98 protein-coding genes, 1 tRNA gene and 1 pseudogene (2 of these 100 cut by a window edge) are annotated in these 115343 nt (G+C 41.1%); 62 read left to right on the forward strand and 38 right to left on the reverse strand.

The features are described 5' to 3' along the window. The 4 genes from HWE15_RS11265 to HWE15_RS11280 all read left to right on the forward strand — a co-directional run. Positions 1-774, forward strand: partial view of a DUF4249 family protein gene (locus HWE15_RS11265; protein ID WP_290507636.1) — the 3' portion only. The gene continues 321 nt to the left of window position 1, outside the view; the window shows 774 of its 1095 coding nt (coding positions 322-1095); its start codon lies off the left edge, out of view; the stop codon is at positions 772-774. An 82-nt stretch (positions 775-856) separates the two neighbouring features. Next, the gene (locus tag HWE15_RS11270) at positions 857-1591 is read left to right on the forward strand and encodes a ThuA domain-containing protein (protein ID WP_290507637.1); all 735 of its coding nucleotides are present in this window, start codon (positions 857-859) and stop codon (positions 1589-1591) included. Positions 1592-1657: 66 nt separating this feature from the next. Next, positions 1658-2239: a NifU family protein gene (locus tag HWE15_RS11275; protein WP_290507638.1), complete on the forward strand. Its 582-nt coding sequence runs from the start codon at positions 1658-1660 to the stop codon at positions 2237-2239. A 9-nt stretch (positions 2240-2248) separates the two neighbouring features. After that, positions 2249-3319, forward strand: a complete 1071-nt coding sequence (locus HWE15_RS11280; protein WP_290507639.1) for a DUF3810 domain-containing protein — start codon at positions 2249-2251, stop codon at positions 3317-3319. On the opposite strand, the gene HWE15_RS11285 is transcribed toward HWE15_RS11280, so the two are convergent. Together HWE15_RS11285 and dusB are read right to left on the reverse strand one after the other, a co-directional pair. Beyond that, entirely contained in the window at positions 3316-4233 is a 918-nt protein-coding gene (locus HWE15_RS11285; protein WP_290507640.1) for a DMT family transporter, read from the reverse strand. The two genes, HWE15_RS11280 and HWE15_RS11285, sit on opposite strands and share 4 nt — an antisense overlap. Before the next feature lie 93 nt (positions 4234-4326). Further along, positions 4327-5316, reverse strand: coding sequence for a tRNA dihydrouridine synthase DusB (dusB, locus tag HWE15_RS11290; RefSeq protein WP_290507641.1), 990 nt, complete (start codon positions 5314-5316; stop codon positions 4327-4329). A gap of 37 nt (positions 5317-5353) precedes the next feature. Here dusB and HWE15_RS11295 point away from each other — a divergent pair, with 37 nt between their 5' ends. The 5 genes from HWE15_RS11295 (at position 5354) to HWE15_RS11315 (ending at position 9396) form a co-directional block, all read left to right on the forward strand. Then, complete coding sequence (locus tag HWE15_RS11295; protein ID WP_290507642.1) at positions 5354-6307, forward strand: CPBP family intramembrane glutamic endopeptidase; 954 nt, start codon at positions 5354-5356, stop codon at positions 6305-6307. Further along, positions 6282-6488 (forward strand): DUF2007 domain-containing protein, encoded by a 207-nt coding sequence (locus tag HWE15_RS11300; RefSeq protein ID WP_290507643.1) that lies wholly within the window; start codon positions 6282-6284, stop codon positions 6486-6488. Before HWE15_RS11295 ends, HWE15_RS11300 begins: the two co-directional genes overlap by 26 nt. Continuing rightward, positions 6472-7311 carry a phosphatidate cytidylyltransferase gene (locus HWE15_RS11305; protein ID WP_290507644.1) on the forward strand — a complete coding sequence of 280 codons (840 nt, stop codon included), beginning with the start codon at positions 6472-6474 and terminating at the stop codon, positions 7309-7311. The genes HWE15_RS11300 and HWE15_RS11305 overlap by 17 nt, the downstream gene beginning before the upstream one ends. Before the next feature lie 72 nt (positions 7312-7383). Continuing rightward, entirely contained in the window at positions 7384-8661 is a 1278-nt protein-coding gene (locus tag HWE15_RS11310; RefSeq protein WP_290507645.1) for a Glu/Leu/Phe/Val dehydrogenase, read from the forward strand. 72 nt (positions 8662-8733) lie between these two features. Then, entirely contained in the window at positions 8734-9396 is a 663-nt protein-coding gene (locus HWE15_RS11315; RefSeq protein WP_290507646.1) for a phosphatidylserine decarboxylase family protein, read from the forward strand. Between the two features lie 13 nt (positions 9397-9409). Here HWE15_RS11315 and mnmD read toward each other — a convergent pair whose 3' ends face one another. The 3 genes from mnmD to HWE15_RS11330 are packed head-to-tail and all read right to left on the reverse strand — an operon-like array spanning position 9410 to position 11819. Beyond that, positions 9410-10099 (reverse strand): tRNA (5-methylaminomethyl-2-thiouridine)(34)-methyltransferase MnmD, encoded by a 690-nt coding sequence (gene mnmD / locus HWE15_RS11320; protein ID WP_290507647.1) that lies wholly within the window; start codon positions 10097-10099, stop codon positions 9410-9412. Beyond that, a complete protein-coding gene (gene ispF / locus HWE15_RS11325; protein ID WP_290507648.1) occupies positions 10096-10578 on the reverse strand; it encodes a 2-C-methyl-D-erythritol 2,4-cyclodiphosphate synthase in 483 nt (160 codons plus the stop codon). The genes mnmD and ispF overlap by 4 nt, the downstream gene beginning before the upstream one ends. Further along, entirely contained in the window at positions 10575-11819 is a 1245-nt protein-coding gene (locus tag HWE15_RS11330; RefSeq protein ID WP_290507649.1) for a pitrilysin family protein, read from the reverse strand. The genes ispF and HWE15_RS11330 overlap by 4 nt, the downstream gene beginning before the upstream one ends. Positions 11820-12009: 190 nt before the next feature. Here HWE15_RS11330 and bshC point away from each other — a divergent pair, with 190 nt between their 5' ends. From bshC to HWE15_RS11385, 11 genes are all read left to right on the forward strand, one after another. Further along, complete coding sequence (gene bshC, locus HWE15_RS11335) at positions 12010-13569, forward strand: bacillithiol biosynthesis cysteine-adding enzyme BshC (RefSeq protein WP_290507650.1); 1560 nt, start codon at positions 12010-12012, stop codon at positions 13567-13569. After that, positions 13566-14138, forward strand: a complete 573-nt coding sequence (locus HWE15_RS11340) for a 5-formyltetrahydrofolate cyclo-ligase (protein ID WP_290507651.1) — start codon at positions 13566-13568, stop codon at positions 14136-14138. Before bshC ends, HWE15_RS11340 begins: the two co-directional genes overlap by 4 nt. Positions 14139-14153: 15 nt before the next feature. Then, a complete protein-coding gene (locus HWE15_RS11345) occupies positions 14154-14639 on the forward strand; it encodes a hypothetical protein (RefSeq protein ID WP_290507652.1) in 486 nt (161 codons plus the stop codon). A gap of 577 nt (positions 14640-15216) precedes the next feature. Continuing rightward, entirely contained in the window at positions 15217-18432 is a 3216-nt protein-coding gene (locus HWE15_RS11350) for a SusC/RagA family TonB-linked outer membrane protein (protein WP_290507653.1), read from the forward strand. 18 nt (positions 18433-18450) lie between these two features. Further along, a complete protein-coding gene (locus HWE15_RS11355; RefSeq protein ID WP_290507654.1) occupies positions 18451-20103 on the forward strand; it encodes a SusD/RagB family nutrient-binding outer membrane lipoprotein in 1653 nt (550 codons plus the stop codon). Between the two features lie 19 nt (positions 20104-20122). Beyond that, positions 20123-21076, forward strand: coding sequence for a hypothetical protein (locus tag HWE15_RS11360; protein WP_290507655.1), 954 nt, complete (start codon positions 20123-20125; stop codon positions 21074-21076). Between the two features lie 123 nt (positions 21077-21199). After that, entirely contained in the window at positions 21200-23995 is a 2796-nt protein-coding gene (locus HWE15_RS11365; protein ID WP_290507656.1) for a 2-oxoglutarate dehydrogenase E1 component, read from the forward strand. A gap of 66 nt (positions 23996-24061) precedes the next feature. Further along, entirely contained in the window at positions 24062-25594 is a 1533-nt protein-coding gene (gene odhB / locus HWE15_RS11370) for a 2-oxoglutarate dehydrogenase complex dihydrolipoyllysine-residue succinyltransferase (RefSeq protein WP_290507657.1), read from the forward strand. 150 nt (positions 25595-25744) lie between these two features. Continuing rightward, complete coding sequence (locus HWE15_RS11375; protein ID WP_290507658.1) at positions 25745-26098, forward strand: four helix bundle protein; 354 nt, start codon at positions 25745-25747, stop codon at positions 26096-26098. Positions 26099-26149: 51 nt separating this feature from the next. Then, a complete protein-coding gene (gene lpdA / locus HWE15_RS11380; RefSeq protein WP_290507659.1) occupies positions 26150-27547 on the forward strand; it encodes a dihydrolipoyl dehydrogenase in 1398 nt (465 codons plus the stop codon). Positions 27548-27631: 84 nt separating this feature from the next. Beyond that, a complete protein-coding gene (locus HWE15_RS11385) occupies positions 27632-28405 on the forward strand; it encodes a Rossmann-like and DUF2520 domain-containing protein (protein WP_290507660.1) in 774 nt (257 codons plus the stop codon). On the opposite strand, the gene HWE15_RS11390 is transcribed toward HWE15_RS11385, so the two are convergent. From HWE15_RS11390 to HWE15_RS11410, 5 genes are all read right to left on the reverse strand, one after another. Next, a complete protein-coding gene (locus tag HWE15_RS11390) occupies positions 28402-29259 on the reverse strand; it encodes a pirin family protein (protein ID WP_290507661.1) in 858 nt (285 codons plus the stop codon). The two genes, HWE15_RS11385 and HWE15_RS11390, sit on opposite strands and share 4 nt — an antisense overlap. 78 nt (positions 29260-29337) lie before the next feature. After that, entirely contained in the window at positions 29338-30630 is a 1293-nt protein-coding gene (locus tag HWE15_RS11395) for a Zn-dependent hydrolase (protein WP_290507662.1), read from the reverse strand. A gap of 54 nt (positions 30631-30684) precedes the next feature. Next, positions 30685-31686 (reverse strand): acyl-ACP desaturase, encoded by a 1002-nt coding sequence (locus HWE15_RS11400; protein WP_290507663.1) that lies wholly within the window; start codon positions 31684-31686, stop codon positions 30685-30687. 175 nt (positions 31687-31861) lie between these two features. Continuing rightward, positions 31862-32746 carry an ATP-binding protein gene (locus HWE15_RS11405; RefSeq protein ID WP_290507664.1) on the reverse strand — a complete coding sequence of 295 codons (885 nt, stop codon included), beginning with the start codon at positions 32744-32746 and terminating at the stop codon, positions 31862-31864. Positions 32747-32751: 5 nt separating this feature from the next. Then, entirely contained in the window at positions 32752-34479 is a 1728-nt protein-coding gene (locus HWE15_RS11410) for an alpha/beta hydrolase-fold protein (RefSeq protein ID WP_290507665.1), read from the reverse strand. A gap of 168 nt (positions 34480-34647) precedes the next feature. Between HWE15_RS11410 and HWE15_RS11415 the strand changes: the two genes are divergently transcribed. The 3 genes from HWE15_RS11415 to HWE15_RS11425 all read left to right on the forward strand — a co-directional run bounded on the left by HWE15_RS11415 (position 34648) and on the right by HWE15_RS11425 (position 40825). Next, positions 34648-35892, forward strand: coding sequence for a dipeptidase (locus tag HWE15_RS11415; RefSeq protein WP_290507666.1), 1245 nt, complete (start codon positions 34648-34650; stop codon positions 35890-35892). A 170-nt stretch (positions 35893-36062) separates the two neighbouring features. Then, positions 36063-39410: a DUF1553 domain-containing protein gene (locus HWE15_RS11420; RefSeq protein WP_290507667.1), complete on the forward strand. Its 3348-nt coding sequence runs from the start codon at positions 36063-36065 to the stop codon at positions 39408-39410. A gap of 2 nt (positions 39411-39412) precedes the next feature. Continuing rightward, on the forward strand, positions 39413-40825 hold the full coding sequence (locus tag HWE15_RS11425; RefSeq protein WP_290507668.1) for a DUF1501 domain-containing protein: 1413 nt from the start codon (positions 39413-39415) through the stop codon (positions 40823-40825). Between the two features lie 9 nt (positions 40826-40834). On the opposite strand, the gene HWE15_RS11430 is transcribed toward HWE15_RS11425, so the two are convergent. Continuing rightward, complete coding sequence (locus HWE15_RS11430; RefSeq protein ID WP_290507669.1) at positions 40835-42394, reverse strand: VCBS repeat-containing protein; 1560 nt, start codon at positions 42392-42394, stop codon at positions 40835-40837. 95 nt (positions 42395-42489) lie between these two features. On the opposite strand from HWE15_RS11430, the gene HWE15_RS11435 reads away from it, so the two are divergent. The 3 genes from HWE15_RS11435 to clpB all read left to right on the forward strand — a co-directional run bounded on the left by HWE15_RS11435 (position 42490) and on the right by clpB (position 47508). Continuing rightward, a complete protein-coding gene (locus HWE15_RS11435; RefSeq protein WP_290507670.1) occupies positions 42490-43971 on the forward strand; it encodes a c-type cytochrome domain-containing protein in 1482 nt (493 codons plus the stop codon). Between the two features lie 189 nt (positions 43972-44160). Further along, the gene (locus tag HWE15_RS11440; RefSeq protein ID WP_290507671.1) at positions 44161-44676 is read left to right on the forward strand and encodes a hypothetical protein; all 516 of its coding nucleotides are present in this window, start codon (positions 44161-44163) and stop codon (positions 44674-44676) included. A 207-nt stretch (positions 44677-44883) separates the two neighbouring features. Next, complete coding sequence (gene clpB / locus HWE15_RS11445; RefSeq protein ID WP_290507672.1) at positions 44884-47508, forward strand: ATP-dependent chaperone ClpB; 2625 nt, start codon at positions 44884-44886, stop codon at positions 47506-47508. Positions 47509-47559: 51 nt separating this feature from the next. Here clpB and HWE15_RS11450 read toward each other — a convergent pair whose 3' ends face one another. Continuing rightward, positions 47560-48312 carry a carboxypeptidase-like regulatory domain-containing protein gene (locus tag HWE15_RS11450; protein ID WP_290507673.1) on the reverse strand — a complete coding sequence of 251 codons (753 nt, stop codon included), beginning with the start codon at positions 48310-48312 and terminating at the stop codon, positions 47560-47562. Between the two features lie 209 nt (positions 48313-48521). Here HWE15_RS11450 and HWE15_RS11455 point away from each other — a divergent pair, with 209 nt between their 5' ends. The 3 genes from HWE15_RS11455 (at position 48522) to HWE15_RS11465 (ending at position 52530) form a co-directional block, all read left to right on the forward strand. Continuing rightward, positions 48522-51638, forward strand: a complete 3117-nt coding sequence (locus HWE15_RS11455; RefSeq protein WP_290507674.1) for a glycosyl hydrolase — start codon at positions 48522-48524, stop codon at positions 51636-51638. A 143-nt stretch (positions 51639-51781) separates the two neighbouring features. Further along, complete coding sequence (locus HWE15_RS11460) at positions 51782-51964, forward strand: CPXCG motif-containing cysteine-rich protein (RefSeq protein ID WP_290507675.1); 183 nt, start codon at positions 51782-51784, stop codon at positions 51962-51964. Further along, a complete protein-coding gene (locus tag HWE15_RS11465; protein ID WP_290507676.1) occupies positions 51964-52530 on the forward strand; it encodes a pyridoxamine 5'-phosphate oxidase family protein in 567 nt (188 codons plus the stop codon). The genes HWE15_RS11460 and HWE15_RS11465 overlap by 1 nt, the downstream gene beginning before the upstream one ends. Here HWE15_RS11465 and HWE15_RS11470 read toward each other — a convergent pair. Together HWE15_RS11470 and HWE15_RS11475 are read right to left on the reverse strand one after the other, a co-directional pair. After that, positions 52527-54710: a DUF5916 domain-containing protein gene (locus HWE15_RS11470; RefSeq protein ID WP_290507677.1), complete on the reverse strand. Its 2184-nt coding sequence runs from the start codon at positions 54708-54710 to the stop codon at positions 52527-52529. The genes HWE15_RS11465 and HWE15_RS11470 overlap by 4 nt on opposite strands. A gap of 76 nt (positions 54711-54786) precedes the next feature. Next, positions 54787-57171 carry a TonB-dependent receptor gene (locus HWE15_RS11475; RefSeq protein WP_367203948.1) on the reverse strand — a complete coding sequence of 795 codons (2385 nt, stop codon included), beginning with the start codon at positions 57169-57171 and terminating at the stop codon, positions 54787-54789. A 225-nt stretch (positions 57172-57396) separates the two neighbouring features. Between HWE15_RS11475 and HWE15_RS11480 the strand changes: the two genes are divergently transcribed. Further along, complete coding sequence (locus HWE15_RS11480) at positions 57397-57975, forward strand: DsrE family protein (RefSeq protein WP_290507678.1); 579 nt, start codon at positions 57397-57399, stop codon at positions 57973-57975. Between the two features lie 83 nt (positions 57976-58058). On the opposite strand, the gene HWE15_RS11485 is transcribed toward HWE15_RS11480, so the two are convergent. The 3 genes from HWE15_RS11485 to HWE15_RS11495 all read right to left on the reverse strand — a co-directional run bounded on the left by HWE15_RS11485 (position 58059) and on the right by HWE15_RS11495 (position 65078). Continuing rightward, entirely contained in the window at positions 58059-60998 is a 2940-nt protein-coding gene (locus HWE15_RS11485) for a prolyl oligopeptidase family serine peptidase (protein ID WP_290507679.1), read from the reverse strand. A 242-nt stretch (positions 60999-61240) separates the two neighbouring features. Beyond that, on the reverse strand, positions 61241-62947 hold the full coding sequence (locus HWE15_RS11490) for an amidohydrolase (RefSeq protein WP_290507680.1): 1707 nt from the start codon (positions 62945-62947) through the stop codon (positions 61241-61243). A gap of 64 nt (positions 62948-63011) precedes the next feature. Continuing rightward, complete coding sequence (locus HWE15_RS11495) at positions 63012-65078, reverse strand: FG-GAP-like repeat-containing protein (RefSeq protein WP_290507681.1); 2067 nt, start codon at positions 65076-65078, stop codon at positions 63012-63014. Positions 65079-65171: 93 nt separating this feature from the next. On the opposite strand from HWE15_RS11495, the gene murF reads away from it, so the two are divergent. Together murF and HWE15_RS11505 are read left to right on the forward strand one after the other, a co-directional pair. Then, a complete protein-coding gene (gene murF / locus HWE15_RS11500) occupies positions 65172-66467 on the forward strand; it encodes a UDP-N-acetylmuramoyl-tripeptide--D-alanyl-D-alanine ligase (protein WP_290507682.1) in 1296 nt (431 codons plus the stop codon). Between the two features lie 56 nt (positions 66468-66523). Continuing rightward, positions 66524-67201 carry a DUF2461 domain-containing protein gene (locus HWE15_RS11505; RefSeq protein ID WP_290507683.1) on the forward strand — a complete coding sequence of 226 codons (678 nt, stop codon included), beginning with the start codon at positions 66524-66526 and terminating at the stop codon, positions 67199-67201. 13 nt (positions 67202-67214) lie between these two features. Here HWE15_RS11505 and HWE15_RS11510 read toward each other — a convergent pair whose 3' ends face one another. From HWE15_RS11510 to HWE15_RS11530, 5 genes are all read right to left on the reverse strand, one after another. After that, positions 67215-67475: a hypothetical protein gene (locus HWE15_RS11510; protein WP_290507684.1), complete on the reverse strand. Its 261-nt coding sequence runs from the start codon at positions 67473-67475 to the stop codon at positions 67215-67217. Between the two features lie 16 nt (positions 67476-67491). Beyond that, complete coding sequence (locus tag HWE15_RS11515; protein WP_290507685.1) at positions 67492-67917, reverse strand: hypothetical protein; 426 nt, start codon at positions 67915-67917, stop codon at positions 67492-67494. A 423-nt stretch (positions 67918-68340) separates the two neighbouring features. Further along, a tRNA-Ala gene (locus HWE15_RS11520) sits at positions 68341-68417 on the reverse strand. 49 nt (positions 68418-68466) lie between these two features. After that, positions 68467-69087: a recombination mediator RecR gene (recR, locus tag HWE15_RS11525; protein ID WP_290507686.1), complete on the reverse strand. Its 621-nt coding sequence runs from the start codon at positions 69085-69087 to the stop codon at positions 68467-68469. An 11-nt stretch (positions 69088-69098) separates the two neighbouring features. Beyond that, a complete protein-coding gene (locus HWE15_RS11530; protein WP_290507687.1) occupies positions 69099-69392 on the reverse strand; it encodes an ATP-dependent Clp protease adaptor ClpS in 294 nt (97 codons plus the stop codon). Between the two features lie 53 nt (positions 69393-69445). On the opposite strand from HWE15_RS11530, the gene HWE15_RS11535 reads away from it, so the two are divergent. After that, the gene (locus tag HWE15_RS11535) at positions 69446-70891 is read left to right on the forward strand and encodes a sodium:solute symporter (RefSeq protein ID WP_290507688.1); all 1446 of its coding nucleotides are present in this window, start codon (positions 69446-69448) and stop codon (positions 70889-70891) included. Here the strand turns inward: HWE15_RS11535 and HWE15_RS11540 are convergent. Next, positions 70888-71226: an MGMT family protein gene (locus tag HWE15_RS11540; protein ID WP_290507689.1), complete on the reverse strand. Its 339-nt coding sequence runs from the start codon at positions 71224-71226 to the stop codon at positions 70888-70890. The genes HWE15_RS11535 and HWE15_RS11540 overlap by 4 nt on opposite strands. A 138-nt stretch (positions 71227-71364) precedes the next feature. On the opposite strand from HWE15_RS11540, the gene HWE15_RS11545 reads away from it, so the two are divergent. The 7 genes from HWE15_RS11545 (at position 71365) to HWE15_RS11575 (ending at position 79205) form a co-directional block, all read left to right on the forward strand. Continuing rightward, positions 71365-72042, forward strand: a complete 678-nt coding sequence (locus tag HWE15_RS11545) for an SDR family NAD(P)-dependent oxidoreductase (protein WP_290507690.1) — start codon at positions 71365-71367, stop codon at positions 72040-72042. A 1-nt stretch (position 72043) separates the two neighbouring features. Continuing rightward, a complete protein-coding gene (locus HWE15_RS11550; RefSeq protein ID WP_290507691.1) occupies positions 72044-72502 on the forward strand; it encodes a nuclear transport factor 2 family protein in 459 nt (152 codons plus the stop codon). 1 nt (position 72503) lies between these two features. Next, positions 72504-72959, forward strand: a complete 456-nt coding sequence (locus HWE15_RS11555) for a hypothetical protein (RefSeq protein ID WP_290507692.1) — start codon at positions 72504-72506, stop codon at positions 72957-72959. A 362-nt stretch (positions 72960-73321) separates the two neighbouring features. Beyond that, on the forward strand, positions 73322-75769 hold the full coding sequence (gene thrA, locus HWE15_RS11560) for a bifunctional aspartate kinase/homoserine dehydrogenase I (RefSeq protein ID WP_290507693.1): 2448 nt from the start codon (positions 73322-73324) through the stop codon (positions 75767-75769). Beyond that, positions 75769-76701 carry a homoserine kinase gene (locus HWE15_RS11565; protein WP_290507694.1) on the forward strand — a complete coding sequence of 311 codons (933 nt, stop codon included), beginning with the start codon at positions 75769-75771 and terminating at the stop codon, positions 76699-76701. Before thrA ends, HWE15_RS11565 begins: the two co-directional genes overlap by 1 nt. Before the next feature lie 4 nt (positions 76702-76705). Continuing rightward, complete coding sequence (gene thrC, locus HWE15_RS11570; RefSeq protein WP_290507695.1) at positions 76706-78004, forward strand: threonine synthase; 1299 nt, start codon at positions 76706-76708, stop codon at positions 78002-78004. Positions 78005-78128: 124 nt separating this feature from the next. Further along, positions 78129-79205, forward strand: a complete 1077-nt coding sequence (locus HWE15_RS11575) for a glycoside hydrolase family 43 protein (protein WP_290507696.1) — start codon at positions 78129-78131, stop codon at positions 79203-79205. A gap of 22 nt (positions 79206-79227) precedes the next feature. Here the strand turns inward: HWE15_RS11575 and HWE15_RS11580 are convergent, their stop codons facing one another. Then, complete coding sequence (locus HWE15_RS11580) at positions 79228-80202, reverse strand: polyprenyl synthetase family protein (RefSeq protein WP_290507697.1); 975 nt, start codon at positions 80200-80202, stop codon at positions 79228-79230. 145 nt (positions 80203-80347) lie between these two features. Here HWE15_RS11580 and HWE15_RS11585 point away from each other — a divergent pair, with 145 nt between their 5' ends. From HWE15_RS11585 to HWE15_RS11595, 3 genes are all read left to right on the forward strand, one after another. Next, a complete protein-coding gene (locus tag HWE15_RS11585) occupies positions 80348-80827 on the forward strand; it encodes a DUF4199 domain-containing protein (RefSeq protein ID WP_290507698.1) in 480 nt (159 codons plus the stop codon). Between the two features lie 75 nt (positions 80828-80902). Further along, the gene (locus HWE15_RS11590; protein ID WP_290507699.1) at positions 80903-82600 is read left to right on the forward strand and encodes a 1-acyl-sn-glycerol-3-phosphate acyltransferase; all 1698 of its coding nucleotides are present in this window, start codon (positions 80903-80905) and stop codon (positions 82598-82600) included. Further along, positions 82578-83636, forward strand: a complete 1059-nt coding sequence (locus HWE15_RS11595; RefSeq protein ID WP_290507700.1) for an NAD(P)H-dependent glycerol-3-phosphate dehydrogenase — start codon at positions 82578-82580, stop codon at positions 83634-83636. The genes HWE15_RS11590 and HWE15_RS11595 overlap by 23 nt, the downstream gene beginning before the upstream one ends. 37 nt (positions 83637-83673) lie before the next feature. Here HWE15_RS11595 and HWE15_RS11600 read toward each other — a convergent pair whose 3' ends face one another. After that, the gene (locus HWE15_RS11600) at positions 83674-84768 is read right to left on the reverse strand and encodes a PQQ-dependent sugar dehydrogenase (RefSeq protein ID WP_290507786.1); all 1095 of its coding nucleotides are present in this window, start codon (positions 84766-84768) and stop codon (positions 83674-83676) included. Positions 84769-84902: 134 nt separating this feature from the next. Continuing rightward, positions 84903-85940 carry a class 1 fructose-bisphosphatase gene (gene fbp, locus HWE15_RS11605; RefSeq protein ID WP_290507701.1) on the reverse strand — a complete coding sequence of 346 codons (1038 nt, stop codon included), beginning with the start codon at positions 85938-85940 and terminating at the stop codon, positions 84903-84905. 57 nt (positions 85941-85997) lie between these two features. Between fbp and HWE15_RS11610 the strand changes: the two genes are divergently transcribed. Then, on the forward strand, positions 85998-87293 hold the full coding sequence (locus HWE15_RS11610) for an aspartate kinase (RefSeq protein WP_290507702.1): 1296 nt from the start codon (positions 85998-86000) through the stop codon (positions 87291-87293). Positions 87294-87318: 25 nt separating this feature from the next. Next, on the forward strand, positions 87319-88425 hold the full coding sequence (locus tag HWE15_RS11615) for a Gfo/Idh/MocA family oxidoreductase (protein ID WP_290507703.1): 1107 nt from the start codon (positions 87319-87321) through the stop codon (positions 88423-88425). A gap of 18 nt (positions 88426-88443) precedes the next feature. Here HWE15_RS11615 and HWE15_RS11620 read toward each other — a convergent pair whose 3' ends face one another. The 3 genes from HWE15_RS11620 to HWE15_RS11630 are packed head-to-tail and all read right to left on the reverse strand — an operon-like array spanning position 88444 to position 90304. Further along, positions 88444-88950 (reverse strand): GNAT family N-acetyltransferase, encoded by a 507-nt coding sequence (locus HWE15_RS11620; protein WP_290507704.1) that lies wholly within the window; start codon positions 88948-88950, stop codon positions 88444-88446. Between the two features lie 3 nt (positions 88951-88953). Then, entirely contained in the window at positions 88954-89826 is an 873-nt protein-coding gene (locus HWE15_RS11625; protein ID WP_290507705.1) for a fructosamine kinase family protein, read from the reverse strand. Continuing rightward, a complete protein-coding gene (locus HWE15_RS11630) occupies positions 89819-90304 on the reverse strand; it encodes a low molecular weight protein-tyrosine-phosphatase (protein WP_290507706.1) in 486 nt (161 codons plus the stop codon). Before HWE15_RS11630 ends, HWE15_RS11625 begins: the two co-directional genes overlap by 8 nt. Positions 90305-90471: 167 nt before the next feature. Between HWE15_RS11630 and HWE15_RS11635 the strand changes: the two genes are divergently transcribed. The 4 genes from HWE15_RS11635 to panB are packed head-to-tail and all read left to right on the forward strand — an operon-like array spanning position 90472 to position 94011. Then, positions 90472-91707: a glycosyltransferase N-terminal domain-containing protein gene (locus HWE15_RS11635; protein ID WP_290507707.1), complete on the forward strand. Its 1236-nt coding sequence runs from the start codon at positions 90472-90474 to the stop codon at positions 91705-91707. A gap of 1 nt (position 91708) precedes the next feature. After that, positions 91709-92635, forward strand: coding sequence for a ribosome small subunit-dependent GTPase A (gene rsgA, locus HWE15_RS11640; protein ID WP_290507708.1), 927 nt, complete (start codon positions 91709-91711; stop codon positions 92633-92635). Between the two features lie 56 nt (positions 92636-92691). Beyond that, on the forward strand, positions 92692-93183 hold the full coding sequence (locus HWE15_RS11645) for a phosphoribosyltransferase family protein (protein ID WP_290507709.1): 492 nt from the start codon (positions 92692-92694) through the stop codon (positions 93181-93183). 6 nt (positions 93184-93189) lie between these two features. Further along, positions 93190-94011, forward strand: a complete 822-nt coding sequence (gene panB, locus HWE15_RS11650) for a 3-methyl-2-oxobutanoate hydroxymethyltransferase (RefSeq protein ID WP_290507710.1) — start codon at positions 93190-93192, stop codon at positions 94009-94011. 73 nt (positions 94012-94084) lie between these two features. Here panB and lipA read toward each other — a convergent pair whose 3' ends face one another. Both lipA and HWE15_RS11660 read right to left on the reverse strand, forming a co-directional pair. Then, positions 94085-94963: a lipoyl synthase gene (lipA, locus tag HWE15_RS11655; RefSeq protein WP_290507711.1), complete on the reverse strand. Its 879-nt coding sequence runs from the start codon at positions 94961-94963 to the stop codon at positions 94085-94087. A gap of 54 nt (positions 94964-95017) precedes the next feature. After that, a complete protein-coding gene (locus tag HWE15_RS11660; RefSeq protein WP_290507712.1) occupies positions 95018-95752 on the reverse strand; it encodes a hypothetical protein in 735 nt (244 codons plus the stop codon). 134 nt (positions 95753-95886) lie between these two features. On the opposite strand from HWE15_RS11660, the gene sdaAA reads away from it, so the two are divergent. Next, positions 95887-96795 (forward strand): L-serine ammonia-lyase, iron-sulfur-dependent, subunit alpha, encoded by a 909-nt coding sequence (gene sdaAA / locus HWE15_RS11665; protein WP_290507713.1) that lies wholly within the window; start codon positions 95887-95889, stop codon positions 96793-96795. Here sdaAA and HWE15_RS11670 read toward each other — a convergent pair. The 5 genes from HWE15_RS11670 to HWE15_RS11690 all read right to left on the reverse strand — a co-directional run bounded on the left by HWE15_RS11670 (position 96784) and on the right by HWE15_RS11690 (position 101597). Next, the gene (locus tag HWE15_RS11670) at positions 96784-97242 is read right to left on the reverse strand and encodes a hypothetical protein (protein WP_290507714.1); all 459 of its coding nucleotides are present in this window, start codon (positions 97240-97242) and stop codon (positions 96784-96786) included. The two genes, sdaAA and HWE15_RS11670, sit on opposite strands and share 12 nt — an antisense overlap. Then, positions 97239-98180: a calcium/sodium antiporter gene (locus HWE15_RS11675; protein ID WP_290507715.1), complete on the reverse strand. Its 942-nt coding sequence runs from the start codon at positions 98178-98180 to the stop codon at positions 97239-97241. Before HWE15_RS11675 ends, HWE15_RS11670 begins: the two co-directional genes overlap by 4 nt. Positions 98181-98185: 5 nt before the next feature. Continuing rightward, positions 98186-98830: a uracil phosphoribosyltransferase gene (upp, locus tag HWE15_RS11680; RefSeq protein WP_290507716.1), complete on the reverse strand. Its 645-nt coding sequence runs from the start codon at positions 98828-98830 to the stop codon at positions 98186-98188. Positions 98831-98898: 68 nt separating this feature from the next. After that, the gene (locus HWE15_RS11685) at positions 98899-100191 is read right to left on the reverse strand and encodes an OmpA family protein (protein WP_290507717.1); all 1293 of its coding nucleotides are present in this window, start codon (positions 100189-100191) and stop codon (positions 98899-98901) included. A 119-nt stretch (positions 100192-100310) separates the two neighbouring features. After that, positions 100311-101597, reverse strand: coding sequence for an OmpA family protein (locus HWE15_RS11690; protein WP_290507718.1), 1287 nt, complete (start codon positions 101595-101597; stop codon positions 100311-100313). 171 nt (positions 101598-101768) lie between these two features. Between HWE15_RS11690 and HWE15_RS11695 the strand changes: the two genes are divergently transcribed. The 9 genes and pseudogenes from HWE15_RS11695 to HWE15_RS11735 all read left to right on the forward strand — a co-directional run bounded on the left by HWE15_RS11695 (position 101769) and on the right by HWE15_RS11735 (position 109807). Beyond that, the gene (locus HWE15_RS11695; protein WP_290507719.1) at positions 101769-102677 is read left to right on the forward strand and encodes an aminopeptidase; all 909 of its coding nucleotides are present in this window, start codon (positions 101769-101771) and stop codon (positions 102675-102677) included. A gap of 2 nt (positions 102678-102679) precedes the next feature. After that, positions 102680-103189 (forward strand): annotated as a pseudogene (hpt, locus tag HWE15_RS11700) (hypoxanthine phosphoribosyltransferase); the annotation flags it as partial. Between the two features lie 42 nt (positions 103190-103231). Beyond that, a complete protein-coding gene (locus tag HWE15_RS11705) occupies positions 103232-103804 on the forward strand; it encodes an adenylate kinase (RefSeq protein ID WP_290507787.1) in 573 nt (190 codons plus the stop codon). A 65-nt stretch (positions 103805-103869) separates the two neighbouring features. Continuing rightward, positions 103870-104865, forward strand: coding sequence for a GTPase ObgE (gene obgE, locus HWE15_RS11710; RefSeq protein ID WP_290507720.1), 996 nt, complete (start codon positions 103870-103872; stop codon positions 104863-104865). Positions 104866-104942: 77 nt separating this feature from the next. Beyond that, complete coding sequence (locus HWE15_RS11715) at positions 104943-105527, forward strand: nucleotide exchange factor GrpE (protein WP_290507721.1); 585 nt, start codon at positions 104943-104945, stop codon at positions 105525-105527. Positions 105528-105534: 7 nt separating this feature from the next. Then, positions 105535-106641: a molecular chaperone DnaJ gene (gene dnaJ / locus HWE15_RS11720; RefSeq protein ID WP_290507722.1), complete on the forward strand. Its 1107-nt coding sequence runs from the start codon at positions 105535-105537 to the stop codon at positions 106639-106641. Between the two features lie 79 nt (positions 106642-106720). After that, positions 106721-107608: a hypothetical protein gene (locus HWE15_RS11725; protein WP_290507723.1), complete on the forward strand. Its 888-nt coding sequence runs from the start codon at positions 106721-106723 to the stop codon at positions 107606-107608. A 5-nt stretch (positions 107609-107613) separates the two neighbouring features. Then, the gene (locus tag HWE15_RS11730) at positions 107614-108507 is read left to right on the forward strand and encodes an ABC transporter ATP-binding protein (protein ID WP_290507724.1); all 894 of its coding nucleotides are present in this window, start codon (positions 107614-107616) and stop codon (positions 108505-108507) included. Further along, positions 108500-109807 (forward strand): ABC transporter permease, encoded by a 1308-nt coding sequence (locus HWE15_RS11735; protein WP_290507725.1) that lies wholly within the window; start codon positions 108500-108502, stop codon positions 109805-109807. The genes HWE15_RS11730 and HWE15_RS11735 overlap by 8 nt, the downstream gene beginning before the upstream one ends. Positions 109808-109845: 38 nt before the next feature. Here the strand turns inward: HWE15_RS11735 and HWE15_RS11740 are convergent, their stop codons facing one another. Further along, entirely contained in the window at positions 109846-110316 is a 471-nt protein-coding gene (locus HWE15_RS11740; protein ID WP_290507726.1) for a DNA starvation/stationary phase protection protein, read from the reverse strand. 146 nt (positions 110317-110462) lie between these two features. Here HWE15_RS11740 and HWE15_RS11745 point away from each other — a divergent pair, with 146 nt between their 5' ends. Both HWE15_RS11745 and HWE15_RS11750 read left to right on the forward strand, forming a co-directional pair. After that, on the forward strand, positions 110463-111698 hold the full coding sequence (locus HWE15_RS11745; protein ID WP_290507727.1) for an ATP-binding protein: 1236 nt from the start codon (positions 110463-110465) through the stop codon (positions 111696-111698). A gap of 179 nt (positions 111699-111877) precedes the next feature. Continuing rightward, positions 111878-113458, forward strand: a complete 1581-nt coding sequence (locus HWE15_RS11750; RefSeq protein WP_290507728.1) for a peptide chain release factor 3 — start codon at positions 111878-111880, stop codon at positions 113456-113458. A 45-nt stretch (positions 113459-113503) separates the two neighbouring features. Here HWE15_RS11750 and ade read toward each other — a convergent pair whose 3' ends face one another. Beyond that, the gene (gene ade / locus HWE15_RS11755) at positions 113504-115126 is read right to left on the reverse strand and encodes an adenine deaminase (RefSeq protein WP_290507729.1); all 1623 of its coding nucleotides are present in this window, start codon (positions 115124-115126) and stop codon (positions 113504-113506) included. Positions 115127-115245: 119 nt separating this feature from the next. On the opposite strand from ade, the gene cmk reads away from it, so the two are divergent. Continuing rightward, positions 115246-115343 carry the 5' end (the start) of a (d)CMP kinase gene (gene cmk / locus HWE15_RS11760; RefSeq protein ID WP_290507730.1) on the forward strand. It continues 610 nt past the right edge of the window, so the window shows 98 of its 708 coding nt (coding positions 1-98); the start codon lies at positions 115246-115248; its stop codon lies beyond the right edge, outside the window.

Raw genomic sequence — 115343 nt, forward strand, 5'->3', positions numbered from 1 at the left:
AATATGAAGATCAGAGAAGATGTTTCCTATTTTGTTGAAATTATTATTGAAGGAAGGGTATATCGCTCAGAACCTGAGCAGATGCCTCAAGTTGTAGGAGAGGATGAGCTGGGGTATACCTTCTCAAGAGGAAATTATAAAGGAGCTCCCGAGACAGCCTTTATTTCCATTGTTTCGGATGTGAAATTGCCTGCTGCAGATCTTCCGTATTTTCTTCGTTGGGATGTGGATGAAGCATACTATTGGAATTTGACTTTTTTCCCAAATCCTTTCAATAAACCACCGCCTGACTGCTATGTGTTTGATTTTCCGGACCCGGAGCGAATTACACTTTTCAATGGAGAGAATGCCCCTGCGTCAGGCCAAGGAGGATATCAAGTGGTAGCGGAACGAATCGTGGATGAATCCTTTTTGAGCAGGCATTATTTCAATGTCCGACAGGTAAGTACAACCCGTGGGTCACATGACTATTGGAGGCGAATTCGTGAACTGGTCAATAATTCAGGTTCTGTATTTGATACACCACCTGCTCCTGTTCGAGGGAATGTTTATAATAGTTCAAATCCCGATGAGGTGGTTCTAGGCTACTTTGAAGTGGTTCGTGTTTCTCAAAAACGGATTTATACCACTCGGGCTGATGTTCCGTTTTTTATTCCTGAAGTCTGTACCTATGATCCTGCAAGGCCATTGGATAAATATCCGCGAACCTGCCTTCGATGCAGTGAATTTCCAAATAGCACCAATGAAACCCCTCATTGGTGGTTTGATCAATAATTTTCTCTCAGCCGATTGTCAAAATTTTGTCAGTTTGAATTTCTGATTTTGTATTTTGGAGAAAATCAAACCCAAAGAACCGATGAAAAATAAATTTTCAATCCTAGCTCTTCTCACCTTTATAGCTTGTTTTTCCTATGCTGAAGCCCAACAGTTTCGGGCCTTGGTTTTTAGTAAAACGACAGGGTTCAGACACCAATCTGTTCCGAATGGAGTAGTCGCTATCCAAAACCTTGGAAAATCACATGTATTTGCGGTGCATGCCACTGAAGATGCCTCTTATTTCACGGATGAAAATCTGGAAAAATTTGATGTGGTTATCTTGTTGAGCACTACAGGAACAATTTTCAATGAAGAGCAAAAAGCTGCTTTTCAGCGATTTGTTCAAAGTGGAAAAGGAGTGGTAGGAATTCACGCTGCCACAGACACAGAATACGAATGGCCTTGGTATAATCGAATGATTGGAGCGTATTTCTTGGCGCATCCAAGGCAACAAACCTTACGCCTAGAAGTGGTAGACTCCAATCACCCTGCAACATGGCACCTTCCAAAAAATTGGCTTTGGACTGATGAATTGTATGAATTCAGAAATATTAATCCGGATATTAAAGTGCTTCTTAATGCAGATGAGTCTACCTATTCTCCTGCTAAACCGATGGGTGAAAAGCACCCTATGGCTTGGTATCATGAATTTGATGGAGGGAGGGTTTTTTATACCGCACTTGGGCATGTGGAATCCACGTATCAGGACCCTGATTTTTTGAAGCACCTCTATGGGGGGATTTGGTATGCGGCTACAGGTGAGCCTTTCAAATAATTTCAAGGCATAGTTTTGGAACTTATCCGTATTAAATGGGTTTTACCATAAAAAAAATTAAATCCCATGCTAAAAGCGCAATCTAGGCCTGTCCATTTATACATGGAGGCAAATCCAAATCCGAATTCTTTAAAGTTTGTGGCCAATTTTATGTTGGTGGATGACGGTTTGAGCTTTGACTATCCCTCAGCTGAAGAAGCGACGAACAGTCCTCTAGCGAAGGAATTGTTCAATTTTGCCGCTGTGGAGCGTGTATTTATTGCCTCAAATTTTGTGACTGTTACAAAAACTGAAGCAGTCGAATGGCCAGAGATTCAAACGATCATTCGAGATCATATTAAATCGTACTTGGAGGCAGGTAAAAAGCCGGTTCAGGCAGAATTTGATAAAGATCCTTTGTTTGATGAAAATGACTCTGAGATCGTCAAAAAAATCAAGGGAATTCTTGATGAATACATTCGACCTGCTGTTGAACAGGATGGAGGAGCGATTGTATTTCACTCTTTTCAAGATGGAGTTGTAAAGGTTTTGCTTCAAGGTTCTTGTTCAGGTTGTCCTTCTAGCACGATTACGTTGAAGGCAGGGATTCAAAACCTCCTTACCCGCATGCTTCCAGAAGTGAAGGAAGTCCAAGCGGAAGGTGTTTAATTATAGTAAATGGCGATAACAAAATGGGCTTGGGCACTGCTTGGAATAGTTTCCCTTATCATTCGTTGGGTGGCTTCCAAATTTCCTGAATGGGCCGAGCAGTATTATTCCCGAGGATTTTTCCTGTTTATTCGCCAGCTCGTAGATAAGACGCTGGGAAATTTACCTTTTCCTAGCGTCTTTTTATTTATCCTTTTGCTCGGGTTTTTATTCTTATTTTTTATCAGAAAATTGACTCGAATTCCAAAGGGAAAACCGAGATGGTTTTTTGGCATTCGGTCATTACTCAACTTTTCGGGAGCTTTGGTATTCTTCTTTTTAACCCTATGGGGATTTAATTACCAGCGTATTCCCATTATTCAACAATTAGGACTTCAGGTTCAGCCTTTGAACTTGGAAGAGCTGAAAAAAGAAATCAATTACAGTCATGAGCAATTAATTAGTATTCGGCAGCAGCTGCAGACCGATACCTCAGCTATCGAAGAGATTGTGGATTACTCGGTTTTGGAAAGAAATGTGAGAGAAAACCTCTTCCATAATCTTGGGCTGCTGGACTTGAAATATTCAGGAAACCCACGAACCCGAATGTTTCCTCCTCCCGGTTTTATGCGGAAAATGGGGATTCTGGGAATCTATTTTCCATTTACGGGAGAAAGTTATATCGACCCAACTTTGCATCCTTTGGAACAACCTTTTACTGTCGCACATGAAATGGCTCATAGCTTCGGTGTGACAGATGAAGGCGAAGCAAATTTTGTGGCTTGGGTGATTGGAACTCATTCTTCGGACCCTTTGCTCGAATACACCGCTTATTTGCGATTGTTTTTGTATCAGGTCCGAGACTATTATCGAATGGATCCAGAAGGATATCAGGGTTGGATTGAAAACCTGGACCGAGGAATTTTGAATGATATCCGCTCGATTCAAGAAAGGAATGCTCAATATCCTCCATTTTCAATCGAATTAAGCAGGAAGACCAACGATTTATTTTTGAAATCTCAGGGTGTCAAAGCCGGGGTTATGAGCTATCAAGAACTACCGATGTTGGTGTATGCTTGGAAACAAAAATTCGAAGGTTAATTGCTTGGGCGGTTAATCTTTTTTCGGTTTCCAACCCAAACTCCCAGGATCACCGCGGCAATTCCGATATAGTGGCCAAAGAGCAGTACTTCCCCATCCCAGACACCCCACAAGATGGCAACAATGGGAATCAGGTAGGTCACTGAGCTGGCGAAAACTGGACTTGCGGTCTTGACCATCATATTAAAAAGAATCAGTGCCAAGGCAGTTCCTACTATCCCTAGGATTGCCACATACCCCAAAGCTTGCCAAGCGCCGTCTACAGAAGAGAGTTTGTAGGCAAACTGGGTTCCGGCCATCAAATAAATGAGAGCTACAGGAAGAACCAATAGAAGGGAAATGGCAGTAATTTCTACAGGTCGAAGTGTCACAAACCTATATTTGATCAAATTGAGGTTAAATCCATAACAGGTACAGGCTAGGATCACAAAAAATGCGTAAGCGTTGATTTCACTGAATGCCCCAAAACCACTTCCTTCTTTCACCAAAACCAGAACGGTAACACCCATAAATGCAATAGCCAAACCAAGGGCATTTTGCCTTGTGATTTTGGATTTAAAAAAGATGGCTCCCACCAAAACCACGAAAAGTGGAGTGAGTGCATTTAAAACTCCCGTTAAAGAGCTGCTCAGTTGCGTTTGGGCCTTTGCAAAAAGAAAAGCAGGAATAAAACTTCCTACTAATCCTACCAAAATCAAGTTTTGAATCTGTACACTAGTCAGGCGCCGTACTCCTGGAAGCGAAATAGGCAATAAAAAACTGGCTGCCGCTACAATCCTAAACGCACCCAATTCACCTGGTGAAAAAACGGTCAAACCACGTTTGATTAGGATAAAGGAACTTCCCCATACCAAAGCCAAAACGATGAGAAATCCCCAGTTTTTTAACGTGTTTTCAGAAGAGTGATCGGACATGCGACGGATGATCTATTCTACCGCAAAAGAAGCAATTCCATTCCAGAATTGTTTGAGAAAATTGCAAGTTTGGGGCTAATAGTTTGAAATGGCCTAGAAAACATAATCTGCATATACTTCTCCCACTTTATCCAAAATCTCACAAACCTCCTCATAGCTTTCTGCGGTCACCATTTCGGTTCTGTAGGGCTTGAAATTTGGCATTCCTCTGAAATAATTGGTGTAATGTCGTCGCATTTCAAGGATTCCTAGTTTCTCACCCTTCCATTTGACGGAGAAATCTAGGTGCTTTTTGGCAACATTTAGACGCTCCACCAAGTCGGGTTGAGGTAGCTTTTCTCCAGTTTGGAGGTAATGCTTGATTTCATTAAAAATCCAAGGATATCCTATGGATGCACGGCCGATCATCATCCCATCCACATTATACTTGGCTTTGTATTCAGCAGCTTTTTCAGGAGAATCGATATCCCCATTTCCAAATACTGGAATGCTCAACCGCGGATTGTCTTTCACCTTATTGAGATAAGTCCAATCAGCTTCCCCTTTATACATTTGTTGTCTGGTGCGCGCATGGATGGAGATGGCCTGAATACCTACATCCTGAAGTCGCTCTGCCACTTCTACAATGCGGATGGTATCGTGGCTCCAGCCAAGACGGGTTTTTACGGTCACAGGTATACTCACAGCCTTGACAATTTCTTCAGTCATGGATACCATTTTATCAATATCCAAAAGAATTCCAGCTCCTGCACCTTTGCAAGCTACCTTATGAACAGGGCAGCCGTAATTAATATCCAGAATATCCGGTCCGGCAGCTTCGGCAATCGCCGCTGCTTCCCGCATGGACTCAATATCATTGCCAAAAATCTGAATCCCTATAGGTCGCTCATATTCAAAAATATCAAGCTTTTGAACGCTTTTTGCCGCATCACGAATCAGTCCCTCTGAGCTGATAAATTCCGTATACATCAAATCAGCACCATTTTCCTTGCAAACTGCACGGAATGGGGGATCGCTGACATCTTCCATCGGTGCCAGTAACAAGGGGAATTCTCCCAGCTCCAACTTTCCTATCTTTACCACTGCTTATTCTAAATTTGGCGTAAATTTACTGCCAATTATGGAGATTTACGAAACTCAACGAGAAATCGCCCAGCGGAAAAGCTGGCTCTTATCCCTGGTAGTCATAGTTTTAGTGTCTTTTGGCGTATTAATAGTCCTTCAGGGCATTGCTTTGGGATTGGTTCCTTATCTATTTGGGATTGAGCTTCCAGATATAATTTCACTTTTATCCGGTGATTTTTCGGTCCCAAATGGTCGGATGGCTTTATTTTTTATCCAAGGTTTGGGCTCAGGTATTGGCTTTATAGTGGCAGGCTATATCATTTCTAAGTGGATTGATAAAGCAGATCTTCATTGGGATGTACAATTGAAAAGGTCTCAAGGAAAGAAAATATTGGTTACCGTCTTTCTAACATTTGGTGCCATGCTTTTCAATGCCTTATTGGTCTATTGGAATGCCCAAATGGAACTGCCGTCGGCACTTTCAGGATTGGAAAGCTGGATGAAGGAAATGGAAAAGGACCTCATGGAAATGACCATATTCCTAACAGATTTTCAAAATACAACCGAATTATTGATGGGTATTTTGGTAATCGGAGTGTTTGCGGGTTTAGGTGAGGAGTTGTTTTTTAGGGGGGTGCTTCAGCCTAAAATGCATTTATATACAGGCTCTTACCATTGGGGTATTTGGTTGACGGCTGCGATATTTTCTGCGATCCACATGCAGTTCTATGGGTTTTTACCCCGTTTATTTTTAGGGGCTTTGTTTGGCTATCTTTATGTTTTTTCGGGCAGCTTGATCTATCCTATTTTAGCTCATATTTTCAATAATTCCTTTACCGTATTGATGGTTTATGCTGCTGGTCAGGGATGGATTGAGTTTGATTTGGAATCTACCGATACCGTTTCCTACCCCATGTCAATTCTAGGACTATTGGTTCTTTCGGCAGGAATCTATTATTTTAAAAAAACGAAGCCCTCCCAGCATGAAGGATTGGATCAAAGTATTTGAAAGCCCACAGCAAATTCGAGCTGAAATTGTCAAAGGTGTTTTGGAAGAAAACGAAATCCCTGCTGTGGTTTTGAACAAAAAAGAAACGGTTTATCAGGTGTTTGGTCTATATGAAGTTCATGTAAACCGTGCTGACGCTTTGAGAGCCACTACTCTGATCAATAATGAGATCTCGTTTTAATATCAATAATTATAGCAATCTGGGTCAGCGTGCCATCACTGCTCTAGTGGGTGCCGCCATAGTAATTTCATCAATTATCTATTCAGATTGGACTTATTTTTTGGTTTTTGCTTGTATTCTTGGCTTTTCTCAAATGGAATTTTACAAGCTGTGTGGCTTGGATGGAATGCTTCCTCTCAAGAGTTTTGGGACATTTTTGGGTCTGCTCATTTTCACACTTACCTTCATGATAGAAAAGGAGCAATTGCCCAATGAATATCTCTACCTTATTTTTCCCATTATTTCCTTGACGTTTTTCATCAAGCTCTATAAGAAAACCGATAAAAAACCTTTTACAGGAGTAGCATTTACCTATTTGGGCATTTTTTACGTTGCTGTGCCTTTTTCCCTATTGAATCTCGCTGTTTTTTCAGTTGAAAAAATTTACCATTTCGAGATTATCCTAGGTTGTTTGATGATTTTATGGGCGAGTGATACAGGTGCCTATTTTGCGGGAACCAAATTTGGAAAGACCAAGCTCTTTGAACGTGTTTCTCCGAAAAAATCGTGGGAAGGTTTTCTTGGAGGAGCCTTTTCAGCCATTGCGGTAGCGTTTTTATTGGCCCGATATTTTCAGACTATTCAGGACTGGAAGTGGTTAGTCATTGCTGGGATTATCATTATTGCCGGGACCTATGGAGATTTGATCGAATCCTTGTTCAAACGATCGATTGAAATCAAGGATTCAGGTCATGGATTGCCGGGTCATGGTGGATTTATGGATCGCTTTGATGGATTGTTGCTTTCTGCTCCATTTATTACGGCCTTTTTGAAAATCTTCTGATCCTTCGGCAGGGCTAATCTGAAAAACTACGTAATATTGTATTGCATTTCACTACTCTAATTTAAACCCAATATGGCTTACATTGAACCAGCTCCAATTAAGGATAGAGAGAATCCTCTGGAGTCAATGATGGAAAGATTCAATATCGCAGCTGAAAAGCTCGGTCTTTCCGAGGAAGTTTACAATGTCTTAAAAAATCCCGCCCGCCAAGTAATTGTTTCCTTGCCCATTACGATGGACAATGGTAAAATTCAGGTTTTCGAAGGAATTCGAGTGGTTCACTCGAATATTTTGGGACCTGCAAAAGGGGGTATTCGATTCGCTCCGGATGTTCATTTGGACGAAGTGAAGGCTCTTGCTGCCTGGATGACCTGGAAGTGTGCGGTAGTAGATATTCCTTATGGAGGTGGTAAGGGAGGAGTGCGATGCAATCCTCGCGAAATGTCCAAAGGTGAAATAGAACGTCTGATGCGGGCCTACACCATGGCCATGATTGATGTATTTGGTCCGGATAAGGATATTCCTGCACCCGATATGGGCACTGGCCCTCGAGAGATGGCTTGGTTGATGGATGAATATTCCAAAGCGCATGGGATGACTGTTAACTCCGTAGTAACCGGGAAACCACTGGTTTTGGGAGGTTCTCTCGGTCGTACAGAGGCTACAGGACGAGGAGTGATGGTTTCTGCATTGGCGGCAATGCAAAAATTGAAAATCAATCCATTCCAAGCGACCTGTGCAGTTCAAGGTTTTGGAAACGTGGGTTCTTGGGCCGCTCGATTGTTAGAAGAAAGAGGATTGAAGGTTGTTGCAATTTCAGACCATACAGGAGCTTTTTATGATCCAAATGGGATTGATATTGTGAAAGCAATTGAGTTCCGCGATGCAAACGGTGGACACTTGGAAGGCTTTAAAGAAGCGGATAAAATGGACGATCCTATGGATCTTCTTACCTTGGATGTGGATGTATTGGTTCCAGCAGCCGTTGAGGATGTGATCACTGCGAAAAATGTGGATCAAATCAAGGCTAAATTGATTGTTGAAGGTGCAAACGGACCAACTTCTGCAAAAGCAGATGCCATCATCAATGAAAAAGGGATCATGGCAGTTCCTGATATTTTGGCAAATGCTGGCGGGGTTACCGTTTCTTATTTTGAATGGGTTCAAAACCGTCTAGGTTATAAATGGACTGCTGACAGGGTAAACCGTCGCTCTGACCGAATCATGAAGGACGCCTTTGAGCATGTCTACGAAGCATCCAAGAAATACGATGTTCCCATGCGAATCGCTGCCTATATCGTAGCGATTGACAAGGTGGCTAAGACTTATACCTTCCGTGGAGGATATTAAAAAATCAAAGTAAAGTTAGAATCATGTATCTTTATGGCGCAGGTTTACCTGCGCCATTTATTTTAAGGAACTATGACTATACATCGGGAAGGACGTGTACTCTTGTTTTGGCTGATGATCATTTTGGTTGCCGGCAATTACCTTCTTTATTATTTCTACCCGGACGCTCGTTTTTGGCTGAATGTAAGTATGCTGGTAAGTATCGTGTTTTACTTGCTGATCTTGCAGTTTTTCAGAAATCCCATTTTCCCCCTCCCTAATGAAGAGGGAGTGGTTTTTGCACCAGCAGATGGAAAAGTAGTGGTGATTGAAGAAGCAAATGAATCTGAATATTTGAAGGAGAAGCGAATTCAGGTTTCCATTTTTATGTCACCATTAAATGTCCATGTTAACCGATCTCCTATCAAAGGAATCGTGGAGTTTTTTAGGTACCATCCCGGAAAATATTTAGTCGCTTGGCATCCTAAATCCAGTACTGAGAATGAGCGAACGACGATGGTTCTCCGCACAGAATCAGGTACTAAAATTTTGGTGCGTCAAATCGCTGGCGCCTTAGCTCGTCGGATCAAATGGTATGTCAAAGAAGGAGATGCTCTACCTCAGGGTGGGGAATTCGGCTTTATCAAATTCGGTTCCCGAGTGGATGTTTTCTTGCCTTTAGATACTGAAATTTTGGTGTCGTTAGAGCAAAAAACAAAAGGGGGACGAACGCCGATTGCCCGCTTAAAATCATAAAAAAAGGCAGATTTTACTCTGCCTTTTTCCATGCTCTTGTCATTTCTTTTTTTCCGGGAGGTCCTGGTGGTGTTTCAACTTCCAAACCTAAATTATTCAAATCTCGCTTGAGTTGTCCTTTGGCACTGTAAGTGGTAAAAACAGCTCCAGGCCGCATACTATTCACTACTTTCTCAAGCATATCTTTCTCCCAAAGTTCAGGTTGTTTGCTTGGGGCAAACGCATCGAAAAAGACTACATCTGTGGGATAAAGTTGGGCCTCTTCAAGCGTCACCTGATCTTTTTTAAAATTAAAGTACTCCGAAATAGGGCCGCCTTCATTCCAGGGGGCTTGATGAAGCGCTTCAAAATATTTATGATAGTGCCAAATTGCATCGTTTTGGTGAATGAAATTCAGCTGGGAATAAATTTCTTTCGATAGTGGGAAAGGCTCTATGGTGTGGTAAAGGACAGGGATTTGATACTGCTCAGCCCATACTAAAGTCAACCAGGCATTTAATCCAGTCCCGAACCCTACTTCAAAAATTCGAATGGGATATTTTTTTGGATTCATGGCTACCCAAGAATCCAGACCATAAATCATAAATACATGCAGTGACTCTCGATAAGCCCCATGAAAGCTATGGTATGTTTCTTTCAGTTCTTCGTGGTACAAAGAATGGGAGCCATCCTCTGTCGTGATGATTTTTATTTTCTCACTCATACCTCATAAATCAATGCCACACAATAGGCAGAAACTCCTTCCTCCCGGCCAACAAAACCCAACCATTCGGTGGTGGTAGCTTTAATGGAAATGTCTCCCTCGTTCACAGCCATTACTTCAGAAAGGCAGGTTTTCATAGCCGGAATATGTGGGTTGATTTTAGGATTTTGAAGGCAAATCGTCATGTCCAAGTTGCCAATCTCATAACCAGCTTCCCGAAGGAGTTTCAAAACTTCTTTTAGAAGAATTTTGCTGTCAATTCCTTTGTATTTGGGGTCCTTGTCAGAAAAATGGTAACCGATGTCTCGTAGGTTAGCTGCACCAAGTAAGGCGTCGCAAATAACATGGATCAAAACATCAGCATCGGAGTGGCCTACCGCTCCTTTGGTATGCGGGATTTTAATTCCACCCAACCAAAAATCTTGGTCTTCTTTTAATTGATGGACATCATAGCCAAATCCTACTCGAAATTTGCTCATTTTTTTGTCGATTGATAATGTAAAACTGTGGACTTTTCAGGTTTAATCAAAGCATGAGCCCAGTCCATAATTTGGTTGGCTGATAGGGAAGATTTCTTTTCAAACTCTTCCCAATACAAGTCCGGATGGCCCAAATTAGCATAAAAGGCAAGGTTCATGACCCGATTAATCAATTGAATGGATTCGTAGGTTTTCATGGCCTCTCCTTGATTTTTGACTTTTTGAAGTGTCAATTCATCAACTCCTTTTTCAAGAAACTGGTTTAAGAATTCATCGAGTTTAGCCTCGGCATCTTGACTACTGATTCCTGCTTCCATTTTTCCAGAAAAAATCAGTAATCCCGGATCTAAACTCCCTAAAATATAGGCCCCACCTGAGGCAAATTCTTTTCCCCCTCGAACCAACTGTTGTTCGATCGGAGATGATTTTCCAAAACCAAGGATATCTGTAATCAGATCAGCTTCCAAGTATCCCGGTTTTCCTTTTCCAGGCATTTTAAAAGTTTTGTACAAAATATCTGTAGGAACAGCTGCCTGATGGAATTTTTCTCGTCTTTCAATCTGCTCTGGTTCTTGAGAAATAGAATCTTGTGGTTTGGAGGCCGGAGGAATAGAGCCAAACCATTTTTCGGCCAATTTCAGAACTTCTTTTGCTGACACATCTCCCCCTACCACTAGAATAGCATGATTGGGGGCATAATTTTTTTTGTAAAATCCCCATACATCTTCCTCAGAATACCCTTCGATGTCCACAGGGCTTGCTCCAATGGTAGGCCACCGATAGGGATGTTCCATAAATGCCAATGGTCGTAATAAATGCCAGGCATCACCATAGGGTTGATTGAGATACCGCTGCTTGAATTCCTCCAACACAACCTTCCGTTGTGTTTCGATGGTTTTTTCTACGAGTGTGAGGTGCAGCATTCGATCCGATTCCAACCAAAAAGCTGTTTCCAAATTGCTTACCGGAAGAGTCATGTAATAATTGGTGATGTCTGGGCTTGTGAAAGCATTACAATTACCACCAACTCGCTCCAAGGCTCGATCAAAAACGGGTACATTTTGGGAGCTTCCAAACATCAAATGTTCGAAAAAATGGGCCAAGCCTGTTTTTCCCGAATGTTCATTTCGAGACCCTACTTTATAAAGTAAATTGAAAACGGCAATTTTGGAATGAGGGTCTGGATGGATGATCACCTCAAGCCCATTGTCAAGAAAATGTCTTTCGTAGGGAAATTTCATCGGGAAGCAAAACTACACTTTTTGAATTTGACTGAACCTATCAAATAAACCAATTTTGGACAAATAGTTCTTCCCCACAGTTGGTGAAAGAAACCGTCCGTCTATGTAAGAGTGTGGGTATTTTCCCAAAAAAACCGAACTTTGGCTACATATCAGTAGTTTGTCAAGCGAAATCCATCATCATAGCCCCATGAAGCATCACTGTATTGACCTGAAAGGTACCGGACAATTCTCTGACTTTTTTTTGGATTACCTGGAGGGGAAAGCTGCTTTACGACCATTTTATGCGCATCTCCCGAAAATTGAAAGTTTTCAAAAAGCAATAGAAGAAAAAACGTTTTCAGATACTCATCGCGAAACGTTGATTGCAAGCTTACGCGCTCAATATGATGGAGTGGATCTTTTCGAGGAAGAAGAGGCTTCTCTACAAAAATTAGCTTTTTCCAAAACGTTCACAGTTACTACAGGTCATCAATTAAACCTTTATACAGGGCCACTTTATTTTATTTATAAGATCGTTTCTACGATTCGGTTAGCTGAGGAGTTGAAAAAAGCCTATCCAGCCTATGATTTTGTTCCAATTTATTGGATGGCGACAGAAGACCATGATTTTGATGAGATCAACTATTTCAAACTGGATGGGAAAAAGTATGAATGGAACTCTGATCAAAAGGGAGCTGTAGGCAATTTTGAATTGGATTATAGTTTCCGTGAGTTTGAAAAATCGATTCCTTTCGTAGCTGAAGTGTTTAAATCAGCCTATGGGAATGCAAAAACCTTAAAGGAAGCGGTTCTAAATTATGTCCATGAATTGTTTGGGAAAAAGGGGTTATTGGTTGTGGATGCACAATCGCCTTCTCTGAAAGGGCTATTTAGAGAAGTCATGTTTGAAGATGTCTTTTCCCATACACCACATAAAGAAGTTGTCTTAAAAACAGAATCCCTAGAGTCTCTAGGGTATTCAGGTCAGATTTTCCCGCGAGAGATCAATTTCTTTTACATGGATCATGGGATTCGGGAACGGATTGAGCAGCAAGGCGAGGAATATGTCGTGTTGAATTCAGACTTGCGTTTTACCCGCTCAGAATTGGAAAAAATAATTGAAGAACATCCGGAACGATTGAGTCCAAATGTGGTCTTACGTCCTTTATATCAAGAGACAATTCTGCCAAACCTTGCTTATTTGGGAGGACCCGCGGAGGTGGTGTATTGGTTGCAACTGAAAGGGGTTTTTGATCACTTCGATGTTCCTTTTCCGATTTTATTGCCACGAAATTTCGCCTTGGTATTAGAGCCTCTGATCGTTCAGAAAATGGAAGAATTAGGATGGTCTGTTTCTGATTTATTCCGGGATTTTGACGATTGGAAAAAGAAATTTGTAGCCCAGGAAGCATCAGTGGAATTTGAATGTTCGAAAGAGCGGATTGATTTGGCTGCTATTTTTGATAACAAGGGGAAGGAGGCCGAAAAGCTTGAAAAAAGTCTTGGAGAATCTTTTGAGGCTGCAAAAGTTCGTGCACTTAAAATTCTCGATCAGATGGGAGCAAAAGTTCGAAAAGCTGAAGAAAGAAGGCTTCAAGTTCAAATTGATCGCGCGAAGGCAATTTTTGATTATATCCAACCTGGGGGAAGTCCACAGGAGCGGGTAGTCAACATGATGCAATTTTATCTTGCTGATCCATCGTTTATAGAGAAACTTTACGCTGTGTTTGATCCTTTGGATTTTTGCATGAATGTCATTGAGGCATGATCTCCGAAAAATCAGAAATCAGGAAGAAATACAAGCAAAAAAGAGCAAGTCTTTCTGCTTCGGAAAAAGAAGATAGGTCCCAAGCTATTTTTAATAAATTGGTCCAATGGCTGGAAAATTGGAATAGCTCCAAGCGAGTTCACATGTATTTTCCAATCCAAAAACAGGGAGAGGTTAATACCTACCCCATTTTGCACTGGTTTTGGGAGCAGGGTTGGGAAGTATATGGTTCAGTTGTAGATCGAGAGTCGGATAAAATGTTCACGGTCCGCATTCCCAAGGGGATGGAATTCGTGGAGGATAAGTGGGGAATTCCTGTTCCTCAACCCATTGATAAGGCTATTCAAGCTTCTTTTGATTTAATTTTGGTTCCGCTACTGGCATTTGATCAGGAAGGGTGGAGGATTGGTTTCGGGAAAGGTTATTATGATCAATTCCTCGCAGCCCTAGAGTTTGAGCCCGTGAAAGTGGGTTTGAGTTTTTTCGATTCGGAAGAATTATTGCCCAGAGAACCTCATGATATTCCTTTGAATTTTTGCATTACTCCTGAAAAAGTCATTAGATTTTGATTCAAATAATTAGTTATGAAAAAAGCATTGTTTCTTTTTTTCTTTTTCGGAATCCTCTCTTTTGCTTCTAGGGCACAAGTTGGAGCTTATAATACGATGGTTGGAGTGACCGGTGGAACCAATGTGGGTGGAACGGTCAAGCAATTCATTTCTGAAACGGGAGCTGTTGATTTGCTTGTGTACAATCGCTGGAAAGGCTGGGTCGGGGCTTTGCTATATGAGTATCATTGGGATGTTCGAGAATTTGAGGGATTAGAATGGTATGTAGGGGCAGGAGCTCATTATGGGATATGGAAAGATGGCAAGGGAGAGCCACCTTGGGTGTATAAAATTGATCAGGATTATAAGGTGTTTGGAGTAGATGCGATTGTAGGAATAGAGTACAATATCAACCATAGTAATTTCTATGTTGGATTGTATTGGAAGCCAGCGTATAACTTCGAAGAGTTTACCAAACTCTGGGAAGATGAAGCAGCCGTTACCTTAAGGTATTCATTTTAAAATTTCTGATATCTCCAAAAAAAAGAACCTGATTTTATTGATTTTTCAAAAAATCGAGGGCAAGGCTGATTTTTTTGACCCTAGTCAATTAAAAAAATGAATTTTTGGAAAGAGTATTTTCATAATAAAATAAGATTCAAAATATTATTTTATTATAAAATGAATTTATAATAATTAATTTTTTAAAAGTAGCACATGACAAAAATCAGCCACTTTATTTTCTATTTTTTCGATTAAAAATTTTTTGCTTGGATTTTAAAGAAAGTGAAATAACCAAATTTTGTTTTGCTGATTTTAAAATATCTAAATCAAACAGTTAATATTTCTTAAATGGCTGTAGAAAGCCAAATAATCATTTTTTAACACCATTCACACAAAATTTTCACCGTTTATTTCCAATTTTTCCGATTAAATTGACTTATTCAAATAATTCATTTGAAAAATATATGATTTAAAATTAAAATAGTAATAAAATAAGAAAAAGTAGATTTTAAATAATAATAAAATGAAGGTTTTCTGATTTTGAATTTCCACAGAAAGGAATTTTCTTTACGCATCAACTAAACTAAAATACCTTATGAGAAAAGCTTTACTCTTTGTTGTTGCGCTTTTCACCATGATGCTCAGTTATGAAGTATCGGCGCAACAGCGGGTAATTACCGGACAGGTAATTTCCGACGAAGATGGCCTTGGCTTGCCAGGTGCTACCGTTCTCGTGAAGGGTACAACTGTAGGTACTACCACCGATTTGGATGGTAATTACTCTATTAGTGTCCCTGAAGGCGGTGAGATCCTGATTTTCTCTTTCGTTGGTCTAGAGACCAAAGAGGAAGTCATCGGCAACCGGACCGTGATCAACGTGACCCTGACGACTGACGCAGCCCAGCTATCCGAGGTGGTAGTTACTGCGATCGGTATCGAAAGGGAGAAAAAAGCCTTGGGTTATGCAGTTACCTCCGTAGGTAACGAGCAACTCGAAAACCGTCCTGAGCAAGACGTAGCCCGCGTATTGCAAGGAAAAGTACCAGGTGTGAACATTACTTCCACCAACGGTATGTCAGGTTCTGGTACCAACATGGTAATCCGTGGTTATTCTTCTGCGACTGGTTCTAACCAGCCATTGTTCGTAGTAGATGGTGTTCCTTTCAACACTAGCACAAACAACCAAAACGGATTTACTACTGGTGGTGCAACCACTTCTTCCCGATTCTTGGATATTGATCCTAACAACATCGAGTCTATCTCCGTGTTGAAAGGTCTTTCCGCAACTGTACTTTACGGTGATCAGGGACGAAATGGTGTAATTTTGATTACAACAAAATCTGGAGCTTCTAAGCGTAAAGCTGCTGAGGTAACGATCAACCAATCCATCTTTACCAATGAGGCGGCTTCCTTGCCAACTTATGGTACTACTTATGGTAACGGTTTCCAGCAAGCGCCAGGATTCTTCTTCTCCAACTTTGGACCAAGATTGGATGAAGGTAGAACTGTAAATCACCCATATGCTACTTCTTCTGTTCAAAAGGTTCGAGAAGCATTTCCGGAGTTTTGGGTAGATGGTATTGTAGGTGGTACTCCAGTTCAGTACGAGTATAAGTCTTATGCAGATCCTTCTGAAATTTTCTTCAGAACTGGCTTAATTTCTAATACTTCGGTACAAATTGCTGGTGGTTCTGATCGAACAGGATTTAATGCCAGCTTTGGCTACACTGACGAAGCGGGTTTTACGCCAGGTAACAACTTGAAGAAATACAACTTCGGCCTAGGTATTAACTCTTCTGTTAATGACAAGCTTTCTGTGAAGTCTTCCTTCACTTTCGCAATCACTGATTTGGAGTCTCCTCCAGTGAACGCAGCCTTCGGTTCAGGACCTTCCGGTGGTATTCCTTCAGTATTTGCCCACGTATTGTATACACCACGTTCTGTGGATTTGGGAGGTCTTCCATTTGAAAATCCAATTGACAGAAGTTCTGTTTACTATCGAGGTGGTAATGATATCGTGAACCCTAACTGGTTGGTGAAATACTATCAGAATACTTCTGACGTACAACGTTTCTTCAACTCTACTTCTTTGATTTACGATATCAATGACGATTTCTCTGTTACGTATCGTATCGGTTTGGATACTTACTCTGAATTGCAAGAATTGAGATACAACAGAGGTGGACCTTCTGCTTCTTTGGCAACTACTTCTGGTTACTACAGATCTGTAAACGTTCAGAATACTATTTGGAACCAAGATTTGATCATCAACTGGAAGAAGCAATTCTCTGATAAGTTTGGAATGAGTGCTTTGATCGGTGGTAACTCTCGTTATGACACTTATGCTCAAAACGGTGTAGCTTCTCAAGGTCAGTTGGCATTCGGATTGTTCCGTCACTCCAACTTCACCAACTCATCATCTAATGATGCTTACAGCGGTGGTAACTTAAACTACACTCAGGAAGAAAGAAGAATGGGGGTTTACGCTAACGTAACCTTGGATTACTCCAACTACCTATATTTCAACCTTTCTGCTCGTAATGACTGGACTTCTACAGTAGAGCCTGAGAATAGAAGAATCTTGTATCCTGGTGCTTCCGTTTCCTTCATTCCAAGTACTGCTTTCAACTGGAATAGCAGCGTAGTAAATGATTTGAAATTGCGTTTAGGATATGGTACTTCTGCAGGTTTCCCTGCTCCATATAGAACAAGAAACGTATTGGTTCAAAGTGCGCGAGCATTTGACCGTGACGGATCTGTTACACAGACTCACTCGGTATCCAATACCTTGGGTAACCCTAACTTGAAGCCTGAGCTTCATGAAGAAACTGAATTCGGTGTGGAAGGTGTGATGTTCAACAACAAATTGAGATTCGATCTCTCTTTGTATCAGAAAAACACCAGAGACTTGATTACACAGTCTCCGATTGACCCATCAACTGGATTTACTTCAACTGCTATCAACATTGGTAAAATCAGAACTCGTGGTATCGAATTCCAAGCTACAGTAACTCCGGTTTCTACAGCTTCAGGATTTGAATGGAACTCTACGATCAACTGGGGTATGTATCGCTCTGTAACAGTTGAATTGGGAGCTGGTCTTGACGAAATCGTAGTAGCAGGTTTTACAACCTTGGGTAACTTCGCTATTCCTGGTGAACCGTTCAACGTAATCAAGGGTATCGGATTCGAAAGAGATGAGCAAACTGGTCAGCCAATTGTACTTTCCAATGGTATCTACAAGCCAGCTGCTGATCTTCAAGTCTTGGGTGATCCTAACCCACGATGGAATGGATCTTGGATTAACTCCTTCTCTTACAAAGGATTCACTTTGAATGCGATGTTGGAGTATCGTCACAAAGGTGCGGTGTTCTCAAATACTGTAACTGCAACGCTAGCTCGTGGTGTGACCAAAGACCCAGTTGTTGATCGTGAATTTGCTTTCATCATGCCAGGTGTGAAAGAAGACGGAACTCCTAATGATATTATGATTACCGCTTCTGATTACTTCTTCTCTGGATATCAAGGAGCTACTGATGAACCAAACGTATTTGATGGTTCTATGGTCAGATTGAGAGAACTTTCTTTGGGATATGAGTTGCCTTCTACTTTGATGGCTAAGACTCCATTCAAGAGAGCTTCTATCGCCTTGAGTGGTACTAACCTTTGGTTCCTAGCCTTGAACTTCCCACCAAACATGAATTATGATGTGGACGTGTTGGGTACAGGTGTAGGTAACGGTTTGGGCTTTGACTTTGTAACAGGTCCTAGCTCTAGAAGATTCGGTGGAACTGTAACCCTTACATTCTAATCGCAAACAGAATCAATTATGAAAAAGAGAATATATAGTTTATTGTTGGCGGCAAGTACGTTGTTTGCGGTTTCCTGTGATCTTGATCTTTTGGAAAACCCAAATGCGGTAAACGCTGACACCGCTTCCCCTGATTTTCTGTTAAACAGAATTCAGCTGGATTATCAAGGCCTATTTAATACGATAGGTGATGACGGAATGAGATTGACCCGAATTATCAACCAGGGATCGGCTCAGTACGAAGGCGCATATACTCCTGTTACTACTAACGGGTATTGGAGTAATGCTTATGCAAACATCTTGGCAGATATTCAGTTTCTAGAGCCTTTGGCTGAAGAAGCACAATTCTTAAGACACTTGGGAATTGCCAAAACTATCAAGGCCATGGTACTATTTCACTTGGTAGATTCTTATGGAGATGTTCCTTATTCTGAGGCTTTAAATCCAGATGAATTTAACCCTGGAGTAGATTCAGGTGAGTCTGTTTATTTTGCAGCACTTGATGCTTTGAATGAAGCACAGGCTCATTTCCAAGCTTCTACAAGTTCTGGTTCTCCTAATGATTATTATTATGGAAGAAACTACACTAAATGGATCCGATTGATTAACACCTTGAAATTAAGATACCATCTTAACAGAAAGTTGGTTGATCCTTCGGGAGCTACTGCTGCTATCAATGCCTTGGTTGCTGAAGATAATTTCTTGAAAGAAGGTGATGATTTTGTATTCCAATTTGGAACTACAGCTGCTGACCCTGATTCTCGTCATCCAAGATTTGCTGGTCAGTACACCTCTGGTGGTGGTGATTACCAGTCTACCTACTACATGTGGCACTTGACTGAAGCAAAAGGATTTGATGATCCAAGAGCAAGATTCTATTTCTATCGTCAAGTATTGGTTAATTCAACCAATCCAGACGAGATCGAGTGTATCACTCAGTTGCCTCCTCCTCAGTACCTTGTAGGTGGTTTTATCTACTGTCTACCAGGAGAAAGAGGATACTGGGGTCGTGATCACCTGGATCCTGACGGTATTCCACCAGATGGTTTGAAGCGTACTGCATGGGGTGTATATCCTGCAGGAGGTCGTTTTGACGATGACTCTGCTTCTCCTGTGAACAACCCATCTTTGGGAGCGCAGGGTGCTGGTGTACATCCTATCATGTTGGCTGCTTATGTAGATTTTATGTTAGCTGAAGCTGCCTTAACCTTGGGTACTTCTGGTGATGCAAAAGATTATATGCTTAGTGGAATCGAAAAGCATATGAACTATGTGTATGATTGGAGTATGGGTACTTCTCAAGCTGGAGCAATCTCTTCATTCTTAGGTGATGAAGGAATTGATTACGATCAGCAGGTTGCTAATTACCTTACTTATGTTGGAGATGAATACGATGATGCTGCTTCAGCTGATGATCGTATGGATATTATCGGTCGTGAGTATTGGTTGTCTCTATTTGGTAGCGGTATTGAGGCGTTTAACTTGTACAGAAGAACTGGTAAGCCTGATAATATGCAGCCAGGATTGGAGCCTAACCCAGGTACTTTCCCTCGGTCATTCTTCTATCCAAACAACTACATGGTTACTAACAACAAGGCTGTTCAGAAAGCAGATCAATCCGTACAGGTGTTCTGGGATACAAATCCTCCGGGTAACGCTTGGGTTTATTAACCAAAAATTCTAGAAAAATATGAAAATGTTAAAATATAGTTTTGGTTTGCTAGCAAGTGCGCTGATGTTGTTCAGCTCTTGTAGAGACTTTGTTGAGCCGAATATCCCTTATACCGACTTCGATACAGGGGCATATTTGCGAACAATTGCTCGAACTAGCACAACCTTCAATTTCTTCGATTTGGCTAATTCCAAGTTTGCATTGACTTTGGAAGCTGTTGATGCTGAAGATGGTAATTCCGTTGAAACGGTTGAGATTTATGTTCGTCATAGACGATTGATCCCAGGTGTCGGTTTGGAATTTACGCCTGCTACTGGAGATAATTTGGTTTTGACTCTTCAGAAGTCAGATTTTGCACCTAATTCTGAGTCCAGATTCCTTCGGACTTCTTTCGAAATTTCTGCACTTGATGCGATTCAGGCGGTAGGATTGACCCCTACTGATGTTGAAGGTGCAGATGTGTTTGAATTCCGTTTGGTATTGAATGATCGTTTTGGTCGTTCGTTCACAAATACATCTGTGAATAACAACGTGGCAGGTGCGCCGTTCTATGCATCTCCTTTCCAGTACAATGTCAGCGTGATCTGTCCATCTGATTTGGCAGGTACTTATGACTTTGAACAATCCAATATGGAGTCTGTTTATGGTTCTTGTCCTGGTACCATTACTGGTACTACTACATGGACTGCAGTAGCAAGTACTCCTGGAGCCTATACCATTTCTGATGGTACCTTTGGTTTCTGGGATTGCTATGGTGACTCATGGGGAAATGGTAATGTACGTATAAATGACGCTTGTGGGGCATTAACAATGTCAGGATCTGATAAGTATAGTGCATCTTATTCTATGACAGTAGTAAGTGCCGATGCTGATAACTTAGTTATTCAGTGGTTAAATAGTGATGGTGAAACCGGTCTTGTGACTATTAAGTCCAATGCTGGCAAGCCTTGGCCTGAATCAATCTTTAAGTAAATGTATAATAGCGGTGTAATTTGCACCGCTATTATTTTTTATATGCATATTTGGATAAACGAATATTCAATTTTTTAATACAATTTATTCGGGTTAGTTTTGTTGAGTTAAGACAAAATAACCATGGATAAATTTTCCTTCATCGCAAATGCTCATGTTTCCTATATCGATGAGTTGTATGCGTCCTATAAATCTGATCCTGAATCCATTGATCCAAGTTGGAAAGATTTTTTTGATGGCTTTGACTTTGCTTTGACTCAATATGGGGAAAGTGAAGATGGCCCTGCTGCTGTAGTAAGCGCTGCTTCGACTTCGGTTTCCAAGAATGGTTCGCTTGCTACGCCGGGTACAATCATGGATATGGAGCAGTTGCCCAAGGAAATAAAAGTTAGAGCTCTGATCCACGCACATCGATCCCGTGCCCACTTACGTTCCAAGACAAACCCTGTCCGGGAAAGAAGAGACCGGAAAGCCTTGATTGACCCTCAAGACTTCGGCTTAGGGGCGGAAGATATGAATACGGAGTTCCAGGCCGGAAATGAAATTGGCATTGGAAAGGCAAAGCTTTCCGATATCATCGAAGCTTTAAAGACGATTTATGAAGGCCCTATGGGTTTTGAATATCTCTACATCCGTGATCCTGAGATGTTGGATTGGTTCAAAACCAAGGTAGAGAAAGAAGCCCTTGCGTTTAATCCATCTACTGAGGAAAAGAAAAGGATTCTTTTTAAGCTTAATCAAGCGGTTGTTTTTGAAAACTTTTTGCATACCAAATATTTAGGACAAAAGCGCTTCTCCCTTGAAGGAGGGGAGAGTACTATTCCATTCCTCGATGCGGTGATTACTACTGCAGCCAATTTAGGAGCTGAAGAAGCCATGATCGGAATGGCACACCGAGGCCGTTTGAATGTGCTGGCCAATATCATGGGGAAAACTTATGAACAGATTTTCTCTGAATTTGAGGGAACAGCTAAGCCTGACTTGACTATGGGTGATGGTGACGTGAAATATCACATGGGCTATTCATCCGATTTGGTTACTCCCGATAATAAAAATATTCATCTCAAATTAGCTCCAAATCCCTCACATCTAGAGGCAGTGAACCCTGTGGTGGAAGGGTTTATTAGAGCAAAAATTGACTCGGAGCATAAAGGTGATGCCAAAAAAGCGCTTCCGATTTTAATCCATGGTGATGCTGCAGTCGCAGGACAAGGCATTGTCTATGAAGTAACTCAGATGGCTGGTCTGAAAGGTTACAATACCGGAGGAACTATCCATTTTGTGATCAATAATCAAGTCGGTTTTACCACTGATTTTGATGATGCCCGCTCTTCTATCTATTGTACCGACGTTGCAAAAATTATTGACGCTCCTGTTATCCACGTGAATGGAGATGATGCAGAAGCGGTGGTATTTGCAGCAAAATTGGCGGTTGAATTCAGACAGAAATTCGGCAGAGATATCTTCGTAGATATGGTTTGTTATCGTCGACATGGACATAATGAATCAGATGAACCGAAGTTCACGCAGCCTGAACTTTATAATATTATTTCCAAGCATCCGAACCCTCGTGAGGTATATATTAAAAAATTGACAGAGCGAGGTGATATCGATGCGAAGATTGCAAAGCAAATGGACAAGGAGTTCCGTAAACTCCTACAGGACCGATTGAATATGGTGAAGGAAAAACCGCTTCCTTACCATATGACCAAATTCGAGCGGGAGTGGGGAAATCTACGACATTCCAAGCCGGAAGATTTTGAAAAATCTCCTGAAACCGGAATTGCTTCTGAAATGATTGATACAGTTGCTCAAGCATTAACCTTTATTCCAAAAGGCTTCAAGGCAATTAAGCAGATTGAAGTTCAGATGAAGCAGCGGAAGGAAATGTTCTTTGAATCCAAAAGTTTGAACTGGGCCGCTGCAGAATTGCTGGCTTATGGCTCACTTCTCTTGGAAGGAAAAACCGTTCGGATTACAGGTCAGGACGTTCAGCGAGGGACTTTTTCCCATCGGCATGCGGTCATTCATGATGCAACCACTAATCAACCTTATAATTCCTTGCGGGAAATGCCGGAGCGAAAAGGGCAATTTTACATTTATAATTCCCTTCTTTCCGAATATGCTGTATTAGGTTTTGAATATGGTTATGCCATGGCGAATCCTCATTCATTGACTATTTGGGAAGCTCAATTTGGTGATTTTGCAAACGGAGCGCAGACCATGATTGACCAGTTTATTTCTTCTGGTGAATCCAAATGGCAAAAACAGAATGGAATTGTGATGCTCCTCCCTCATGGATATGAAGGTCAAGGTCCGGAACATTCCAATGCGAGACCAGAGCGATTCTTGCAACTTTCTGCAGAATACAACATGATCGTAGCAAATATCACGACCCCATCTAATTTCTTCCATTTATTGAGAAGACAGGTGGCTTGGGATTTTAGAAAACCATGCGTGGTCATGTCACCTAAATCCTTGTTGCGTCATCCTAAAGTAATGTCTCCTATTGAGGAATTTACTTCCGGCAATTTCAAAGAAATTATTACAGATAGCACGGTTGATCCTAAGAAAGTAAAACGTGTTATTCTCTGTACAGGCAAAATTTATTATGACCTCGAGGAGGCTAGGGAAAAAGAGAAAATCGATAATGTAGCCATCATCCGAATCGAACAAATCTATCCGCTTCCCAAAAAGCAAATCATGGAGGCATTGAAGCAATATAAAAATGCGGAATTGGTTTGGGTACAGGAGGAACCAGAAAATATGGGCTACTGGACTTATATGCTTCGCCTACTTTACAAAGAACTCAGCTTGGAGTTGATAGCACGGAAAGTATCGGCTTCTCCAGCTACAGGTTACAATAAGGTCCATGTCGAAGAGCAAAAAAATATCATAACTAGAGCCCTGAAATTTTAAAATAATCAATCCAGAATAATCAAAGTGATGCTTTGACCGATAGGTAGAAGCCAAAACCATAATCTCATGAGCAAAGAAATCAAAGTTCCGGCCGTTGGGGAATCCATCTCCGAGGTGACGGTAGGTCAGTGGTTCAAAAAAGACGGTGACCAAGTCGAAATGGACGAAGTGCTGTGTGAATTAGAATCTGATAAAGCAACATTCGAGCTTCCGGCAGAGGCTGCGGGAACACTTCGCATTAAAGCCCAAGAAGGAGATACACTAGAAATTGGTGCAGTAATTTGTGTCATTGAAGAATCTACTTCTGGCGTTTCTTCTGAAAGACCTAGCTCTAATGCTCCAGCAGAAGCAAGTTCAAGTTCTGCTTCTCCAAAAGCTACGGGTGAAGTCAAAGAAATGGTTGTTCCTACAGTAGGTGAATCTATCACAGAGGTTACTCTAGCCAATTGGTTGAAGGCAGATGGAGATTTTGTGGAACTGGATGAAATTATTGCTGAAGTCGATTCTGATAAAGCAACCTTTGAATTACCTGCGGAGGCAACTGGTATATTGAGACATGTCGCTCAGGAAGGTGAAACCCTCGAAATCGGTGGATTGATTTGTAAGATTGAGGTGATGGAAGGAAAGCCTGCTGCTGCTAGCTCTGAAGCTCCATCTTCCACTCCGGCTTCTACTTCAGCTCCTTCCAAGGAATCCTATGCTTCAGGTCATGCTTCACCGGCAGCTTCTAAGATTTTGGCAGAAAAAGGAATTAACCCAGAGGAAGTAAAGGGAAGCGGAAAAGATGGTCGAATCACCAAAGAAGATGCTCAAGCCGCTCAAAAACAAGCGCCAGTAGCACCAAAACAAGAGAATAAAGAAGAGCCAGTGGCACAATCAGCAGTTCGAGTAGCTGGCTCAAGAGATGAAAAACGTGAGAAGATGTCCTCGCTTCGCCGAACCGTTTCCCGACGGTTGGTTGCGGTGAAAAATGAAACGGCAATGTTGACGACATTTAATGAAGTCAACATGAAACCCATTATGGATCTTCGCTCCAAGTACAAGGACCTTTTCAAGGAAAAACACGGTGTTGGACTAGGCTTTATGTCATTCTTCACCAAAGCTGTTTGTGTAGCCCTGCAGGAATGGCCAGCTGTAAATGCAAAAATCGATGGAAACGAAATTGTATATCATGATTATTGTGATATCTCCATTGCGGTATCTGCTCCAAAAGGATTAGTCGTTCCAGTAATTCGAAATGCAGAAGGGATGAGCTTCGACCAAATCGAGAAAGAGGTCGTTCGCTTAGCTACCAAGGCTCGCGATAATAAATTATCTATCGAAGAGATGACTGGAGGAACATTCACCATTACCAATGGCGGTGTATTTGGTTCTATGATGTCTACTCCGATCATCAATGCTCCTCAGTCTGCGATTTTAGGAATGCATAATATCGTTCAGCGTCCGATGGCAGTGAACGGTGAAGTGAAAATCCTTCCTATGATGTATGTGGCTCTTTCTTATGATCACCGCATCATCGATGGACGAGAGTCTGTGAGCTTCTTGGTACGAGTGAAGCAATTGCTTGAAGAACCAGAGCGATTGTTATTTGGAGTTTAATAGTGAACCAAGTACAAAGTATCAAGTACAATGATTTAATCCGAGATATTTTGAGAGCTTGGTATTTGTTTCAAATTGTCCTTGGCTTGATGGATGAAAGAGGATTTTAGGTAATTTGTAGAAAATATATTTTACTAAAATTTTTCAATCATGCATCGCTATAAAGAATTAAAAGTATGGCAAAAGGCCATAGATCTTGCTGTAGAAGTGTACCGAGTCACAGAAAAGTTGCCCTCTGAGGAGAGATTTGGCCTAATTTCTCAAATTAACAGATGTGCAATTTCTATCCCTTCAAATATTGCAGAGGGAGCTGGAAGAAATACTAATAAAGACTTTAACCATTTCTTAGGTGTTTCGCTGGGTTCTTCTTTTGAATTGGATACTCAAATGATTATTTCAAATCGTTTGGGCTATGTCAATAATGATGATTTTGAAATAATTGAAAAAGAGCTTGAACATATTCAAAATATGATAGTAAAGCTCAAACAAAACTTGAATGTATAACCTCAATATACTTAGTACTTCGTACTGAGTACATTGTACAAAGTCTAAAAAATGTACGACTTAATAGTAATTGGCTCAGGACCAGGTGGATATGTGGCGGCTATCAGAGGCGCACAATTGGGAATGAAAACAGCCATTATTGAGAAATATCCTACTCTTGGAGGAACTTGTCTCAACGTGGGATGTATTCCATCCAAGGCGCTTTTGGATTCTTCGGAGCATTACCACAATGCCCTCCATACATTTAAAACCCATGGAATCAATCTTTCCAATCTTAAGGTAGATTTAAAGCAAATGATTGCTCGGAAAGAGGATGTGGTCAAGCAAAATGTTGATGGGATTCAATACTTGATGAAAAAGAATAAAATTGAGGTTCATCAAGGAGTGGGTTCATTTGTTGATGCGAATACCATCAAAGTGACCAAGGAAGATGGTAGTGAGGAGCAGATTCAAGGAAAGAATATCATCATTGCTACGGGTTCCAAACCGGCATCTCTTCCTTTTATCAAAATCGATAAGGAACGAATCATTACCTCTACGGAAGCTTTGAAGCTGAAGGAGATCCCGAAACATTTGATCGTGATCGGCGGAGGAGTAATCGGGATGGAGCTAGGTTCTGTTTATGGTCGAATGGGAGCAAAAGTTTCCGTGGTTGAATATTTGGATTCCTTGATTCCATCCATGGATAAAACCATGGGTAAGGAATTGCAAAAGTCCCTCAAGAAGCTGGGGTTTGATTTTTATCTTAAGCACAAGGTCACTGCTGTAGAAAATAAAGGCAAGGAAGTAATTGTCACTGCAGAAAATAGTAAAGGAGAAGCAGTTGAGTTGAAAGGAGATTATGTGTTGGTTTCCATTGGCCGCCGGCCATATACGGACGGCTTGAATGCTGAAGCTGCGGGAGTAAAAATCAACGAAAGAGGCCAAGTTGAAGTTAATGATCATCTTCAAACTTCGGTGCCTCATATCTATGCTATCGGTGATGTTGTGAAGGGAGCCATGCTCGCCCACAAGGCAGAGGAAGAAGGAGTGTTTGTGGCTGAAACTATTGCAGGTCAAAAGCCACATATCAATTACCTTTTGATTCCAGGAGTTGTATACACTTGGCCGGAAGTGTCTTCTGTAGGTTACACGGAAGAGCAGTTAAAGGAAAGTGGACGAAAATATAAAGTTGGTAAATTCCCATTCATGGCATCAGGTCGTGCGAGAGCCTCTATGGATACTGATGGGCTGGTGAAGGTGTTAGCGGATGCTGAAACCGACGAAATTCTAGGTGTGCATATGATTGGTCCACGAACTGCAGACATGATTGCTGAGGCTGTTGTTGCGATGGAATATCGAGCTTCTGCGGAAGATATCGCACGGATGTCACATGCACATCCAACTTATACAGAAGCATTTAAGGAGGCTTGTTTAGCGGCAACTGAAAATCGAGCTTTGCATATTTAATTCAAAGATTTAAAAAGAAGGAAAGCCAAATTCAATCATTGAATTTGGCTTTTTTATTTCTGCTAAAAATGATTTAATTCATTCATGACTTATAAAATCGCTTTTTTGGGTGCGGGTAATGTTGCATGGCATTTGGCACCTGCGTTGGAGAATGCAGGACATCAAATTACAGAAGTCTATTCTCGCAATTTAGATCATGCTAAGCACGTCACGGAACGCCTGTATACGGCTCTTCCCAAAGATGATTTAGATTTCTCCGATAGTGAAGCTCGGATTTTTATTCTATGCGTTAAAGATGATGCTGTTCCCGAGATTGCAGATGCCGTTATTCTTCCTGAGGAAAGTATCTTGGTTCATACCTCCGGTACTTTACCCTTGGATATTCTAAACTATAGTTCAGCTTCATATACAGGAATTTTTTATCCTTTGCAGTCTTTTACCAAAGGCCAAAAAACGGATATTTCTGAGGTCTCTTTTTTGTTGGAATCGGATGACCAGGAAATTTTAAAGATTCTTCGAAAATTGGCGAAAAGCTTATCTCATCACATCTATACTGTCCGATCTAAAGACAGAAAGGCGGTGCATATCGCTGCGGTTTTTGCCAGCAATTTTACCAATCACATGATTCGAATTGCAGAGGAATTGATGCAAAGACAAGGGTTAGATTTTGAAATGTTGAAACCACTCATCGTTGAAACGATTTCAAAAAGTTTGCAGATTGGGGCCAAAAAAGCTCAAACTGGTCCCGCAATCCGGGAAGATTACGAGACCTTGGAAGAGCATCACCGTTTTCTAAATTATAATGAACAGTTGGCAGAAATTTACAGACTGATTTCTCAGGACATTATTGATTCTTAGCCATTCCAAGAACCGAATTTCCCTGTTTGGTAGTCTTGATAAGCCTCATAAATCTGCTGCTCTGTATTCATGACAAAAGGGCCCTGAGCAACCACGGGCTCATTGAAAGGCAGCGCATGACCCAGAATCACAACTGAATCCTCATCAGCATTTACTTTCAAAGTTGAACCTTCATTTGAGAATTCGACCAAATTTCTGAATGGAATACTCTGTCCATTCACGCTTACTTTTCCCCGAACGATGTAAAAGAAAATATTCTCTTCAGCTGGAATTTCTTTTTCAAATTTTCCTCCCTCATCCACATAAATAGTACTTAAACTAACTGGGAAATTGCCTTCAAAAGCACCGGAAACTCCATTCCATTCTCCGAATAGTTGCTGTACTTTTACTTTCCCTTCGTCCAATTCTAAGGTTGGAATTTCTTCTTTCTGCAATCCCACATAGTGCGGGGTTACCATTTTTTTTGCTGCAGGTAGATTCATCCATAGTTGTAAAATCTCGAGATCTCCACCCTTCTTTTTGAATTCCGAACTGGAGACTTCTGCATGAATGAGGCCTTTTCCAGCAGTCATGTATTGAACTCCTCCTGCCTCAATTACGGATTCATGACCAGAGGAATCCTTATGCATAATGTCTCCTTCTAGAATAAAAGTGACGGTTTCCATTCCTCTGTGGGGATGTGGTCCAAAAGGCAGTCCCCGGTTGTTTTCAGGGTAAGTTTGATGCCCATGGTGGTTCAGAAAAAGAAAAGGGTCAATCATATCCAAGCTCCGGGTTGGCATCGGGCTATACGTGATCAAATCTGCAATTGGGCGGTATTCTGCGCCATGTATTTTTTTAATGGATCGTAGCATTATCTTCAATTTAAATTAATTCATGTATAGACATTAAATCATTAATTCAGGAAGAAAGTTCAAGATTTTGGGCGGAACTTATTTAATCTCTCGATCTAATTGTAAAATGGTATTCAAAAGGACATTTGCTCCATTTGCAATGTCTTCTTTAGTAGAAAATTCTTGTGGAGAGTGGCTAATTCCATCTTTGCTTGGAATAAATATCATTCCCATTGGGGCAATTCGAGCCATTTCTTGGGCATCATGTCCGGCACCACTTGGAAGGCTTAGTGTGGATAAACCTAAGGATTCTGCTGTAGATTGAATGACTTTTCGAATTTCAGGATCTGCCAAAGCAGGGGTAGAGGCTACATCGATGTGGCGGATATCCAATTCAACATTGAATTCTTCAGCAAATTGGTGAGCTTGTTTTTCCAAGCTTCGGTAAATATCCCAAATCTTTTCAGATGAAAGGTCCCGCATTTCCAGATTCAATTTCACTTCGGCAGGAATAACATTCCCCGCTCCCGGGAAAGCCTGAATTTTCCCTACTGTTCCAACCTGACGACCTTCAATGGAGCGAATGGTTTCATTTACCGCAAGAATGAATTTAGCTGCTGGAAGCATTGGGTCTTGTCTAAGATTCATAGGAGTAGTTCCGGCATGATTTGCGAACCCCTTAAAAGTAAATTCCCACCATTCGATGGCAACGATTCCTTCCACTACACCAATATCCAGTTTTTCGTTGTAGAGATTCGCTCCTTGTTCGATATGGAGTTCCAGAAAAGCGGCTAGATCTCCAGATTTTCTTGCTACTTCGGGAATTCGATCAGGATCACCTCCCAATTTTTTGATTCCTTCATATTGAGTGATTCCTGCATTGCTCACGACTTGGAGGGCTTCCTCACTTAATGATCCAACCAATGCCCTGCTTCCAATCACGCCACCTTCTTCATTGGTAAATATGATTACTTCCAATGGGTGTTGTGTTGAAATGGAATTTTCTTGAAGGGTTTTGATCACTTCAATTGCACTTAATGATCCCACCGGTCCATCATAATCGCCTCCATTGGGTACTTCATCAATATGAGAACCAAAGGCAATGGGCTTAAGGTTTGGGTTTTGACCTGCTCTTTTTCCAATAATATTTCCTGCAAAATCAATGGAAACATCCAATCCAGCTTCTTTCATCAACCCCATCACATAGTTACGTCCTTGGATGTCAAAATCTGAGAAGGCTACTCGATCAGAGCCTCCTTGTGCATTTTTTCCAAAGGTTGAAAGTTTCATCAAGGTCTCATGCAGTCTATCTGGGTTGACTTTTAATTGCTGAGCGAAGGATTGAGTGGATAGGAATGAAAGAATAAATCCAAGAGTCAGAAGTTTTTTCATGGGTGCAATGTTTTGGAATAAAAAAGTCCTTCCCAAAAAGGAAGGACAATGGTGTTATTTTAACCAAGCAAGTTGGACTTCATCGGGAGCTTTCATCCGATCTGCCAAACGCATATAGCGATCTGCCAAGTTGGATAAATAATCCTGGGCTTTTGCAGCCACATCATTAAGTCCAGTTAATGCTTCGATTTTCCAATGATCTACGAGATGTTGAATAATTCTTGCATAATCCCAACCTGTGTAAATCCCTACTTTTTGGGTAATGGCAGAGAATTGCTCAAAAAGGGATGGATTGCTGCTTCCTTCTCCCATTAAAACAGCGGGCATTACAATTTGCTTTCGCATCATTTTTTCAAATGCCAGTATAGCTCCGCTTGGGTCGATTTCGAAAATCTTTGACATGAATGTCTTATAAGCTTTTTCATGTCTTGCTTCGTCACCTGCAATGGTTTTACAAATTTTTGAAAGGACATGATCTCCTGCCTTATCTGCTAATTTACCGGTATTCACATGGGAAATCTTTGTAGCTCGCTCCTGAAAACTGGTATAAATCATGGCCTGATAAGGGTCTGATTCCGATTTTGGGTCAAACCCGTTTGTGATTAAACGGTGGATTGTTCGCTCCACTGCATTCATATCGACACGGCCCGTGAGATAGAGGTATTTATTTAGCAAATCCCCGTGTCTGTTTTCTTCAGCAGTCCAAGATTTTGACCAACGGACCCAGCCTGAAGGATTGAGCAATGATCGTTCATCATTGATGCCTTCCAATAGGTTGAAGTAGGTTTGGTAGGAGGGAAGTGCTTCCTCCGTAATCATATTTCCAATAAGGGAAGTTAAAACTGTGTCGGGGATTCCTTCGGCTCTTTTTTGGAGTAATTTGACTTCTTCGAAAACCTCAGGGTTTTGAAAATCTGGAAGAAAATCGGATGGTTGCCAGCAATCATCGGGATCAACTAGAATGGTATCTACTGCTTCACCGACGATGTCATCCAACTGGGAAATTACTTCCATGTTTTTCTCCAGTTCGTGATTGATTGGCTTTGATGTACTCATAATTTAGCTTTAATGCTGGTTTGAGAAAGTAATATTCCTACAAGGTACGGACTAATAGGCAGAAATAGTATTAAAAAAGCTAAATCGCGGTTTGGCTTCCACCAAAGGGTGTTTTTTGGGATATAAAAAAAGCCTGCAAAATTTTGCAGGCTTTAAAGCTAAAACCTTTGACGAATTAATAGTCTAATTTATAGGCCGCCACCTTATTTTTAAAGAAGGTTGGAACGTAAACGATGTTTTCAGAAGCGTTGAATCCGATGTCAGCCGTATTGGATTCAGCTTCTTTGGTATCCAGCATTTTTGTTGCGCCATCAGGAGATACAAACCAAATTTCTCCAACCCATCGGGAAGCTACAAAATTGTCATTCCCCAAAATCACCAATCCATCTCCACCAGTTACTTCAGCATTTACAATTGTGGTGCTTCCATCTGCATTCCACTTTTTTAGGCCGCTTTCATCTAATCCATAAATGTTTCCGTCATTGGCAACAGCAATTCCATTGATAGAAGTATGACCTTCAGAAACAGTAGAAATGCTTCCGTTTTGATATCTGTGAACCTTTCCAGTATTCATGTCAGTGAAATAAACCACTCCATCATGTGCAGCAACATCATTCAAGAATTGAGAACCTTCCACAGCCCATTTGTTGGTAATTTCACCTGACTCAAGGTTGATTTCTACCAATTGATCGATATCAGTCACATACAAATGACCATTGGAAATAGCCATCCCTTTAGGGGCATTCAAACCAGTCACCCAGTCCTGCTCGATGATGCTTCCATCGGTTCCGATAATGGAAATGGATCCCTTGCCGTCTTTTTCCAGTGGATCCATACCGATAATGTTGGAAGTGTAAATTTTTCCAGTGGATTCATCAAATAATACAGATTCCACAGTTTCTAATGTTTCCGGAGTTTCCCAAACTAAGGTTAGGCTGGGTGTTTTTACTTCTTCTACGATGACAGTTTCTTCGGTTTCAGTAGTTTTTTGAGGAGTACATTGCGCTAAAAGCACAATAGCTCCGATTCCATAAATCGATGCTTTGAGATAGTTTTTCATGAGTTTTAATTTTTGGTTAGTGTCCAGTTTTTAAGATTAAAATTAGAAGGGGCAGAGTTTTCTAGACGTTTCTGGATTTTGTCCAAATAAAGAGTATTGTACCGAAGTCGGCTTATGTAATTTGGTAAATCCGGATCGCCATTCCAGCAATGCTCGGCCCGATCACCATATGCAACTTCTCCATCATAGTAAGGGTTTTCGGTTTTTTCCAAAAATTCCTCTGTTAAGTACACGGCATTGTTCAAATAGTAATTGTCCATGTCTCCACAGTAAATATGGATCTTCCCCTCAAGCTTTGGACCCAGTGTTTTCCAATCCCGCTCCATGATGTGGCGAAGATCATAATTTTCTCGCCAATAGTCAGCAACAACTGGATCGATTTCCCCGCTGTATCGATCCCAAATTGGGACAGGGTAACCATCGTCCCCTACTGGAGAAAATACAGCCTGCCAAATATCAAATTGGTCGCCTGATCGGGATTTAGGTCCGCCGATTGCTAATTCTCGGTGATTCATATCCCGTAGCATTGCATCTACATGCCCCAAGTAGTTGCGGTGGCCTGGACGAAGCGTATTTCGGAATGGACCAGTTTGATAATAGGCGTTTTCATCTTCATAAATATTGACAGAAGTATAGGCGCGAAAGTCAATGGGATCAGGACAAGCAGCAAAGCATCCATTGTATTCATCAGGATAAAATACTTGTACTGCTAAGGCTTCCCAACCGCCAGTAGATCCACCATACAAGAATCTGGACCATCCTTCGCCGATTCCCCTAAATTGCTCTTCGATGTAAGGAATCAGTTCATAGGTGATAGCATCTCCATAGGGACCTAAATTTTCCGAATTGACGGCATAGCTGTCATCATAATATGGGTTGGCATGCTGAATTTCAATCACGATAAAGCGCTTAAAGTCCGGGGAAATCCATTTTTGATAAAAATCATAAGCCTCCTGCTGCTGGATTTTTTCATATCCATAGATTCCAAATCGGGCATTGTAATTATCTTCAGGAAGGTTGGGGTCGGGTGGAATGGTCCGAAAACCTCCAAAATCGGAAGGGAAATGACCATGAAAGACCATCAGAGGATAGTATTGATTAGGATTTTCATTGAATCCTTCGGGTAACAATACATGTGCTCCTAAATACATATCTCTCCCCCAAAATTCGGATAGTTTTTCCGATTTGATTTTAATATGCTTGATGTATTCAGTGTCTTCAGGCTCATCCACCGGTGGTATGATCTGATCGATGGTTAGTTCAAGGGCCTTTCCTTTACTCCATTTGATTTGCTGAGGAGTACTGTAAATATTATTTGGAGCTCGGGCCCATTGTCTTCCTTCTCCTTGATCCATAGGGAGCTTGACTGTATGCCCATCTTCCCGATTGAATGTTTCATGTTTTTGGATAAAAGCCTGTATCGTGTAGTCTCCTTCAGGAAGGGATTCAATATTTTCCACAGGGTAACCAAAACTATCCTTGTCAAAATTTATAGCTTCACCTGAATGGTAATTTTCGAAATCCATTCCAAAAACCTGATTAGTCGTTGCTCTGTCATTGATGCCAAAGCGAGGTTCGACATCTGGATTTGTTGAGAAAATGAGCAATAGTCTTCCATCTTTCAAATCGGATTGGAGCTCAGGGTTAATCTGAATGGTGATCGGAGCGTGTTCTGTTGATTGGCAGGAAAAAATAAGCCAAAGACCTATTAGGGGAAGGAAAAGCCTTTTCATGATGCTGGGGTTTGATTTATAGAAATTTACGAATATTCGATTGATTATTTGGAATTGGGGGAAAGTATAAATCCGAATTGAACATTTCTTTGGGTGTAGTGGCCTTCTATGTATTTTTTTGGGATTAGCCAGCGAAAGCATTTATCTTCCAAGTCAAATTATCATGAAATGAAAAATTCCATTTTCCTAGTTGTTGCTCTTTTGATTGCTTTTGCCTGTCAGCCCAAAGAAGAGGCGGTAGATTACACTAAAATGTCCGATGCGGAACGTTTTGAAGTCGCAAAAGAAATTGCCCAATCCACCATTATGGTCGATGGCCATGTGGATCTTCCCTACCGAATGAAGGTTGGGGGCTTTACTCTTCAGCGAGAAATATTAGACGTCTCAGTACGTACTCCTGATGGAAATTTTGATTATCCCCGGTCCAAGGAGGGAGGCCTCGATGCGCCATTTATGTCGATTTACATTCCTGCAGGAAATCAACAAATACCTGGAGCGTCAAAAGCTTTGGCGGATTCCTTGATTTTGATGACTGAGCGTCTAGCTCAAACATTCCCGGATAAGTTTGCCATGGCCTACAGCCCAGCTGATATCGAAGCCAATTTCGCCAAGGGATTGATTTCTCTGCCTATGGGCATGGAGAATGGAGCTGGACTAGAGGATGATATCAAAAATGTGGAATACTTTCACCAACGAGGCATCCGGTATATTACTCTTACGCATGGAAAAGCCAATTTAATTGGAGATAGTAGTTATGATTCATTAAGACCACATGGAGGATTGAGTGAGTATGGTGAGCAAGTGGTGAAGGAAATGAATCGGGTAGGAATTATGGTGGATTTGAGCCATGTATCTGATGAGACTTTTCTGGATGCATTGGCGATCACCCAAGTTCCAGTCATTGCTTCCCATTCTTCCGCAAGAAAGTTTACACCCGGTTTTGAGCGAAATATGAGTGACGAACTGGTCAAAGCAATGGCTGAAAATGGGGGAGTAATGATGATTAATTTTGGTGGAAGCTTCATTGATTCTACCTATGCTGCTGGTCAGGCAAAAGTCCGGGAGCATATTGTGAATTGGCTCGCAGAAAACAATTTGAGCAGAAGAGATTCTGCCGCTCAAGCTTACATCGCTGAATATGCAGCTGCGAATAATCCTTTTCCTACCGTTCAAAAAGTTGCCGATCATATCGACCACGTAGTTAGTCTAGTTGGGGTTGATTATGTGGGTTTCGGATCTGATTTTGATGGAGTAGGAGATTCTTTGCCGACAGGTTTAAAGGATGTTTCGATGTTTCCAAATTTGATTGCCGAACTTCTGAAGAGAGGCTATTCTCGTGAGGATATTGAAAAAATTTGCTACAAAAATATTTTTCGAGTTTGGAAGGCTGTGGAGGAGTTTTCTTCCAAGTAAGGTTTTAATTTATTGCTTCGAAAGAGTTGAAAATCCAGACTTGAGAAAGTCTGGATTTTTATTTTTTGGAGATATGTAAGGATAGGAAATTGTATTTTTTCAAGGAAAGTATTTCTCTTAAAATCAGTGCTTTATAGATAAATCCTTATATTTAGTATAAATATTTTTTTATGAAACTTAACTATAAACAATTTTATTGGCCTGGTGCTTGGATTTCCACTATTTCACTTCTAATTCTTCAAGTTGTCTTTGCATGTCAACCTTCCTTGCCAGACGAAGTAGAATTGGCATATTCGGAATTGCCTGATCAAATCGATTACAATTTTCATGTAAAACCAATCTTGGCTGACCGATGCTATGCCTGTCATGGGCCGGATGAGGGGTCGAGAAAAGCAGGGCTTAGGTTGGATATCGAATCTGAGGCGTTTGAGAAATTAGCTTCAGGTAAAAAGGCTTTTGTTAAAGGAAATCTAAAATCCAGTGAGGTTTTTCACCGGATGATCAGTTTGAATCCAGAGACAATCATGCCTCCACCTGAATCAAATCTATCGCTAAGTCCGAAGGAAATTGCCATCATAGCCAAATGGGTGCAACAAGGAGCAGAATGGAAAGATCATTGGTCTTTTATTCCGGTTGAATCTCCTGAAATACCTAGTTTAGATACGGATTGGAAAAGAAATAATCCAATCGACCATTTTATTCAAAAGGAACTGCAGCAGCAGAATCTTACACCTAATCCCATAGCTGATAAAGAAAGGCTCTTACGAAGAGTCACGATGGATTTGACCGGACTTCCTCCAACTATCCAAGAAATGGATGCTTTTCTTTCCGATGAATCACCTGATGCTTTTGAAAAAGTGGTTGATAGACTTCTCGAATCCCAAGAACATGCGGAGCGTCTAACAATGGAATGGCTAGATGTGGCTCGATATTCTGATTCACACGGAGTGTCTTTTGATGGGTATAGAGAGATGTGGCCTTATCGGGATTGGGTGATAGAAGCGTTCAAAAGCAATATGTCTCATCGGGATTTTATCACGAAACAGGTTGCAGGAGATTTACTGCCTAATGCCTCTACAGATGATAAACTTGCAACTGCATTTTATAGGTTGAATCCCATGGAAGCATCTGCGGGGTCTGTTTCAGAGGAATATCGAGTAGAATATGTTGCTGAGCGGACATCCACCACCGGCACGGCATTTTTGGGCCTGACCATGGGCTGTGCGAGGTGTCACGACCATAAATTTGACCCAATTAGCCAAAAGAATTTTTTCCAGCTATCCGCTTTTTTCAACAGCATTGATGAATATGGATTGGGACCAACAGATTTGAACCGGCCTCCTACACTTCTTCTTTTTAAGGATTCCCAAAAAAGTGAATTAGATTCTTTGGACAAATTGATTTTGGAAAAAGAAAATGAATTAAAGAGAATAAAGGCCTCCGAGATCAAGGATTATGTGGCTGAAATTGGGGGAATAAAAAAGATAGAAAATGAAGTTGGCGCTTTTTCCTTTGAGTCTTTTGAAAAGACAAAACGTCCTAAAAAGCAGATGAATCCATTTGCTGAGGAGGAAGCTGAAGAGTATAAGAAAAAGTCACCGAAGGAAAAGGCTAAGATTGACTCTATTAAAAAGGCAAAGAAAAAGAAAGTCGAATTTGAGGAGGTATTAATTCTCGATAAGAATAAAAAATCTGAGGCAACACTTGGGGTAGAATTAGTTGAAGGTAAGTTTGGAAAAGGAGTTTCTTTCGATGATGACTATGATTATGTCAGCTTAAATGAATCTGGGTTTTATGATCTCTATGATCCCTTCAGTGTGAGCCTATGGATTAATCCCAAAAAAGAAGATACAAGGCACATTCAAAATATTATTGGAAACAGTGGGAATTTCGGCAGTTTTTATCGGGGATGGGAAATGTTTCTCGATTCCACTAATCATCTCAATCTCCGTCTAATTCACCGCCTTCCGGATGATTATATTGAGGTGACAACAAAGCAGGTGGTAGAATTTGCTCGCTGGTCTCAAGTTGGATTTACTTATGATGGGACAGGTAAGGCTTCAGGAATTTCAATCTTTATCAATGGTGAAAATCAAGAACTATCAATTCTAACCGATAAATTAAGTCGAAGTATTCTTCCAATTCATGAATACACTTCCAAATTGGATACGCTTCCAGTTCGGCTTGGAAAAAGCTACAGGCTTTTCTCATTTGATCCTGGAATTTACAGGGGAGTAATGGATGAAGTGAAGTTGTATGATCGGGAATTGTCTTCTATAGAAATGGCTTCTCTCGGCGGTTTGGAGGAGAATTCAATTTCAGAGTCTTTGGCATTAGAGCATCTTATTTCGCAAGAGAAATCTGCCATTGATCTCAGGAATGAGATTCGAGAATTGAGAAAAAGAAAAACGGCTCTATTAGGCTCTGTTCGGGAAGTGATGGTCATGGAAGATATGCCTAAACCTCGACCAACTTATTTATTGAGTCGAGGAATTTATAATCAGTATCTCGAAGAAGTTCAGCCAAGCACTCCGGAGTATATTTTACCCTTTCCGGAGGATTATCCCAGAAATCGACTAGGCCTTGCTAAATGGCTAGTAAATCCAGAAAATCCACTCACTTCTCGAGTAATTATTAATCGCTATTGGCAAATGATTTTTGGGAAGGGGATTGTAAAGACCTCGGAGGATTTTGGAATCCAAGGTGATTTGCCCACGCATCCTGAACTTTTGGATTGGCTTGCGAACGAGTTCATGGAGAGTGATTGGGATTTGAGAAAAATGTTGAAGTTGATGGTGATGTCAGCAACGTACCAGCAGTCTTCCTTTGCGGATGAAGAAAAATACGAGCAAGATCCTGATAATAAGTATTATGCTCGGGCTAGCAGTTATCGCTTACCGGCGGAATTTATCCGAGATAATGCTTTGGCTTCAAGTGGCATTTTAAATAAAGAGGTGGGAGGGCCTAGCGTGAAACCATATCAGCCAGAAGGTCTTTGGGCTGAGTTAGGAGATTTCTCTTTCAAACTTCATAAATACAAGCAGGATACTGGATTGAATTTATACAGAAGGAGTTTATACACCTTTTCAAGAAGATTTTCTCCAGCACCTTTTATGGTTACGTTTGATGCTGGAAACCGTGAAATTTGTATTACCAGAAGGGAAAATACCAATACTCCGCTTCAGGCTTTGAACCTGTTAAATGCTCCTCAATTTGTGGAGGCATCTAGATTTTTATCGGAGCTCGTGATCAAAGAAAAGGAATCATTGGAAGAGAGGCTTACGCTTAGTTTCCGGCTATCCACAGGAGTGAGTCCCAATGATCAGCTTTTGAATACCTTGAAGGAACATTACGAAAGTGCTTTCAAATATTTCCAGGAAAATCCGGCCCGTGCTGATTCATTGCTGGCAGTCGGGGAAAGGCCACGGGATCCAATGCTGGATAAAATCCAAACCGCTGCGCTCGCAGTAGTTGCTAACTCCATTTATAATTTCGATGAAACTTACATGAAAAGGTAATCATGGGACACAATCATATACATACACCTTTGACAAGGAGAGAATTTTTGACTAGAACTTCACTGGGGATTGGTGCAGTATCTTTAGCTTCTTTACTCAATCCAACCACACTTTTTGCATCTACTACCGGGCCTCACTTTGTCCCAAAAGCAAAGAGAATTATTTACCTATACATGGCAGGTGCTCCTTCCCAATTGGATCTGTTTGATTATAAACCTCAGTTGGTGAAAATGAATGGACAGGATCTTCCAGGTAGCGTTTTGGGAGACCGAGTGACAGGGACTGTATCTGCTCAGAATTCTCTTCCACTCGTAGGAACTCGCTGGAATTTCAAACAGAATGGCCAAAGCGGTATGTGGATGAGTGATTTGATGCCCTACATGTCGAAGATTACGGATGAACTCTGCAAAATCCAATCGATGTATACAGCTTCGGTTCAGCATGAGCCTGCTCAAATGTTCACCAATACGGGGTCAGAACTTCCAGGCCGGCCATCATTTGGTTCTTGGATTAGCTATGGTCTGGGATCTGATAATGAAAATCTTCCTGCCTTTATTGTTCTCAAAACAGAAGGTTTGGAAGGAGGGTTTGCAGGTTTGTATTCAAGTGCCTTTTTACCAGCTGAACATCAAGGGGTTCGTTTTAGAGGAGGCAAAGATCCAGTTTTGTTTTTGACCAATCCTCCTGGAGTATCTGAATCAGCCCGAAGAGAGCAATTGGATTACCTGAAGAAAATGCAGGAAGGTGCTTTCGAATTTTGGGAGGATCCTGCGATCAAAGCAAAAATGGCTCAATACGAAATGGCTTTTCGAATGCAAACTTCTGTTCCGGAGGTAGTTGACACGAAGGGTGAGCCAGACTATATCTATGAGCAATATGGGGAGGATAGTAAAAAGCCTGGAACCTTCGCTAGTAATTGTCTTCTTGCAAGAAGGCTCGCAGAGCGTGGCGTAAAGTTTATTCAGGTATATCATGGAGGATGGGATCATCACAGTGATTTACCCAAAGAAATTGGAAAGAGGGCCAAAGAAGTAGATCAAGCAAGCGCTGCTCTAATTATGGATTTGAAACAGCGGGGATTGTTGGAAGATACTCTGGTCGTTTGGGGAGGAGAGTTTGGTCGAACCTGCTTTTCTCAAGGTCAATTGACCAAAGATAATTTTGGTAGGGACCATCATCCGGATGCCTATACGATGTTGTTGGCTGGAGCGGGAGTGAAGGCTGGATTAACATATGGAAGAACCGATGAGTTTGGCTACCATGTTGTGGAGGACCCTGTGCATGTCCATGATTTAAATGCGACTCTGCTTCACCTGATGGGTTTGGATCATGAACGGCTTACTTACAAATTCCAGGGAAGAAGATTCAGGCTTACAGATGTTGAAGGAAGGGTGGTTAAGGATATTTTAAGTTAACCAACCTGGTTATTGGATTTTGAGGCATGCCTGATTTCCGGCTGCATCGGATGCGCATATTTCGATATTATTCTCTTCTCCTACATTTTTGAATTGAGCTCGCCATAGGTATTCTCCATACCATTGCATGGCTATTGTGTCCATGTTGACTTTTAAATAAACTGATTCCCAATCTTCAGGAATGCTGGGGCTTTTGTTGTCATGAATCCTAGCCCTAACTTCAAATATTTCTTGCTCCGATTCTAGTAACTCAAAATGAGAGATGATGGGTTTTGCCCTATCTTCTGGAATTGCTTTTCCTATAAAAATTCGCTCTTCAATATCCTTTTCCCCTTCCCCTTGACCCATGACTAGGTCCATTTTGTGGTCGTTATTGATATCGGCAAAAACCAGAGATAGTGTATGAGGGGTATCTTTTCCGGAAAGAACCTTCTGTCTCAATTGGAATTTACCTAATCCATCATTGACCAGAAGCCGATCTTCACCGGTAAGGCTGCTCAAAATAAAATCGGGATCGCCATCCGAATCAAAATCCAAGAAGGCAACATTATTATCGTCTTCACCAATATTATCCGGGTCTTGCCAAAGCTGAGCTGTTGCATCAATAAATCCCTTGGCACTGTCATTTAAAAAAATATGCTCTCTCCTTGACCAAGAAACTTGGCCAACAATTTCCCCGTCATTGACAGTCACCAGATCCAAATAACCGTCTTGGTTGATGTCTATAGCTTCAAATTCATAATTATTTGTATAGGCAGGCAGCAGGTATTTATCCTCGAATTTCCCGGTACCATCATTCACGAATAACCGACTTGTTCCACACCGTTTGCAGGAAATGGCAATATCCAGATCAAAGTCATTATCAAAATCAATAAACTCCAGATCCCAGGAAAACTGAATCAAAATATCGGGCATTTGAGAGGCGGTAGCATCTTCGAATTTCCCGTTTCCATCATTCAACCAAAGCATGGTTCTTCCTCCATTATTCTCCATATTAGAGCCAGGTCCCCAATCAGCCAAAATGATATCGAGATCCCCATCATTGTCTACATCCCCAAATTCCAAATCGCTAATACTCGCTAAAATCGCAGGAAGGTTGGTGGAAGTTTTTCGAATAAAGCCACCCTCTTCGGTACCAAAATAGAGTTCGCTTTGTGTTTGAAAGGTATTTCCAATCACCAGGTCCAAATAGCCATCCTTATTCAAATCTCGAGCTTTGATCACTCGTGCATAGAACTTCGCTTCACCAAAAACCCTGTCAGTAATTTCAAGGAATTGTCTTTCCGGACCCTGATTTAAAAATACTCGGCTTGACTCGAGTTCTCCCGCTTCTGAATAATTCCCGCCATTCGCAAAAATCAAATCTATCATTCCGTCTTTGTTCAAATCTGTTACTTCAACTCGATTGGTCCACTCGGCTGTTTCGGGAAGATAAATAGTTGTTTGATCTTCCCAGAGATAGCTGTCTGATTTTTGCGATTGAGGGGTGTCAGTAGCTTTTTTACAAGAAAAAATCAAAAATGGGATGAAAAAAAGTAGTGCATAAAACTTCAAAAATTTAGAATTCATAGAGTTGAAGGAGATTGAATTTAAATAATAAGTCTTTGTAATACAGTAAGGTAAGGTACAAAATTGTTATCTTTAAATAAGTCAATTTTACTCTTATGTATATCCTTTTACAGTCCGAGACTACACTTTTTTTGGGTCGGTTTCATTCACTTTCGGTTCATTTACCTATTGGCTTTCTTCTTTTAGCGGCAATTCTTTTTCTGCTCTCCTATTCAAAAAGGTTTCGATTTCTTCTCAATGCTTTGCCCCTAACACTTTTTCTTGGAGCACTTTCCGCAATTGTATCTGTCATTTTAGGGTTCTTTCTAGCGGAAGAAGGGGGATATCCTTCAGAAAATCTTTTTTGGCATCGAGTAATGGGAATAGCGGTAGCTGTACTTTCGATAGGTGCTGTTCTGTTAATGTTGGGATATTTTAGAAAAAGTGAGAAAGGGCTTCCCTTCAATTCAAGATTGAAAATTGATCGAATGGAACGAGCAATTCTTAATCAAAAATCCTCCTTTGGAATGCTCATTGGAGCTATAGTTATAAGTGTTTCAATTACTGGTCATTTGGGAGGAGGCTTGACCCATGGAGAAAATTACCTATATACCTATGCTCCTGAATTTGTTCAGGACCTTTTTCTAAGTACAAATTATGAGCAGGACTCATTGGCATTCCCCTCAGACTCAGATTCGACGCTGATTTTTGAACATATTATTGGGCCTACCATCCGTCAAAAATGTGCGAATTGCCATAATGCAGATTCTCCAAAGGGAGGCTTGAATGTTAATTCACTTGAAGATTTACTTGCTGGAGGGGATAGTGGTCCGGCTATCGAAAAAGGTTCTCCTGAATCCAGTGAGCTTTTTGGCAGAGTGACCCTAAATCCTACGAGTAAGAAGTATATGCCACCAAAAGGTGCGGGGCTTTCCTATGGAGAAATCACGCTTTTGGATTTTTGGATAAAAAATGGGATGTCTCCCGAATTGGCAATAACGGATGAGAGTATTCCTGAGGAGATTCAATCTTTTTTAGAGAATACTTATGGATTATCAACCAAAAGAAAAGCTCACTATGAAAAAATTCAAGTTGCTAAACTTCCTGAAGAGGATTTGAAGAAATTGCGAGAACAAGGTTTTAAGGTCTCAACCCTTTCTGATGATAACAATTTTCTTGACGTAGTCGGAGGTGGAAATCTTACCAAGGAAAATATTCAAGTCTTGGATTTAGCAAGGGAGCAAATCACTTGGTTGGATTTGGGCGGCTCTGGAGCAGAGGATTCATGGTTGGAAATTATTGGGGGGTTCCCAAACCTGACTAGACTCAGGCTCGATAATAATGAAATAACTGATGAAGGGATTTCCATGCTTGCCAAATTGGAGAACCTTGAATCCATTAATCTATACAATACTTCGGTTGGGGACTCTTCTTTAATTCGTCTTTCTGAGATGAAAAATCTAAACCGAATCTATCTTTGGAATTCAAATATTTCAAAGCAACAAATTGCTCGGATTCAGGATGAGTATCCTGGTTTGATGATTGACCAGGGAATGCTTTTTGAGAAAATTGAGAAAGAAATTTCATCTAAAAAGTGAATAAACTTTCTTCGAGTTCTTGAATTTTTTAGGAAGAAAAATCAGGCTTTATTTTTCTATTTTTAATGGAAAGGTAAAGTGGCCAATTATAAAAAGAACCAGCAAAATTGATTTGGTGTAAAAGGGTGGGTTTTTCAAAAATTTATTTCGAAATTCCGACCACATTAAAATTAAATAATTAAAAAAGTGATGCATAAAAGATTTTTACTCGTTTTTTCATTTCTTGTTAGTAGTCTAACAGGATTTTCTCAAATAGCTCCTACTACCGAAAACAGCATTTTCATGCAGGGTGTGAAAGGTTGCTATTCGGATTATTACATCGAGTTTTACAATAGAGGTGCAAATAAGGCTACGGATGGAGAGTATGAGGTAGTTATTTCAATTATCAATACCAACAATTCCCAAAGTGAATGCTATATGGGAAAGGCCACTGTCCAAAATGGAAAATTGATGACTCCGGTATATATCCAAAAAACAGATGGCTCCTACATGCCTTTAAACCGGATGATCAAGGCTCTTGATCAAAATTGGCTTGATAGCCAAGATATGAATACCATCAGTGATGTTTCTGATGGAATGACGACGCTCTTTTATACACAGGAGAAATATTGGGTCAGATTATTTTTCCCATCCTTGATTAACAGCAAGTCAGTAAGCAATCAGAAAGCTCCACCTGCAAAAGAGCTTTTGAAGTCAGGAAATTAAAAAACAGCATTAGTTCCTGTATAATTTAATTGTCAAAACTTTCGATCCCCCTTAGTTGAAATTTTGGGGGATTTTTTTCTGCCAAAATTTCCTAATCAACTCAAATAGGGGTGGTTTTTCAGTCATTCTGGCCGAAAAATCGCTTTGGAGGTGGATTTGCTAAATAGATTTATGAGAATCAAAAAGCAACTAAACCACTAGCGATACATGGATTTCAAGCAATTTACTATCAAATCTCAGGAGGCGATCCAGAAAGCCGTTGAGCTGGCAATGGGTGCAGGGCAACCTACCATTGAGCCAGCTCATTTGCTGAAAGGAGTCTTTTTTGAGGATGAAAACGTCACCGATTTTGTCTTCAAAAAACTCGGAGCGAATAAGCAGTTGATTTCCCAAAAGCTTGATGAGCAATTGGGAAAGCTCCCTAAAGTAAGCGGAGATAATCAGCAGCCATATCTATCAAGTGCTGCTAACCAGGCATTGACCAAAGCGAAGGATTATCTCAAAACCTTTGGGGATGAATTTGTCGCCATTGAGCATTTGCTCTTGGGGATTTTGGCAGGTGCAGATGCCACTGCCCAACTCTTGAAGGATCAAGGTGTGGCCGAAAAGCCCCTGATCGAAGCAATTAAAGAATTACGAAAAGGAACTAAAGTGACTGACCCTAACGCAGAAAGTAAGTATAGGGCTTTGGAAAAGTATTCCAAAAACCTAAATGAGTTGGCCAAAAAGGGCAAAATAGACCCTGTCATTGGCCGTGATGAAGAGATTAGGCGCGTATTGCAAATCTTGGCAAGACGTACAAAAAATAATCCTATCCTTTTGGGGGAACCCGGGGTAGGTAAAACAGCAATTGTAGAAGGATTGGCTCAGCGAATCGTTTCCGGGGATGTGCCCGAAAACCTAAAATCCAAAACGCTTATCTCCTTGGATATGGGTTTGTTGGTAGCTGGTGCGAAATACAAAGGTGAATTCGAGGAGAGACTGAAAGCGGTGATCAAGGAAGTGACTGACTCTGAAGGGGAGATTATTCTCTTCATTGACGAGATTCATACCTTGATCGGAGCCGGAGGTGGAGGGGAAGGCGCCATGGATGCCGCCAACTTATTGAAGCCAGCTTTGGCAAGAGGTGAATTGCATGCCATTGGTGCAACTACTCTTAAAGAATATCAGAAATATATCGAAAAGGATAAAGCGCTTGAGCGTCGATTCCAAGCGGTTATCGTCGATGAACCGGATGCTGCGGATGCAATCTCCATCCTTAGAGGAATTAAGGATAAGTATGAATTACACCACGGAGTTAGGATCAAAGATGATGCGGTAATTGCAGCCGTTGAATTATCCCAGCGCTATATCACCGATCGATTCTTGCCCGATAAGGCGATTGACTTGATGGATGAGGCAGCAGCCAAACTGAGAATGGAGATTGATTCCCTACCTCAGGAATTGGATGAGTTGAATCGTCGCATCATGCAATTGGAAATTGAGCGGGAAGCGATTCGAAGAGAAAATAACAAGGATAAGGAAGCCTCCTTGAGCAAGGAGATTGCTGAGCTTTCCGAAAAACGTCAGTCTGTAAAGGCGAAGTGGGAAAGCGAAAAGGCTGTCATCATGGGCATTCAGCGAGAAAAAGAGAACATTGATAAGTTCAAGCTGGAAGCCGAGCAAGCTGAACGAGCGGGTGACTTCGGAAAAGTAGCAGAAATCCGATACGGAAAGATTGTGGAGTCTGAAAAGAAACTTGAATCTTTCCAAAAGCAATTAATAGAGATGCAATCCGGTTCTCCTTTGTTAAAAGAAGAAGTGGATGCTGAGGATATTGCTGCTGTCGTTTCTAAATGGACGGGGATTCCAGTAAGCAAGATGATACAGTCCGAACGGGAAAAATTACTCCATTTGGAAGATGAATTGGGTCGACGAGTGGCAGGACAGAAGGAGGCAATTGCGGCCCTTTCTGACGCTGTACGTCGAAGCAGAGCAGGATTGCAGGATCCAAGACGTCCGATCGGTAGCTTCATCTTTATGGGGACTACAGGGGTCGGTAAAACCGAATTGGCGAAAGCTTTGGCAGAGTATCTTTTCAACGATGAAAATGCCATGGTACGAATCGATATGTCCGAATATCAAGAGCGACATGCCGTCAGCCGATTGGTGGGGGCACCTCCAGGATACGTGGGATACGATGAAGGCGGGCAATTGACTGAAGCAGTTCGAAGAAAGCCTTACTCTGTTATTCTCTTGGATGAGATTGAGAAAGCCCATCCAGATGTATTTAATATCCTGTTGCAAGTTCTGGATGATGGCCGATTGACGGATAACAAGGGCCGAATCGCCAACTTCAAGAATACGATCATCATCATGACCACCAATATTGGTTCGCACTTGATTCAGGAGCGATTTGCTGAGATGGAGGGTTGGAACAAGGAAGAGATCTTGGAAAAGACGAAAGCAGAAGTCTTCGACTTATTGAAGAAGTCAGTTCGTCCAGAATTCTTGAACCGAATCGATGAAACCATCATGTTCGAGCCGCTCAACAAAGAGATTATCCGCAAAATTGTGGATATCCAATGGAGAGAGATTCAGAAACGATTGTCTGAATCCAATATTGAAATAGAGGCTACGCCAGAGGTGTTGGATTACTTGGCTGAAGTTGGGTTTGACCCGCAGTTTGGTGCCAGACCATTGAAGCGAACCATGCAGCGATTGATCTTGAATGAGCTTTCCAAGGAAATCTTGGCGGGTTACATCAAAAATGATTCAGCTGTCTTGGTTGACTTGGATGCTGATAAACAGGTGTATTTCAAGAATATTGAGACACCGGTGGAGGTGGAGTAATCTTCGCCCAAACCTAAATCAACCCTCGGGAAGAATCTTCTCGAGGGTTTTTTATGTATGCTGATGATTGGGATCGGTGCAGTATTGAGGTTTTTTCGCTTTGAAAATCTGCTTTATCTTTTGCCAAAAAGTTGGTTTTATGTAGATAATTTCACCCATCAGGGCTGTGTCATCTTCGTATAATTCAATTTCACCTAATTGGACTGGCAATTGAGTGTCATAGATAGTCACTTCTCTAATTTTATATCCAACAAAAGAAAGTTGTATAGTAATTTTTTGATCAGTGATTGAATCTGGGACTTCAAGTTCAAAGTACCCATCCGTGTCAGCAGTAGTTCCGATAGAATAATCTTTAATTTTTATTGTTGCCCCAGCTAATGGTTGTTTTTCATTAAAGTAGAAACTTATCGCTTTACCTTTAATTGTTCTACTAAAGAATGAATGGGTATCGGTTTTTAAATTCAAATTATCATCAATAGGAGTTTGCTCCAATGGATGAGGGAGGGAAGATTGAGAAAATGCAGGTAAAGAAAATCCCATTAATCCTAAAAAACCAAAAGCCCAGATCCCTTGGAATTTCACTTTTCTGATTGGACTCTCTTGGATTGGTAATTGATTAGGAGAAAATATGCCACACGGTTTAGACGGATTTTTTGATAAAAAAGAGAGAATTTCTCGTTTGTTCTTTCCTCTAAAATCAACCACTTCCTTTTGGCAATGTTGGCAAAACCCACCACTTGAAGTCGGCTTGAAATTTTTCGGTTTTTCAGAACAAGGCTTTGGGATATGGATTTTAGCCTTCATTTACAATATACTCAAATGGAAAATATTAACTATAAATTTAAAATTTTTATCAAAACCTAAAAATTGTTTTCGCTTTCATTTTGGCCAAAATATTTTTACCCCATAGAAAAAACTTAGGTCTAATCTTCTCTTAAAAGGTTCTTTTCTATTTTTTCTAAAGTTTATCATATCCTTTTGTATCTTACCTTTTACCACCAAATCTATCAATCATGAAGACCAAATTTATCCCAGTTATTTTGGGACTTATTTTTCTTTTTTCGCCCGAAAGTTCCTTTTCCCAGAAATCGAAAAAGAAATCTGAGACTACTCAAGAGGCGAGTTTTGACACCGCTCTTTACAATGCGATGGAATTTCGTCTTGTCGGTCCTTTTCGAGGAGGCAGAGCCACAGCAGTTGCTGGAGTTGTCCAAGAGCCACTGACTTTTTACATGGGTTCTGTTGGTGGAGTTTGGAAAACCACCGATGCTGGCGAAAGCTGGTTTAATGTTTCCGATGGCTATTTTGGTACGGCTTCAGTTGGAGCGATTACCGTAGCCGAATCTGACCCCAATGTAGTCTATGTTGGGATGGGTGAAGCACCTGTCCGAGGTGTGATGACTTCCCATGGAGATGGAGTTTACAAATCAGTCGATGGGGGAAAGACCTGGAAGCATATGGGGCTATCTGAAATTCGACAGATTTCCAAAATAGTTGTTCACCCAAGCAATCCTGACTTAGTCATCGTGGGTGGACAAGGAAGTCCCTACGGCGCTACCGATGCACGAGGGATTTATCGCTCTGAAGATGGAGGGGAGACTTGGGAAAAAGTACATTATGTAGATGAAAATTCCGGAGTTTCGGATTTGAGCATGGATATGAAAAATCCACGAATGATCTATGCAGCTTATTGGGATCATCGCCGTTTCCCTTGGAAAGTACAGAGCGGAGGTCCCAGTTCAGGGATTTACAAGTCTTCGGATATGGGCAAAACTTGGGAAAAGCTTTCGGAAGGCCTTCCGAAAGGTGTAATGGGTAAAATTGGGATCTCTGTTTCCCGCGCCAATAACAATATCGTTTGGGCAATTATTGAAGCCGAAGATGGGGGGCTTTATCGCTCGAATGATGCTGGTAAGTCTTGGCGCTTGGTTAATGGGGATCGGTTGCTTCGTGCTAGATCTTGGTATTACATGCACATCTTGGCTCACCCAACTGAGCCCGAAACAGTGTATATCATGAATGCTCCTTTAGTGGAATCAAAAGATGGAGGAAAAACATTCGTCAATCTTCGAACGAGACATGGAGACAACCATCAGCTTTGGATCAATCCAGCACATCCCCAATACATGGTGAATGCCAATGATGGGGGAGGGAATGTTTCCATTGATGGTGGAAAAACCTGGTCTCGGCAGGATAATCAGCCAACTGCTCAATTCTACCGGGTGAATGTGGACAAACAGTTTCCATATCGAATTTATGGAGGACAACAGGATAATTCTTCTGTTTCCATTGCATCAAGAGCAAATGGTGGAGGGATTGGCTGGGATGAGTTTTATCCGGTTGGGGGCTGTGAATCGGCTTACTCTGCTTTTGACCCTGAAAATCCTATCTATGTGTATTCAGGTTGTTACCAAGGAATCATCACGGAGTGGAATTCCCAAACCAAATTGGAAAAGGATGTGATGGCTTATCCTTACCAGGGATTGGCTTCCAAGCCTGCCGAAGTTAAGTACCGCTTCAACTGGAATGCACCAATTATTGCATCGAAGCATGATCCTTCGGTGATTTACCATGCAGGAAATGTGGTTTTAAAGACAACAAATCGAGGATTAAGCTGGGAGGAAGTTTCTCCGGATTTGACTAAAAATGATCCAGCACATTTGGATTATGGTGGAGGTCCAATTACAAATGAAGGAGCAGGTGGGGAAGTTTTTCACACCATCATGTACTTGGCAGAATCTCCTCACACTCCGGATGTTTTGTATACAGGAGCGGATGATGGTCTTTTGCATGTGACCAAGGATGGAGGTCAAAGTTGGACCAACATCACCATCCCTAATACACCGGAAGGCATGGTTAATCAGATTGAAGTTTCACCCCATGATCCGGCGACAGTTTATGTTGCTTTCACTAGTTACAAATACAATGATTTCACACCTCACGTATTCAAATCTATCGACTATGGAGCGACTTGGACTCGCTTGGTGAATGGCATTGAGGAGGAAGCTTTTGTTCGGGTGGTTCGAGAAGATCCCAATCAGAAAGACTTGCTGTATGCTGGAACTGAAACTGGTCTCTATGTTTCTTTCAATGGAGGCCAAAAATGGGAGAAATTCCAACAGAACTTACCGGTGGTACCGATCAATGATTTGATGATTCAGGATAATGACTTGATCATTGCCACTTCAGGAAGAGCATTTTGGGTGATGGATGATTTGAATCCTTTGTATGAATTGCAGGAAGCTGCTTCATCAGATTTCTTTGTCTATGAACCAGAAGCTGCAATACGGGATTATGCCATGCGGGGGAATAACCCTCAATTAGGACAAAATCCTTATCCAGGTTTCACCGTGATGTATTACCTCAAAGAAAATGCTGATTCAGTCATTTTGGAAGCGGAATTGCAAGATATGAATGGAAAAGTGCTTCGAAAATTCACGACGGATTCCAAAGCAAAGACCGGAAAAATTAAGAAAGAGGCAGGAATGAATAGGCTCAATTGGGATTTGAGTTTGGATGCTTTTGAGGGAGTGGAAGGAGTATTTTCAGGAATTGGTTCTTCGGCCCAACGAGTGATTCCCGGTAATTACAAACTCGTGATGCGCTATGGGGATCAACAAATCACCAAAGACCTTACTGTCAAAGCAGATCCTAGATGGACAGCAACTGCTGCACAGTATCAGGAACAAGAAAGCCAACTATTGACTTTGCGAGAAGCGATTATCGATACTAGAAAGATGGCTGAAGATCTGCGGAGCATCCGTGGTCAAATCAAAGATTTGACAGCTCGAGTGGATGCTGAGAAATACAAAGATTGGCATGATCAGGCAAAAGTAGTTCTCACTACAATAGATGAAGCGGAATCAGAATTGATTCAGACCAAACAGAAGACCTTCCAGGATGTTATTAACTTCCCGAATAAACTGGATGCAGATCTTCTACATATTTACGGTGCGATCAATGAGGGTGAGCCACCAATTACAGAAGGACAAAAGCAACGGGTAAAAGATCTTTTGAGTGTTTTCGAAAGAGTCAAAGGCCAAGTCGATGCAGTGATGGCTTCAACTCAGGCTTTGGAAAAATCCATGATTGATCAAAAGATCCCGATTTTGGCTCCGAAGAAGGATTAAGGAGGAAAATGAATTAATAGAGTTTCGTCATCGCGAACTTAGTGAAGCAATCTCTTTCGAAAAAGATCGCGTCGCTTCGCTCGCGATGACGTTTTTTGTAGGGGATCTAATCAACTTTTTCCTCCTTCACCTGTTTAATTTCTATGCACGAACACTTCTTCCAGTGCCCCCATTGCTTTCAGGAGATTTCTATGCTTCTCGACCTCTCGGTTTCCCGACAGGAGTACATTGAGGACTGCGAAGTTTGCTGCAATCCAATCGAGATTCAGATAGAATTTGAGGAGGGAGTATTGGTCTATTTTGAAGCTAACTCAATTGAACAGTAATGCTTTTTTCAAAAGAAGACTCTTTGGTAGAAATTTGGCAAGTGGTCAAGCATGAACTTCATCGTGGTGCATTGGACGTAAAACACCCTTTTCATTGGGTGAATTTGGGTACCATCTCAGGGGATTTTCCCTCGGTACGAACCGTGGTGATGAGGAGGGTAAGTGAGGAGCTTCATTTTTTTGTCTATACCGATTACCGATCAAAAAAGTGCTCGGATTTAAAGGTCAACCCGAATGCTACGCTTCATTTTTATCATCCCAAAAAGCAGGTTCAAATCCGGGTGAAGACTAAGGCTAAGCTCCATTTTCAGGATGAATTGGCTGAAAACCTTTGTAAAACAATTCCAGCCCACCGAGGATCAGAATATACTGGTGCCAAAGCTCCAGGAACTCCTATTTCAAACTCCCTAGAAGGATGGAACCAAGGAGATTTAGAAAACCACTTTTTCACCGTTTTGGAGTTGGAGCCTTTTGAAATCGATGTGCTGCAGCTTCGAAAGGAGGGGCATCTTCGAGTACTGTTTGCTAAAGATAAAGATTGGGAGGGGACTTGGCTGGTGCCTTAAATATTCCACCAATAGGTGAATTTGAGAACAATTGAGCGGTTTTTGGTGTAAAATGGGGCCGGTAAATAATTGTCCGTGTAGACGATAAAAAGATCTGAAGCTGGCTTAAATCGCCATTGGAATCGTGTATTTAAATTGATGTTTTCGATTTGTTCATTGTATTGAACAAAAGCCGTAAAGAACAAGGTGTTGGTCATAGTCACATCAATCCGAGGACCTACCAACCAGAAATCCGTGTTTCCCCAAGGTTCTGGTAGATTGATTCGATTGAAATTGGTACTCAAGGCAAGACTGACATAAGGCTGGAATCGGTAGCCGAGATCTGTGGTAAAATTATATCGTTTGCCACCGGCATAATAGCCTCCCAAGCGGGTGGTAAAACTATAGGTAAATAAACTTTGGGGTTTGGAGTTGTATTCCGCACCTATGGCACTCCATGAATGTTCAGTTCCTGCCGGAAGAGTTTCTCCAGAAAAGTTGGTAGGATCAAATGGCCGTTGCAAGAGAATGTAATCGGAAGCTGTCCAAAGCATAAAAGTGCTTTGGCTTCGCCATTTGATATTGTAGGCTAAATAGGTAGTGTTATCGGTTTTTTCACCCTCTTTATTGAAGAAAAAAGTAGTGCCAAAATCCGGACCATGACTGAGGATTTTTTCACTGACCGGAAACCATCGATAACCAATCGTCGGATTGATTTTGGTATAGCCTCTTCGTGGAACATAGCCAACTTCTGCTGTGTAGTTTTCAGAAACCAGTTCATGCTGCCAGTTCCAGGTCAGGTTTCCGGAAGCATATTTTAAGTTGGCTGCATGGACAAAACCATTTGCCTGATTATCCGGACCGAAGCTTTGAAGTAGCATGGCCTTCCCGGTCCATAAATTATTGGAAGAGGCCAGGTTGTATTCCAATCCCACATTTCGGTTGAATTGGGAATAAATGGGGTCTTCTGAATTGGGATCAGGATTGTAGTTTAAGGATTGTTTATTAATGAAAATTCCCGTGACATTACTCCTTGCCCCGACTTGCCGTTGCAAGGCCATCACTGTGAAATTCTGCGAAGGGAGCCCTTCTTCACTTACCTCACCTGTTTGCATATTCATGGCTCCAATACGCCAATCTTTGTTGATTTTTCCACTTAGGCGAGCCCCAAATTGAATGGGAGCATTCAGCCCTATTCTTCTGGAAAAGAAAGGACGAATGGTGCTGTAGCCAAAGTTGGCGAAGAGGTCTCCGTTTTCCAGAAAGAATTGGCGTCTTTCCGGAAAGAATAATTCAAATCGATCCAGATTGGTCACCTGCCGGTCTACTTCCACTTGGGAAAAATCAGGATTGACAGTAAGGTCCAAGTTCAGAGAAGAAGTCAGAGAAATTTTGGCATCCATACCGATTTCTCTTCGATAGGAAGTTTCACCATTATTCTCAAAATCCTTGGAAACTCCCCCCAATAGATAGGGGATGACTGAAATATTTGCACCGGGATCCGGTGGAGGATTATCCCAAACCAGAATACCTGTGTAAGCTAAAGATGCTGAGGGGAACTGCCGCGGTACAGGGGCCCAACCAGACTTTTCGGTAGTTTTCAAATCGAGTCGGGAAAAATTAACTCCCCACTCTTTGATACCTTTTTTGTATCGGATGGATTTGAAAGGGATGGCAGCTTCAAAAATCCATTTGTCTTCATAGTTTCTGACCTTGGAAGTCCATTTATTGTCCCAACTGAGATCTACAGAACCCCCATTGTACATGATGCCGTCCCACTGCGCGCCTGCCGCATTTGCCCCGAAAGAAAAGCCATTTGTCTGATCATCAAAGGGGTCCATGAAAAGCAGGAAGTTGTCATTTTTTCCAAAACTGAAATCTCTACGGAGCGATTCCACCATGTAAGGGCCTTCTACGGCATGGTGGTTGACTACGATCAGGTATAAATGCTGGTCGTCGTAGGTCATGCGGACATCAGTTTTGACCTGGGCGAAACTTGTATCCATGGGAGTAATCATGAAAAAATCAGTCGCTACTTCGGCATCAAGCCAGGCTTGTTCGTCTAGAACGCCATCTATGATGATTTCCGAACTTGCCTTTCGGATTTGCAAGCGATAGTCATCGTTTATTTTTTGAGCTTTGGCAACAAAAACGAGCAAAAAACCAAAGAGAAAGATTGATAGGGTGAGTGATCGGGTCATGAGCTATGGGCTTACAAAGTTAGAGTTTTTGTTAGCCATTTTTTGTGACTTTTATAGCAAAGGCTTCTTAATGGGCTTATTGTTTGACTCGGAAAGAGAATGTGAGATTGATTTGTCTTCGGATAAACTGAGAATCTCCTTCTGTAAAGAAGTTTTCTCCTTCCGTAATGAATCGATTTCTTCTGGAATTGAGGATATCATTCACGGTCAAAATCAATCGGCCGCGTTCTTGCATAATTTGTTTACTAGCTGAAAGGTCTAAAAAGAAAATGCCTTTTCGCACTCCTTGAGCGGTCTTTTGCCTGGCATCATAGTTTGTTCGGAGTTGTAAATCCCATCCATTCTCCAAGGTGAATCGGGAAGTTTGTCGGGCTAAGAAAGAAGTGGTTTTTGCTTGAAAATCAGCTTGAATATTACTTCCATCGATATCAGCATGGAAGAAATTTAAGTTCAGATCCAGTTTCCACCAATCTGTGGGTCGATAGTCAGCACTGAATTCCAAGCCGAAGGATTGCTCACCCGTTAAATTGTAAGGGAGCGTCGTCGCAAACCCCTCTTCGTTAACGCTTCGGATTCGCTCGATTTTATCAACAGTATTTCGAAAATAGGCAGTGGAAAATAGGGTGCCTTTATCGAAATACTTGATGTGTCCCAATTCGAAGGCGTCAGTAAATTCAGGATTCAAATCTGGATTTCCACTGAAAAAATTTCGCTGATCGGAAAAGGTAACATAAGGACTCAGGTCGTTATAAACGGGTCTGCGAACACGGCGGGAATAGCTAAGTTGAAATGCATTTTCCTCGGAAATGTTGTAAGTCAAATGGGCGCTAGGGAAGAGGTTGGTATAATTTCTGGGATTGCGCTCGTTGGTTTCGGCTAGAATGGTTTCGACGTCGGTATGTTCTGCACGAAGACCTGCTTGATAACTCCAGTTTCCAGTTTTGTTCCCAATGATTCCATAGGCAGCCAAGATATTTTCATTGTAGAGGAAAATATTATCGAGCCCGGGTAAAGGAACTAATTCACCGCTTTCATTTTCCTCGGAAACGATGAAGTCATTTTCCATTTCCCGAAAACTGGTACGAACCCCGGTTTCGAATTTACCTTCTGAACCTATGGGTTTTACATAATCCAGTTGAAAGAGGTATTGATTTTCAAATTCATCGTTGAGAGAGGTTTGTACCAAATCTTCCTCGGGAACAGGCTGTCCTCCTGCATCAAAACGAAACTCGGTAAATAGCTGATCGGAATTTTCCCAATAGTTCAAATAGGTAAAGGTAGCAGTCAGTTCATGGCCTTTTTCTGCAAAACTTCGCTTGTAATTCAAGGCAATCTCTGAATTGGGTTCTTTTTCCTTTTCGTCTTGTCTTCTCAGGGAGTAGCCCAGGAAATTATCAAGAGAGTTCAGGTAATCATCGTAGCGGATATCGGTGATTCTTCTTCCGTCTGTTCTTCGCCAAAGGTAGGACATGGTCAGAACGCTTTGTTCCGAAAAGAAATAATCCAAACCGCCGCGGATGTTATTATTCCAGCCCCGAAGTTCACCGGAATTGGCCTGATTCAAGATGAGTGTTTCTCCGTTTTCGTAGACCTCTTGGTATTGTTCGCTGACATAAGGCTGATAGCGACGCGCAAAGCCATAATTGATGAACCAGTTGATTCGGTTTTTTCGATAATTCAAATTCGCGGAGAATCCAAGATTAAGAGGTGTACCTGCAATTACTTCAAAGGACCCATTGAAACCTTGTTTGTTGTCCTTTTTCAAAATAATATTGATTACTCCGGCCATTCCTTCGGCTTCATAGCGAGCAGAAGGATTGGTAATGACTTCTACCCGTTCGACAAGATTGGCAGGGAGTTGACGCAAGCCAGAGGAGCCTTTGAAACTTACCAATCCAGAAGGTTTTCCATCGATTAAAATCCGCACATTCGAAGATCCTCTCAGGCGGACATTTCCCTCAGGGTCTACGGCTACCGAGGGGAGGTTCATTAAAATATCCGTAGCCGTACCGCCTGCATTGGCGAGGTCTTTTCCGACATTAAAGATTCGCTTATCCAGGGATAGTTCCATGATGGTCTTTTCTCCCTGCACCACTACTTCGTCTAAATCTTCTGCAGATGACTTCAGTAAAATAATACCCAAATCCTTTTGATTGGTTGATCGGCTAAGCTCGAAAACGTCAGTCTTGAAGGTTTCAAAGCCCATGAATTCAATGAGGACATAAAATTTCCCTAAGGGAAGATCGATGGAAAAATTTCCATTTTCTTCGGTAATCCCACCTCCAATTAGGCTATCTGTTGGGGAATAAACGGCTACGGAGGCAAAGGAAAGAGCCTGTTTGGAATTTAGCTCCTGTACTGTTCCGCGTAATTTTCCTTGGGAGAAAACAGAAAAAGTAAGCGAAAAGAATAGCAAACATCCAACCAAGGCCGGTCTAATGAGGTATGGGCTGGTCATCATAGGTTTATAGGCTGGTCAGGTAAGTATGTACTTGCCAATTGAGATAAACAATTTAAAATACTTGCCTGGGAATTAAATCTTAATTTCTACCAATGGTGGGATGATAGTCTTAGATTAAAGATTGAGAATATCAGTATCAAGTAATAATTCCCAACAAACAAAGCTAGCTATATGATTTTCAGCTAAATCTACCTACCTTTTTACAATGCTATAAAATCAAATTTTATGAAAAAGATAGGCTTAGCTTGCTTGGTGATTTTCCTAGGGTTTTCTCTGAAGGCCATTGCTCAGGAAGAAGTTCCACCCCATATCAAAGATCATATTACCTATCCCGTTTTGGATTTTCATCCCTTTGTAGGAGTAATGCCTATTCAGGATCCAGCTTTGATGTATGATTCTACCTTGGATTACAAGGTTGTGTTGGATTTATATGGAAGAATTCGGGATACGACTGCTATTCATCAGACTTTTTTGGAAGTGGCAAGAACCTATAATTTGGGCATTGCTACTGGTGTGCCCGCTGAAAAACTCCATATCGCAGCTGTTATTCATGGAGGCTTGGTTCAGGCGATTTTGAATGATCAGGAATACCAGGAAAAATATGGGAAGCCTAATCCAAATTTGGAGGCGATAAAACTGCTACATGAGGTTGGAGTAAAGTTCTATGTATGCGGGCAAAGTATGGGATTCTTGAATGTCAAGGAGGAGGATATCTCACCGCTAATTCATCCTGCGATTTCAGCAAAATATTCCTTTGTTAGCTTGGATCAACAAGGCTATACTTACTTGAATATTAGTAATTAGGAACGAAAAGTATTTAAAAGAAATCCCCCGATATATATACACCGGGGGATTTTTTTGACACTAGCCTCTAAATAAAGATTCTCTTAGAAAGCCCTTTCTTTCAAGTGATCATCCAAATCGAGTAATTCAATTCCCTTATCCAACCAGTTAGGTGCAGTTTGACCTTTTAGGTGATGGTTAAAGAATTCCATCATTCGAACACTGTAGTCCTTTCTGTTTTCCAACTTACTTAAACCGTGGTTTTCGCCTTTGTATTGAACCAAAACCACAGGTTTTTTCAATCTCCTTAAAGCAGAGTAATACTCTATTCCTTGGGTAAAGTCCACTGCACCATCTTTGTCATTATGAAGCATCAAAAGAGGAGTAGTTACGTTTTTCACATGGTAAACCGGGCTATTTCGCTCATAGGCTTCCCAGTTTTCCCAAGGTCCTCCCCGGAATCTACCTTGTGAAGCTTCAAAGATGGACATGTTTCCACCACCCGAGTTCCAATAGATCAAATCGTACATGGAAATCATATTGGTCAAAGGCGCTCCTGCGGCGGCGGCCTTAAACATATTGGTTTGGGTGATCAAGAAGGAAGTTTGGTAGCCTCCCCAAGAGTGGCCGTGAATGCCAATGTTGTTTTCGTCAATCACACCGGTTTTGATGGCTTCCTTCACAGCAGGAATCACACACCAAACAGCCGACATTCCCGGATCATCCAATTTGTACACAATATCTGGAATAAAGACTGCAAAACCATTGGAGGTGTACACGTTGGGATTCCAACCCGTACCGCTATAGCCCGGATTCGACCAGTTGTGACGGGTTTGGGAAAGCTTTTCGTAGTAATAAACTACAGTTGGATATTTCTGACCTTCAACATAGCCAGCTGGTAAAAAGAGCGTTCCCTGTAATTTATCTCCTTTATCTGAAACATAATCCACCAACATCGTACCTGCTGACCAAGCGTATTTATCTGCATCCGGTGCATTTTCTGTCACTTGCTTGGGGTTGGAAAGGGATGCGTCTGTCAAGTAAACCTGAGTAGGTTCGTTGAATTTCTCCTGGAAGAAATAATAGCTATCGGCATTTTTGGCTTTGGATAGATTTCCTACATTGAAATCATCCCAAATCAGCATAGTTGCTCCCGGTGTTAATCCTCCTTTTTTGGCAGGGGAGAGTTGAGCAATACCAGATTTTTTGGTCCACTCTCCATAGGTACGGATATAGGCTGGCTTGCTTAGGTCGATTCCTTTTTCTTCCGGATCCAAAGTGAATCGATACTGATAGCGGATTTGATCGGCTCTTCCGTTTATAGTTAAATTAATAGGCATTTCTTTGGAAGAAGCCACCGGAACTTGCCAAATATCCCATCCATCTCGGAGCAGGACATATTTGCTATCTGAACTCCAGCCCAACGCACTGTACAATGGTTTTTCCACATTGTGATCGTCTTCAACATTAACAAAAGAAACAGACATTCCCTCTGTGATATTTTTGCTCTGACCGGTAGGGATATCATAGATGTAGTAATGTCCATCGAGTCCATAAATCAACTTGGTCCCATCCGGTGATTCTCTTGGGAAAGAGCCAAATGATGGCAAATAGAATTTTTTGAATAGCTCTTTTCGCTCTCCGGTTTTCAAATCCACGATGTAAAAATCCTGGTAACGCTGTCCATCCAAGTTCATATCTAGTTCGTAGGCTGAGTAATCAGCTCCGAGGGCATAGTGCTGCTTGTCCAAGATATTCAGGTCTCGCATGCTGCTGTCCTGCAATTGGATATGCTTTCCTGCATTGATATCATACATCGCCCAGAAGCTGTAGTTTTTGTCCTGATTTTGCATGACCTGCTGTCGGGATTGGAGACGGCTATCATTCCAGTGCCATATGGTCATATCCGGCTTTTTGGCATCATTCTCTTTCTTGTCTTTCACCTTTCCAGAATCCAATTTGGCGATTGCCTTTTGTAGGTCTGAAATGGATTTGATGGTCGTATCAGCCATGATTTTTTTCATGGCTTCAGCTTCAGCTTTTTTTACGGAGTCTTGATCTACCTCTTTTTTCTCCTCTTTCTTCTCGGCTAATTCCAGTGGATGAATTCCATAGAATAGACGGGTCAAATCCTCCGACCACATGGGTCTTCTGTTTGGAGAAATGGTGTAAGCTTGGTCAAAATTGACTGAGTCTTTCTCGGGATTGTATACCGTAACCTGAGGAGCACTTAGGTTTTTCACTCCTACAACTTGTCCTTTATCCTGCTTGTATTTTTTATCCTTTACCATCTTCAATGCAGCAAAAGCATCTCCTTTTTCGGTCCAAGCCAAGGATCTGTAGGAGGCTTTGTCAGAATCCAAGATTTGGATGTTATTCCCTGCTACATTCATTAGATATACTCCATTTCCGGATTGATTGGCTGCATCGACTGTATAGGCGAGGTAATTGCCTGCCTTGTTAAAAGAGAAATCAGCCACATTTCCAAGGTTTTGGGATTTTTCGCTATTGAGATGATAAATCAATAAATCAGATCCTCGCACATCGCCACCATTTCCATTTCCTTCTTTGGAAAGGTTTACTGCCAAAACAGTGGAGGCTTTCCCATTGAATGCGTAATTGCTGACACTTTCGAACTCTATTTTGTCATCATTTCCTAATTTGATCAGAACAGCCTTGTTCTTGAGCGGTTTTCCCTTGCTCTTTTCATTGGCTTTTTTCTGTGAAAAAGTCGGGTATTCGGTGTAGGCAAACCATTTTCCATCCTCACTGAATTGCATAGACGGGAAGTTGGTTGAACCGATTTTGAAGGTTTTCTTACTGGATTCATCGCCTACTTTTTGCAGGATGATTTCTCCGTCTCCTTCGAGTTGAACGAGTCCGTAAGCCATCCACTGTCCGTCAGGGGAGAGCTGAAATGCCGAACCTGGCATGTATTTCCAGGTAGGAATGTCTTTCCAAGTGATGGGTTTGGTGTCTTGGGCAATTGCCAAACTGGCAAAAAGGAAAAGTGCCCAAAACGCGAGTAAATGTTTTCTTTTCATAATTATCAATTTTCTAGAATGGGAAAATAGGGAAAAATGGTAGAAACTCCGATTTCATTTATTATCAGAGGAATGTGAGGATTTAGATTTCAATTTTTTATTTGTTTCAAATTCACAAGCGAATTATAAAAAATAGACCTGCCAAGTATTTGTGCCTGACAGGTCTGAATTATATTTTTTATTAAAAGTCCTCTTTCGACTCCGCTCTGGATAATCAGAAAAGAAGTGACATACTGATGATATTACTCTTGGCTAAATACCACATTTCCCCCCATCACCGTCATTGCTACTTTCGTTTTGAGGATATCATCCTCCGGGACTTCCATGATATTTTGGTCGAAAATGGTGAAGTCGGCAGCTTTACCCACTTCGATGGAGCCTTTGAAATCTTCCTCAAACTCGGCAAAAGCACCGTCTAAGGTGTAGGATTTTAGGGCTTCTTCCCGTGTCATTTTCTGATCTGCTTCATAACCTCCTTCCGGAAGTCCTTCCAAAGTTTTGCGGGTCACTGAAGCATAAAAAGAGGGAATAGGATCTACTGGTTCCACTGGGGCATCTGTTCCATTCGTCACCACAGCACCGGTTTTCATCAATTTCTGCCAAACATAGGCTCCATCAATAATCCGTTTTTCCCCTAATCGATCAATAGCCCAAGGCCGATCCGAACTCAAATGAATGGCTTGCATCGCAGCAATCACGCCCAACTGACCAAAACGCGGAATATCATCTGGATGGATATGTTGAGCATGTTCGATACGGAAACGGTGATCCGTGATTTCTGGATTCTTCGCAAAGGCAGCTTCATATCGATCCAAAATTTCCTGATTGGCGCGGTCGCCAATGGCATGAGAGCAAACTTGAAAACCTAGAGGAAGTGCCTTTTCAGAAACCTCCGTCACCACAGACATAGGAAGTGTCTCATGTCCACGATGGCCTGGTCTATCCGCATAGTCTTCCAGCAACCAAGCTCCTCTCGGCCCTAAGGCTCCGTCGCAATTCAATTTGATGGATCTGACAGTCAACAAATGATCTTCTGAGTCTATCATCGGTCCCTTTTTGTACCACTCTTCCAAAAGCTCTGGCTGACGGCCGGTAAGCATGATATACTGACGAACGGTGAGTTTACCCTCGTCTTTGAATTTTTGAACCAAGTCGATTACATCCTGACCGGAACCTGCATCATGAAAGGATGTAATGCCTTTCTCTACCAGCTCCTGCAATGCCAATGTCAAAGCTTCTTCTGCTCTTTCGGGAGTTTCCTCAGGAACTAATCTAGCCACTAGACTCGACGCTCTCTCAGTCAAAACACCGGTAGGATTACCTAATTCATCGGTGATGATTTCTCCGCCTTCTACCTCACCTGGTCTTTCTCCCTTCAAGTTGGCGATTCCAGCCAATTCCAGTGCTTTCGCATTGGCAAAGGAAGCATGACCGGAAGCATGGCGAAGGAATACCGGATTATTGGGAGAAACGGCATTCAATTGGTCATTGGTCTGGAATCCTTTTACCATTTTTTCAGGTTTTTCGATCCATTTATCTTGATGCCATCCTCGACCCGTAATCCAATCACCAGGATTCGCTTTTTCAACTGCTTCAGCTACCTTTTCAACTAATTCATCATAGGTTTTGACATACATAAGATCAAGCTCCAACTTGTTGTAGCCGATTCCCATCAAGTGTCCGTGGGACTCGATAAAACCTGGTGTCATAGTTTTGCCTTGAAGGTCGACCACTTCGGTATTTTCACCGACGAGTTCCTGGATTTCAGCTGTAGTTCCAACGGCTTGAATCATGCCGTGTTTGACAGCAACAGCTTCCACTTTAGGATTGGTTTCATCCACGGTATAGATGATTCCATTAATAAATACGGAGTCAGCCGGATTTTCAGGACCTGAACTACAGGAAAACCCGAAAAAAGCCACTAGGGCGAGGATATATAATTTTCTCATAATCGTTGAATTCTAAAACGAAAGCTAGTGCTTTTATGCAATCCGACCAAAACCAGTCCTGTAATTAGCGAATCCAGATTTTTTTGGAAACCAAGCTTCGGTTAGAAGTCTCCAATTGAAAAATATATACCCCAGGGGTTAAAAATCCAGCTTGAATTTCCAATTCTTGGCCTGCATTGATGGTAATATCCGAAAGAAGAACCTGACCCATGATAGAAATTAATCTTCCTGTTCCGTTTTGATTGCTGATAACTTTTATAGGTCCGTCGGATGGATTAGGATAAAGTAAAACCTGAATCGATTCAGAAGGAGGAGAGGAAGATGCGAAAGCAGACAGATAAATCAATCCTCCTCCTCTTGTTCCCAAAATCAAATCTGGATTGTCTCCGAGAAGATTTGGAACGAATGTTATCCACGTATTTCTCCCCAAACGAGTAGGAAAATCCAAGTTTTCGATTCGGATTTTCACCTCTTTACGTTGAGAATTTTCCATGAAATCTTCGATATATAGGATGATTCCCCGTTGATCCACTGTATACAGCTTAGGCCGATCTCCTGAGCTAACCGCTATACTCAGATTTCGATTTGCAGGATTATCCTGAAAGCCCAAAAAGTCTGTTTCCAAAAGCCGGGCTGAGAAAGCATCCCAATTCATTTCAAAAAGGTCCAATCCCCCATTTTGACGAGCTGCCAAGAAGTATTCTCTGTTTTCATATGAAAAGAATTGCAGGTAGTCTCCTCGATTGGGTTCATATCCAGAAATCGAAATTTCTTGCCAATTTCCTTCTAAAGATTCAAAAAGTAACTGCTTTGGAATAGAGCCTTCAAATCGGATTCCACTGATGAGTTTATGGGACTTGTTTTGGATGTCTGTGTATTCCAAATATTGGATTTCTGTCAAATTCAGCTCTCGAAGTTCTTGATCCCGAGAAGCCAATTCGAATTGACCGTTTTGAAAAGAAAAGGAAGACAATTCGCCCAAAACTTCTTCGTCCTTAGTCACATTGGAAGTGATCCATAATTCTCCGCCAATTTGATTTCCTTTAAAAAAAGGACGGGTATTTTCTCCCAAGTCCAGTGTTTGATTTTGTAAAAAGGGAGTGGACGACCCATTGAAAACGAAAAGGGATGATTCGTAATCAATTCCATAAACAATTGCTGCCTCGTTTGAATTGAGACTGATTACTAATTGATCCTCTATCCAGGAGGCATTATGAAAAGATGGGAATTCTGGTAGAGAGCCCAGATTGGGTAAACTATTCGAAAATTCATCAAAGAGCGGTTCTTCTTTCGATCCTTTATTTGGTAGAAAATACAGGACTTGGCATTCATCCCTACCAAGCAATAAGTCTGGGATCTCATCTCCGTTGAAATCCTGATACAAAATGGAATGTCCGCCGGCGTGCAGGATACGTAGGTTTTCGTTTGGATTTTGGCTTAAATCCAAACCGCTACAGGTTTTTCCAAAGGAAATGTCTCCGCAGGCACAAAATTCAAAATTCCCCCAATGGGTCTTTGGAAATTCAAAGCCATCAATATCCGGAGTTTCTTTCCGGTCTACTGAGGTGTTTTCATAGAATTCTAGGTAATCTCCGGATGCGAAATTGAAAATCACTAAGTCCAAATCCCCATCTTGGTCTAAATCTTTGATCAATGGGGTGTCCAAATTGTTTGCTTGGATATTGGATCCATTGTCCAGAGGAAGAAAGTTTCGTTCCAATTCCCAGGAAATTTTATCTCCTGTTGAAGTGTTTTTATAGGCTTTGATTCCCAAAGCCGTGGAGGTGAAAAGATCCTTTTTTCCATCTCCATTGAAGTCTGCCAAAACTAAAAAACCGCTGATATCGCTTGGAAAGAAATAAGCCCATTCGGGACGTAGGGTGAAGTTTTCTCCAGATTTTTCAAATACACTCAGTTGTCTAGAATTAATATCCCAAACCACCCATTCCTCGATTTCATCTCCATTTAAATCAATGGTCTGAATTTGCGCTGAATTGATTCCTCCGCTCCAAGCTGAGGATAAGTTTTGGGCATTTTGGAGGATTGCAGGCGAGTTGTCAAGAGAAAAAGTAGTTTGCCCAACCGCAAGGAAGGAATTCAGAAAAAGAAGTAAGAATAAAGCGTTGCGCATGCCTGATTTGAAAATCAAAATTAAATATAAAACGATGTCTGTACTTCCAAGATGCGTCAGATTGGTTTATTTTGGGGAAAATTGATTGGAAACATGAATATTGTTACGCTTTACCAAGCATTTCTAGATAGTACCGGTGTCAGTACAGATACACGTCAAATCCAAAAGGGTAACTTATTTTTTGCCTTAAAAGGTCCCAATTTCAACGCTAATGAGTTCGCGGCAAAAGCGTTGGAAATGGGTGCATCAGGAGTAGTGGTGGATGATCCCGCTTTCTATGAAGAAGGAGATGATCGTTATTTTATTTGTCAAGATGCCTTGATATGCTTACAAAAGTTAGCAAACTATCACCGGCACCAGTTTGATATCCCTGTTATTGGTCTTACCGGTTCCAATGGAAAAACAACTTCCAAGGAATTGCTCAATGCAGTTTTGAGCAAAAAATATAAAACCTTGGCTACCAAAGGAAATCTCAATAACCACATCGGAGTTCCCCTTACCTTGCTTCAACTAAAGGTAGAACATCAGATCGCCATTATTGAGATGGGCGCCAACAAGCAAGGAGATATTCAAGAACTCTGTGAAATTGCCGAGCCTACCCATGGGTTTATCACGAACATAGGAAAAGCCCATCTGGAAGGAATGGGAGGTCCGGAAGGCGTTTTGAAGACCAAAACGGAGCTTTATCAGCATTTAAGAGAAAATAAAGGAACGGTATTTATCAATTCTCAGGATCCAATCCTTTCCAATATGATCAAGCGATTTTCCCATCCTGTTTTGTATCCATCGAAGGGGGATTTTTGCGAGGTGAATTTTTTGGGAGCAGATCCTTTTGTAAAATTTTATGTTGAAGGTGTCGAAGGAGAGCATTTGACTAGCCTGATTGGAGCCTACAACTTTGGAAATATTGCTACTGCCTTAACCATTGGAAAGTATTTTGAAGTACCCATGCAAGATGCAGTGGAGGCTATCGTCAATTACAAGCCTGAAAACATGCGCTCCCAGCTGATTGAAAAGCGCAGTAATTTAATCATCCTAGATGCCTATAATGCAAATCCATCCAGCATGGAGGTGGCGATCCGGACATTTGGGGACATGACAGGCAGAAAGCATAAAATGATCATTTTGGGAGATATGTTTGAGCTGGGGGAGCATGCCGAAGAAGAACATCGAAAGATCGGAGAGATTGTTAGCGAATATCCGATCGACAAAGTGTGTTTCACTGGAAAACTTATTGTTTCTGCACTTGAAAAAGCCCCTAAAGCCTTGTATTTCCCGGATCCTTTTTCCTTTAGAAACTGGCTTCAGGATAGCAAATTGGAAGACTATCTGATTTTGATCAAAGGTAGCCGAGGGATGAAATTAGAAACCTTGGTGGATTTTATTTAAACTCTCTTTTCTTGAGGTAGTTAGGATATTAGGGATCAATTAAATCGAATAAAACTATGAGGCCATATTTGAAATTTCTTTCCGAACTCGCGGAGAACAATCATAAAGATTGGATGGATGCGAATAAGTCTTGGTATCAAGATACCAGAAAGGAATTTTTGGCTGACGTGGAAGTTTTGCTCAAAAATCTCTCAGAAATCGAGCCTGCTTTTTCCTCTTTTCAAGCCAAGAATTGTGTGTTCCGTCAAAACCGGGATATACGATTTTCTGCCAATAAGAATCCTTACAAAACCAATTTTGCAGCTTATTTTTCTCCAAAAGGAAAGAAATCCGAAGGTCCCGGGTGGTATCTACATATTCAACCTGGACAATCATTCTATGGAGGAGGAATATGGATGCCGATGTCGGACACCTTGAAGAAGATTCGGAAGGAAATTGATTATTCGGGTGCTGAATTGGATGGGATTTTAAATGAACCCGAATTCAAGGGAATGTTTCCTGAATTGGAAGGGGAGAAACTGAAAACCAGTCCTCGGGAATATGAAGCTGATCACCCATATATCGAGTTTCTTCGGCTAAAAAGTTTTGTAGTCTCTCATCCTGTTGCTGATAAGGATGTGAATTCGGGAAATTTCATTCACCAAGCCCTTCATGGATTCCGGACCATGCACCCCTTCTTACAATTCTTGGAAAGAGCTGTAGAAGAGGTAGAAGATGGCAGTGGGATTTTGTAGGTGTTTTTCTGGCTTACCAATCCATTTGATCGGAGAAGCTGGTGAAAAAACCGATTCCAATAATGGAAATGATAATCACTCCAATTAGGAAACCGATTAAGCGGATGATTAATTCGGATTTTGCCCAGTTGGCTTTATTTGGTTCGGTGGATTTATCCACAGCCCAAACGATCAAAACTATAAAACCGACAAGCGGGATTTTGGAAATGATCAAATTGATGATCCAATCGCCTAGTGTGAGCGGTGGTTTTTTAAATTCTTCTGGGAAATTCATATAGTTAGGGTTAAAGTTAGAAGAAGTCTTTTGTTTCAAATTCATGCTCCTGGAGAGCGAAATTCTCCGGATTTATTGGGTCAGTCTGCACAAACTGCACAATGATTTTCTCATAGTTATGTGCGTTTTTAAAGTCTGAAAGATAGATTTCGGCACATTTTCTGGCTAAAATTTCAGGTTGGTTCGAAAGTATTTTAGGATCTCCGTTTTCCAGCCTTAAAATGATGATTGATTCATCATTCGTCCGTTGTAAATTAACCGAAGTGCTTTCAAAATCCCCTAATGCACGGATTTCTTCCGATGGCAAAAAACCTTCCCCCATCATTTTTTCTATTCCCTTAAAGGCATATCTAACCAGGTCTTCGGGTTCACACGAGCATGAAGAAAAAAAACTCAAAAAGACGAGAGCAATCAAAGGATATCTCAAAAAGTTGATCTTCATAATTCCGCTTTTCGTTCAAGTTACGATTACTTGATCAATTTTTCAAAGCCAAGGGGAAGGGCTAAAATCAAATCCGATTTCGGGCAAAAGTCGATGATTTTTAAGGTGAATTACCATTCTTGGAATCATTTGGATTAGTACTTGATAGAAAATAAATAAAGCCTCTTTATTAAGAAGCTTTATTGGTGGAGGATAACGGAGTCGAACCGATGACCTTCCCGACAAACGTCGGGACGCTCTGACCTTCTTATAGCTATCGAGATGAGCTAATTCAGATTGTATTAAATAAAAAAGTCTCTCTATTGAGAAGCTTTAATGGTGGAGGATAACGGAGTCGAACCGATGACCTTCCCGATAGCTATCGGGATGAGCTAATATCAGATGGTATTAAATAAAAAAAGCCTCTCTATTGAGAAGCTTAATTGGTGGAGGATAACGGAGTCGAACCGATGACCTCTACACTGCCAGTGTAGCGCTCTAGCCAGCTGAGCTAATCCCCCAAACGGATTGCAAATATAGAACAGGGATTGGATTGAACCAATAAAAAAATCAGTGTCCCGAATAATTTACTCTTGTCATGATGCTACGGCCTAAGGTGACCTCATCGGTAAATTCTAATTCTCCTCCTACAGGGATGCCTCGAGCAATCGTACTGATGTTTAATCCTTTGTCTTTGAGTCTTTTGGAAAGGTAAAAAGCCGTTGTATCCCCTTCCATGGTAGCACTTAATGCCAAAATAACCTCCTTTACAGGCTCAGTTTCGGTAGCTGAATCAATTCGATTAACCAAGGATTCAATGTGTAATTCTTCTGGTCCAATTCCCTGAATCGGAGAAATTACTCCTCCGAGCACATGGTATTTTCCATTGAACTGATTGGTGTTTTCGATAGCCAATACATCTCGAATATCCTCAACCACACAAATAATGCTCCCGTCTCTTCGGTGGCTTTTGCAAATACTACATTCTTCCTCATCCGAAATCGTATGGCAGGTCTTGCAGTATTTTACCTCCTGACGCATTCGGGTTATAGCAAGGGCTAAAGCCTCCGTATGAGCTTCATGTTGCTTCAAAAGGTGCAAGGCTAACCTTAGTGCTGTTTTTTTACCAATACCCGGCAGTCGGGAGATTTCCGTTACAGCATCCTCGATGAGTTTGGAAGGGAGGTTCACAAATGATTTAATTAATTGATGGTAGCTTGGATTCCTGCATCAAGGATGGCTTCACACATAGGCTTTAATTCCTCAAAGCTTCCTTTTTTGACAGCACATTTTCCTTTGTAATGGATGATCAAGGTGCACTGTTCCGCTTGTTCGCGGGTATGCTTACAAACTTTAATCAGAATATTGATGACATGGTCAAAGGTATTGACGTCATCATTGAAGACGATTAGGTCATGCTCCTCGAGGTCCAACAGCTCCTCTAATACAATCTCTTCTTCTTCCAACTCAGGAATTGATGTCCTTATATCGATCATGTTGCAAAATTAAGAATTATGGTCAATTTTAGCGATTCACATCCTTCTCTTTTATGAATCCACAAATCGTCCTTATTGTTATTTCATTCTACTTTTTACTCCTCTTTTTGATTTCGTGGTTTACTTCTCGAAAAGTTACATCGGAAACATTTTTTACTGGAGACCGGCAGTCCCCTTGGTTTTTGGTGGCCTTTGGAATGATCGGAGCTTCTCTTTCTGGGGTCACATTCATTTCTGTTCCAGGCGAAGTTGGTAACAGCAATTTTTTCTACTTCCAGGTGGTTTTGGGTTATACCTTAGGCTATTTTACGATTGCCAAAGTTTTATTACCGCTCTACTATCGATTGAATCTAGTTTCGATTTATTCCTACCTAGAAGACCGATTTGGCTTTTGGTCATACAAGACCGGAGCTTTCTTTTTTATCCTGTCCAGGACGTTGGGATCTTCTCTTCGAGTATTTCTGGTTGCCTCAGTTTTACAGTTAATCCTTTTTGATTCTTTGGGAATTCCTTTTTGGGTATCGGTTTTAATTACCGTTGGATTGATTTGGATTTATACCCATCGGGGAGGAATCAAAACCGTGGTATGGACGGATACGCTTCAGACTTTTTTTATGTTGGCTGCCGTGGTGGTCAGTATCAAATTGGTGGGAGAGGATCTTGGTTTCTCTAGTATCAAAGACTATTTCCAAGGAGTTTCTTCTGATCCGCGTTCGGAGATTTTCAATTGGGACTGGAAGGCAGGCACCAATTTTTTCAAACAGTTTATTTCTGGAGCTTTTATCACCATTGTGATGACCGGACTAGATCAGGATATGATGCAGAAGAACCTGACTTGTCGGAATATCGGGGATGCACAGAAAAACATGTTTTGGTTTACGGTTATTTTGGTCATTGTCAACCTGCTCTTTTTAGGTTTGGGCGTTATGCTTTACCTCTATGCGGAGACAAAGGGAATTTCACTGCCTCCCAAAACTGATGAGTTGTTCCCGATGCTGGCAACACAACATTTTTCAGCATTTGCGGGGATAATTTTTGTGCTGGGAATTACGGCTGCAGCTTATTCGAGTGCTGATTCTACCCTGACAGCTTTGACCACATCCTTTTGCATTGACTTTTTGGAAATTGAGCGAAAATACCCTCGCGAGAAACAGGTTTCGGTTCGAAAGAAAGTCCATTTGGCCTTCACTTTTGTAATGTTCTTTGCCATTTTGATCTTTCACTGGATCAATGATCAAAGTGTCATAAATTCCGTTTTTGTAGTGGCAGGCTATACATATGGGCCTCTTTTAGGACTTTATAGCTTTGGGTTGTTTACAAAATGGGGAGTGAAAGATCGTGTCGTTCCCTATTTGGCAGTGGCTGCTCCAACGCTCACTTTTATTATAAGTTCCAATTCAGAAGCTTGGTTTTGGGGCTATAAATTTGGATTTGAAGCCTTGATTCTGAATGGGTTACTGATGTTTTTGGGACTGTATTTGTTCCGTAAAAAATCCTAAAACCCCAACTCTTTTTCAGGATCCCAAAAAAGGTTATCGAAGTTTTGAACCTGATCGTTTTCTACGATCACACCTTCGGCCTCCAATAGTTCCTGCATAAGGGTTGGAGTTCGAAAATGATGTTTCCCGGTCAAAACCCCATTTCGATTAACTACTCGATGGGCTGGAACATCGGGAAGTGTATGAGCGGCATTCATTGCGTAGCCCACCATCCGGGCACCACTTTTTAATCCTAAGTAATGGGCAATAGCTCCATAGGAACATACACGGCCAGGGGGAATTTCCCGAACCACTTGGTAGACTAGATCAAAGTAATTTACTTTTTCGCTGCTCATTTTTTCAAGTTCGTCATATAACCAAAATTCAGCCTTATTAAATCATTTGAGCTGCTTTGCATTTCGTTTTTAATTGAATTCTCATGTATTCGAAAAATAACAGCTAATTTTAGGAATAATCAACAGATTAAAATTCAAATGACACGAAATATCATCATCACTGGTGCAGCAGGAAATTTAGGATCAGCAGTTGTAGAAAAATTCAAACGGGAAGGATATAAAGTGATTGCATTACTTAATCCGGGAATGGATGAGGAAGTGGAGGAAGCGGATGATAGCTACGAAGTAGACGTGACAAATGAGGAATCAGTTACGGAATTTGTAAGAGAGTATCAATTGCAATATCAGGATGTGGACGCTTTAGCTTTGTTGGTTGGTGGATTCGCAACGGGCTCCATTGAAGAAACTTCACAGGAAGATCTCGAAAAAATGATCCAGCTTAACTTCTTCAGTGCTTTTCATTTAGTGAAGGGATTTCTTCCTGTTATGAAAAAACAGAATAAAGGCACGCTCCTTTTCGTCGGAGCCAGGCCTGCAATTCAATTAGAAGATGCTTCTTGGGCTCTTGCTTATGCAATGAGTAAAGGCATGGTGATGAATTTGGCAGAGATTGTGGCCGGAATGACTAAAGATACTTCCATTCGATCCCATGTTTTTGTTCCTAGTATCATTGATACGCCACCGAATAGAGAGTCTATGCCAGACTCTGACTTTTCAAAGTGGGTAAGGCCTGATGAAATTGCTGAAGCAATGCATTATGCTGTCAACAATCATGCACTTAGAAATATGACATTCAAACTATATGGTGAAGTTTAATATGAAAAATTGGGTTGCCTTTTTGGGTATGCTTCCCTTGGTTTTTTTTTCTTACCAGGTAAAGGGACAGTCATCTGAACAAGAAGTTAAGGCTGTCATTGAGCAACTATTTGATGGAATGCGTGCCAAGGATGGAGGAATGGTTGGTTCCGCTTTCTTGGAGGACGCTCCCATGCAAACTGTAATTTCCGGTGAAAATGGAAGTCGAGTTGGTAGTAATTCGGTTGCAGATTTTGTACAGCGTATTGCTACTACCCCCGAGGATGTGCAGCTTGATGAGCGGATTTTGGATTATCAGATCAAAGTTGATGGGGATATGGCCGCTGCTTGGACGCCTTATGAGTTTTATGTCAACGGTAATTTCAGCCATTGCGGAGTGAATTCCTTTCAATTGGTTCGAACTGAAGAAGGTTGGAAAATTGCATACATTATTGATACCCGCCGCAAAGAGGGCTGCTGATATGAATCTAAATAAAGAGGAGGTTTTTCAAAGGGCAGTGTCCTTTTTAAAAGAAAGGATCGCTCAATTTCAAGAGGAGCGAAAAGCCATATCTGAAGGGATTTTAGAAGATGATAAAAGTAGTGCCGGTGATAAATTTGAGACAGGAAGAGAGATGCTTACGCAGGATTTGAGACAAGTGGAAGGTCAAATCAAGTCCAATTCCGCCCTCCTAGAAGAGCTGTATCGGATTCAAAGTATCAAAGGGATTGGTAAGAAGGTTCGTGAGGGAAGCTTGATAAAAATCGGAGATGATTATTTTCTTATTTCTGTTGCCTTAGGAAAATTAGCCCTGCCTTCCGGAGAGATTTATTTGATTAGCCCTGCTTCTCCTTTGGCACAGCAAGTTTTGGGAAAGAGTCCCGGAGAATCAATCCTGTTTAAAGGAAAATCAATGGGATTAGAATTGATCGCTTAGCCTGTTAAAATCAATAGAAGTCTGAATAGTCAGTTAAGCTCAATAATTTGAAATTATTGAGCTTATTTTTTTAGAAAAATTCATCAAACTCATCTTTTTGATAACAGATTTTAATAAAAAGTGTGTTGAATTTGGCAAAAAGGAAATGACTGCTTAAACTTGTGTAGTCGTGAGCTAAAAATGAAAAATTTCAACTCCACCTTTTTTTACTCTTCCAATAAAGCTTCCATTACCATGGGAGTTATTGGCACTTTTATGATGACGACTGGTTGGATGACTATTACGGGGTAATCCCGTACTAGCAAATTAATCTCCGCCCCTTAGGCTTTTGCCTTTTTTCTCATTAAACCCATCCATTTACTATGAAAATTATCAAGTTTGGAGGTTCGTCCATCGCGAATCCCGAAACCATCCAAAAAGTATTTTTCATTATTCAGGAAAAGCTAAAAAGGCAGGATTTAGTCGTGGTTTTTTCCGCTTTTGGGGGTGTGACAGAAACCCTCCTGACCATTGCCCGAATGGCTCGTGAAGGAGATCAGGTCTATCGGGATTTATTGCAAAGTTTGGAAGAAAAGCATTTGGACATGGTCCGCCAACTCATCGCCGTGCAAAACCAATCTACGGTCATGACTTATGTGAAAGTCCGGTTTAATGAGTTGGAAGACCTTTTTCATGGAATATTTCTAATCAAGGAAAATTCCGCTCGGACGGTGGATTATGTGGTGAGTTTTGGAGAGCGACTCTCGGCATTTATTCTAGCTGAAGCACTGGCTGCCAAAGGATTGAAGACTAAGTTTTTGGATGCTCGGGAAGTCATCCGCACAAATGATCGTTTTGGGCAGGCAAGGGTAGATTTTGAAAAAACCAATGCCTTGATCCGGGAGTATTTTTTAAAGCATGATGGGATCAAGGTTATTACTGGCTTTATCGCAGCCACTGAGAAAGGCGAGACCACCACTTTAGGAAGGTCAGGTTCGGATTATACAGCTGCCATCTTTGCTTCTGCTTTGGAGGCTGATGATTTAGAAATCTGGACCGATGTATCGGGCGTTTTGACCTCCGATCCCAACTTAGTTTACACGGCATTCACCATTCCTCAACTTAGCTACAATGAGGCAATGGAGCTTTCGCACTTTGGTGCAAAAGTGATTTTTCCTGCTACTATGCAGCCCGCCATGAAGCGGAATATTCCGATTCGAATTAAAAATACTTTTGAACCATCGAGTCCCGGGACTTTGATAAATGGAGAAGTCACCAAAGAAGCTTTGATCAAGGGGATCAGCTCCATGTCCAATATTTCCATTGTTACTGTACAGGGAGCAGCCTTATTAGATGGGACAGCTGGAAGTCGCGTTTTTAAGGCATTGGCTGAGGCGAAAGTAAATATCGTCCTGATTTCTCAAGCCTCTTCGGAGCATAGCATTTGTTTGGCAATTAAAACCAGTGAATCCTTCCTGGCCAAAGAGGTGGTAGAACAAGAATTTTACTATGAAATTAAATCCGGTGAAATGGAGGAGGTTTCATTACTTCATGGATTTGCTACCATTGCGGTGGTAGGGGAAAACATGAAGCATAACCCAGGTGCTTCAGGCAGGATGTTCCGTGCTTTGGGGAGAAATAATATCAACGTAGCAGCAATCGCGCAGGGTAGTTCGGAATTAAATATTTCAGCTGCTATCCCTCAGGCGGATTTGCAAAAGGCTCTCAATGCCTTGCATGAGGCATTTTTCCTTTCTGAGAATAAGGTTCTACACGTTTTCCTGGTAGGGACGGGATTGATTGGAAAGGCCTTAACCAAAATGATTGCTAATCAACAGCTCAAATTACGGGATGAAAGTGAGCTGGATATCCAAATTCATGGAATGGCAAATAGTAGGTTTATGGCCTTTCATGAGGATGGTTTTGATTTGAAAAAAGGATATGAACTTTCGGATGCTGACCAAAAAATGGATTTGGGGAAATTTATTCAGCAAATGCAAGAAATGAATTTTTCCAATTCGGTTTTTGTGGATTGTACCGCAAGCCAAGAAGTAGCGGATGCCTATCCTCGAATTTTGGAAGCCAAGGTGGCCATAGTCACTCCTAATAAGAAAGCAAATTCCGGTTCAATGGAGCAATATCTTTCCCTGAAGCGATTGGCTAAAAAGCGTGGTGTAAAATTTCTATATGAAACCAATGTGGCGGCAGGTCTTCCTGTCATCAATACGCTGCAGGATTTGATGCTTTCAGGTGATCGGGTCATTCGGATTGAGGCAGTATTGAGCGGTTCGATGAATTTCATTTTTTCTGAATTGGAGAAAGGAGACCCTTTTTCTGAGGTGGTCCGCCTAGCGCGTGAAAAGGGCTATACAGAACCGGACCCCCGTGATGATTTGAGTGGAATGGATGTCGCTCGAAAAATTTTGATTTTGGGGAGAGAGGCTGAGCAAAAACTTGAATTTGATGATATTTCCATTCAAAGCATGGTCCCGGAGGATTGTCGGGATGCTGCTTCTGTTCATGAATTTTTCGAAAAACTCAAAAATCACGATACTTATTTCAAAAAGCTTTTGGAAGAATCAGAGGCAAAAGGTAAAAAGCTTCGATTCATGGCTACTCTTGAAAATGGAAAGGCTAAAGTTGGATTGAACTCCCTGCCTAATTCTCATCCTTTTAGTGGTCTGAGCGGGAGTGATAATATGATATTACTAACTACGGAACGTTATTTGGATCGGCCTATGATCATTCGAGGACCTGGTGCAGGTGCAGATGTAACTGCTGCTGGAGTTTTTGCGGATGTAATTCGAATTGGTAATTATACTCGGGAATAATGAGATCAGTCCAAGCATTTGCCCCTGCGACCGTAGCCAATGTTTCCTGTGGGTTTGATATCCTTGGTTTTGCCATAGAAGGAATGGGGGATCGGGTCACTTTGAAGGAAAAAGATCACCCAGGTCTCGTAGTTACCTCCATTCAAGGGGATGGTGGAAAACTTCCCAAAGACCCTTTGAAAAACACTTGTTCTGTGGCCATTCAGGCTTTATTGGATGAGCTTGGAACAGATGTTGGGATGGAGATTTTTTTAGAAAAAGGCTTGCCCTTGGGCTCAGGAATGGGTTCGAGTGCAGCTAGTGCAGTAGCCGCTTTGGTTGCAGCCAATGAACTGCTCGGAAACCCGTTTCAGAAAAAGGATTTATTGCCATTTGCCATGGCGGCAGAAAAAGCCGCATGTGGAGCGGGGCATGCAGATAATGTTGGGCCGAGTTTATTGGGAGGGTTTGTGTTGATTCGAGATTATCATCCGCTGGATGTTATCAAGCTTCATGTTCCTAAAGACTTATACTGCACCCTACTTCACCCACACTTTGAATTAAAAACTGCTGATTCCAGATCTGTATTGCGTGAAAGTATCCCTTTGAAACATGCAACGATTCAATCAGGGAATGTGGCTGGATTGGTAGCAGGTCTGTATGAAGAAGATTATGAGTTGATCTCGAGATCGCTGAAAGATGTGATTGCCGAGCCTTATCGCGCGGTCTTGATTCCGGGATTTTATGAAGTTCGGGAAGCTGTCAAGGAAGTAGGAGCTTTGGGAGTGGGGATTTCAGGAAGTGGTCCAACCCTATTTTGCCTTTCAAAGGGTAAAGAAAAGGCAGCTCAAATTGCTGAATCTGCAAAAAAAGTATATCAGTCTTTAGGGCTTGGAGTCGATGTGTATTTCTCAGCAATAAATACCCAAGGCGGATACATGTTAGAAAATTAAAACTATGAGGTACTACAGCACTAATAATCCTTCCCATACAGTATCCCTTTCCGAAGCAGTTATCAAAGGTCTTGCTCCAGACAATGGTTTGTATATGCCTCAAAGTATCCCTGTTTTGTCTAGAGAACTTATTGAGAGTCTTCCAGAAATGAGTTTCCGAGAAATCGGGTATGCGGTAATTGGCGCCTTGTTTTCGGAGGATTTAAATGATGAGCAAATCCAGGAGCTCGTTGATCATACCTTGGTTTTTGATGCTCCCTTAGTGGGGGTGGAGGAAGATGTGTACAGTTTGGAGCTGTTTCATGGGCCAACACTAGCCTTCAAGGACTTTGGGGCAAGATTCTGCTCCAAACTGATGAGTATGTTAGTAGAGGATAAAAGCCAAAAACTTCGCGTATTGGTTGCAACTTCCGGGGACACAGGAAGTGCGGTGGCGAATGGCTTTTTGGAAGTGGAAGGAGTGGAGGTAATTATCCTTTTTCCCAAAGGAAAAGTGAGCCCACTCCAAGAAAAGCAGTTTACCACCTTGGGGAAAAATATTATCGCCTTAGAGATAGATGGGGTTTTTGACGATTGTCAGACCTTGGTGAAACAGGCTTTTTTGGATTCGGAATTGAACCAAAAGTTGCAGTTGACCTCCGCAAATTCCATCAATATTGCTCGCTGGATTCCTCAGTGCCTGTATTATTTCTATGCTTTTTCCCGCTTGCCCAAAACCAGAAAAAAAGTTGTTTTTTCGGTTCCAAGTGGAAATTTTGGGAATATTGGAGCTGGTATTTTAGCTCAGCGAATGGGCTTGCCAATTGATCATTTTGTAGCCGCTACGAATGTAAACAAGGTGGTTCCAGAATATTTGGAGGGAGCTCCCTTTCATGTTAAACCTTCTATTCCGACAGTATCCAATTCCATGGATGTAGGTAATCCGAGTAATTTTCCACGGCTTCAAGCGCTTTATGAGGGCAATGAGGGTTTTTTTCGAAAAAAAGTCAGAGGGTACTACTACACGGATGCTCAAACTGTCGAGGCAATTCAAAAAGTTAAAAAGCAAGGCTACATCCTAGATCCGCATGGAGCTGTGGGTTATTTGGGTTTGAAGGATTTTATGAAAAGCCATCCTGGTTATATCGGAGTCTTTTTGGAGACCGCTCATCCAGGTAAATTTCGAGATGTGGTTGAGCGTACGTTGGGAGAAAAATTGGTTTTACCGGATCGATTGGCCGCATTTCTAAAAGGGGAGAAAAAGGTGATTCCAATGAAGAAAGATTTTGATACGTTTAAGGCCTTTTTGAAAAGCTTAGAATAAATCAGAAGCAGCTTGATTTGAGATACTAGCAAAGCGAATTTTACCAATGAGATTTTTATTGTATTTCAATTTTGACTTTCCTTTTACTATTTTCAGACCCAATCAAACCTAAACTAACCTAACCATGAGAATTTCTACTTATTTCCAAGGGTTTCTGCTTTTGGCTCTTGCTTGTTCTCAGCCCAAGGAGGTTACTCAAACCGAAGAAAAGGAAAATGAATCCACATTCGTTCATTCTCCACTTGTTGAGCACATTTATACCGCAGATCCTTCTGCTCATGTTTTTGAAGGAAAAATCTACATCTATCCCTCGCATGATGTTGAGTCTACAGTAAGTGAAGATGATATGGGCTCGCATTTTGATATGAAGGATTACCATGTTTTTTCCATGGATCGGCCGGGAGCTGAAGTAGTCGATCATGGCATTGCACTTAAGTTGGAAGATATCCCTTGGGCAAGCAGACAGCTTTGGGCTCCGGATGCTGCGGAAAAAAATGGGAAGTACTATCTCTATTTTCCCGCAAAGGATAAGCAAGATCTTTTCAAGATTGGTGTGGCGGTTTCAGATAGGCCAGAGGGTCCTTTCGTAGCTGAGCCTGAACCTATAGCTGGAACTTTTAGCATGGATCCTTCCGCTTTCCAGAATGGAGAAGATTATTATTTGATTTGGGGTGGAATTTGGGGTGGCCAATTGCAATGGTACGATGAACAAAAGTTGGTAGAAGGAAGAAAAGGTCCAACAGATGGAATTCCTTCACCTGACCAAAAGGCCCTGATGCCTTACATTGCCAAACTTTCGGATTCAATGACTGAATTGGCAGAGCAACCTCGAGAGCTTTTGATTTTGGATGAAAATGGAGAACCTGTCAAAGCTGGAGATCATGATCGAAGATTCTTTGAAGCTGCATGGATGCATCGTTATAATGGTAAGTATTACCTTTCTTACTCTACTGGGGATTCGCATTTTATCGCCTACGCTATTGGGGATAGTCCTTATGGACCATTTACCTATCAGGGGAATGTTTTAGAACCGGTACAAGGCTGGACTAACCATCATTCCATTGTTGAGTTTGAGGGAAACTGGTATTTATTCTACCACGATACAGAACTATCAGGAAAGACCCAACTCCGAAATATCAAAATGGCGGAATTGACTCATCTTGCTGACGGGAAAATTGAGACCATTAATCCCATGAAATAAAAAAAGCCGGAATAGCTCCGGCTTACTTTTTTCGCTCAATGGAGTAACTTACCAAATCCCGCAAAGAAGTCTTGTATTCGGACTCAGGGAAGCTGTCTAAAAGTTGCAGGGCTTCTTGATAGAAACTGTTCATTTTTTCTTTGGCGTATTCTAATCCACCGCTATTTTTCACAAAGTCAATTACCTGTGCAACAGCCTTTTTATCCTCGGATTTGTTTTTGATTAAGCTTATTATCCTTCTTTTTTCCAACCAATCGGAATTTCTCAGAGCATAGATAAGCGGCAAAGTCATTTTCTTCTCTTTGATGTCAATGCCGACAGGTTTGCCGATTTCTTCCTCCCCGTAATCAAACAAATCATCTTTGATCTGGAATGCCATCCCTACTTTTTCTCCAAAATCCCGCATTTTACTGACAGTTTCCAAGTCAGCATTGACACTTGCTGCTCCCACAGCGCAACAGGAAGCGATTAAGCTAGCTGTTTTTTGTCGGATGATTTCATAATAAACCGACTCGTCTACATCCAGTTTTCGTGCTTTGTAACTTTGAAGTAGTTCTCCTTCAGACATTTCCTTGACTGCGTTGGAAACGATTTGAAGAAGATGGAAGTCGCCATTATCAACTGATAAAAGTAAGCCTCTTGAAAGCAAGTAATCCCCAACCAGAACCGCGATTTTGTTTTTCCAAAGTGCATTGACCGAGAAAAAACCTCTTCGATAATTAGCATCATCCACTACATCATCATGAACCAGCGTTGCTGTGTGCAACAATTCAATCAAGGCCGCACCACGGTGTGTAGAATCATTGATTTTTCCACAAATCCCAGCTGTCAGAAAGACAAACATCGGACGCATTTGTTTGCCTTTTCGTTTGACGATGTAATTGGTTATGTGATCGAGGAGCTTGACTTTGCTCTTCATGAAATCCCGAAATTTTTGCTCGAAAGCAACCATTTCGGAGGCAATAGGGACTTGTATTTGTTTGAGGTCAGGTTTCATCAGGTATTCAAGCCGTAAAAATAACAGGCTTTATGTCTAGGACAAGCAATTCTTACTACATAACTCACAAACTTGAAATAGAAGGTTTCGTTTCGGGATTTTGTGTATTTTAATAAAGTATTTTAAATCCCATAACCCCAGCACCATGAAAAATATACGATTTGAAATCAAATGGGCAATTGTCTTTTTGATTGTTACCCTCCTGTGGATGGCTTTTGAAAAGTCCATGGGGTGGCATGATGAATTAATTGCTGATCATGCTACCTATACAAATCTATATGCTATACCAGCTATTCTAGTGTATGTTTTTGCTCTTCAGGATAAGAAGAAAAATTTTTATAATGGCCAAATGACCTACAAACAGTCTCTTGTTTCTGGCTTGATCATTACCTTAATCGTTGCACTTTTAAGTCCATTTAATCAGTACTTGATAAGTACATTTATCACCCCCGAATATTTTCAGAATATCATCGACTATTCTGTTTCCAATGGAATCATGAGTCAGACAGAGGCTGAAGCCTACTTTAGTCTGAAAAATTACATGTTAATTTCTGTGTTTGGTGCGGCATTTATGGGGTTGATTACCACTCTATTAGTCTCGCTGTTTGTAAGAACAAGAAGTTAAATGGGGTTTGCTCAAAATCATCAGAAATTGTAATTCTTTATCTTTGCCCATTCGTTTTTAAAATCAAGGATCCCTTTGGAGGAAAAATATATAAAGCACCGGTATGAACCGATCCTTCCCAGTAAGGACGAATGGCCTGTAGTCAAATTGGCTCGGGAGCGAAAGGACTTTGTTAAAAAAGTATCAGAGAAGGCGCAAAGGAGAATTCTGCACCAAACAGCGAATATTCCGGAAATTCTGAAAGAAGAACTTGAAACTACTTTATACCGCGAAAAGCTGCGCGTCAAACAAAATCCTTGGGTAGTTGATCCTGATGATGACGCGGAATTTTGGGGGAAAGTGAAAGCTTCTCTTTTGCATATCAGTCAAGAAAATAAATTGAGTGATGCGCAGCGGATGAAGGAATACCGAGAGATTCTTGAATCTATTACCACCCGCTACGCGGAGGAGATTGCGAGTAACTTCAAACATCAGCACTACAAATTCATCCGAAGTGTCGTAACCTTCGGGTTTGCCCGTCTGTTGAATGCAGCCCGGGTGAAAGGCTTCAAATCAATTTTTTCCAATCAATATTCGCTTCAGGACAAAATCCAAATCACAGGAGAAACGGATCAACTCCGTGATTTGGCTACGAAGGGAACGATCGTGATGGTGCCCACCCATTTCTCCAATTTGGATAGTATTTTGATAGGCTGGATTATTTCTGTTCTGGGGCTTCCGCCATTTATCTATGGAGCAGGACTGAATCTGTTTAATATTTCGATTTTCGCATACTTCATGGATGCGCTGGGGGCGTACAAGGTAGATCGGCGCAAAAAAAATCTGGTTTATTTAGAGACCTTAAAGACCTATTCGAAGGAGGCTATCCAATTTGGTTGTCACTCCCTCTTTTTCCCAGGTGGGACCCGGAGTCGAAGCGGAATGATTGAAAGCAAGTTGAAATTAGGCTTGCTCAGTACTGCCATAGAGGCCCAACGGAATAATTATCAGCACGGGCATGACGATTTGCATGGGAAAGTTTTTATCGTTCCAGTTACGATTAATTACCATTTTGTACTAGAAGCCCCTAGTTTGATTCGGGATTACTTGAGTATTACTGGGCAAGAGCGCTATTATAAGGAGAACGATGAGTTTTCTACTTCCTACAAAATCTCCAAGTTCCTCATTAAGTTTTTTACAAAAGGATCTGATATATCTGTATCTGTCGGAAAGGCTATGGATGTTTTAGGGAATTTTGTGAATGAAAATGGAGAAAGTATAGATCAACATGGAAGGGTCATTAACCCCAAGCATTATTTCATGTCCAATGGGGAGGTGAATATAGATCCTCAGCGGGAAGAGGAATATACTCAAATGCTTGGGAAACGAATCGTGGAGGAGTTTCATCGAATTAACCGGGTATTTAGCTCCCATTTGGTTGCCTTCACGGCATTTGAGATGATTCAGGCAAAAAATTCTAAACTGGATCTTTTCGATTTAATTCGCCTTCCAGAGGAAGAGATTTCTATTGATTATCAGGAATTCAAGGCGGCTTGTCAGCGGGTATATGATGAGATCATGCGCTTGCGTGAGCAGGGAAAAATCAAAATTGCGCCGCATATGAAACAGGGCATGGATGAAATTATCGCTCATGGCTTAGATAATGTCGGGATGTATCATGCCAAGCGTCCATTGATTCGGAACAAGGAAGGGAAAATTGTTACGGAGGATATGAGTTTGCTCTATTTTTATCACAACAGATTACATGGATATGGACTCGAAAAACTCTTCTAATCAAGCGGTAATAGGTGTTGTTGGCGTAGGGAGCTTTGGTACAGTCATCGCAAATATGTTGGCTGAGAAAAACCAAGTGCTAGTATATGCCCGAAAGGAAGAAGTGGTTCAGGAAATCAACGAGTTCCATCGGGCTCAAAACCGGGAATTTGAAGCTTCAATCCGTGCTACCCATGACCCTGAAGAATTGTGTACACGATGTCAAACCATATTTTTCATGGTCCCCAGCTCTGGTTTTCAGGAAGTAGCCAGAAAATTTGCTCCTTTTCTTCAGCCTTATCATTTAGTAATCCATGGAACGAAAGGACTTTGTTTGGATTTACCGGAAGGCAAGGATTTGGATTCTGTAAAAAGTATCAACAGGAACAGGATTCTGACGATGAGTGAGGTGCTTCAGAAGGAAACAGTTGCCGTTAGGGTTGGCTGTTTAGCGGGGCCAAATATTTCAAAAGAATTAGCGCTTTCTCAACCGGCAGCTACTGTTATTGCTTCAAAGTTCAACGAGGTGATTTTAGAAGGACAGCGGCTTCTTCGAACAGAGCGGTTTCAAGTTTATGGGAATTCCGATATCATCGGTGTGGAATTAAGCGGGGTCTTGAAAAACATCATCGCAATTGCTGCCGGAGCCCTAGCAGGGTTGGGCTTGGGTGAAAATGCCAAAGGCCTCCTGATTTCAAGAGGAATGGTTGAAATGGTGCATTTGAGTAAAGCTCTCGGAGGAAGTGTAAAGTCAATATTTGGTTTAGCAGGAGTGGGTGATCTTGTGACTACTTGTAATTCGGTCAACTCCCGAAACTTCACCGTGGGTTATCGATTGGCTAAAGGAGAAAAGTTGGCTTCCATCTTAGAGGATATGGAGGAAGTAGCGGAGGGGATTAATACTGTGAAAATCATTAAGGGATTTCTTGAATCCGCAGATCTTCGGGCCCCAATTACAGAGAACCTTTACCGAGTGTTGTTTGAAGAATTGGGAATTGAGGAAGCCCTTCAGTTTTTGATGAAGTATCCGTTTAATGTGGATGTAGATTTTGTATAAGAAAAAAGCTCTTCAAATTTGAAGAGCTTTCTGTTTTTTATTCCACGGGAAGCAACTTTACAAGGAGTCCAGTTCCTTCCGTAATTGCATATAAATATCCGTCTGGACTTTCAGAAACCTGTCTAATTCGCCCAAGATCTTGGAACATGATTTCTTGCGATAAGGCTTCGGTGCCTTCTAGGTCTACACGATTGATATGCATTTTTGCAAGAGCACCGATCAGAATATCCCCTTTCCACCCGGGATATCGATCGGAGGTTACCATGGTCATTCCGCAAGTTGCGATAGAAGGAACGTAATAAGTAACAGGCTGTTCCATGCCTTCTTTTTCGGTAATATCCGTAATCGGTGTTCCATTATAGTTGATTCCATAGGTAATTACTGGCCAACCGTAATTTTTTCCTTTTTCAATCAAATTCAATTCATCTCCTCCCATAGGGCCATGTTCTGTTTCCCAAAGTCGATTATTCGCTTTATCAAAATATAATCCTTGAGGGTTTCTGTTTCCATAAGACCAAATGGATGCAACAGCATTGGGTTCATTCACAAATGGGTTATCACTTGGGATCCGCCCATCATCATGAATTCGGTGGATTTTACCGTGGGCATTGGTTAGGTCTTGTGCGTTTTCTGGTTTGTTCCCTTTGTCTCCGTTAGAGAAATAAAGGTAGCCTTCGTTATCAAAGACAATTCGACTTCCAAAATGGCGTCCGCCTTCCCATTCCGGCATTGCCACGATTAATTCTTCTTGATTGATGGCCTGATTTGCATCATCCAATTTAAATCTCATGATAGTTAATGCACCTTTATCATCCTCGAATGGCTTGGCGTAGGCAATATAGATCCAGCCATTTTCTTCATAATTAGGATGGGCAGCCACGTCCAAAAGACCTGCTTGATTCACCTCATGTACTTTAGGAAGTCCTTGAACTTTTTGTCCTGTAAATTTATCCTTTTCGAAAATCAAGATTTCACCCTTCCGTTCGGTTACAAGCATTCTACCGTCAGATAGCCAGGTCATCCCCCAAGGACTTTCGAATTCAGTGAATAGGGTATCTACTTTGATCAGGTGTTTCTCTGTTTGCTGGGCAAAAGTTGGGTCTATCGGCTGTTCAACTTCAATATCATCCATTTCGCTTTTTGGGGAACAGGATGCGGTTGCCAACATAGATCCTGCAAATAGAGCAATTAAATAAGAGCTTTTCATGATTGACAATTTTCTAATAAAGACTCGCAAGTTAGCACTAATGTTCCATTCAGGATCACTTATACAATGGCCTGCTCCTTTGCTTTTTGAATTTGGTACATGGCCTCGTCAACCAAATCAGCCGATCCGATAAATAATGGAGTTCGTTGATGCAAGGACTCCGGCTGAATGTCAAGAATTCTTTTTTGTCCATCGGTGGCTTTTGCCCCAGCTTGTTCCGCAATGAATGCCAAGGCATTAGCTTCATATAATAGCCTCAGTTTTCCATTTGGATTCTTCTTGGTAGCAGGATAAAGATAGATTCCTCCTTTTAGTAAGTTTCTATGAAAATCAGCAACCAAAGAACCGATGTATCTTGCAGCAAATCGATTTTCTTTACACTGATCAATGTAATTTTTGATTCCCATTTGCCAGTCTCGTTCGAGACCTTCATTGATGGAGTAAATAGAGCCAGACTGCGGTGCCTGAATTTGCGGATGAGAAAGAAAAAATTCACCAAGGCTGGTTTCATAGGTAAATCCGTTCACTCCAAAGCCGGTAGTGTATACTAACATAGTGGAAGAGCCATACAGGACATAACCTGCAGCAACCTGCTCAGAACCGGGTTGCATGATGTCTTCACTTTGGATGGGGCTTCCGATTGGGGTCTTTCTTCGGTAAATGGAAAAGATGGTGCCGATGCTGATGTTCACATCGATATTGGAACTTCCATCCAATGGGTCAATGGCGACCACATATTTTCCGGATTTATTTTGTAAATCGATGACCGCATCTTCTTCTTCAGAAACTATGGCACAAACTTCGCCTCCTTTACTAAGTGCCCGCATAAATCGGATATTTGCAATGACATCCAATTTCTGCTGTTCTTCACCTTGAATATTGGTCTGGCCAAAAGCCCCTCCAATATTGGCTAGACCGGCTCGGTTGGTTTCACGATTTACGATCTTTGCGGCGAGGGCAATATCCCTGAGTAACTGGGAAAGTTCACCGGATGCGAAGGGAAAATCACTTTGTTTTAGTTTGATAAAGCGATCTAATGTGGTCCCAACCGAATAGGCCATGCCCGTTTGGTCGGGTTGATAAGGGTTGATTTTCATTATTAGAAAAGTACAATATTTGGGTTTATATCTTCTCGAAATTAGGAAGAAAATCGAATGACAAAAACAATCATATTCAAATTTGGTGGAGCTTCTGTGAAAGATGCCAAATCCATTAAAAACTTAACTGAAATTTTGCGTAATCGATTGCGAAAACGGACAGTTTTGGTTATTTCCGCGATGGGAAAGACTACGAATGCTTTAGAAGATTTGATTCGCCTTCGAATGGAGGAATTAAATTATTCTAAAGAATATACAATTTTGAAAGAGTTTCATGTAGCGCTTTGCCAGGAATTATTTCCAACTGATCATCCTGTTCATGCACGGATTGAGAATCTGTTTACCCAACTCTATCATCAACTTCAGTATTCGATCGAACCGCGGAATTATGATGAAGCGTATGATCAAATTGTTTCTTTTGGAGAGTTGATTTCTACACGAATCATTGCCGAATATCTATGTAGCCAAGGATTGGTAGTTGTCTGGCAGGATGCACGAGAAGTGATTCAAACTTCCTCGGATTTTCGATTCGCTCAAATCAATTGGGAGGCAACCAAAAGAAAAAGTTTACGGATATTAAATCCCCTTTTAGAACAATATCCAGTGCTTACACAAGGTTTTATTGGTAGGGATAGAAAGGGTAAAACGACCACGCTGGGTAGAGAAGGTTCGGACTTTACTGCTGCAATTTTGGCTGCCTGTCTCCAGGCAGGGTCGGTTACCATTTGGAAAGATGTGCCGGGTGTTCTCAATGCGGACCCAAAAATTTTTCCATTGACCCAGAAATTTGATGAATTGGGATATAAAGAAGCTGCTGAGATGACTTATTTTGGAGCCTCAGTTATCCATCCCAAGACCATTCGGCCCTTGGCGAATCATTCGATTCCTCTTTATGTCAAATCATTTTTGGATCCCGATGCCTCGGGGACGAAGATTCATCAAAAAGCAGGTCATCAAGAAGTTCCTTCTTTGATTTTAAAAAGAAACCAAATCCTTATCACCTTTAAGGTCACAGATTTTGCATTTATCGGGGAAGCCCATATTCACCAGATTTATGAAGAAATCAAAAATCTAAAATTGAGAGTAAATATGCTGCAGCTTTCTGCAATCAGTGTTTCGGTAGTGATTGATAATGAGCTGTTTAAATTGGAAAAATTGCTATCAGGATTGAAAAAGGACTTTGAAATACGATTTAATCAAGACCTCGAGCTGCTAACAATTTTAAATCATAAATCTCTTGATCCCTCTGATTACTTGCAGGGTTATGAGGTGTTATTGGAACAATCAACGCGAAACACCTTTCAAGCGGTTCGCCGAAAATCTTCCAGTCCATCAAAAAGTTTAGTAACTTAATACAGTTCATCAAACTCTACATCTCATGCAAACTCGAAGGCAATTTATCCAGAAGGCAGGTTTAACCACATTAGCAGCTGTCAATTTACCTTTTGCAGAAAGTTTCTCAGGATCTGTTTTTTCGAAGGAAGATAAAATTCTTCGGGTAGCTATTATGGGCTTGGGCAGCTATGGAACTAGGGTTGCAGAGGCCATGCGAGATTGCAAGCGAGCTAAACTTGTTGGCGTGGTCAGTGGAACTCCCTCAAAAATTGAAAGTTGGAAAGAGAAATATGGGATTCCAGCAAAGAATTGCTACAACTATGAAAATTTTGATCAGATAAAGGATAACCCAGATATTGATGCAGTCTACGTTATTACTCCAAATTCACTTCATAAGCCCTATGCTATCCGAGTGGCTCAAGCAGGCAAGCATGTGATTTGTGAAAAGCCCATGGCATTAAATGCTGCTGAAGCAAAGGAAATGGTAGCGGCATGTAAAAGTGCAGGGGTTCATTTATTGGTTGGTTATCGGATGCATTTTGAGGCGAAGACCTTGGAAGTCGTACGAAGACAGCGGGCTGGTGAATTTGGGAAAACACTGTTTTTCCAAGGTTTAAGCGGATTTATTATTGGGGATCCCAATCAATGGAGGCTGAATAAGGAATTGGCAGGCGGTGGTTCTATGATGGATATTGGGATTTATTCTGTAAATGGGGCGCGGTATATGTTAGGGGAAGAACCTATTTGGGTCACTGCTCAGGAGGTGAAAACAGATCCCATTAAGTTTAAAGAAGGAGTAGATGAAACCATTACTTTTCAAATGGGCTTCCCTTCCGGTGCTGTGGCTTCTTGTCTTTCTACTTATTCACTCAATAATCTCGATAAATTTTTCTTAAACGGAACGAAAGGCTTTGCAGAGATGCAGCCTTCTACCGGTTATGGGCCTATTCAGGCATGGACCAACAAGGGTCCGATTGAAGCGGAACACATTACGCATCAAACTACTCAAATGGATGAAATGGCTCAAATTATTTTGGAGGGAAAAAAACCCATTATTCCGGTGGATGGAGCTGAAGGATTGCGGGATATGGTAATTATAGATGCGATTTATAAAGCAGTTCGAACAGGTGAAAAAGTAATGTTGGTCTAAACGATATGAAAGGGCGCTTTATTTGTTTTCATCAAGAATTAACTGCATAAAAACCAGTGTTAGCCACTTGTTAAATTTGAAAGCGACTTCTGGAATTCGCGCTACTTCCCGAAATCCCAGTCGCTCGTGAAAGCGAAAGCTCCCTGTATTTTCGGAGTCCATACCAGCAATCATTACATGGTATCCTTGAGATTTGGCTATTCCGATGAGTTGCTTCATTAGGTTTGTTCCTAATCCTTTTCCTTGTGCTTCAGCATTCAAATAAATGGTATGCTCAAGAGTACGGTTATAGCCGGGTTTGGCTCTAAATTTTCCATACGTCGCAAAGCCACAGACTTTTCCTTCCAAAGTTCCTACAAGTATAGGAAACCCACTTTGGAGTTTTTCCTGAAAATTATGCTGGACCTCCTCCAAAGTTTTTGGAAAATAGTCATAGTTGTGGGAGGTATTTTCTATGGAATCGTTGATGATAGCGAGGATAGGTTCGCAATCAGCGGTACTGAAATTTCGGATTTCTAAATTCATTCATTATTGAAATCGGTTGACAATCTTTTCGATACCGGGAAGGTAGGCAGTTCCAAATAAGTTGAGGTGAACCAACAAGGGATAGAGGTTGTAAACCCCCATTCGTGCTTCAAAGCCGGGCTTTAGTGGGAAAACGGATGAATAAGCATCGTAAAATTGGGAGTCAAAGCCTCCAAAAAGCCTACTGAAAGCAATATCCATTTCCCGGTGACCAAAATACACAGCCGGATCAATTAGGCAAGGTTGACCATCTTCATGAATTATTACATTGCCTGACCATAGATCTCCATGGACAAGTGAAGGTGCTTCTTCAGGAAATAAATCTTTTAGTTTGGGATATATTTCCTGGAATTTTTTGAGGAATTCCAAAGGAATGAGTCGGTCGAAATATGCTTTTCCAAGTAGCGGTTCTAGCCGTTGTTCAATAAAGAAATCAAGCCAATTAGTTGTATGAAGATTTTTTTGATAAAGAGAAGCGATAAAATTATCATGATCTAAACCGAAAAATTCTTGCTGAGTAAGGTGAAGATGGGCCAAGCCAATTCCTAGATTTTCCCAATAATTTGGAGCTTTTCTTCCTCCCTCAATAAATTCAGTAAGTAGGTAATTGTAATCCTCAATTCTTCCAAATCCAAAAACTTCTGGAACCTTTAAAAAGGTTGAATTTCGAAGTAAATCCAGACCCTGAGCTTCTCGGACAAGGATATCTTTTTCATGATCAAAATTCAATTTTAGGAAAAAGATGCCTTCGGAACTGCTGAGTTGAATTCCTTGATTATGATTTCCTGCAGCAATTAAATTGGCAGATTTAAACTCTGCCATGGGACCTAGGCTTTCAAAAAGTACTTGTTCGTAGATCCCGTTGAGGTCAAGCATAAATGCGATGACGTTCCTGGATCGTATTTAAAAAATGACCAATCGCTTCGTCGAGAATTTGGAAGATTTCATGAAAACCTTCTTCACCTCCATAATAAGGGTCTGGTACCGGTTGCCCTTGACTGCCTTCGACAAAATCACGAATCAGATATATTTCTTTTTCCCCGAAACCATATTTCGTTTTCATTTGATTAAGGTTTTGGAGGTTTTGCTGATCCATAGCCAAAATGTAATCGAATTCTCGAAAATCCACACGGTTCACTTGCCTACTTCGGTGGTTGATATCAATTTTATTGGACTGGGCACAGCGGATAGTTCGCTCATCAGGTAGTTCTCCAATGTGGTAGTCTGAAGTCCCAGCACTATCACTTTTGAAGTAAGGCTGAAGACCCAGATTTTTGACCTTATGGTTGAAAATTGCCTCAGCCAAAGGAGATCTGCAAATATTTCCCAGACAAACAAATAATACTTTAATCATTACAAAATTTCGATACGCTTTGAACTCGATAAAAACGGTAACTTTGAAAATAGAAATTTTTGAGCTGAATCAACAAAATGTGTATTCATTTTTTGAAAAAAATTGAGAATTGGGAGTTTGACCCTAATGGTAGCCTTGAGTTAAAGGGATAAAAGCTAATTTTAGCTATGGTTTGGTTCTACCACATTTTGCTTTGGATTATTGATGGCTTATTACCACTGGCTGCCCTTTTTTCTTCAAAGGTAAAAGCATTTTATATAGGCAGAAAGGGACTATTTGATAGCTTAATTCAATTTCGTGAAAACCATCCTGGCAATTTGGTTTGGTTTCATGTTGCCTCTTTAGGGGAGTTTGAGCAAGCCAAACCTCTTATTGAATTATGGAAAACCAAAGAGCCAGATACGGTGATTTTAGTGAGCTTCTTTTCACCTTCAGGATATATTCCCCTTGCAAGGAAAAAAGACGGGCAAGTAGATGCAATTACCTATTTGCCTTTAGACCGAAAGAAATATGCACGTCGGTTTTTGGATATCATCCAACCAAGCCAAGCCTTTTTTGTGAAGTATGATCTTTGGCATCAATTTTTGAGCGAAACCTCAAGACGTAAAATTCCTCTCTTTTTGATTTCGGCAAGTTTTAGAGAGGATCAGATATATTTTAGAAGAGCTGGGTTTTTCAGAAAGTCTCTTTTTTTCTTTGATCATATTTTTACTCAAAATGAAAAGAGCGGGTCATTATTAGCACAAATCGGCTATTCCAAATTTTCATGGGTAGGAGATACCCGATTTGATCGAGTGTGGGCAAGAGCTCAGGCTCCACAAAACTATCCCGAAATCAAAAAGTGGATTGAAAATAAAAAGGTTATCGTTTTAGGGTCAGTATGGGAAGAGGACATGGCCTTATTGATTCCCCTAATCAATGCTCACCCAGAATTTCGTTGGATCATAGCGCCACATAGTATGGATAAGAATCCTATGAAGGAATGGAAGGAGAAAATTACATTATCCACCCAATTTTTTACTGAGTGGAATCATGAGCAAGCGGCTTCCGTTCTGTTCGTGGATACCATTGGAATGTTAGCATCTCTTTATCAATATGCCTACATAGCTTATGTAGGAGGTGCCTTTGGAACTGGTCTACACAATATTTTAGAGCCCATCGGTTTTGGGGTTCCGGTAATATTTGGTAAAGTCCGAAAAGCTGGAAAATTTCCAGAAGCTGAGGAAGCGAGGGAACGTGGTTGTGGGTTTCAAGTTCAAAATTATGAGGAATTAGAAGCCTATTTTCGTCGTTTAGAGATCGAGGAATTTTATGGGGTTAGCCAAAAATCAGCGAGAGAATGGGTTCAGTCCAATCGTGGTGTCGCTCAAAAAATCTTCGATTTTACTACTAACTTGCGATGAAATGAAAGGCAGAGTAATTAAATCTACTGGGAGTTGGTATTCCGTTCGGGTCGACGAACAGATCATTCAGGCTAGATTAAAAGGCAAATTTAAGCAGGATGATTTGAAGCTGACCAATCCTATTTCGGTTGGAGATTGGGTGGAAATGGATGCTGAAGTTGGGCAACCAACAGCTGTCATTCGGGCTATTCTGCCAAGAGAAAATTATGTAATAAGGAAATCTACTCGGAAGCAACATTTTTCACATATCATCGCCAGCAATCTGGATCAAGCCATGCTGTTAATAACGATGGAGCAGCCCCGAACTTCCTTTGGGTTTATTGATCGGTTTTTGGTCAGTACAGAGAGTTTTAGGATTCCAGCAATACTCGTTGTCAATAAAATGGATTTGTATGGCGAGACTGAAAAGGGGAAGAAGTGGCTGAAGGATTTACATGAGATATATGAGCCTTTGGGATATTCCATCCTTGAAATTTCTGCTTCGGAAGATGAGGACCTTTCCGCTTCTTTCAGAGCTCTTTTAGAGGGGAAATCAACGTTGATTTCAGGACATTCCGGAGTTGGAAAGTCCACCTTGCTCAATAAACTGATCCCGAAAGCTTCTCAGCCTACTCAACAAGTTTCTAAATTCAGTAGCAAGGGGGTTCACACCACTACCTTCGCCGAGTTATTTGAATTGCCTTGGGGTGGGGATTTAATTGATACACCGGGAATTAAAGAATTTGGGATTTTGGATATTGAAGAAAATGAACTTTCGCATTATTTTCCTGAAATGCGTGCTTTTCTAGGTCAATGCAAATTTCATAATTGTCGGCATGTCAACGAACCGGGATGTATGGTGCGGCAAAAATTAGAGGAAGGTTTGATTCATCCTAGCCGGTATATGAGTTATTTGAATATTTTACATGAGGAAGATAGCCATCGATAGGATAGAATTTTGATGACAATCCAAATAGGCCTAATTTTCAAGAAGATTTATAACACATGAGCGAAGTTCTCAACGATAAGCAAATCCGAAAAAAAGTCACTCGAATGGCTTATGAGATTTATGAACGAAATCTCCAAACTGCAGGAGTTGTGTTTGCAGGGGTATCAGGTATGGGCTTGATCCTTTCCAACCTTCTTGCAAGTGAACTTAGAACGATTTCAGACCTTTCGGTTGAAGAACTGGAAGTGAAGCTAGATAAGTCTAATATATCCCAATCTAAGATTTCCCTTTCCCGAGAGCTAGATTTAAGTGGGAAAAGTTTAATTCTTGTCGATGATGTTCTCAATACAGGGCGGACAGTAGCGTATGCAATGAAGCCTTTTTTGGAGGAAGATATTAGTAAAATGGAATTGGCTGTTTTGGTAAATCGTGCTCATGGCCTTTTTCCGCTACGACCTGATTATACAGGTTATGAGCTTGCCACTACGCTTAATGAACATATTCAGGTAGACCTTTCAGGATCCCAATATTCAGTACACCTTCTTTAATTTTCTATGTCAGTTCACGCAAAGTCTCCGATAAAACGAGTGACCACCCATATCCTTCAGGAAATGAAAGATAGGGGAGAAAAGATTTCAATGTTGACTGCCTATGATTATTCCATGGCAAAAATTGTGGATCGAGCCGGAATTGATATTGTTTTGGTCGGTGATTCTGCCTCCAATGTCATGGCGGGTCACGAAACGACTTTGCCGATTACGTTGGATCAGATGATTTACCATGCGTCTTCTGTAGTCCGAGCAGTGGGGCGCGCATTTATTGTGGTTGACATTCCTTTCGGTCACTATCAGGGAAATAGTTCAGAGGCTTTACGGTCTGCTATTCGGATCATGAAAGAGTCAGGAGCCCATGCGGTAAAGGTTGAAGGTGGTTCAGAAATCAAAGAATCAGTAAGCAGGATTTTGAGTGCAGGGGTACCTGTTATGGGGCATTTGGGGCTCACTCCTCAATCTATTTATAAATTTGGGACCTATACGGTTCGAGCTAAAGAAGAGGCAGAAGCTCAAAAATTATTGGAGGATGCCAAGTTGCTTGAAGAATGCGGATGTTTCGCCATTGTACTTGAGAAAATCCCTGCATCCTTAGCCAAAAAAGTTGCAGAAAGTGTTCGAATCCCGGTGATTGGAATAGGTGCTGGTCCTGATGTCGATGGTCAAGTTTTGGTCATGCACGATATGCTGGGGATAACGCAAGAATTCAAACCCCGGTTTTTACGTCAATACGCAGATTTACAGTTTATTATGACGGATGCCTTTCAAAATTATATTAAGGACGTCAAGGAAAGAAAATTCCCGAATGAATCTGAAAGCTACTAATCGGTAGCTTTTTTTCTTTTTACACATTTACCTATCATAAAAAAAGCCATCTTTAAATAGATGGCTTTTAGATTTATACGTTTACGTGACGCTCGGCATGGTAAGAAGAGCGGACAAGCGGACCGGACTCTACATATTTCAACCCTCTCCTTAATCCCTCTTCACGGTAATGATCAAATAAATCTGGGTGAATAAATTCAGCTACCTCTATGTGCATTTTCGTAGGCTGTAAGTATTGGCCCAAAGTTAAAATATCGCAACCATGGGCGACGAGATCGTCCATAGCTTTGTAAACTTCCTCTTTGGTTTCTCCCAATCCCAGCATGATGCCGGTTTTAGTTCGTTTACCGTATTCTTTGGTAAGTTTGATCTGTTCTAGGGACCTTGCATATTTCGCCTGTGGGCGAACCCGTCGGTAAAGACTCTCAACAGTTTCCATGTTGTGAGAAACCACTTCTTGACCACCGCTAATCATTCTGTAAAGCGCATCCCAATTTGCTTTCACGTCCGGGATTAGAGTTTCGATGGTAGTTTCGGGTGATAATTCTTTTGTCTGAACGACCGTTTGATACCAAATTTCGGCACCCCGATCTTTCAACTCATCTCTATTTACCGAAGTTATTACAGCATGCTTCACCCCCATTAATTTAATGGCCTCTGCTACTCTGCGAGGTTCATCTTGATCATACTCAGGGGGTCTTCCAGTTGCTACTGCACAGAAGGAACAAGATCGGGTACAAACATTTCCTAAAATCATGAAAGTTGCCGTACCTGCTCCCCAGCATTCACCCATGTTTGGGCAATTACCGCTTTCGCAGATCGTATGAAGTTTATGTTGGTCTACGAGTTTGCGAACTTTAGCATATTCTTTACCCACTGGAAGTTTAACTCGGAGCCAATCTGGCTTTTTTCTTCGAGTAGCTTCTTCTGAAATTACGGGTAGTTCGATCATGTCATTAGAATTTTCAGGTCAAAATTAGGTCTATTTCTGGGAAAAACCAGCTGCTTATTTCCGGAACCCATAATAGAAGGTAAAATAGACAGACTGAAAAAGCTGTCTATTTTCTGTTGTCGGAATTAATGGTATTTCCTTCGTGAAACCTTCAATCATGTAACCAAGTTCCAAACCGGTCACATTACTTCGGAATACTCCAAATTCCAAATTTACAGCTGCTTTCACATTGGCTCCAATGGCTAATTCAGATTCTCCTAAACCTTCAAATAAGCGTCCAGTGCCCAGAATATTGAATCTGCTTTGATGAACCTCAGGATTGTATTGCTCACGTACTGTCTCCAAGCGATTAATCGCATACTCAATGTAGTAGGGGGCAATAAGCCCAAGGCTTGGACCAACAGCTGCTAAAGCAGAGACCTGAACTCCTTGATTCGGAGCCTTTTTAAAAAGGATCACTTCTCGTCCATATTGTGGGCGAATCGAATAGAGGTAATTGGATTTTCCGAAAATATAGCTGTTGCCAAGTACCGTGTTGTATCGTACCTCTTTAGGGTTTTTGACATTGGAAAGTTCTAAGGAAAAAAAACTGAATTGTTCATCAGTAATTCTGGTTCCAACTTTAAAAAATAATCCTCCGATTAGTCCTCCATTGGTGTTTTTATTCAAGCCGAAAACGTATTCCTTGTCATATTCGTAATTCCCGGCATCTTCCCGCTGGGCAAAGGCTTCCGACAAAAATAAAACGGAGCTGATTCCAACAAGCAATATTGTTTTTAGAAACTTCATATGAGGAAATATTAACCTATTTTTGGTTAAAGTATTAAACTGATTTTAAAAGTAAGAGTTTAGACTCGTGATAAAAAGAAGGTTAAATGAATTTTCGGGTTCAGCTAGCCAGATAAAAATAAACCCAAATATCAATGTGTTTTTTATTTACAAGCTTCAAAGAATGGAAGGCTTACTGTGAATCCCATAGTGAAAGTCTTGATGAATCCGTGATAGGATATGAGTGCGAACAAAAGGGAGCTACACCTGAAAAAGTTCATGAGGGACTTTTGCATGCTTATCAGGTCATGAAGGAGGCTGTGCATACAGGACTTGAAAAAGATATGAAGTCTCGCTCAGGGATGATTGATAATGGTGCAAAAAAAGTTTTTAATCATCCCTTGACGGTTTTGTCTCCAGAGTTCCAAAAGCTGATTTCTAGAGCTTTGGCAGCTAAGGAAGTTAATTCTTGTATGGGAAGGGTGGTAGCAGCACCAACCGCGGGAGCCTCAGGGATTTTACCAGGTACGATGGTGACCTTGCAGGAAATACATGAATTGACTGATGATCAAATTATCAAGGGCTTATTAGTTGGGGCAGGAATTGCCTTGATTATAGAGCAAAAGGCCAGTTTAGCAGGAGCTGTAGGAGGTTGTCAGGCAGAGACGGGTTCTGCTGCGGCGATGGCAGCGGGAGCGATTGTTTATTGTCTTGGAGGATCAGTTGATCAAGTTTTCAATGCGGTAGCAATTACCATTCAATGTATGCTTGGATTAGTTTGTGATCCAGTAGCAGGATTGGTTGAAGTTCCTTGCGTAGTTCGAAATGCCAGTGCTGCAAGTATTGCATTTAGCTCTGCTCAAATAGCTCTTGCCAGTGTCGATGCAGTAATTCCTGTAGATGAATGCATAGAGGCAATGGGTGAAATAGGTGCTTCTATGGAAAGTCGATACAAAGAGACTGCCCTGGGAGGATTGGCGGCAACACTTACAGGTCAAGAAATTTCAAATCGAGTTTTAATACAGGATATTGAGATTTTGCCTGATGAGGAGTTACCCGAATAGACTGTTCAAAAGTGGGATTTGAAGTAATTGGTCTATTGTCAAACTGAAAATAGTCGCCCAAAAAAGCGCACTCCAAAACATATGAAAATAGATTTTGCGTTTTTTACTTCCAAATGATACTAAAATCAGGGTACCTCCTATTGGAGTAAAAATCAGTGGAGTAAAAAACGCAATTCCTATTTCCCCGTATTTTTTCCAAATGCTTACGATCTTCCTATTCCTAGGGGTAAATACCGGTTTTTGCTTTCGAATTCGTAACAATAGTTTTTCCTTGAATTTTTTGCCGATAAGAGTAAAAATGAACACGCTCGACATCATGCTGGCTACGGTTACCAAGATGGTTGTACTGACTCCAAATCCAGCAGCTGGAGCAAGTACTGGTCCAGCAATGAACTTGAAATAACCTAAGAAATAGATTCCCAAAAGGCTAATAATCGATTCACTCATAGCAGGAAGAATAAGTAAGCGCAATAGGCAAACAATAAGATGGATCCCTCGAGTTTCGAAATCTGCATTTTAGTTCTCATTAGAGGAAATAATAATATGGTGATTCCGATCATCCACCAGAAGTCCACATTGATGAATGCATCAGCAACGGAAATAGGTTGAATGATTGCTGTCAATCCAATAATGGAAAGAATATTCATGATGTTACTTCCTAAAATATTTCCAAGGGCCATATCGGTTTCTTTTGCGATAGCAGCCATGACAGAGGTGATTAATTCAGGAAGACTTGTTCCTATTGCAATAATGGTTACACCGATGATTCGTTCAGGAACCCCATAGTTTCGTGAAATAAGGACAGCGTTTTCCACTAAAAGCTCTGAGCCAAAATAAAGGCCTACAATTCCAATAAGAAAAAGCCCCACAGCCATCCACCAAGACAGTTTTTTAACTTGCTCGATTTCCTCTTCTACTTCTTTGAATTGCTCAGCAGCTCCTTTTTTCTCTAGCCAAAAAAGGTAAAAATTAAAAATGATAAATAGGGTAAATAAAACAATCCCTTCCCATCGCTCAACGTTTCTATTCAAACTGACGAATAAAAAAAGAAGGGTGACAGCAAGTGTGATTAAATATTCAAATCGGATGAGTCTTCTACTGATTTTGATAGGATAAAAGATGCCACTTAGTCCTAATACCAGGCCAATGTTGGCAATATTTGATCCGACGACATTACCTATGGAAATGTCGCTATTTCCTTTAAGTGCAGCGTTGACACTTACGAGGAGCTCAGGTGCAGAAGTCCCAAAAGCAACTATTGTTAACCCAATTAACCCAGCACTCATTCCTAGTTTAACTGCAATTCCGGAAGCTCCATCTACCAGAAATTTCCCTCCTAATAAAAGGATGATTAACCCAAGAGCTAAAAGAAAATATGCAGACATAAAGATTATAATTTAGGACCAAAGGCTAGGTCTCCAGCATCTCCCAAACCTGGTAGGATGTAAGAATGCTCATTTAAACCATTGTCTACAGCTCCAATCCAAAATTGGTGAGGAATGGAAAGATTTTCTTGAATGTATTTTATCCCTTCCGGGGCTGCGACGGCACAAGCTATGTGGATTTTTTTTGGAGTCCCATTTTTTAAAAGACTTTGAATGGAGCTTATAAAAGATTTTCCTGTAGCCAACATTGGGTCCGCCAGGATTAGTGTTTTACCTTCAATTGATGGACTTGCACAATATCCTAGATGGATTTCTATTGATTCTTTGGATTCCTCTGATCGGAAAGCTCCGATAAAGCCATTTTCTGCTGAATCAAAAAATTCTAAAAATCCCTGATAGAAGGGGAGAGACGCCCTTAATACAGTGATTAACACAATTTTTTCGTCCAATCGAAGGGCGTTGGTTTTTATCAAAGGCGTTTGAATAGATTCAATTTTATAGTTGAGATTTTTGGAGATCTCATAAGCCAAAATTTCGCCAAGTCGTTTAAGATTTAATCGAAACCGCATCGCGTCTTTCTGGATATTTACATCCCTAAGTTCCGATAGAAATTGATTGGCAATGGAAGGTGTGTCGGCTAAAACAAACATAAGACGAATTTAATAGAAAAAACCCAGCTTTAGGAAAGGCTGGGTTTTTCAAATAGTAGGTTGGTTGATTATTTTATTTCAAAAGAAGTTCTCCTCGCAAGTTGTCGAGCATCTGGGGAATTTTTGTCAACACTTGTGTCCTCTCCGTAACCTTTATAGGTTAGCCTGCCAGCATCAATACCTGAGGCAATGAGTAAATCGTAAACAGCTTTTGCTCTTCGCTCTGAAAGTTTAATGTTGTAATCTTCAGACCCCAATTCATCAGCATAGCCTTTTATTTCTAGTGATGTTCCTGGGTTCTTTTTCAAGAAGTTTGAAACAAACTGTACAGCTGAAACAGAGAACTGAAGTGGCTTGGAAGAATCAAACGCGAAATAAACGTTCAAGTAATTATCATCAATTGCTTTTTGAAGATAATCTACAGGGTTTGCAATTTCTTCAATTGGGCAACCTCTATTAGAACTAGGTCCAGGTAGAAAAGGGCAGTTGTCTTCATGGTCTGGCAATCCATCGCTATCTGAATCTAAAGTTATACCAAAAGAGTTCACTCTGGCTTGAGCTGGAGTATTGGGTTCTTTGTCTAAATAATCAGGAATTCCATCTCCATCAGAGTCCTTCAACATATCCTTGATTTCACCAATTTGAGTTGCAAGCTCTTCTTTTGTTGCATACTTATCTGCGGCAATGTACCAGTCTGCATGCTCTTCTTGAGATCCTAAATAGAAGTTTAAGCCAATTGTTCCGGTCCACCATCCCCCAGGAGCGTGGACAAAAGGGTTTGCTGGAGGGTTTGGCTGAACGGAGGCATTATAGCTATTTCCGTCAAAGGTGTATGTCTGTCGACCGTTATGGATATAAGTAATATCTCCAGTTAAAGCTAAATGCTCTGTAAGCTTATACTGGGTAGTAATTCCTGAAATAATGTTATAAACGTAATCGGCTTCTTGATTGTAAATAGTTTGTTCATAACTCAATCTTCCAAATCCTGTCCCAAAATGTGCTAGCAAACCTAGTTTTCTTGAAAATTTTTCAAAATTTAGCATCCGACCTGCATTCATGACCATTTGGGCGTTCGCTCTTATATAGTTGGTTGTGAATTCAGGGCTTTCTCCGGCTACTTCATTGAATTTTCCGAAACCAAAATCCCCTTTTAATCCAAAATATTCATTGAACATGAATCTAGCTCCTAAATCAGCATGACCTATGTTGAGAGTAGGAGAGAAATATCCTGGGGTTAGAGGTCCCATAGATTTGTTGAAGCCTCCATTTACTTCTAACGACCATCGATTGAATTCTTTTTGAGCATAGGAGATTTGACTAATCCCTAATGCTAAAAAAGCAACAAAACAAAACTTTTTCATATGATGTAACTTGATTGAAAGGATGATGAATCAAAAGTATCGATTTTATTTTTATCCTAGTAGGAAGCAAAAAAAATCCCACTCATTGAGCGGGATTTAAATTTTTAAGAGCGAAGAATTTATTTCACTTCGAAAGAAGCTCTCCTTGCCATTTGTCTTGCATCGGCAGAATCCTTATCTACGCTTGTATCTTCACCATATCCTTTATAGGATAGTCTAGATGCATCTACACCAGCAGCCACCATCAAATCGTATACTGCCTTAGCTCTTCTTTCAGAGAGCTTGATGTTATAATCTTCTGGCCCTAACTCGTCAGCATATCCTTTGATTTCTACGCTAACACCAGGGTTTCTCTTCAAGAAGTTAGCAACATAGTTTGCAGCACTTACGGAGTATCCAAGTGGCTTAGCACTATCAAATGCATAGTAAACGTTAACATATCCATCATTGATAGCCTTCTTCAAGTAATCAACTTCTTCTCTTTCTTCTACTACAGGACATCCATTGGTAGAAGCAGGACCTGGCTGGAATGGACAGTTATCCATATGATCTGGGGTTCCGTCACCATCAGAATCAAGTGTAGTTCCAGTAGAATTAACTCTTGCTCCAGCTGGAGTATTTGGTTCTTTATCTAGGTAATCAGGAACACCGTCACCATCAGAATCCTTCAACATATCTTTAATACCGTTGATCTGAGAAGCTAGTTCTTCCTTAGTTGCATACTTGTCAGCAGCGATATACCAGTCTGCATGTTCTTCTTGAGACCCTAGGTAGAAGTTAAGTCCTAATGTACCAGTCCACCAAGTTCCGTTAGCTCCATAGAATCCGTTGTCTATAGAAGGTCTGATCGCTTGGGATCCATCCCAAGTAACAGTTTGACGACCATTCAAGATAGTAGAAATATCACCAACCAAAGCAATATTCTTGGAAAGCTTCAACTGTGGAGTAATACCAAATATCAAGGTATATACATTGTCGTCGAAATCATTGAAAGTATTCAATTCAGGATTTACAAGACCAATACCCGCACCACCATGCAATAGAAGACCAAATGAACGGCTGAATGATTCAAAATTCATTACTCTACCGATGTTGGCAACACCTTGTAGGTTTAGTCTAAAGTATTTAGTGTCAAATGCTGGACTTTGAGAATCAGAACCTCTTGCTTCACGCATGGAACCGAAACCATAGTCTAGCTTCATGCCAAACTTTTCATTAAACATGTAACGTGCACCGAACTCGATGTGTCCGAGATTAAGTGTAGGAGACAAGAATCCTCCTGCAATTGGAGCCATTGGTTTATTAAAACCTCCTCCAACTTCAAGCGACCATTTGTCGAATTCTTGGGCATTAGCTCCGAAAGCAAGCGCTCCGGCAACTAGAGATGAGAGTATTAGTTTTTTCATAACAAAAAATTTTTGTCCAAATTTTAAGTGTTTGATTGATGTGAGCACAAATTTATAAACTTTTAACTTACTGCAAATCTAGATGAATTATTTAATTGTCGATTAGACGATTAAAATTTTCCATCGCATTTTTTGAATTTTCTTCCAAAATCTAACATAATTAATGCCAGAATGAAAATTTTGTTTGATCTTTTAAAACAACAAAGCGTTTCCGGTGATGAAAGCGAGATATCCAAATTCCTTCTTTCATATATCCAAAAACGGAAGAAAACTTGGAAAGTTTGCCCAATAATCTATTCTGGGGATGATTTTCATGACTGTATTCTATTAAAGTTTGGAAAGCCATCGACTGCCTTGTTTGCCCATATGGATACGATCGGCTTTATGTCTCGGTATGAAAATCAATTGATTCCTGTCGGAGGGCCTGAATTTGTTGAAAATACCGTTTTGGTAGGGGAAGACAGTTTGGGCGAAATAAGAGCTAACTTGAAACTGGAGGAAGACCAATTATTTCATGATTTTCCTCGAGCAATTGATCGTGGAACTTATCTTTCATTTGAGCAAAACATTAGGATTGACGATCAATTCATCCAGGCTGCATATTTAGATAATCGTTTAGGGTTGTATACTGCGCTAAAAGTTTGTGAAACTTTGGAAGATGGTTGGGTGATTTTTTCAACCTATGAGGAACATGGGGGTGGAAGTATGCCATTCTTACTAAAATTTATTCAAGAAAACTATCCAATCCAGCAAGCCTTGGTAGCTGATATTACTTGGATTACAGATGGTATCCAACCTCATCATGGAGTGGTGATTTCCATGCGGGATAAATTTATTCCAAGACGCAAATTTTTAAAAAGATTGATTTCCTTAGTAAAAGAAAGTCAGATTCCTTTTCAATTGGAAGTGGAAGCATATGGAGGAAGCGATGGAAGAGAAGTGCAATTTTCTCCCTATGCTATTGATTGGTGTTTTGTAGGGGCTGCTGAAGAAAATGTTCACACCCCTGATGAAAAGGTTTCTCTTTTGGATCTTTCATACATGATTGACATGCACCGGTACCTTATGAAAAATCTTTAATTATGAACCAGATTATACATGATAAGGAATTTGAGTTGTTTATCTCCCAATCAGAAATTCAAAAACGGGTATCAGAACTAGGAAAACAGATTACTGAAGACTTTCAAGGTGAGAATCTGGTCTTGTTGGGGATTTTAAAGGGTTCATTTCTATTCTTAGGAGATCTATGCCGTCACATTGATCTACCGCTTGAAATTTCTTTTTTAAGAATTGCTTCCTATGAGGGAACCCAGACGACAGGAGAAGTAAAACAGATTGCTGGTTTTCATGATGATTTGTCAGGAAAGACGGTCATCATTGTAGAGGATATTGTGGATACCGGGATCAGTATGGATTACCTTTTGAGAGAAATTCAGAAATTTCATCCAAAGGCTGTTCGAATTGCGACATTTTTATTTAAGCCGGAAGCTTTTCGGTTTAATTACCACCTCGATTATGTCGGTTTTGAAATTCCGAATAAATTTGTCCTCGGTTACGGATTGGATTACAATGACCTCGGTCGCAATCTCCCGGAATTATACCAGTTAGTAGATTTTCAATCAAACAAAATAAAGATGCGGAACATCGTCTTATTTGGCCCTCCAGGTGCAGGCAAAGGCACCCAAAGTGAAAAACTTATCAAAAAGTATGGATTGACGCACCTTTCTACAGGGGATTTATTCCGGAAGCATTTGGGTGAAGGAACAGAGCTTGGAAAGTTAGCGCAGAAATATATGAATGAAGGTAGATTGGTTCCTGATGAAGTAGTAATTGGAATGGTAGAGGAGAAAATCGCCGAGACGGAAAACAGTCAAGGATTCATTTTTGACGGGTTTCCCAGAACTACTGCACAAGCTGAAGCGCTGGACAAAATGCTTGAAAGCCATAACATGGAAATTGCAGGAATGATCGCGCTGGATGTTCCTGAACCAGTTTTAAAAGAACGAATCAAGGAGCGGGGGAAAACCTCAGGTAGGGTAGATGATCAGGATGATCAGAAAATTCAAACTCGAATAAAAGTCTATCTGGACGAAACTTTGCCTGTCGCTTCCTACTACGAAAAACAAGGAAAGTTTACTAATATCTACGGAGTTGGGGAAATTGATGAAATCTTCAATGCGATCTGTGAGGTCGTAGATAGTTTTTAAGTCGCTGATTTTCCTTAATTTTGCACCAAAATGAGCTAAGCCTTAAGCTTAGCTTTTTTGTTTCTATGGCAGACTCAAATTTCATTGATTACGTAAAATTTTGTTCCCGCTCAGGTGCTGGAGGGTCAGGGTCCCTCCATTTCCGAAGGGAAAAACACGTTCCTAAAGGTGGGCCAGATGGGGGAGATGGAGGTCGAGGAGGACACATTATTCTTCGGGGTAATGCACAGCTTTGGACTTTGTTGCACCTTAAGTATAAAAAGCACGTCATTGCTGAAGCAGGTAAGCCTGGGGAGGGTGGAAGAAGAACGGGAGCAAACGGGAAGGATGTAATTTTGGAAGTGCCCTTAGGGACTGTCGCTAAGGATGCTGAGACTGGAGAGAAACGTTTTGAAATTACTGAGGATGGCCAAGAGGTTGTTTTGACGATGGGAGGACGTGGAGGATTGGGAAACCATCATTTTAAAACTTCGACCAATCAAGCCCCTCACTATGCCCAACCTGGAGAATCTGGTATTGAAGAGTGGATAATATTAGAATTAAAATTACTGGCTGATGTGGGATTGGTAGGATTTCCTAATGCTGGGAAATCTACACTTTTATCCGCCCTTTCCGCTGCCAAGCCAGAAATTGGGGACTATCCTTTCACCACTTTGGTTCCCAATCTAGGAGTGGTTAGCTATCGGGATGATCGATCTTTTGTGATGGCGGATATTCCTGGGATTATCGAAGGAGCCGCTGAAGGAAAAGGACTAGGGATCCGTTTTTTAAGACATATTGAAAGAAATTCGATTTTACTTTTTCTCATCCCGGCAGATGCAGAAAATATTACCAAAGAATATGAGATTTTATTGGGAGAGTTGGAAAAATATAATCCCGAACTCCTCGATAAAAAAAGACTTCTGGCGGTCTCCAAATCTGATTTATTGGATGAGGAATTAATGGAAGAAATGAAGCTTGAAGTTCCGAAAGGTATTCCCTATGTATTTATTTCTTCTGTGACACAATTCAACTTGGAGAAGTTAAAAGACATGATTTGGCAGGCCATTCAGGCAAATTAAGGTGTCAGATTGTCAGAAATATTCTGATGGCAAAAATATTGTAACGAAAGCCCAAGACCAGCTATTGAATAAGATCTATGAAAAATAAAAACGAAGAATTGCACGAAAAGGAAAACGAGGAGGTGCTTGATCAAATGGAGCAAAATCAAGAAACTGTTGAGAATTCAGAGGTAGATCAAGAGCAAGTCGATTCTGAAAAAGAGTCTGAGGATCCAATGGCTAAGCTTCAGAGTGAGCTAGCAGATGTCAAGGACAAATATCTACGTCTCTATTCTGATTTTGAGAATTTCAGAAAACGAAATGCAAAAGAACGTTTGGAATTGATCAAGACAGCTTCTGAGGATGTCCTTCGAGATTTATTGCCGGTAGTTGATGATTTTGAACGGGCATTCAAAGCGAGTGAAAACGAGGAGGATGCTCAAAAAGTCCGGGAAGGCAACCAGCTTATTTTCCACAAATTTGTCAAGATTTTGGAGTCCAAAGGACTAAAAGTGATGGAGGATTTGATTGGTAATCCTTTTGATGCTGATATGCAGGAAGCAATTACGCAAATCCCTGCTCCAAATGAAGAAATGAAGGGCAAAGTGATCGATGTGGTAGAAAAGGGCTACACCTTGGGTGATAAGGTGGTGCGCTACGCTAAGGTCGTAACTGGAGCATAAATTAGACATGGAAAAAAGAGACTATTACGAAGTATTAGGAGTCAGCAAATCCGCTACAGCCGATGAGATCAAAAAGGCTTATCGGAAATTGGCTATCCAATACCACCCTGATAAAAATCCCGATAATCCTGAAGCAGAGGAAAAATTCAAAGAAGCTGCTGAAGCTTATGAGGTTTTAAGTAACCCTGAAAAACGTCAACGTTATGACCAATTCGGCCATCAAGGGCTAGGTGGAAATGGTGGCTTCGGTGGCGGAGGTATGAACATGGAGGATATCTTCGCTCAATTCGGGGATATTTTTGGAGGAGGAGGTTTCAGTTCCTTCTTCGGTGGTGGCGGTGGAGGCCGTCGAACCAAGAAAGGAACGAATCTTCGTGTAAAGCTCAAGCTTAATTTGCAGGAAATTTCCAATGGTGTTGAAAAGAAAATCAAGGTAAAGCGTCATGTGGTCGCGCCAGGTGTTACTTTCAAATCCTGCTCAACTTGTCAAGGAACTGGACAGGTTAAGAAAGTAGTCAATACCATGTTGGGCCAGATGGTTTCTGCCAGTACCTGTGCAGTATGTGGCGGAAGCGGTCAAATTGTAGATAAAAAACCTGCAGAAGCTGATTCCAGAGGATTAATTGTAAAAGAAGAAGTAATCACCATCAATATTCCAGGTGGCGTAGCTGAAGGAATGCAATTGAGTATGTCTGGAAAGGGTAACGAAATCCCTGGAGGCATACCTGGAGATCTTTTAATAGTAATTGAAGAAATTGAAGACAAAAATCTTCAACGGGATGGCAACAATGTAGTCTATGATTTGTACATCTCATTTATCGAAGCAGCATTGGGTGCTTCGATAGAAGTTCCGACAATCGATGGGCGTGTCAAAATTAAAATTGATCCAGGAACCCAAAGCGGAAAAATGCTACGTTTGAAAGGAAAAGGAATCAAAGATATTAATGGTTATTCAAGAGGAGACCAGTTGATTATGGTCAATGTGTGGACCCCTACTCAGCTATCGAAAGAAGAACGACAAGCCCTCGAAGGCATGCGGGATTCTGTGAATTTCCAACCTGATCCGGGTAAATCAGAAAAATCCTTTTTTGATAAGATGAAAGAGTTCTTCTAAAAATCACGAGCCAGATACAATTCTGGCTTTTTTTATATTTTTAAAAACCTTTTCAGATATCAAGTCGTAACCTATCCGTATGCTGCAAAAATTCTGTCTGCTTCTTCTTGGCGTTTTCAGTGGGATAGGCATCAGTCAGGCACAATTGGTTAAAGAATTCCAGGCACCTGAAAAGGATGGTTTTGAAATCGTTCAGCTGGATTTTTCAACCTACAAGAGCACAACTCATCTGAAACGAATGCGAAACTCCGAACCCGTTTATATTCACGGTCATTTGGAGGAGGTAAATATTTTGCCTGTTTTTGAGCATAAAATTGAAAATCAAATTCTCTATACAAGCTTATCCCATAAAAATATAGAGTCTGATAACTTAGGAAGGAGTATTACTACGAAGCTTTTCTCGCCAGCAAAAGATGATTTTGGACATTCATGGGATGTGGGTTTGGCGTCAAATTACCTTTATCATCTTAATTTCAATTTAGGGATAGGGAATGCGGATTTTGACCTCGCCCAACTTCCAGTAGGGCAGTTGAAAGTGCACAGTGCGAGCGCAGACGTTTTGGTGTATTATGGGAGTCAAGAGCCTAATCAAATTCAAATGGACACGCTTTTAGTCACTTTGAATATGGGTACGGTAGAAATTCAAAATGCCAATTTTACCAATGCTAATCAGATGATATTTGAAGTAAACTATGGAAAAATCAATCTGAACTTTAGTGATGGGATGGCTTCATCTTGTCAGGTAATTGCAGCCGTCGGTGCAGGATCTCTTTATTTGAAATTGCCTTCGGACAATTATCCTGTAAAGATCAAAATGAAAACTACCCCCATGTGCAGAACCTCTATGCCTTCCTATTTAAAATCCTTGGATAAGGAAACTTTTGTAACCAAGGGCTATTCACCTGATGACCCAAAACTCCTTAATTTGACCATTGATGTGGGGGTTGGATCGTTAAAAGTGGAATAAACTACATGCTTGAAATTGAGAAATTAAATAAATCCTATGGGCCCAATCGGGCACTAACGGATGTTGATCTTTTTGTCCCAAAAGGAGTGATTTTTGGATTACTGGGGCCAAATGGAGCCGGAAAATCAACTTTGATTCGAATTATCAATCAAATTATTGATGCAGATTCGGGCTTAATTCGAATAGAAGGAAAAAACCTTTCCCCTTCGCACATTTCGCAAATAGGCTACCTGCCCGAAGAACGAGGCCTCTATAAGAAAATGAAGGTCTGGGATCAGATGTTGTATTTTGCCCGACTCAAAGGGCTTAGCCAATCTGAAGCAAAAAAGCGAATTTCTTATTGGCTGGAAAAAATGGATATGATTTCCTGGCGAGAGAAGAAGGTAGAAGATTTGTCCAAGGGGATGGCGCAAAAAGTGCAGTTTATTTCTACGATTCTCCACGAACCAGCCCTGCTTATATTGGATGAGCCTTTTTCTGGATTTGATCCTGTCAATGCGGAAATTATCAAGGATCAGATTATTGAGTTAAAGAAAAAAGGGATTACGGTTATTCTAAGTACCCATCGGATGGAATCGGTGGAATTACTTTGTGATCAAGTGGCGATGATCAATAAATCACGAAAAATTCTAGATGGTACTATCAAGGAAGTAAAGAAAAGTTATCGTCCAGACATATTTCATATTACAATGGAACAGCTTCAGGTTCCGCTTCCTGCCAATTGGAATGCCTCTGAGGAAGATGGGCAATGGCACTTTTCATTATCTCTTGCTGCGAAAACGCCAAATGAATTATTGACTGAACTGATGACTTATGGTCAGGTTTCTAGATTCCAGGAGCAGGTTCCAAGTATGGAAGAGATTTTTATTCACCAGGTAAAATCCAGCGCACATGAATAAAATTTGGCTGGTCATCCAGCGGGAATATCTTTCGAGGGTAAAAAAGAAGTCATTTCTTTTAGCGACACTTTTGACTCCATTAATTTTTCCGGCCATCATGGCAATTTTCGTTTGGATTGCGGTGGAGGAAAAAGAGAATCAAGCACTGCGAATTATTGAGGTGGTGGATGAAAACAACTTGTTTTTCCTTGAAAGCTCAGAACAATATGCTTTTTCCTTTTCAAGCCGAAGTGTGGAGGAAGCCAAGGATTTAGTGAAGGATGGAGATCGCTATGGGTTTTTATACATACCAAAAATAAGCCTTGAAAGCCCGGATGGAATCACTTACTATGGAGAAGAAAATCCCAACATGAATCTGATCTCCTATTTGGAGAATAATCTCAAAAAGAAAATCGAAGACCAGCGATTGTATGAATCAGGGGTTGATCCTGAAATTTTATCAAAAATCAGAACATCGGTGGATGTCAAGGCCATTACCTTGGATGAAACCGGAGGAGAGCGTGTTTCCGATGCCACCGTAAATTACGCTATTGGATTTGTAGCGGGTATTCTGATTTACATGTTCATTTTTATTTATGGTAACCAAATCATGCAGGGGGTAATTGAAGAGAAATCCAGCCGAATCGTCGAGATTTTGGTTTCTTCACTAAGGCCCTTTCAGTTGATGATGGGAAAAATCGTAGGGATTGCCGCTGTAGGTTTGACACAGCTTTTGATATGGATAGTGCTTATTGGTACGTTAACAACTTTAGTGACTGGCATTTTGGGCATGCAAATGCCCCAGCAACAAGCCATGGAGCTAGCGCAAGGTGAAATGACTCAAGCTATCCCAGATAGTGAAATGGGAGAGGTTTTAGCGGTAATCAATGGAATTGATTTTGTGGCCTTGGTTTCCTCTTTCGTCTTTTACTTTTTGGGAGGTTATTTGTTATATGGGGCTTTATTTGCAGGGATTGGTTCTGCAGTAGAGGCACCTTCCGACGCGCAACAATTTATGCTTCCAGTAACTATTCCGCTTATTGTAGCCTATATGGGCTTATTCGTATTCGTTTTACAGGACCCGAATAGTACGACTTCTTTTTGGCTATCCATTATTCCCTTTACTTCTCCAATAGCCATGATGGGAAGAATCAGTTATGGAGTTCCTTTTTGGGAATTAGGATTATCCATGGGCCTATTGATTTTGGGGTTTTTGGGGACGACTTGGCTAGCAGCAAAAATTTACCGCATCGGCATCCTGATGCATGGAACAAAGCCAAGTTATAAGACCCTTTGGCGATGGGTTAAAAGTAGTTACTAAAAAATAAAGCCGGATCAATTTGACCCGGCTTTGTCATTTTATCTCAAATAAGCTGATAGCATCCAGACTATCTTTTCTTTTGCTGTAATGTAATCACTCATCAGTGTTACTGTACCTTCATCTCCTTGTTCAGAAGCGGCTTCTAGGGCTTCCCGTTCCAAATCCAACAGCGTATTGATGTTGTCTCTGGTGATGGAAACCATTTCTTTGGAATCGTGTACTTCTTTCGCTTCTTGGATGGAAGAGTTTTCGATGTATTCTCCATAAGAAGAGAAAGGTCTACCACCCAAGGTTAAGATTCGTTCTGCTACTTCGTCTACGCTTTCATTGGCAGTTGTGTATAATTCTTCAAATTTCGCATGTAATTCAAAGAAGTTTGGTCCACTGACATTCCAATGGAAGTTTCGAAGGTTTTGATAGTAAACCTGATAATTTGCTAAAAGCTTATTGAGTTTTTCTACCAATACTAAAGTGTCTTTTACTTCTAATCCTATATCGTTCGTTTTCATGATTTTATAATCGTTTTTGTGTTTCAATTAATAGTATAAATTTACTAAAAATAACCTTCGAATGCCAACTGAAAATATCAATCCCTATCAGATACTATCTATCATTTTAAGGAGTTAAATAGGGAAAGGCATCTGAAAAAATCTTCATGAAAAACCGCTTTCAGGATTTAACTTCTATTGATTTTTACCAAAATCGGCGACAGGTCAAATGGCTTGTTATCATTTTGTCCATACTCATTGGGGCGGGATCCATTTGGTATACCAATCAATTAGTGGAAGAACTCAAAACTCGGGAGAGAAGACAAATTGAATTGCTTTCCAGTGCACTGGAATATGCGGCTAGCAATGCAGATAATTTATCCTTTATCAACCAGGAAATCATTCAGCAAAACTATTCCATTCCCATTATCATGGTGGATGCATCTGGAAATCCCCTGGAGTTCCGGAATATCCGATTTCGAAAAAATGCTACTGCCCAGGATTCTACAAAAACCCTGGCCGAAGAGTTGGAGGAAATGAAGTCTGAGTACGAGCCCATTTTGCTTCGGGAAGCTGATATTCAGATCTTTTACCGCAATTCGGAGCTATTGACCAATCTCCGCTATTATCCCTATGTGCAGTTGGCAGTTATTTTGATTTTTGGAGTGCTGGCCTATGCGCTTTTCAACCAAAGCAAAATTGCCGAGCAAAATCGTGTTTGGGCTGGATTGACAAAAGAAACTGCCCATCAGCTGGGAACACCTATTGCTTCCTTGATGGCTTGGATTGATTACCTGCGAAATTCTCCAGTATGGGAAGAAAACAAGGAAATCATCCAAGAAATGGATAAGGATGTAGTGAAGTTGCGCATGGTGACGGAGCGGTTCAGCAGCATCGGTAGCAAGCCAGTCATTCAATCTGAAAACCTCTATCAGGCAATCGAAGAAACGATCAATTACCTGCGTCCTAGAATTTCTACCAAAGTCGATCTACACATCAATGCGGATTCGCAGGATTTGGAGGCGATGATGAATAAGCCCCTTTTTGAATGGGTTATCGAAAATATCTGCAAAAATGCTGTGGATGCGATGAAAGGGAAGGGTACCATCACCATTGATATTATTCAGGACTCCGACAAATTCGTGATCGTTGATATCACGGATACAGGCAAGGGAATTGAAAAACGAAATTTTAAGAAAGTTTTCAATCCAGGTTTTTCCACCAGACAAAGAGGATGGGGGCTGGGATTGACCTTAGCAAAGCGTATCATCGAGGGTTATCATGGTGGACGAATTTTTGTTAAATCGTCGGAAATCGGGATCGGCACTACCTTTCGCATTATCCTTCATAGCACCATTGAGGGAGCTGAGCAGTTTGTAACGGAAGGAATTTTGGAATATTAGGAAAATACGAGGTGCGAAATACGTAGTACCTGTTTTTTTAAAGTGTTCAAGCTAACTCCAAATTTGTTGGATATGGCTAATTACATTATAGGGTTTTGTAATTCGCACTTCGTATTTCGTATTTACAAAATGCCATTGAGGCATTTTTGATTACCTTTGCCCCCTGAATTTTACTACCCATGAGTTTGACTGAGGAAATCAAAAAACGCCGAACCTTTGCCATTATCGCCCACCCCGATGCTGGAAAAACCACCCTTACTGAAAAGTTGCTTCTTTTCGGAGGAGCCATTCAGACGGCAGGTGCTGTAAAATCCAACAAAATCGATACAGCAACCAAGTCCGATTGGATGGAAATCGAGAAGCAACGAGGAATCTCTGTGGCGACCTCAGTCATGGGTTTTGAATACAAGGGGATAAAAATTAACCTTTTGGACACACCAGGTCACCAGGATTTCGCGGAAGATACCTACCGAACTTTGACCGCGGTGGATTCAGTAATCATGGTCATTGACTGTGTGAAAGGGGTGGAGATTCAGACTGAAAAACTCATGGAAGTTTGCCGCATGCGGAATACTCCTGTGATCTGTTTTATTAATAAACTAGACCGAGAGGGAAGAGATCCTTACGATTTGCTTGATGAGGTAGAGGAAAAGCTCAATATCCAAGTTCGACCACTTTCTTGGCCGATTGGAATGGGAAAAAGCTTTAAAGGGGTTTACAATTTGTATGACCAAAAACTAAATCTGTTTACCCCATCCCAGCGGAAGTTGAGTGATGATCGAAAGATTTTCGAAAATCTAGAAGATTCCGAACTGGATCAATTAATTGGACAGAATCCTGCAGATCAGCTGCGGGAAGATGTGGAACTGATTGAGGGTGTTTATCCGGAGTTTGATGTTTCAGAATATTTGGATGGGAAAGTTGCACCAGTCTTCTTCGGGTCTGCCGTTAATAATTTCGGTGTCAATGAGATGCTGGATACCTTTATTCAGATTGCTCCTGCTCCCAAGAGCCGAATGACAGATGTGAGGGAAGTAAAGCCCGATGAATCTAAATTTTCCGGCTTTGTATTTAAAATCCACGCCAACATGGATCCCAACCACCGGAACCGAATTGCCTTTTTACGGATCTGTTCGGGGAAATTTGAGCGAAATAAACCTTATAACCATGTAGGTGGGGCGAAGCCACTACGCTTTTCAAATGTGACCCAATTTATGGCCCAAGATAAGGAAATCATCGACGAGGCATTTCCGGGGGATATTATTGGTTTGTATGATACGGGAAATCTGAAAATCGGTGATACCCTGACAGATGGAGAAAACATGGTTTTCACAGGAATTCCGAGTTTCTCGCCAGAGATTTTCCGGGAAGTCGTCAACAAGGACGCAATGAAGACCAAACAGCTTGAAAAAGGTCTTAAGCAACTGATGGAAGAAGGGGTGGCGCAGTTGTTTACTTTCGATATGGGATCCCGAAAAGTGGTTGGTACTGTTGGTCAGCTTCAGTTTGAAGTGATTCAATTCCGATTGAAAAACGAATACAACGCCACGGTTGAATTCCACCCGATGAATCTATACAAAGCCTGCTGGATCAGCAGCAAGGACAAGAAGCAACTCGATGAATTTGTACGCTCCAAGAACCGTCATATCGCATATGATAAGGATGGCAAATTGGTCTTTATGGCCGAATCCAAAGCCTGGTTACAAATGGTGCAGGACAATTACCCCGAGATTGAGTTTCACTTTACTTCGGAGTTTTAGAGCTATCAACCCTCCAAAGGTTTCAAACCCTTGGAGGGTTTGTTTTTACAAGAAAACGTCCAAAAACTCAAACCTCTTTCCATCAAACAACCCCTTATCACTCAATTTCAAATCCGGAATCACCAGCAAGGCCATAAAGCTCAGGGTCATAAAAGGGGAATTCAGCGTAGAACCCATTTCTTTAGCCATGCGATCGATACGGGTATAGGCGTTCGCGACCTGATAGCCATCTTCGGGTGACATGATGCCTCCCACCGGTAGGGCAAGGACTTCTTCTTTTTCTCCCGATACTGCCGAAACTCCGCCTTTTGCCTTGATCAAGAGATTAACAGCTCTGCAAATGGATTCATCATCTACTCCCACCGCGATGATATTGTGTGAGTCATGACCTACAGATGAGGAGATGGCTCCGACTTTCAACCCGAAGTTTTTGATAAAGGCTACCGACGGAGGTGCATCTTGATAGCGGTTGACCACGGTGATTTTTAATATGTCCTTATCTGGATTGGATTCGGCCAAACCATTTTTAATTAAAATTTCCCCTTCGATTTCCGGCGTAATCAATTGTCCATCCAAAGCCTCAATCACTCTCACTTTTTTACCTGAAGCAGTAATTTGAAAATCCTCTGGTTTTTTTGTACTGGTATTAAAATTATTAATGATCTCATTTACACTGGAAGGGATTAAGGTCTTTCCATTTTCGGCGACTTTTTCTCCATTAATATAGTTGGCTTGAACCTGGAACTCCTTTAGATCCTTTACCAAAATAAAATCTGCTGGATCACCTACACGCAATTGCCCCACTTCCAACGAATAGTGATGGATCGGATTAAGGCAGGCGGCCTGAAGTAACTTAAATAAATCCTTTCCTCTGGCCACTGCCCGAGCTACCAGTTCATTGATATGTCCGACAGCCAGATTGTCGGGATGTTTGTCATCCGAACAGAACATAATCATCTCCGGGTAGTCATCAATGAGGTCGATCAATGCTTCAAAGTTCTTGGCAGCAGAGCCCTCCCGAATAGCTATTTTCATTCCCAGTTTAATTTTTCCTAAGGCTTCTTCGTAGGTAAAGCACTCATGGTCCGTACTGGGACCTGCGGATACATATTTTTCTGCCAATTCCCCTATGAGCCCAGGCGCATGTCCGTCAATGGGTTTATTTAATTTTTGTGCGATTCGGATTTTTTCCATGACTAGTGGATCTCGATTTACTGTCCCCGGCCAATTCATCATCTCTGCCAAATAAGCAATTTCCGGCCTGCTCATCAGGTTTTCGATGTCAGCTGCATTGATTTCTCCACCGGCTGTTTCGAAAGGAGTGGCCGGCACACAAGAAGGAGCTCCGAAGTAAAACTTGAAAGGAACTTGTTTCCCGTTTTCAATCATATACTCTACGCCATGCATGCCACAGACATTGGCGATTTCATGTGGATCCGAGATGGTAGCAACGGTTCCATGAACCACTGCTAACCGGGCAAATTCTGATGGAACCAGCATGGAGGACTCCACATGTACATGTGCATCAATGAATCCCGGAAGTAAAAAAGGTATGTCTGAATTGGAATCGATGTGTTCTATGGCTGCAATTTTTCCGTTTTCGATAGTAAGAGTAACGGAAGATATTTTCTGATTTGGAATATCAACCAATTGACCGTGAATGTGCATGAAAATCAGTTTAAAAGGAGAAGAAATAAGCGGGGAAATCCCGACTCACTCAAATTCATTTGTATTAAAACTACTATATTTGCCCCAGAAAAATAAAAGGAGGCAAGCACACTTTTTGAATGGGAAAAATAGTCATTGCGATTGACGGATATTCTGGTTGCGGCAAAAGCTCAACAGCAAAAGCAGTAGCTAAGGAATTAGGGTATACCTACATTGA

The sequence above is a fragment of the Algoriphagus sp. genome (assembly GCF_013373065.1).
In the GTDB taxonomy this organism is placed as follows: domain Bacteria; phylum Bacteroidota; class Bacteroidia; order Cytophagales; family Cyclobacteriaceae; genus Algoriphagus.

What these genes read in the sequence shown, in the direction of transcription:
- HWE15_RS11415 (WP_290507666.1), top strand. Translation starts at nt 34,648, where the DNA reads ATGAAAAATTCCATTTTCCTAGTTGTTGCTCTTTTGATTGCTTTTGCC.
- HWE15_RS11365 (WP_290507656.1), top strand. Translation starts at nt 21,200, where the DNA reads ATGGATAAATTTTCCTTCATCGCAAATGCTCATGTTTCCTATATCGAT.
- HWE15_RS11670 (WP_290507714.1), bottom strand. Translation starts at nt 97,242, where the DNA reads ATGAGTGAATCGATTATTAGCCTTTTGGGAATCTATTTCTTAGGTTAT.
- HWE15_RS11745 (WP_290507727.1), top strand. Translation starts at nt 110,463, where the DNA reads ATGAAAAACCGCTTTCAGGATTTAACTTCTATTGATTTTTACCAAAAT.
- HWE15_RS11485 (WP_290507679.1), bottom strand. Translation starts at nt 60,998, where the DNA reads ATGAAAAGAAAACATTTACTCGCGTTTTGGGCACTTTTCCTTTTTGCC.
- HWE15_RS11610 (WP_290507702.1), top strand. Translation starts at nt 85,998, where the DNA reads ATGACAAAAACAATCATATTCAAATTTGGTGGAGCTTCTGTGAAAGAT.
- thrC (WP_290507695.1), top strand. Translation starts at nt 76,706, where the DNA reads ATGAGGTACTACAGCACTAATAATCCTTCCCATACAGTATCCCTTTCC.
- HWE15_RS11350 (WP_290507653.1), top strand. Translation starts at nt 15,217, where the DNA reads ATGAGAAAAGCTTTACTCTTTGTTGTTGCGCTTTTCACCATGATGCTC.
- HWE15_RS11740 (WP_290507726.1), bottom strand. Translation starts at nt 110,316, where the DNA reads ATGAAAACGAACGATATAGGATTAGAAGTAAAAGACACTTTAGTATTG.
- HWE15_RS11470 (WP_290507677.1), bottom strand. Translation starts at nt 54,710, where the DNA reads ATGACCCGATCACTCACCCTATCAATCTTTCTCTTTGGTTTTTTGCTC.
- HWE15_RS11675 (WP_290507715.1), bottom strand. Translation starts at nt 98,180, where the DNA reads ATGTCTGCATATTTTCTTTTAGCTCTTGGGTTAATCATCCTTTTATTA.
- panB (WP_290507710.1), top strand. Translation starts at nt 93,190, where the DNA reads ATGTCAGTTCACGCAAAGTCTCCGATAAAACGAGTGACCACCCATATC.
- upp (WP_290507716.1), bottom strand. Translation starts at nt 98,830, where the DNA reads ATGTTTGTTTTAGCCGACACACCTTCCATTGCCAATCAATTTCTATCG.
- HWE15_RS11565 (WP_290507694.1), top strand. Translation starts at nt 75,769, where the DNA reads ATGAGATCAGTCCAAGCATTTGCCCCTGCGACCGTAGCCAATGTTTCC.
- HWE15_RS11275 (WP_290507638.1), top strand. Translation starts at nt 1,658, where the DNA reads ATGCTAAAAGCGCAATCTAGGCCTGTCCATTTATACATGGAGGCAAAT.
- HWE15_RS11695 (WP_290507719.1), top strand. Translation starts at nt 101,769, where the DNA reads ATGAAAATTTTGTTTGATCTTTTAAAACAACAAAGCGTTTCCGGTGAT.
- HWE15_RS11465 (WP_290507676.1), top strand. Translation starts at nt 51,964, where the DNA reads ATGCTTTTTTCAAAAGAAGACTCTTTGGTAGAAATTTGGCAAGTGGTC.
- fbp (WP_290507701.1), bottom strand. Translation starts at nt 85,940, where the DNA reads ATGAAAATCAACCCTTATCAACCCGACCAAACGGGCATGGCCTATTCG.
- HWE15_RS11515 (WP_290507685.1), bottom strand. Translation starts at nt 67,917, where the DNA reads ATGAAGATCAACTTTTTGAGATATCCTTTGATTGCTCTCGTCTTTTTG.
- HWE15_RS11410 (WP_290507665.1), bottom strand. Translation starts at nt 34,479, where the DNA reads ATGAAAAGGCTTTTCCTTCCCCTAATAGGTCTTTGGCTTATTTTTTCC.
- HWE15_RS11630 (WP_290507706.1), bottom strand. Translation starts at nt 90,304, where the DNA reads ATGATTAAAGTATTATTTGTTTGTCTGGGAAATATTTGCAGATCTCCT.
- HWE15_RS11595 (WP_290507700.1), top strand. Translation starts at nt 82,578, where the DNA reads ATGGACTCGAAAAACTCTTCTAATCAAGCGGTAATAGGTGTTGTTGGC.
- HWE15_RS11490 (WP_290507680.1), bottom strand. Translation starts at nt 62,947, where the DNA reads ATGAGAAAATTATATATCCTCGCCCTAGTGGCTTTTTTCGGGTTTTCC.
- HWE15_RS11390 (WP_290507661.1), bottom strand. Translation starts at nt 29,259, where the DNA reads ATGCTACGATCCATTAAAAAAATACATGGCGCAGAATACCGCCCAATT.
- HWE15_RS11505 (WP_290507683.1), top strand. Translation starts at nt 66,524, where the DNA reads ATGAGGCCATATTTGAAATTTCTTTCCGAACTCGCGGAGAACAATCAT.
- murF (WP_290507682.1), top strand. Translation starts at nt 65,172, where the DNA reads ATGAATATTGTTACGCTTTACCAAGCATTTCTAGATAGTACCGGTGTC.
- lipA (WP_290507711.1), bottom strand. Translation starts at nt 94,963, where the DNA reads ATGATCGAACTACCCGTAATTTCAGAAGAAGCTACTCGAAGAAAAAAG.
- HWE15_RS11475 (WP_367203948.1), bottom strand. Translation starts at nt 57,171, where the DNA reads ATGATGACCAGCCCATACCTCATTAGACCGGCCTTGGTTGGATGTTTG.
- HWE15_RS11300 (WP_290507643.1), top strand. Translation starts at nt 6,282, where the DNA reads ATGAAGGATTGGATCAAAGTATTTGAAAGCCCACAGCAAATTCGAGCT.
- HWE15_RS11420 (WP_290507667.1), top strand. Translation starts at nt 36,063, where the DNA reads ATGAAACTTAACTATAAACAATTTTATTGGCCTGGTGCTTGGATTTCC.
- HWE15_RS11625 (WP_290507705.1), bottom strand. Translation starts at nt 89,826, where the DNA reads ATGCTTGACCTCAACGGGATCTACGAACAAGTACTTTTTGAAAGCCTA.
- HWE15_RS11480 (WP_290507678.1), top strand. Translation starts at nt 57,397, where the DNA reads ATGAAAAAGATAGGCTTAGCTTGCTTGGTGATTTTCCTAGGGTTTTCT.
- HWE15_RS11435 (WP_290507670.1), top strand. Translation starts at nt 42,490, where the DNA reads ATGTATATCCTTTTACAGTCCGAGACTACACTTTTTTTGGGTCGGTTT.
- HWE15_RS11395 (WP_290507662.1), bottom strand. Translation starts at nt 30,630, where the DNA reads ATGAAAAAACTTCTGACTCTTGGATTTATTCTTTCATTCCTATCCACT.
- HWE15_RS11425 (WP_290507668.1), top strand. Translation starts at nt 39,413, where the DNA reads ATGGGACACAATCATATACATACACCTTTGACAAGGAGAGAATTTTTG.
- HWE15_RS11355 (WP_290507654.1), top strand. Translation starts at nt 18,451, where the DNA reads ATGAAAAAGAGAATATATAGTTTATTGTTGGCGGCAAGTACGTTGTTT.
- HWE15_RS11360 (WP_290507655.1), top strand. Translation starts at nt 20,123, where the DNA reads ATGAAAATGTTAAAATATAGTTTTGGTTTGCTAGCAAGTGCGCTGATG.
- ispF (WP_290507648.1), bottom strand. Translation starts at nt 10,578, where the DNA reads ATGAGCAAATTTCGAGTAGGATTTGGCTATGATGTCCATCAATTAAAA.
- sdaAA (WP_290507713.1), top strand. Translation starts at nt 95,887, where the DNA reads ATGTGTTTTTTATTTACAAGCTTCAAAGAATGGAAGGCTTACTGTGAA.
- lpdA (WP_290507659.1), top strand. Translation starts at nt 26,150, where the DNA reads ATGTACGACTTAATAGTAATTGGCTCAGGACCAGGTGGATATGTGGCG.
- HWE15_RS11645 (WP_290507709.1), top strand. Translation starts at nt 92,692, where the DNA reads ATGAGCGAAGTTCTCAACGATAAGCAAATCCGAAAAAAAGTCACTCGA.
- HWE15_RS11295 (WP_290507642.1), top strand. Translation starts at nt 5,354, where the DNA reads ATGGAGATTTACGAAACTCAACGAGAAATCGCCCAGCGGAAAAGCTGG.
- HWE15_RS11545 (WP_290507690.1), top strand. Translation starts at nt 71,365, where the DNA reads ATGACACGAAATATCATCATCACTGGTGCAGCAGGAAATTTAGGATCA.
- HWE15_RS11660 (WP_290507712.1), bottom strand. Translation starts at nt 95,752, where the DNA reads ATGAAGTTTCTAAAAACAATATTGCTTGTTGGAATCAGCTCCGTTTTA.
- bshC (WP_290507650.1), top strand. Translation starts at nt 12,010, where the DNA reads ATGAAGCATCACTGTATTGACCTGAAAGGTACCGGACAATTCTCTGAC.
- HWE15_RS11575 (WP_290507696.1), top strand. Translation starts at nt 78,129, where the DNA reads ATGAGAATTTCTACTTATTTCCAAGGGTTTCTGCTTTTGGCTCTTGCT.
- HWE15_RS11330 (WP_290507649.1), bottom strand. Translation starts at nt 11,819, where the DNA reads ATGAAATTTCCCTACGAAAGACATTTTCTTGACAATGGGCTTGAGGTG.
- HWE15_RS11615 (WP_290507703.1), top strand. Translation starts at nt 87,319, where the DNA reads ATGCAAACTCGAAGGCAATTTATCCAGAAGGCAGGTTTAACCACATTA.
- HWE15_RS11280 (WP_290507639.1), top strand. Translation starts at nt 2,249, where the DNA reads ATGGCGATAACAAAATGGGCTTGGGCACTGCTTGGAATAGTTTCCCTT.
- HWE15_RS11510 (WP_290507684.1), bottom strand. Translation starts at nt 67,475, where the DNA reads ATGAATTTCCCAGAAGAATTTAAAAAACCACCGCTCACACTAGGCGAT.
- HWE15_RS11285 (WP_290507640.1), bottom strand. Translation starts at nt 4,233, where the DNA reads ATGTCCGATCACTCTTCTGAAAACACGTTAAAAAACTGGGGATTTCTC.
- dnaJ (WP_290507722.1), top strand. Translation starts at nt 105,535, where the DNA reads ATGGAAAAAAGAGACTATTACGAAGTATTAGGAGTCAGCAAATCCGCT.
- HWE15_RS11555 (WP_290507692.1), top strand. Translation starts at nt 72,504, where the DNA reads ATGAATCTAAATAAAGAGGAGGTTTTTCAAAGGGCAGTGTCCTTTTTA.
- HWE15_RS11400 (WP_290507663.1), bottom strand. Translation starts at nt 31,686, where the DNA reads ATGAGTACATCAAAGCCAATCAATCACGAACTGGAGAAAAACATGGAA.
- obgE (WP_290507720.1), top strand. Translation starts at nt 103,870, where the DNA reads ATGGCAGACTCAAATTTCATTGATTACGTAAAATTTTGTTCCCGCTCA.
- odhB (WP_290507657.1), top strand. Translation starts at nt 24,062, where the DNA reads ATGAGCAAAGAAATCAAAGTTCCGGCCGTTGGGGAATCCATCTCCGAG.
- HWE15_RS11460 (WP_290507675.1), top strand. Translation starts at nt 51,782, where the DNA reads ATGCACGAACACTTCTTCCAGTGCCCCCATTGCTTTCAGGAGATTTCT.
- HWE15_RS11725 (WP_290507723.1), top strand. Translation starts at nt 106,721, where the DNA reads ATGCTGCAAAAATTCTGTCTGCTTCTTCTTGGCGTTTTCAGTGGGATA.
- ade (WP_290507729.1), bottom strand. Translation starts at nt 115,126, where the DNA reads ATGCACATTCACGGTCAATTGGTTGATATTCCAAATCAGAAAATATCT.
- HWE15_RS11440 (WP_290507671.1), top strand. Translation starts at nt 44,161, where the DNA reads ATGCATAAAAGATTTTTACTCGTTTTTTCATTTCTTGTTAGTAGTCTA.
- HWE15_RS11540 (WP_290507689.1), bottom strand. Translation starts at nt 71,226, where the DNA reads ATGAGCAGCGAAAAAGTAAATTACTTTGATCTAGTCTACCAAGTGGTT.
- HWE15_RS11430 (WP_290507669.1), bottom strand. Translation starts at nt 42,394, where the DNA reads ATGAATTCTAAATTTTTGAAGTTTTATGCACTACTTTTTTTCATCCCA.
- HWE15_RS11620 (WP_290507704.1), bottom strand. Translation starts at nt 88,950, where the DNA reads ATGAATTTAGAAATCCGAAATTTCAGTACCGCTGATTGCGAACCTATC.
- HWE15_RS11315 (WP_290507646.1), top strand. Translation starts at nt 8,734, where the DNA reads ATGACTATACATCGGGAAGGACGTGTACTCTTGTTTTGGCTGATGATC.
- HWE15_RS11310 (WP_290507645.1), top strand. Translation starts at nt 7,384, where the DNA reads ATGGCTTACATTGAACCAGCTCCAATTAAGGATAGAGAGAATCCTCTG.
- HWE15_RS11690 (WP_290507718.1), bottom strand. Translation starts at nt 101,597, where the DNA reads ATGAAAAAACTAATACTCTCATCTCTAGTTGCCGGAGCGCTTGCTTTC.
- HWE15_RS11345 (WP_290507652.1), top strand. Translation starts at nt 14,154, where the DNA reads ATGAAAAAAGCATTGTTTCTTTTTTTCTTTTTCGGAATCCTCTCTTTT.
- HWE15_RS11705 (WP_290507787.1), top strand. Translation starts at nt 103,232, where the DNA reads ATGCGGAACATCGTCTTATTTGGCCCTCCAGGTGCAGGCAAAGGCACC.
- HWE15_RS11635 (WP_290507707.1), top strand. Translation starts at nt 90,472, where the DNA reads ATGGTTTGGTTCTACCACATTTTGCTTTGGATTATTGATGGCTTATTA.
- mnmD (WP_290507647.1), bottom strand. Translation starts at nt 10,099, where the DNA reads ATGAGTGAGAAAATAAAAATCATCACGACAGAGGATGGCTCCCATTCT.
- HWE15_RS11535 (WP_290507688.1), top strand. Translation starts at nt 69,446, where the DNA reads ATGAATCCACAAATCGTCCTTATTGTTATTTCATTCTACTTTTTACTC.
- HWE15_RS11375 (WP_290507658.1), top strand. Translation starts at nt 25,745, where the DNA reads ATGCATCGCTATAAAGAATTAAAAGTATGGCAAAAGGCCATAGATCTT.
- HWE15_RS11530 (WP_290507687.1), bottom strand. Translation starts at nt 69,392, where the DNA reads ATGATCGATATAAGGACATCAATTCCTGAGTTGGAAGAAGAAGAGATT.
- HWE15_RS11340 (WP_290507651.1), top strand. Translation starts at nt 13,566, where the DNA reads ATGATCTCCGAAAAATCAGAAATCAGGAAGAAATACAAGCAAAAAAGA.
- HWE15_RS11715 (WP_290507721.1), top strand. Translation starts at nt 104,943, where the DNA reads ATGAAAAATAAAAACGAAGAATTGCACGAAAAGGAAAACGAGGAGGTG.
- HWE15_RS11600 (WP_290507786.1), bottom strand. Translation starts at nt 84,768, where the DNA reads ATGGATGATATTGAAGTTGAACAGCCGATAGACCCAACTTTTGCCCAG.
- thrA (WP_290507693.1), top strand. Translation starts at nt 73,322, where the DNA reads ATGAAAATTATCAAGTTTGGAGGTTCGTCCATCGCGAATCCCGAAACC.
- HWE15_RS11730 (WP_290507724.1), top strand. Translation starts at nt 107,614, where the DNA reads ATGCTTGAAATTGAGAAATTAAATAAATCCTATGGGCCCAATCGGGCA.
- HWE15_RS11450 (WP_290507673.1), bottom strand. Translation starts at nt 48,312, where the DNA reads ATGAAGGCTAAAATCCATATCCCAAAGCCTTGTTCTGAAAAACCGAAA.
- HWE15_RS11585 (WP_290507698.1), top strand. Translation starts at nt 80,348, where the DNA reads ATGAAAAATATACGATTTGAAATCAAATGGGCAATTGTCTTTTTGATT.
- HWE15_RS11385 (WP_290507660.1), top strand. Translation starts at nt 27,632, where the DNA reads ATGACTTATAAAATCGCTTTTTTGGGTGCGGGTAATGTTGCATGGCAT.
- HWE15_RS11270 (WP_290507637.1), top strand. Translation starts at nt 857, where the DNA reads ATGAAAAATAAATTTTCAATCCTAGCTCTTCTCACCTTTATAGCTTGT.
- rsgA (WP_290507708.1), top strand. Translation starts at nt 91,709, where the DNA reads ATGAAAGGCAGAGTAATTAAATCTACTGGGAGTTGGTATTCCGTTCGG.
- HWE15_RS11455 (WP_290507674.1), top strand. Translation starts at nt 48,522, where the DNA reads ATGAAGACCAAATTTATCCCAGTTATTTTGGGACTTATTTTTCTTTTT.
- HWE15_RS11495 (WP_290507681.1), bottom strand. Translation starts at nt 65,078, where the DNA reads ATGCGCAACGCTTTATTCTTACTTCTTTTTCTGAATTCCTTCCTTGCG.
- clpB (WP_290507672.1), top strand. Translation starts at nt 44,884, where the DNA reads ATGGATTTCAAGCAATTTACTATCAAATCTCAGGAGGCGATCCAGAAA.
- HWE15_RS11750 (WP_290507728.1), top strand. Translation starts at nt 111,878, where the DNA reads ATGAGTTTGACTGAGGAAATCAAAAAACGCCGAACCTTTGCCATTATC.
- HWE15_RS11685 (WP_290507717.1), bottom strand. Translation starts at nt 100,191, where the DNA reads ATGAAAAAGTTTTGTTTTGTTGCTTTTTTAGCATTAGGGATTAGTCAA.
- HWE15_RS11305 (WP_290507644.1), top strand. Translation starts at nt 6,472, where the DNA reads ATGAGATCTCGTTTTAATATCAATAATTATAGCAATCTGGGTCAGCGT.
- HWE15_RS11735 (WP_290507725.1), top strand. Translation starts at nt 108,500, where the DNA reads ATGAATAAAATTTGGCTGGTCATCCAGCGGGAATATCTTTCGAGGGTA.
- HWE15_RS11550 (WP_290507691.1), top strand. Translation starts at nt 72,044, where the DNA reads ATGAAAAATTGGGTTGCCTTTTTGGGTATGCTTCCCTTGGTTTTTTTT.
- HWE15_RS11405 (WP_290507664.1), bottom strand. Translation starts at nt 32,746, where the DNA reads ATGAAAAACTATCTCAAAGCATCGATTTATGGAATCGGAGCTATTGTG.
- HWE15_RS11580 (WP_290507697.1), bottom strand. Translation starts at nt 80,202, where the DNA reads ATGAAACCTGACCTCAAACAAATACAAGTCCCTATTGCCTCCGAAATG.